The 112057-nt window shown below is 58.9% G+C and carries 113 protein-coding genes (1 of these 113 cut by a window edge); 50 read left to right on the top strand and 63 right to left on the bottom strand.

Annotation, left to right across the window (positions count from 1 at the left end):
• Positions 1-94, top strand: partial view of a hypothetical protein gene (locus tag BK658_RS07985; protein ID WP_123581849.1) — the final stretch only. 1631 nt of this gene lie to the left of the window's left edge; only the last 94 of its 1725 coding nucleotides appear in the window; its start codon lies off the left edge, out of view; the stop codon is at positions 92-94.
• Positions 95-779: 685 nt separating this feature from the next.
• On the opposite strand, the gene BK658_RS07980 is transcribed toward BK658_RS07985, so the two are convergent.
• Positions 780-1157: a hypothetical protein gene (locus BK658_RS07980; RefSeq protein ID WP_123581848.1), complete on the bottom strand. Its 378-nt coding sequence runs from the start codon at positions 1155-1157 to the stop codon at positions 780-782.
• A gap of 304 nt (positions 1158-1461) precedes the next feature.
• Here BK658_RS07980 and BK658_RS30675 point away from each other — a divergent pair, with 304 nt between their 5' ends.
• Positions 1462-1716 (top strand): abortive infection family protein, encoded by a 255-nt coding sequence (locus BK658_RS30675; RefSeq protein WP_404943169.1) that lies wholly within the window; start codon positions 1462-1464, stop codon positions 1714-1716.
• A 157-nt stretch (positions 1717-1873) separates the two neighbouring features.
• Here the strand turns inward: BK658_RS30675 and BK658_RS07970 are convergent, their stop codons facing one another.
• Both BK658_RS07970 and BK658_RS07965 read right to left on the bottom strand, forming a co-directional pair.
• Positions 1874-3235: a hypothetical protein gene (locus BK658_RS07970; protein WP_123581846.1), complete on the bottom strand. Its 1362-nt coding sequence runs from the start codon at positions 3233-3235 to the stop codon at positions 1874-1876.
• 407 nt (positions 3236-3642) lie between these two features.
• Positions 3643-3990 carry a hypothetical protein gene (locus tag BK658_RS07965; protein ID WP_123581845.1) on the bottom strand — a complete coding sequence of 116 codons (348 nt, stop codon included), beginning with the start codon at positions 3988-3990 and terminating at the stop codon, positions 3643-3645.
• Between the two features lie 677 nt (positions 3991-4667).
• Between BK658_RS07965 and BK658_RS07960 the strand changes: the two genes are divergently transcribed.
• A complete protein-coding gene (locus tag BK658_RS07960; RefSeq protein WP_123581844.1) occupies positions 4668-4997 on the top strand; it encodes a hypothetical protein in 330 nt (109 codons plus the stop codon).
• A gap of 201 nt (positions 4998-5198) precedes the next feature.
• Here BK658_RS07960 and BK658_RS07955 read toward each other — a convergent pair whose 3' ends face one another.
• Complete coding sequence (locus tag BK658_RS07955) at positions 5199-5921, bottom strand: response regulator transcription factor (protein ID WP_123581843.1); 723 nt, start codon at positions 5919-5921, stop codon at positions 5199-5201.
• A gap of 898 nt (positions 5922-6819) precedes the next feature.
• Here BK658_RS07955 and BK658_RS07950 point away from each other — a divergent pair.
• Both BK658_RS07950 and BK658_RS07945 read left to right on the top strand, forming a co-directional pair.
• Positions 6820-7821, top strand: a complete 1002-nt coding sequence (locus tag BK658_RS07950; RefSeq protein WP_404943168.1) for a FecR family protein — start codon at positions 6820-6822, stop codon at positions 7819-7821.
• A gap of 18 nt (positions 7822-7839) precedes the next feature.
• Positions 7840-10146 (top strand): CHASE2 domain-containing protein, encoded by a 2307-nt coding sequence (locus BK658_RS07945; protein WP_123581841.1) that lies wholly within the window; start codon positions 7840-7842, stop codon positions 10144-10146.
• Between the two features lie 177 nt (positions 10147-10323).
• On the opposite strand, the gene BK658_RS07940 is transcribed toward BK658_RS07945, so the two are convergent.
• From BK658_RS07940 to glyQ, 4 genes are all read right to left on the bottom strand, one after another.
• Complete coding sequence (locus tag BK658_RS07940; protein WP_123581840.1) at positions 10324-11094, bottom strand: lysophospholipid acyltransferase family protein; 771 nt, start codon at positions 11092-11094, stop codon at positions 10324-10326.
• An 81-nt stretch (positions 11095-11175) separates the two neighbouring features.
• Entirely contained in the window at positions 11176-11715 is a 540-nt protein-coding gene (gene gmhB / locus BK658_RS07935) for a D-glycero-beta-D-manno-heptose 1,7-bisphosphate 7-phosphatase (protein WP_185019802.1), read from the bottom strand.
• 4 nt (positions 11716-11719) lie between these two features.
• Positions 11720-13774: a glycine--tRNA ligase subunit beta gene (gene glyS / locus BK658_RS07930; protein ID WP_123581838.1), complete on the bottom strand. Its 2055-nt coding sequence runs from the start codon at positions 13772-13774 to the stop codon at positions 11720-11722.
• Entirely contained in the window at positions 13771-14724 is a 954-nt protein-coding gene (gene glyQ, locus BK658_RS07925; RefSeq protein WP_031319418.1) for a glycine--tRNA ligase subunit alpha, read from the bottom strand. Before glyQ ends, glyS begins: the two co-directional genes overlap by 4 nt.
• Before the next feature lie 81 nt (positions 14725-14805).
• Here glyQ and tag point away from each other — a divergent pair, with 81 nt between their 5' ends.
• The 3 genes from tag (at position 14806) to BK658_RS07910 (ending at position 16619) form a co-directional block, all read left to right on the top strand.
• Positions 14806-15369, top strand: a complete 564-nt coding sequence (gene tag / locus BK658_RS07920; RefSeq protein WP_123581837.1) for a DNA-3-methyladenine glycosylase I — start codon at positions 14806-14808, stop codon at positions 15367-15369.
• Between the two features lie 51 nt (positions 15370-15420).
• On the top strand, positions 15421-16308 hold the full coding sequence (locus BK658_RS07915; protein ID WP_123581836.1) for a lysophospholipid acyltransferase: 888 nt from the start codon (positions 15421-15423) through the stop codon (positions 16306-16308).
• Between the two features lie 71 nt (positions 16309-16379).
• Positions 16380-16619 carry a PilZ domain-containing protein gene (locus BK658_RS07910; protein WP_054594888.1) on the top strand — a complete coding sequence of 80 codons (240 nt, stop codon included), beginning with the start codon at positions 16380-16382 and terminating at the stop codon, positions 16617-16619.
• 16 nt (positions 16620-16635) lie between these two features.
• Here the strand turns inward: BK658_RS07910 and BK658_RS07905 are convergent, their stop codons facing one another.
• From BK658_RS07905 to def, 5 genes are all read right to left on the bottom strand, one after another.
• Positions 16636-16950: a tetratricopeptide repeat protein gene (locus tag BK658_RS07905; protein ID WP_123581835.1), complete on the bottom strand. Its 315-nt coding sequence runs from the start codon at positions 16948-16950 to the stop codon at positions 16636-16638.
• A 178-nt stretch (positions 16951-17128) separates the two neighbouring features.
• Entirely contained in the window at positions 17129-18502 is a 1374-nt protein-coding gene (trkA, locus tag BK658_RS07900) for a Trk system potassium transporter TrkA (RefSeq protein WP_054594890.1), read from the bottom strand.
• 23 nt (positions 18503-18525) lie between these two features.
• Entirely contained in the window at positions 18526-19836 is a 1311-nt protein-coding gene (rsmB, locus tag BK658_RS07895) for a 16S rRNA (cytosine(967)-C(5))-methyltransferase RsmB (RefSeq protein ID WP_123581834.1), read from the bottom strand.
• A complete protein-coding gene (gene fmt / locus BK658_RS07890) occupies positions 19833-20792 on the bottom strand; it encodes a methionyl-tRNA formyltransferase (protein ID WP_123581833.1) in 960 nt (319 codons plus the stop codon). The genes rsmB and fmt overlap by 4 nt, the downstream gene beginning before the upstream one ends.
• Before the next feature lie 66 nt (positions 20793-20858).
• On the bottom strand, positions 20859-21365 hold the full coding sequence (gene def, locus BK658_RS07885) for a peptide deformylase (RefSeq protein ID WP_123581832.1): 507 nt from the start codon (positions 21363-21365) through the stop codon (positions 20859-20861).
• Positions 21366-21535: 170 nt separating this feature from the next.
• Here def and BK658_RS07880 point away from each other — a divergent pair, with 170 nt between their 5' ends.
• The 3 genes from BK658_RS07880 to tsaC all read left to right on the top strand — a co-directional run bounded on the left by BK658_RS07880 (position 21536) and on the right by tsaC (position 24354).
• A complete protein-coding gene (locus BK658_RS07880) occupies positions 21536-22561 on the top strand; it encodes a LysM peptidoglycan-binding domain-containing protein (RefSeq protein ID WP_123581831.1) in 1026 nt (341 codons plus the stop codon).
• Positions 22562-22641: 80 nt separating this feature from the next.
• Entirely contained in the window at positions 22642-23745 is a 1104-nt protein-coding gene (dprA, locus tag BK658_RS07875) for a DNA-processing protein DprA (protein ID WP_123581830.1), read from the top strand.
• A 51-nt stretch (positions 23746-23796) separates the two neighbouring features.
• Complete coding sequence (gene tsaC, locus BK658_RS07870) at positions 23797-24354, top strand: L-threonylcarbamoyladenylate synthase type 1 TsaC (RefSeq protein ID WP_054594896.1); 558 nt, start codon at positions 23797-23799, stop codon at positions 24352-24354.
• Between the two features lie 133 nt (positions 24355-24487).
• On the opposite strand, the gene BK658_RS07865 is transcribed toward tsaC, so the two are convergent.
• On the bottom strand, positions 24488-25465 hold the full coding sequence (locus BK658_RS07865) for an NADPH:quinone reductase (RefSeq protein WP_123581829.1): 978 nt from the start codon (positions 25463-25465) through the stop codon (positions 24488-24490).
• A gap of 179 nt (positions 25466-25644) precedes the next feature.
• Here BK658_RS07865 and hemF point away from each other — a divergent pair, with 179 nt between their 5' ends.
• Together hemF and aroE are read left to right on the top strand one after the other, a co-directional pair.
• Positions 25645-26559 (top strand): oxygen-dependent coproporphyrinogen oxidase, encoded by a 915-nt coding sequence (gene hemF, locus BK658_RS07860; RefSeq protein ID WP_123581828.1) that lies wholly within the window; start codon positions 25645-25647, stop codon positions 26557-26559.
• A gap of 13 nt (positions 26560-26572) precedes the next feature.
• Positions 26573-27394, top strand: a complete 822-nt coding sequence (gene aroE / locus BK658_RS07855; protein WP_123581827.1) for a shikimate dehydrogenase — start codon at positions 26573-26575, stop codon at positions 27392-27394.
• A gap of 165 nt (positions 27395-27559) precedes the next feature.
• Here the strand turns inward: aroE and BK658_RS07850 are convergent, their stop codons facing one another.
• From BK658_RS07850 to betC, 3 genes are all read right to left on the bottom strand, one after another.
• Positions 27560-29128 carry a SulP family inorganic anion transporter gene (locus tag BK658_RS07850; protein ID WP_123581826.1) on the bottom strand — a complete coding sequence of 523 codons (1569 nt, stop codon included), beginning with the start codon at positions 29126-29128 and terminating at the stop codon, positions 27560-27562.
• Positions 29129-29283: 155 nt separating this feature from the next.
• Positions 29284-30204, bottom strand: coding sequence for a choline ABC transporter substrate-binding protein (choX, locus tag BK658_RS07840; protein WP_123581825.1), 921 nt, complete (start codon positions 30202-30204; stop codon positions 29284-29286).
• Positions 30205-30219: 15 nt separating this feature from the next.
• Positions 30220-31734, bottom strand: a complete 1515-nt coding sequence (gene betC, locus BK658_RS07835; RefSeq protein WP_123581824.1) for a choline-sulfatase — start codon at positions 31732-31734, stop codon at positions 30220-30222.
• 114 nt (positions 31735-31848) lie between these two features.
• Between betC and BK658_RS07830 the strand changes: the two genes are divergently transcribed.
• Positions 31849-32799 (top strand): choline sulfate utilization transcriptional regulator, encoded by a 951-nt coding sequence (locus BK658_RS07830; protein WP_123581823.1) that lies wholly within the window; start codon positions 31849-31851, stop codon positions 32797-32799.
• 38 nt (positions 32800-32837) lie between these two features.
• Entirely contained in the window at positions 32838-33164 is a 327-nt protein-coding gene (locus BK658_RS07825) for a DOPA 4,5-dioxygenase family protein (RefSeq protein WP_123581822.1), read from the top strand.
• A 148-nt stretch (positions 33165-33312) separates the two neighbouring features.
• On the opposite strand, the gene BK658_RS07820 is transcribed toward BK658_RS07825, so the two are convergent.
• The 3 genes from BK658_RS07820 to trpB all read right to left on the bottom strand — a co-directional run bounded on the left by BK658_RS07820 (position 33313) and on the right by trpB (position 35915).
• Positions 33313-33744: an anti-virulence regulator CigR family protein gene (locus BK658_RS07820; protein WP_123581821.1), complete on the bottom strand. Its 432-nt coding sequence runs from the start codon at positions 33742-33744 to the stop codon at positions 33313-33315.
• A gap of 123 nt (positions 33745-33867) precedes the next feature.
• The gene (gene trpA / locus BK658_RS07815) at positions 33868-34680 is read right to left on the bottom strand and encodes a tryptophan synthase subunit alpha (RefSeq protein ID WP_123581820.1); all 813 of its coding nucleotides are present in this window, start codon (positions 34678-34680) and stop codon (positions 33868-33870) included.
• Complete coding sequence (gene trpB / locus BK658_RS07810; RefSeq protein WP_123581819.1) at positions 34680-35915, bottom strand: tryptophan synthase subunit beta; 1236 nt, start codon at positions 35913-35915, stop codon at positions 34680-34682. The genes trpA and trpB overlap by 1 nt, the downstream gene beginning before the upstream one ends.
• Positions 35916-36041: 126 nt before the next feature.
• On the opposite strand from trpB, the gene BK658_RS07805 reads away from it, so the two are divergent.
• Positions 36042-36932, top strand: coding sequence for a LysR family transcriptional regulator (locus BK658_RS07805; RefSeq protein ID WP_123581818.1), 891 nt, complete (start codon positions 36042-36044; stop codon positions 36930-36932).
• On the opposite strand, the gene BK658_RS07800 is transcribed toward BK658_RS07805, so the two are convergent.
• Positions 36929-37255, bottom strand: a complete 327-nt coding sequence (locus tag BK658_RS07800; protein ID WP_123581817.1) for an ElaB/YgaM/YqjD family protein — start codon at positions 37253-37255, stop codon at positions 36929-36931. The two genes, BK658_RS07805 and BK658_RS07800, sit on opposite strands and share 4 nt — an antisense overlap.
• A gap of 154 nt (positions 37256-37409) precedes the next feature.
• On the opposite strand from BK658_RS07800, the gene BK658_RS07795 reads away from it, so the two are divergent.
• Together BK658_RS07795 and BK658_RS07790 are read left to right on the top strand one after the other, a co-directional pair.
• A complete protein-coding gene (locus BK658_RS07795) occupies positions 37410-37625 on the top strand; it encodes a dodecin (RefSeq protein WP_123427033.1) in 216 nt (71 codons plus the stop codon).
• A gap of 132 nt (positions 37626-37757) precedes the next feature.
• On the top strand, positions 37758-37979 hold the full coding sequence (locus BK658_RS07790) for a DUF1161 domain-containing protein (RefSeq protein ID WP_054594911.1): 222 nt from the start codon (positions 37758-37760) through the stop codon (positions 37977-37979).
• A gap of 70 nt (positions 37980-38049) precedes the next feature.
• On the opposite strand, the gene BK658_RS07785 is transcribed toward BK658_RS07790, so the two are convergent.
• Complete coding sequence (locus BK658_RS07785; protein WP_123581816.1) at positions 38050-39051, bottom strand: LLM class flavin-dependent oxidoreductase; 1002 nt, start codon at positions 39049-39051, stop codon at positions 38050-38052.
• Between the two features lie 241 nt (positions 39052-39292).
• Between BK658_RS07785 and BK658_RS07780 the strand changes: the two genes are divergently transcribed.
• Entirely contained in the window at positions 39293-39724 is a 432-nt protein-coding gene (locus BK658_RS07780) for an OsmC family protein (RefSeq protein WP_123581815.1), read from the top strand.
• A gap of 182 nt (positions 39725-39906) precedes the next feature.
• A complete protein-coding gene (locus tag BK658_RS07775; protein ID WP_123581814.1) occupies positions 39907-40140 on the top strand; it encodes a DUF1161 domain-containing protein in 234 nt (77 codons plus the stop codon).
• A gap of 6 nt (positions 40141-40146) precedes the next feature.
• Here BK658_RS07775 and BK658_RS07770 read toward each other — a convergent pair whose 3' ends face one another.
• Both BK658_RS07770 and BK658_RS07765 read right to left on the bottom strand, forming a co-directional pair.
• The gene (locus BK658_RS07770; RefSeq protein ID WP_123581813.1) at positions 40147-40566 is read right to left on the bottom strand and encodes a PA0061/PA0062 family lipoprotein; all 420 of its coding nucleotides are present in this window, start codon (positions 40564-40566) and stop codon (positions 40147-40149) included.
• A gap of 40 nt (positions 40567-40606) precedes the next feature.
• Positions 40607-41023 carry a PA0061/PA0062 family lipoprotein gene (locus BK658_RS07765; RefSeq protein WP_123581812.1) on the bottom strand — a complete coding sequence of 139 codons (417 nt, stop codon included), beginning with the start codon at positions 41021-41023 and terminating at the stop codon, positions 40607-40609.
• A gap of 59 nt (positions 41024-41082) precedes the next feature.
• Between BK658_RS07765 and BK658_RS07760 the strand changes: the two genes are divergently transcribed.
• Complete coding sequence (locus BK658_RS07760; protein WP_123581811.1) at positions 41083-42159, top strand: aminopeptidase; 1077 nt, start codon at positions 41083-41085, stop codon at positions 42157-42159.
• 117 nt (positions 42160-42276) lie between these two features.
• Here the strand turns inward: BK658_RS07760 and BK658_RS07755 are convergent, their stop codons facing one another.
• Complete coding sequence (locus BK658_RS07755; RefSeq protein WP_123581810.1) at positions 42277-42927, bottom strand: HAD family hydrolase; 651 nt, start codon at positions 42925-42927, stop codon at positions 42277-42279.
• Between the two features lie 27 nt (positions 42928-42954).
• Positions 42955-43500 carry a gamma carbonic anhydrase family protein gene (locus BK658_RS07750; protein ID WP_123581809.1) on the bottom strand — a complete coding sequence of 182 codons (546 nt, stop codon included), beginning with the start codon at positions 43498-43500 and terminating at the stop codon, positions 42955-42957.
• Positions 43501-43562: 62 nt separating this feature from the next.
• On the opposite strand from BK658_RS07750, the gene prlC reads away from it, so the two are divergent.
• Both prlC and BK658_RS07740 read left to right on the top strand, forming a co-directional pair.
• The gene (gene prlC / locus BK658_RS07745) at positions 43563-45641 is read left to right on the top strand and encodes an oligopeptidase A (RefSeq protein WP_185019800.1); all 2079 of its coding nucleotides are present in this window, start codon (positions 43563-43565) and stop codon (positions 45639-45641) included.
• A complete protein-coding gene (locus tag BK658_RS07740) occupies positions 45638-45928 on the top strand; it encodes a YheV family putative zinc ribbon protein (protein ID WP_019694456.1) in 291 nt (96 codons plus the stop codon). The genes prlC and BK658_RS07740 overlap by 4 nt, the downstream gene beginning before the upstream one ends.
• A gap of 136 nt (positions 45929-46064) precedes the next feature.
• On the opposite strand, the gene BK658_RS07735 is transcribed toward BK658_RS07740, so the two are convergent.
• On the bottom strand, positions 46065-46721 hold the full coding sequence (locus BK658_RS07735; RefSeq protein WP_123581808.1) for a phosphatase domain-containing protein: 657 nt from the start codon (positions 46719-46721) through the stop codon (positions 46065-46067).
• Positions 46722-47051: 330 nt separating this feature from the next.
• Complete coding sequence (locus BK658_RS07730) at positions 47052-47354, bottom strand: hypothetical protein (RefSeq protein ID WP_123581807.1); 303 nt, start codon at positions 47352-47354, stop codon at positions 47052-47054.
• 244 nt (positions 47355-47598) lie between these two features.
• On the opposite strand from BK658_RS07730, the gene BK658_RS07725 reads away from it, so the two are divergent.
• The 3 genes from BK658_RS07725 to BK658_RS07715 all read left to right on the top strand — a co-directional run bounded on the left by BK658_RS07725 (position 47599) and on the right by BK658_RS07715 (position 51261).
• Positions 47599-48657: a PA0069 family radical SAM protein gene (locus BK658_RS07725; protein ID WP_123581806.1), complete on the top strand. Its 1059-nt coding sequence runs from the start codon at positions 47599-47601 to the stop codon at positions 48655-48657.
• Between the two features lie 244 nt (positions 48658-48901).
• Positions 48902-49633 (top strand): carbonic anhydrase, encoded by a 732-nt coding sequence (locus BK658_RS07720; protein WP_123581805.1) that lies wholly within the window; start codon positions 48902-48904, stop codon positions 49631-49633.
• An 89-nt stretch (positions 49634-49722) separates the two neighbouring features.
• Complete coding sequence (locus tag BK658_RS07715) at positions 49723-51261, top strand: SulP family inorganic anion transporter (RefSeq protein ID WP_123581804.1); 1539 nt, start codon at positions 49723-49725, stop codon at positions 51259-51261.
• Between the two features lie 58 nt (positions 51262-51319).
• Here the strand turns inward: BK658_RS07715 and BK658_RS07710 are convergent, their stop codons facing one another.
• Positions 51320-51970 carry a hypothetical protein gene (locus BK658_RS07710; RefSeq protein WP_123581803.1) on the bottom strand — a complete coding sequence of 217 codons (651 nt, stop codon included), beginning with the start codon at positions 51968-51970 and terminating at the stop codon, positions 51320-51322.
• A 373-nt stretch (positions 51971-52343) separates the two neighbouring features.
• Here BK658_RS07710 and coxB point away from each other — a divergent pair, with 373 nt between their 5' ends.
• The 4 genes from coxB to BK658_RS07690 all read left to right on the top strand — a co-directional run bounded on the left by coxB (position 52344) and on the right by BK658_RS07690 (position 56761).
• Complete coding sequence (gene coxB, locus BK658_RS07705; protein WP_123581802.1) at positions 52344-53471, top strand: cytochrome c oxidase subunit II; 1128 nt, start codon at positions 52344-52346, stop codon at positions 53469-53471.
• Between the two features lie 82 nt (positions 53472-53553).
• Entirely contained in the window at positions 53554-55149 is a 1596-nt protein-coding gene (ctaD, locus tag BK658_RS07700) for a cytochrome c oxidase subunit I (RefSeq protein ID WP_123581801.1), read from the top strand.
• Between the two features lie 132 nt (positions 55150-55281).
• The gene (locus tag BK658_RS07695) at positions 55282-55839 is read left to right on the top strand and encodes a cytochrome c oxidase assembly protein (RefSeq protein ID WP_123581800.1); all 558 of its coding nucleotides are present in this window, start codon (positions 55282-55284) and stop codon (positions 55837-55839) included.
• 34 nt (positions 55840-55873) lie between these two features.
• Positions 55874-56761, top strand: a complete 888-nt coding sequence (locus BK658_RS07690; RefSeq protein WP_123581799.1) for a cytochrome c oxidase subunit 3 — start codon at positions 55874-55876, stop codon at positions 56759-56761.
• A gap of 8 nt (positions 56762-56769) precedes the next feature.
• On the opposite strand, the gene BK658_RS07685 is transcribed toward BK658_RS07690, so the two are convergent.
• The gene (locus tag BK658_RS07685) at positions 56770-56973 is read right to left on the bottom strand and encodes a twin transmembrane helix small protein (protein WP_019694466.1); all 204 of its coding nucleotides are present in this window, start codon (positions 56971-56973) and stop codon (positions 56770-56772) included.
• A 69-nt stretch (positions 56974-57042) separates the two neighbouring features.
• Between BK658_RS07685 and BK658_RS07680 the strand changes: the two genes are divergently transcribed.
• From BK658_RS07680 to BK658_RS07660, 5 genes are read left to right on the top strand one after another with little or no spacing between them, the layout of a single operon-like run.
• Complete coding sequence (locus BK658_RS07680; protein WP_123581798.1) at positions 57043-57783, top strand: SURF1 family protein; 741 nt, start codon at positions 57043-57045, stop codon at positions 57781-57783.
• Positions 57749-58339, top strand: a complete 591-nt coding sequence (locus tag BK658_RS07675; RefSeq protein ID WP_123581797.1) for a hypothetical protein — start codon at positions 57749-57751, stop codon at positions 58337-58339. Before BK658_RS07680 ends, BK658_RS07675 begins: the two co-directional genes overlap by 35 nt.
• A 10-nt stretch (positions 58340-58349) precedes the next feature.
• A complete protein-coding gene (locus BK658_RS07670; RefSeq protein ID WP_123581796.1) occupies positions 58350-59429 on the top strand; it encodes a COX15/CtaA family protein in 1080 nt (359 codons plus the stop codon).
• Positions 59417-60316, top strand: a complete 900-nt coding sequence (gene cyoE, locus BK658_RS07665; RefSeq protein WP_123581795.1) for a heme o synthase — start codon at positions 59417-59419, stop codon at positions 60314-60316. Before BK658_RS07670 ends, cyoE begins: the two co-directional genes overlap by 13 nt.
• Positions 60313-60948, top strand: a complete 636-nt coding sequence (locus BK658_RS07660) for an SCO family protein (RefSeq protein ID WP_123427008.1) — start codon at positions 60313-60315, stop codon at positions 60946-60948. Before cyoE ends, BK658_RS07660 begins: the two co-directional genes overlap by 4 nt.
• Positions 60949-61205: 257 nt before the next feature.
• On the opposite strand, the gene BK658_RS07650 is transcribed toward BK658_RS07660, so the two are convergent.
• From BK658_RS07650 to BK658_RS07620, 7 genes are all read right to left on the bottom strand, one after another.
• Positions 61206-61979, bottom strand: a complete 774-nt coding sequence (locus BK658_RS07650) for a MetQ/NlpA family ABC transporter substrate-binding protein (protein ID WP_123581794.1) — start codon at positions 61977-61979, stop codon at positions 61206-61208.
• 61 nt (positions 61980-62040) lie between these two features.
• The gene (locus BK658_RS07645; protein WP_123581793.1) at positions 62041-62715 is read right to left on the bottom strand and encodes a methionine ABC transporter permease; all 675 of its coding nucleotides are present in this window, start codon (positions 62713-62715) and stop codon (positions 62041-62043) included.
• The gene (locus BK658_RS07640) at positions 62715-63722 is read right to left on the bottom strand and encodes a methionine ABC transporter ATP-binding protein (RefSeq protein WP_019694473.1); all 1008 of its coding nucleotides are present in this window, start codon (positions 63720-63722) and stop codon (positions 62715-62717) included. The genes BK658_RS07645 and BK658_RS07640 overlap by 1 nt, the downstream gene beginning before the upstream one ends.
• A 226-nt stretch (positions 63723-63948) precedes the next feature.
• A complete protein-coding gene (locus BK658_RS07635; RefSeq protein ID WP_123581792.1) occupies positions 63949-64662 on the bottom strand; it encodes a PA5502 family lipoprotein in 714 nt (237 codons plus the stop codon).
• A 37-nt stretch (positions 64663-64699) separates the two neighbouring features.
• Complete coding sequence (gene znuB, locus BK658_RS07630) at positions 64700-65488, bottom strand: zinc ABC transporter permease subunit ZnuB (protein WP_123581791.1); 789 nt, start codon at positions 65486-65488, stop codon at positions 64700-64702.
• A complete protein-coding gene (gene znuC, locus BK658_RS07625; protein ID WP_123581790.1) occupies positions 65481-66266 on the bottom strand; it encodes a zinc ABC transporter ATP-binding protein ZnuC in 786 nt (261 codons plus the stop codon). Before znuC ends, znuB begins: the two co-directional genes overlap by 8 nt.
• Entirely contained in the window at positions 66266-66748 is a 483-nt protein-coding gene (locus tag BK658_RS07620) for a Fur family transcriptional regulator (RefSeq protein WP_054594943.1), read from the bottom strand. Before BK658_RS07620 ends, znuC begins: the two co-directional genes overlap by 1 nt.
• A 57-nt stretch (positions 66749-66805) precedes the next feature.
• Here BK658_RS07620 and BK658_RS07615 point away from each other — a divergent pair, with 57 nt between their 5' ends.
• Positions 66806-67735, top strand: coding sequence for a zinc ABC transporter substrate-binding protein (locus BK658_RS07615; RefSeq protein WP_123581789.1), 930 nt, complete (start codon positions 66806-66808; stop codon positions 67733-67735).
• A 131-nt stretch (positions 67736-67866) separates the two neighbouring features.
• On the opposite strand, the gene BK658_RS07610 is transcribed toward BK658_RS07615, so the two are convergent.
• The gene (locus tag BK658_RS07610) at positions 67867-68817 is read right to left on the bottom strand and encodes a homoserine kinase (RefSeq protein WP_123581788.1); all 951 of its coding nucleotides are present in this window, start codon (positions 68815-68817) and stop codon (positions 67867-67869) included.
• A gap of 60 nt (positions 68818-68877) precedes the next feature.
• Positions 68878-69168, bottom strand: coding sequence for a DUF2782 domain-containing protein (locus BK658_RS07605; protein ID WP_123581787.1), 291 nt, complete (start codon positions 69166-69168; stop codon positions 68878-68880).
• Positions 69169-69242: 74 nt separating this feature from the next.
• Between BK658_RS07605 and polA the strand changes: the two genes are divergently transcribed.
• Entirely contained in the window at positions 69243-72014 is a 2772-nt protein-coding gene (polA, locus tag BK658_RS07600; protein WP_123581786.1) for a DNA polymerase I, read from the top strand.
• 431 nt (positions 72015-72445) lie between these two features.
• On the opposite strand, the gene yihA is transcribed toward polA, so the two are convergent.
• On the bottom strand, positions 72446-73090 hold the full coding sequence (yihA, locus tag BK658_RS07595) for a ribosome biogenesis GTP-binding protein YihA/YsxC (protein WP_123581785.1): 645 nt from the start codon (positions 73088-73090) through the stop codon (positions 72446-72448).
• 191 nt (positions 73091-73281) lie between these two features.
• On the opposite strand from yihA, the gene BK658_RS07590 reads away from it, so the two are divergent.
• The 7 genes from BK658_RS07590 to BK658_RS07560 all read left to right on the top strand — a co-directional run bounded on the left by BK658_RS07590 (position 73282) and on the right by BK658_RS07560 (position 80664).
• A complete protein-coding gene (locus tag BK658_RS07590; protein ID WP_123581784.1) occupies positions 73282-73572 on the top strand; it encodes a c-type cytochrome in 291 nt (96 codons plus the stop codon).
• Positions 73573-73618: 46 nt separating this feature from the next.
• Positions 73619-74224, top strand: coding sequence for a c-type cytochrome (locus BK658_RS07585; protein WP_019694484.1), 606 nt, complete (start codon positions 73619-73621; stop codon positions 74222-74224).
• Between the two features lie 200 nt (positions 74225-74424).
• Entirely contained in the window at positions 74425-75054 is a 630-nt protein-coding gene (locus BK658_RS07580) for a thiol:disulfide interchange protein DsbA/DsbL (RefSeq protein ID WP_123581783.1), read from the top strand.
• Between the two features lie 12 nt (positions 75055-75066).
• Positions 75067-75945 carry an endonuclease/exonuclease/phosphatase family protein gene (locus BK658_RS07575; protein WP_123581782.1) on the top strand — a complete coding sequence of 293 codons (879 nt, stop codon included), beginning with the start codon at positions 75067-75069 and terminating at the stop codon, positions 75943-75945.
• A complete protein-coding gene (locus BK658_RS07570) occupies positions 75942-78095 on the top strand; it encodes a GGDEF domain-containing protein (protein WP_123581781.1) in 2154 nt (717 codons plus the stop codon). The genes BK658_RS07575 and BK658_RS07570 overlap by 4 nt, the downstream gene beginning before the upstream one ends.
• Before the next feature lie 99 nt (positions 78096-78194).
• Positions 78195-78974: an N-acetylmuramoyl-L-alanine amidase gene (locus BK658_RS07565; protein WP_123581780.1), complete on the top strand. Its 780-nt coding sequence runs from the start codon at positions 78195-78197 to the stop codon at positions 78972-78974.
• Between the two features lie 76 nt (positions 78975-79050).
• A complete protein-coding gene (locus BK658_RS07560) occupies positions 79051-80664 on the top strand; it encodes an EAL domain-containing protein (protein WP_123581863.1) in 1614 nt (537 codons plus the stop codon).
• A 7-nt stretch (positions 80665-80671) separates the two neighbouring features.
• Here BK658_RS07560 and BK658_RS07555 read toward each other — a convergent pair whose 3' ends face one another.
• On the bottom strand, positions 80672-82462 hold the full coding sequence (locus BK658_RS07555) for an ATP-binding protein (RefSeq protein WP_123581779.1): 1791 nt from the start codon (positions 82460-82462) through the stop codon (positions 80672-80674).
• Between the two features lie 10 nt (positions 82463-82472).
• Positions 82473-83819, bottom strand: a complete 1347-nt coding sequence (gene algB, locus BK658_RS07550; RefSeq protein WP_123581778.1) for a sigma-54-dependent response regulator transcription factor AlgB — start codon at positions 83817-83819, stop codon at positions 82473-82475.
• 442 nt (positions 83820-84261) lie between these two features.
• On the opposite strand from algB, the gene BK658_RS07545 reads away from it, so the two are divergent.
• From BK658_RS07545 to BK658_RS07530, 4 genes are all read left to right on the top strand, one after another.
• The gene (locus BK658_RS07545; protein WP_123581777.1) at positions 84262-84549 is read left to right on the top strand and encodes a hypothetical protein; all 288 of its coding nucleotides are present in this window, start codon (positions 84262-84264) and stop codon (positions 84547-84549) included.
• A gap of 73 nt (positions 84550-84622) precedes the next feature.
• A complete protein-coding gene (locus BK658_RS07540; RefSeq protein ID WP_007989444.1) occupies positions 84623-84787 on the top strand; it encodes a DUF1328 domain-containing protein in 165 nt (54 codons plus the stop codon).
• A gap of 762 nt (positions 84788-85549) precedes the next feature.
• Complete coding sequence (gene gltP, locus BK658_RS07535; RefSeq protein ID WP_123581776.1) at positions 85550-86881, top strand: glutamate/aspartate:proton symporter GltP; 1332 nt, start codon at positions 85550-85552, stop codon at positions 86879-86881.
• Between the two features lie 219 nt (positions 86882-87100).
• Positions 87101-88330 (top strand): nucleoside recognition domain-containing protein, encoded by a 1230-nt coding sequence (locus BK658_RS07530; protein WP_123581775.1) that lies wholly within the window; start codon positions 87101-87103, stop codon positions 88328-88330.
• A gap of 162 nt (positions 88331-88492) precedes the next feature.
• Here BK658_RS07530 and BK658_RS07525 read toward each other — a convergent pair whose 3' ends face one another.
• The 20 genes from BK658_RS07525 to BK658_RS07430 form a co-directional block, all read right to left on the bottom strand.
• Positions 88493-89131, bottom strand: coding sequence for an ABC-type transport auxiliary lipoprotein family protein (locus BK658_RS07525; protein ID WP_123581774.1), 639 nt, complete (start codon positions 89129-89131; stop codon positions 88493-88495).
• A complete protein-coding gene (locus BK658_RS07520; protein WP_123581773.1) occupies positions 89128-90066 on the bottom strand; it encodes an MlaD family protein in 939 nt (312 codons plus the stop codon). The genes BK658_RS07525 and BK658_RS07520 overlap by 4 nt, the downstream gene beginning before the upstream one ends.
• 1 nt (position 90067) lies before the next feature.
• Positions 90068-90871 (bottom strand): ABC transporter ATP-binding protein, encoded by an 804-nt coding sequence (locus BK658_RS07515; protein WP_123581772.1) that lies wholly within the window; start codon positions 90869-90871, stop codon positions 90068-90070.
• Entirely contained in the window at positions 90868-92013 is a 1146-nt protein-coding gene (locus tag BK658_RS07510) for an ABC transporter permease (protein ID WP_123581771.1), read from the bottom strand. The genes BK658_RS07515 and BK658_RS07510 overlap by 4 nt, the downstream gene beginning before the upstream one ends.
• A 54-nt stretch (positions 92014-92067) precedes the next feature.
• Entirely contained in the window at positions 92068-93111 is a 1044-nt protein-coding gene (locus BK658_RS07505; RefSeq protein ID WP_123581770.1) for a DUF5924 family protein, read from the bottom strand.
• Between the two features lie 121 nt (positions 93112-93232).
• Positions 93233-94606: a M16 family metallopeptidase gene (locus BK658_RS07500; RefSeq protein ID WP_123581769.1), complete on the bottom strand. Its 1374-nt coding sequence runs from the start codon at positions 94604-94606 to the stop codon at positions 93233-93235.
• A gap of 79 nt (positions 94607-94685) precedes the next feature.
• Positions 94686-96344 carry a Na/Pi cotransporter family protein gene (locus BK658_RS07495; protein ID WP_123581768.1) on the bottom strand — a complete coding sequence of 553 codons (1659 nt, stop codon included), beginning with the start codon at positions 96342-96344 and terminating at the stop codon, positions 94686-94688.
• Between the two features lie 212 nt (positions 96345-96556).
• Positions 96557-97324 (bottom strand): TerC family protein, encoded by a 768-nt coding sequence (locus BK658_RS07490; RefSeq protein ID WP_123581767.1) that lies wholly within the window; start codon positions 97322-97324, stop codon positions 96557-96559.
• 70 nt (positions 97325-97394) lie between these two features.
• A complete protein-coding gene (locus BK658_RS07485) occupies positions 97395-98702 on the bottom strand; it encodes a CitMHS family transporter (protein WP_123581766.1) in 1308 nt (435 codons plus the stop codon).
• Between the two features lie 359 nt (positions 98703-99061).
• On the bottom strand, positions 99062-101023 hold the full coding sequence (locus BK658_RS07480) for a DUF7844 domain-containing protein (protein WP_123581765.1): 1962 nt from the start codon (positions 101021-101023) through the stop codon (positions 99062-99064).
• Positions 101020-101340 carry a DUF2388 domain-containing protein gene (locus tag BK658_RS07475; RefSeq protein WP_054594970.1) on the bottom strand — a complete coding sequence of 107 codons (321 nt, stop codon included), beginning with the start codon at positions 101338-101340 and terminating at the stop codon, positions 101020-101022. Before BK658_RS07475 ends, BK658_RS07480 begins: the two co-directional genes overlap by 4 nt.
• A gap of 26 nt (positions 101341-101366) precedes the next feature.
• On the bottom strand, positions 101367-101675 hold the full coding sequence (locus BK658_RS07470) for a DUF2388 domain-containing protein (RefSeq protein WP_123581764.1): 309 nt from the start codon (positions 101673-101675) through the stop codon (positions 101367-101369).
• A 106-nt stretch (positions 101676-101781) separates the two neighbouring features.
• A complete protein-coding gene (locus tag BK658_RS07465) occupies positions 101782-102099 on the bottom strand; it encodes a DUF2388 domain-containing protein (RefSeq protein ID WP_123427845.1) in 318 nt (105 codons plus the stop codon).
• Between the two features lie 180 nt (positions 102100-102279).
• A complete protein-coding gene (locus tag BK658_RS07460) occupies positions 102280-102483 on the bottom strand; it encodes a DUF1127 domain-containing protein (protein ID WP_185019798.1) in 204 nt (67 codons plus the stop codon).
• A gap of 270 nt (positions 102484-102753) precedes the next feature.
• Positions 102754-102969 (bottom strand): DUF1127 domain-containing protein, encoded by a 216-nt coding sequence (locus BK658_RS07455; protein WP_054594973.1) that lies wholly within the window; start codon positions 102967-102969, stop codon positions 102754-102756.
• 319 nt (positions 102970-103288) lie between these two features.
• Complete coding sequence (locus BK658_RS07450) at positions 103289-104782, bottom strand: acetyl-CoA hydrolase/transferase family protein (RefSeq protein WP_123581763.1); 1494 nt, start codon at positions 104780-104782, stop codon at positions 103289-103291.
• 192 nt (positions 104783-104974) lie between these two features.
• A complete protein-coding gene (locus tag BK658_RS07445; RefSeq protein ID WP_123581762.1) occupies positions 104975-106411 on the bottom strand; it encodes an NAD(P)(+) transhydrogenase (Re/Si-specific) subunit beta in 1437 nt (478 codons plus the stop codon).
• Positions 106411-106734, bottom strand: coding sequence for an NAD(P) transhydrogenase subunit alpha part 2 (locus tag BK658_RS07440; RefSeq protein WP_003187010.1), 324 nt, complete (start codon positions 106732-106734; stop codon positions 106411-106413). Before BK658_RS07440 ends, BK658_RS07445 begins: the two co-directional genes overlap by 1 nt.
• Positions 106735-106749: 15 nt before the next feature.
• A complete protein-coding gene (locus BK658_RS07435) occupies positions 106750-107871 on the bottom strand; it encodes a Re/Si-specific NAD(P)(+) transhydrogenase subunit alpha (RefSeq protein ID WP_123581761.1) in 1122 nt (373 codons plus the stop codon).
• Positions 107872-108301: 430 nt separating this feature from the next.
• Positions 108302-109222 carry a LysR family transcriptional regulator gene (locus BK658_RS07430; RefSeq protein ID WP_123581760.1) on the bottom strand — a complete coding sequence of 307 codons (921 nt, stop codon included), beginning with the start codon at positions 109220-109222 and terminating at the stop codon, positions 108302-108304.
• 157 nt (positions 109223-109379) lie between these two features.
• Between BK658_RS07430 and BK658_RS07425 the strand changes: the two genes are divergently transcribed.
• Positions 109380-110561 (top strand): acyl-CoA dehydrogenase, encoded by a 1182-nt coding sequence (locus tag BK658_RS07425; RefSeq protein ID WP_054594978.1) that lies wholly within the window; start codon positions 109380-109382, stop codon positions 110559-110561.
• 13 nt (positions 110562-110574) lie between these two features.
• Positions 110575-111795, top strand: a complete 1221-nt coding sequence (locus tag BK658_RS07420) for a CaiB/BaiF CoA transferase family protein (protein WP_123581759.1) — start codon at positions 110575-110577, stop codon at positions 111793-111795.
• Positions 111796-111804: 9 nt separating this feature from the next.
• On the opposite strand, the gene BK658_RS30120 is transcribed toward BK658_RS07420, so the two are convergent.
• Positions 111805-112057: hypothetical protein (locus BK658_RS30120; RefSeq protein WP_221178599.1), on the bottom strand; the 253-nt coding region annotated here is incomplete at its 5' end.

Below are 112057 nucleotides of genomic sequence, written 5' to 3'. Positions count from 1 at the left end.
CTGTACACCCTATGAGTACCGTCAATTCTTGGCTGACACGTTGAAGCGTTTTTCGCCACAGCCGGAGCAACTGGAACAATCCATTCCAGCTTGATGGATATCTGCCCGTCATCGTTATCTTCACCGGTGGCGGGTAGTTTTTGACTGGCAGCCTTCCAAGAGCGAAATTACAACGCCTGTTAGGTGGTCAACGCAGAGTGAACTGGCCTGACTCTCGCGCAACGTACATGGCATTAATAGCTTCAGATGCTGCCACGTAGGGTGATATGAGTGACTTGAAGGACAGCTGCGCGAGTGTTTGGGCCGAGTTGTCTAGCCGAGTTCGCAGCTTGTGGCACGAGGGAGTTCGTGGATGCACCGATGTAAATTCCCATTCTGGGGCGCGACGAAATTTTCCACATGTGGTGGTGACACGTCTTCTGTGAGCATTAAATAGAGGTCCACTTCGAAAAATGGACCTCTTTAAAATGCGAAACGCTATTGTCGTAATTTCAGTGAATGCCATCGCAAGCATTTTGGCTGGACTCGTGCTTCATTGGATCACCCTCCCTCCTTTAGACGAATCTATGCGACCTGTGACTGCTGTGCTTGTGCCAGTCGCTAGCCCTTTCACTAGGTGATGCCCTCCATTGCAAAGGGGTCGTCGGGCGTGGTGACGAACTCAAGCATGGTAGTACGGGTATTTACTACAAGTGAAAGGGCTTCACGGGACGTAAACCGTCCAAGTCAAGACTTAGCCATTGATGCGCAGGCGCTCAGGGCAGTGCCGCGGGCGCCTGTCATCTTTCCTGCTGGTAGCTGCTTGCGGTCGCCGCAAGCCACTTGGCTTTCCGGTGCAATAGCTCAAGCAGGTCAGGGGGCACATTACCTTTAGCCTCCTCATACTGACGAAAAGCCGCTAAAGCCTCCTCCCAGAGGGCTATCTGCTTGTCGATTAATTCATAGTCCTTCTGCGCCTTATCATATGCCCCTGAAGGATTGTACGAATGGTAAACAACCACTCCATGGCTCGGTGCTGTTTTGCGAGCTTGGTTTTGCGGCAGCATGTCTGACTCATGAGACCCGAGAATTACCAAGACGAGAATGACCCAAGGGTTTTTAAGTGGGACGCGGATGGTGATGTTTAGCTTGTTGGAATTCAAAGCCTTCTTGTTCATTCAAACCCTACCTTAAGCCAAGCAGAGCACGTTGTGACGTGCTCTGGCGCAGCGTGGATTCGCCTTGCTTAGGGGATTTACAGTTTTGAATTTAAGCGGCGCTCCATCGCATTTTTGCGTGAGCAAGTCGAGCCAAATGACACTGCGAATGCAGGTCAACCCGAATACCGTCCCCCTGCGCACTAGGTCGGTGGCGTAGTGGAAATGATCTGGTCTACCTGTATTTGATCGACTTCGAAGGGGCGTGATACCGTGAATTTCGAGAGTAACCCCCCATTTCTCGGAAATGGTTTAAAGGCCTGCACTGCGTAATAGGGGGTTAGTTTTTTCTGAGCCCGAGGGAATAGACGACGCCACCCGGCAAATGCTGGGCGGAGCATCGAGTATCTGCCATGGTATCGCGACGACCCGAAACAGAAAGAGCGTTGCGCATGGCAAAAGCGAAGATTATGTCCGGCCGACCTCAGACCTGGCGCAGACTCTGAATCACCTTGCGGGTGTGGTGTGTGTGTTCGTCATTAAACACACCGCCGCTGCTTCGGCGAATAGGATCGGGTGACCTGCCCGAACTTTCAGGTATTGGTGGCCAAGTAGCCACTGAAAACACCCACTAGGGCCGGTTTCCGGCCATAGCCATACGAGTTCCGTCGGTACCGGTATCAGATAGGGATAATAGCGAAGGCCGTTTCATGGTTTGTGCTGGCACCTGGCGTGGATCAGTCGCGCTGATGTAGGAGGTCGAGCAGGAAGTCCATGAGCAGGTATGGTTTATCGAAGCAGGCATCAATGAGCGTGTGGACGAAGAGTGTGCCGTCGTCCAGCATGAAGGGAATGGTCGAATGATCGATCTTGAAGGTCTTCAGGCGCTTACGTGCGTTACCTTTCTGGTAGGGGTCCTTGGCGCGCAGGTCGAACTCATCCAAGGTGTAAAAAATGAATTCGTGGTCGATGTGAGAAACAAAATAACGGCCGTCTTCGACGAAATATTCCAAATGGATCATTCGGGTCACTGCGCAGTCCGCAAGCAATTCTGGGATGTGGGCGATTTCCTCAAAGGTCATGCTGTTGTGAGTGATAGAACACCAAGCTTTGTCATCACTTCCTGACTTGTAAAAGGTCGAAACCGAGGGGAGGACTGCTCTGCTATCTGCCGTCGCACCTCTCGTGCGGAGTACTGCACTTACCACTTCCCCGGCAGGTTGTCGTCGCAGGTTTTCCACCGTCAACGGTAGCGGAGTGACCTGGAAGCCTAGTTCGATGAATATATGTTGGTTCGTTTCAATTAATACATCGTCGCAGGTCAGCAGGGCTAGGTCTTTTATTAGACCCTCACTGCGCAGGCGTTCGAACAGCGTGAGCACATAACTCGGAGTGTGTTCAATGAGTAGCTGCACCGGATGTTGCGAGTCTAGGATCCTGTTGGGGATTCCTATAAGCAGTTCGGTATCTTCGGTGACAGAGCGCAAATTGTATTTGCTGTATTGCGCGTCGGTCTCAAATAGGTCTACCTCTGCGGCCTTGTAGTACTGGTAAAGCCTAGTGGTTTTCTGCGGTGCACGCATGTACCTGCGTTGCTCGCTATTATCCGAACGGTATATTTCATACACAATGCGCAGCAATCTGGTGAGAGCGAAGTTTTCCTTACATTGACGAGCATTGAAGTCTTTTGCGGCAACCAAGGTGGAGCTGTAATCGTCGAAGATGTGCAGGGCCTGCTTGTGCAGTGTTTCAGCGCACAGATCATCTAGCTCCCGCTTCTTACTCTCGATTGCTCGAGGGGCGTGGATCGGATCACTGAGTAGTTGCTCCAATTCGATTTCGAGCCTGTTGCGTTCGAAGCGCAGAATGCTCCGCATGAAAGTGACTTCTTGTAGTGCTTCCAGCAACCAGGGTATTGCGTGCTCGAATAGCGTTGGATCGTCGTCTAGGAAACAATCTGTCATTAGATGGAATGTACCACCATCGCTACCGAATTTATCGCCTGTGAAGCTGAAGTCAGCTTCCAACCGGCGCAGGCTTACCCGGAGGCGCTCCTCGTGGAGTTTGTCGAAGTAGCTTGCAAGTTCAGTGGGCAGCATGAAGTGGAGTTCCTGACTGATGTGGGCGGATACGAGGCAGTAGTGGCATTCTGCTGAACTCGAAGCTGGGTTTTGGCATCTGCTACCTGGAGGTCGACGCGCTTCGTACGTTGCTCGCTGGACATGAAGAGCCATACCCACGACTCGATATCTCCGAACGCCACCGGCCCCATGAGCGCATACTTCACGATCGGATTCTGCGATCCCTTCTTTATGTATGCACGATCTTCGTTGCTGAGCGTTAGGGGGTGGAGTGGATTATCACTCTGCCGACCCTGCCTCTACTCTCCCGCCCTCGGCTCCGCTCAGTAGTGCACCTTAAATGCTCTGGACTGGCATGGCATCTACCTCTCGGGAAACAATGACCAGTTTGCCCTGGGAGGCAGCGCTGGTCATTTCGTCATTACTCAGTTCAGGGGTAGCTTCTCGCGATCGAGGCCGCCTGCCTTCTTCCACGCTTCAAAGCGATGGGTTGCCGCGCCGAAGCTGATCTCCATTTCCGCACCAACGGCATACCGGCTTTTTCCGGCATCAAAAAGTCGGTAGCACACCTCAATGCCACGATCGGTCAGCTTGCCGCTCTCGAACTTATTGGCAGGATTGCGAGGATCGAGCTCAGGGATATCGGAAGCATCGGGTACAGGGGCCAAGAGCGTTTTCAGGTTGGAAAATCCGGTCATCACACGCTCTAAACCTGCGGTGATGTTATCGATGGCATCGCCAACTGCTTTTGGATCGTAATGGGTGGTGTTCATCGCGCCGCACTCTCTGTATGTAGGTTGGTTACCTAAGGAGATGCATTTATAGCCGGCCTCTGCACGAACTGCAAGAACTTTCTGTAGGTTGCCTACAGAAGGAAAAAGAGGAAGATGGGGGCTAGTGTAACTACGAGTATCTGGAGGCTGACCCAGTCAGAGCGCATTCCTCCGGCTTGACAGAACCAGCCTAGCAGGCACAACGCGCTTCTCGCAGCATCATTGCCGCGCCCTGTTCCACGTGGAACCAATTATTGTGTGAAAAATGTAGGCTTTTCTCATTTATTCAGTGAATGCCGGCTAGTGGACTCACCAAATAAATGATTCTCTACCAGTGTTTGCTGGAGCTCCTGAAGCAATTAATTTGTGACCCTACATCCGTTGTTGGTTCACACAGTAGTTGTTCATTTTCACCTATAAATGAGTCCGGCTCCCTCTGAGAGGAGAGCCAGAAAAAGGCCAGCGCACCGCGCTGGCCTTTTTTTTGGGGAACGGATTTTTTCGGACAAACTTCCTTAAAGAACCTGTGCTGCAGAGCTTCTTTCAGGCTTCAGGGAGAGTGAACTGTCGGGGCTGAATCGTGTCTATGAAACCAGGGACGACTCAGTAACTACATGGCCGGCGGTGCCGATCAAATCAACCGGGCCAACCTTTCAAGCATTCAGTAGGAATCAAACATGGCTAAGAAGTTTGCTGCTATTTTGTTGTCCGCCGTTGTGGGTATGGTTGCCGGTAATGCAATGGCAGCTGATGGCCAGTGGAAAAAAGATCATCCACGTCGAGCCGAGGTAAATAGTCGTCTGGTGAACCAGAACAAGCGAATCCATAACGAAGTCAAAGAAGGTGAAATGACCAAGGCACAGGCGGCCAATCTGCATAAGGAAGACCGCCAGATTCGTCAGGAAGAACGGGGCATGGCCCGCCAGAATGACGGGCACATCACCAAGCAGGAGCAAAAGAACCTTAACCGGCAAGAGAATGCGGTAAGCCACCAGATTGGTAGCTAGGTTCAATTTGCTTCTACTGAATAGGGATCTGGTTTGCGACCCTACCCCGGTACAACCTACACCAATAAAAAAGGCCAACGCTCAGCGTTGGCCTTTTTTATGGTTCACAAGAAAGCGTTTAGAGATCGCAGCCTGCGGCAGCTCCTACGCGGCTAATCACGTTTTTTGTAGGAGTTGCCGCAGGCTGCGATCTTTTGATCTTTACTCGCTCGTGCCGCTTACGACGCTTTCCAGTCGATACCCATACCCGTAGATCGTCAGCAACTGCCAACCGCGATCTGCCGTCAGCCCCAGCTTGTTGCGCAAGCGGTAGATGTGAGTATCCAGTGGTCTGGAAGACACCATTTCTTCATGGGTCCAGAAACGCTCGTAGAGATATTCCCGTGATAGCGGCCGGCCCAGGTTGGCAAACAGGCAGCGGGCCAGACGGTATTCCCGTTCGGTCAGGCTGATGGGTTTTCCTGCGCGGGTCACCGTCAGTTCGGCGTCATCGAAGTTCAGATCGTTGAAACTCAGCACTTCGCTGGCAGCATTGCGTTGCAAGCCGTGTCGGCGCAGTACGGCGCTGACACGGGCCTGGAGTTCGTTGGGGCGAAAGGGCTTGCTGACGTAATCATCGGCGCCGGCGTTCAAGGCCTGGACGATGTCACTCTCGGCATCGCGGCTGGTGAGCATGATGGCGGCGGGAGGTGCTTCCATATGTTCACGGGTCCAGCGCAAGAGCGATAAACCACTGAGATCAGGCAACTGCCAGTCGAGTATCAACAGGTCGAAAGTCTCGCGTCGAAGCTGGCGTAGCAGATCTTCGCCGCGCTCGAAGCTGTGCAAGGTCCACGCTTGCTCTCCGGCTCCGGGAATCTGTCGCAGTGTCTGTTCCACCCGGCGTAGCTCGGCGGGTTCGTCATCCAGTATTGCGACACGCATGCGGGGCGTTCCTTCATCTCGTAGAGTGCGATGGGTAAAAAATCCTATGTGCGGAGTTTAGGCTGATTGTCTGAATCTGAACAATTGTGGTGAATTGCTCCAGGTTCCTTGCGTCTGGGTAGGCTGATATCAATTGGCCGGTAATCGGTAGATATCAGCTCGAATACTCGAGGACGCAACGATGAGGAACAGTCGGGATGTTCGTGCACTGCTCGTGAAGGTGACCAGGGACAAGGCGCTGACATACTGCCTGTCGTTGGCATTTTTGGCTTATGTAGGAGTTGCTTCGCAGACTGTGAGTTCAAGCAGCGAAGCACCGCATGAACACACACCGCGCTATTTCAGCCCAGCAGTGGTGAATGTGGCGTTCAGTGACTCACGGGGCTTCGCTCCGGCGAGCACTCCTGCAGACGGCGAGCAACCGGCGCCACTTCGGCTTCCTGCAGAGCAGCAGCGCTGGGTGTTCTAACGCGGACTCGGGCAATTCTGAACAAATGTGGAGAATTGCCTCATCGAACGTCAGGATCGGTAAATTCTCAAGCGTTGAGTGGCACAGGAGCATTCGGAAGTGCTCCGACACAGGGAGTGTCATCGCCAACCTGGCGGGACCGCCGATCGCCGGTTCGCTTGCGGTCTGCAGTTCAGGGGAAAAAAAGGAGTGCCGTCTCACATTGTAAAACCGGATCGATTCTGACTCGGTTCCGACACACGGATGTGTCACCTCCTCCCCTCTTCGATTTGTTTGCCTTTATGGATATCCGCGACTGCTTTTGTAATGGATGTGGGCGTTATGCATAGATGTGGGCTATCTGCCGCAGAGACCTGTCGGGTAAGGTGCATAAGGCTGATGAATCAGATGATCGGCCAGATTCTAATAAAAGCCTGAAAAGCGAATCCAATGAGCCAAATGACTTCTTTGCATTGTCGCCACCTGGGCACCTGCCTGTTTCTGGTCATTGGCCTTGTAAGTCCGTTGACCCAGAGCGCCTCCGCAGCGTTCTTCAGCTCAAAGCGCTTGCCGTATATCGATGACAACCAGCAATGTCGTGGACAACCCCTGCCCGCCACTGTCGAACACCTGACGGGCGAAGCCTGGAAGCTCGACCGCAAGGGCAATCAGGTGGCGCTCGAAGAAGGGATGACGGTTGACGAGCAGGAAGGCGTGAAGACCTCCCCTTCGGCGTTTGTCAGCCTGTCGCTGGGCGATGGATCACGCATCGTTCTGCCGTCCAGTTCGCAGGTCACGTTGCGTTTGAACGAAGAACTCGTTGTCCCTCAGGTGATTCTTGAGCAAGGTCAGGTCGAGTCGTATGTGATCAAGCGCGCCAGCGACTATGATCGTTTTCAGATCGTGACGCCGGTCGGCGTGCTTGGAGTCCGAGGCACACACTTTCGGGTACGAAACAACGACAATGGGCAATCGCTGATTGAAGTGCTAAATGGCCAGGTGGCTGTTGATCGTGGTGAAAACGTTGATGTGCCAGCGAAAAAACGCACAGGCAAACCACTCGCGAAAAAAGCCGAAAAACCGGCGGATGAAGTGCAGGTCATGGCTCGCCAGGGGTTACGCATTCAGAAGGAAGGCAAGCTGACGCCGAGCGAGCTGTTGCCGGCACCGCAGTTGTTGGGGCAGACCGGTCAAACCGGCCCCGCACCGGTCTGGCAGTTGATCATGAAACCCCTGCACGGGGCCACGCGCTACCGGGCGCAAGTAGCGACCGACACGGACTTCCTGAACATCAAGCAGGAACAGTTTTCCAGCACGCCAGAGATCAACTTCAGTGGGTTGAAGGCGTTTTTCTACCATGTTCGACTCTCTGCGTATGACGAGCAGGGACTTGAGGGAGAGACCGGGGTGTATGACATCTTCTATTACCCCGGGACTACGCGTGTCCAATAACGACTCGGCTCATTGCCGATGAAACACTGGCCAAGGAAGGAAGGCCGCGAGCCAACCCAGGCCCAGCGGCTGTTTCGTCGGATGGTCCGTGAATGGCTGTGGGTCAGCCTGATCCTGCTGCCACTGACGGCGCTTCTGTCCTTGAATCAAGGGCTGACGCTGAGCAATCTGCTGTATGACAATCTGCGTCGGCTAAGTCCGCTACCGGTCGACCCGCGAATCCTCATCGTCACCATCGACGATTACAGTTTGCAGCAACTCGGTCAGTGGCCCTGGTCGCGAACCTTGCACGCCGACCTGCTGGATCGGCTCAGCGCAGCAAAGGTCAAGGGTGTGCTGTTTGACGTCATCTTTAGCGAGCCAGACAAACTTCCCGACAACGACCTGCGCCTGGCACACGCTGCATGCCGCGCCGGCAACGTATTCGTGCCTTTGCTGCGCGAAGGGGTTGCCCGTTATGGGCAGCCACTGGGTGAAATCGAACCCGTGGCACTGTTGAGGCTCTGTGCCAAAGGTATCGGGCATATCAACGCCGAGGCGGATGCTGATGGCATCGTACGCAGCGTGTACCTGCGCGAAGGCCCTGAGCGCAACCCAAGGGCGCAACTGGCCTGGCTGCTTTATGAGATGACCACAGACGGCCTGGATACCCTGCCCGGCTCGCCATTCTCATTGACGGTTCAAGGCTGGCGACGAACCAACGGCATTCGAATTCCCTTTATCAGCGCGAATGCGGGTTTCCCCAGCGTTCCTTACGTCAGTGTGCTGCGAGGTGAAGTGCCGCCCGAACTGCTGCGTGATCGCCTGATCCTGATTGGCTCTACGGCGCCGGGGTTGGGCGACCGCTATGTGACACCGCAGTCGGCGAGCATCGGCACCACACCGGGCATCGAGATTCAAGCCAACATCCTCAATGGTCTGCTGCAACACCGCAGCATCGTGGTACTTGCCGATGGTTGGGCGGTCGGGTTGTCGACGGCCATCGTCGCGTTGCTGCTGGCCTTGCTGCTGTTCCGTCCACGGCGTGCCTTGTGGTTGGCCCTGGGCTGCATGGTGATGGCATTAGTCGCCTCGGCGCTGTTACTCCGCGCCGGTTGGTGGTGGTCGCCTACCGCCAGTTTGCTGGGGATGCTGCTGGGGTATTTGATTTGGAACTGGCGACGCCTGAGCGTGGTGCTCGCTTACTTTGGCTGGGAACTGGCGCGGCTTGATAGTGAACCGAAAGTATTTCCAGAGCGCCGCCGCACACCGTCACCGGCCGGCGATGTATTGCAGGGGCAGATCGTTGCGCTGGAACAGGCGATGAGCCGGACGCGCGATACCCGACGGTTCATCGCCGACGGTCTGGAATACTTGCCGGTGGCGACACTGATCAGCGATCCCAACGGACGGATCCTGCTGGCCAACCGCAATGCGCGGGGGGTGTTTGCCAGTGATCTGGTCGGCGAAGACCTGCTGCAACGGCTCTCGGAAATTGGTTATCCGGGGCTGCTTGAGCAGGGAAGTCCTGCGTTGTCGATGCTTGAGACCAGCGAGTTTCGCGACACCCAAGGGCGAAGTTTGCGTCTGGACCTGGCGCCATTGCTGCCGGCTGAAGGCGGAACAGCGATTGGTTGGTTGCTCAGCCTGACGGATTTGAGCCTCGAGCGCGATGCCGAGGAACAGCGCGCGGTGCTGCTGCGGTTTCTTTCCCATGACCTGCGTGCGCCCCATTCAGTGATTCTGGCCTTGCTCGACGTCCAGTATCACCAAGGCGCGGGGGACACGCAGTTGTTCAGCCAGATCGAGTTGCAGGTACGCAAGGCCTTGAGCCTGACCGAGGCCTTTGTGCAGTTGGCCAAAGCCGAATCCGAGGCGTACCAGTTCGAACCGAGCATGTTCGCGATGCTGGTGCTTGACGCGTTTGATCAGGCGATGAGCATCGCGCAACTCAAGCAGATCGAGCTGTTGCATGATCTGGATGAAGAGGCTGAAGGCATGATCCTGGCCGATCAGTCGTTGCTGACCCGGGCGCTGTTCAACCTGCTGGAAAACGCCATCAAATACAGCCCGGCAGGTTCGCAAGTCAGCGTGCGGGTCAGTTGTGCACAGGGTTGGCTGACCTGCGAGATCGCCGACCATGGCAAAGGTATTGCAGCCGAAGAACTACCGGAACTGTTCAGCCAGTACCGGCGCTTTGCTTCATCTCAAGGCAGTGAGGGATTGGGCCTGGGGTTGTCGATGGTCAAAGCCGTGGTGGATCGCCACAACGGACGGATTTTCTGTGAAAGCCGGATTGGGCAAGGTACGACGTTCAGCGTTCAACTGCCGTTGCTGGAAGAATGAAAGACCTTTAAATAGGCATAAAAAAACCGGCGCAAATAGCCGGTTTTTTTGCGTCGCGAAAACTTATGCACGTTTTTCCGCGTTTTATGAGCTTAAGAAATATTTATATAAATCATAAATTTAGCTAACAAATAAGACGCTTTTCAACAAAACGGTACACAGGTTATCCACAGAACGTCAGACAGTCTCTTTATCCGCCGCAGCAGGCAGTGGCGGTAGCGAACCCATGTCCCGCTGGGTCTGCTCGTTCCAGGCCGCAGCGCGGTCGTTGAGCTCGGCAATCGCCCGTGGGCCGGAGCCTTCGGCGTACATCGGTGCACCGATAACGACGGTGATGGTGCCAGGTGTTTTCAGCCAACCGGTTTTCGGCCAGAACTTGCCGGCGTTATGCGCGATTGGCAGCACAGGCAACTGCGCATTGACCGCCAACGCCGTGCCACCCCGAGAGAACTTGCCGACCGTGCCGAACGGAACGCGGGTGCCTTCCGGGAAGATCAGTACCCAGACATTGTCCTTGAGCAGCTCATCACCCTTCTTCGCCACATGCTTGAGCGCGGCTTTCGGGTTGTCGCGGTCGATGGCAATCGGTCGCAGCATGGCCATCGCCCAACCAAAGAACGGCACATACAGCAGTTCGCGCTTGAGCACCTGGCTCAATGGCTCGAAGTAGGCCGACAGAAAGAACGTTTCCCAGGTGCTCTGGTGGTTCGACAGAATTACGCACGGCTGGTCGGGAATGTTCTCGGCACCTTTGACTTCATAGCGAATGTCCAGGAACACTTTGCTCAGCCACAGCGCGCAGCGGCACCAGTAGACGTTGATGAAACGGTAGCGCGCCTTGAACGGTAAAAAAGGCGCGATAAAAAAGCTCAGGCTGCACCAGAGCAACGAGCTGGTGCCCAGCAGCAGGTAAAAAAGAAAGGTTCTGATTGCCTGCAAGATCGACATGGCCGCGTTTACCGTTGCGGGACTGTGCCCGCCTGTTAAAAGTGCTTCCCGAACAGTCCTTGATCAGGATGTCAGAAGAGCCTAGTTGTGGATAAGTTCTGCGGCAATCGCCGCCAGATCGTCAAAAATCAAGGTGCCTACCGGAAGGGTCTTGCTCTGCGTCTTTTCGCCTTTCCCGGTTTTTACCAAAACTGGCTGACAGTCGACGGCTTTTGCCGCCTCCAGGTCACCGAGACTGTCGCCGACGAACCATAGGTCAGTCAGCGCCACGTCGTAATGTGCGGCAATGGTTTTAAGCATGCCGGGTTTTGGCTTACGACAGTCGCAGCCTTCGTCCGGCCCGTGCGGGCAATAGACGATGAGGCCGAGCTCGCCGCCCTGCTCTTCCACCAACGTACGCAAGCGCTCGTGCATGGCGTCGAGGGTGGCGACATCGTAGTAGCCGCGAGCAATGCCGGACTGGTTGGTAGCCACAGCTACCGTCCAGCCGGCCTTGCTCAACTGCGCGATGGCTTCGATCGAGCCCGGGAGCGGAATCCACTCTTCCACCGACTTGATGTAAGCGTCGGAGTCGTAATTGATCACTCCGTCCCGATCGAGAATCAGCAGTTTCAACAGCAGCTCCTCAGCCCAGCAACGAGATGTCGGCAACGCCGAGGAACAAACCGCGCAAACGTGCCAGCAACGCATAACGGTTGGCACGGACCTTGGCGTCTTCCGCGTTGACCATCACCGCTTCGAAGAACGCATCGACCGGCTCGCGCAACGCGGCCAGACGCGCCAGCGATTCGCTGTACTGACGGGCTGCAGCCATTGGCTGCACTGCTTGATCCGCCTGCTGGATCGCCGAGTACAGGGAGAATTCGGCGGCGTTGTCGAAGTACTTGGCTTCAACGGTGCTCGGCACGCTGCCTTCGATTTTGCTCAGCAGGTTCGACACACGCTTGTTCACCGCGGCCAGTGCAGCGGCTTCCGGCAATTTGCGGAACGCTTCCACCGCTTGTACGCGTTGATCGAAGTCCAGGGCCGAGCCCGGTTTCAGGGCGCGAACCGACAGGTAAGTGGCCACATCCACGCCTTCGTCTTCGTAACGGGCACGCAGACGGTCGAAGACGAACTCCAGCACCGAATCAGCCAGGCCAGCAGCCTTGACCTTGCTGCCGAATGCATTGACGGCGAACGCCACGGCGTCGGTCAGGTCGAGGTCGAGCTTCTTGTCGATCAGGATCCGCAACACGCCCAGCGCAGCACGGCGCAGGGCATACGGGTCTTTGCTACCGGTTGGCAGCATGCCGACACCGAAGATCCCGACCAGGGTGTCGAGCTTGTCGGCGATGGCCACGGCTGCACCGGTCAGGGTGGTCGGCAGTTCAGCGCCGGCACCACGCGGCATGTACTGCTCGTTCAGCGCCAGTGCAACATCTTCCGGCTCGCCATCGTTGAGGGCGTAGTAGTAACCGGCGACACCTTGCATCTCCGGGAACTCGCCGACCATCTCGGTTGCCAGGTCGCACTTCGACAGCAGGCCTGCACGCGCCGCCCACGATGCGTTGCCGCCAATGCGTTGAGCGATGAATGCGGCCAGTTTGGACACGCGCTCGGCCTTGTCGTAGACGCTGCCGAGTTTTTCCTGGAAGACCACGTTTTGCAGGCGCAGGTTGAAGTCTTCGAGCTTCTGCTTCTTGTCTTGCTTGAAGAAGAATTCGGCGTCGGTCAGACGTGGGCGAACCACTTTCTCGTTACCGTCGATGATCTGCTGCGGGTCTTTGCTCTCGATGTTGGCCACGGTAATGAAACGTGGCAGCAACTTGCCGTCGGCATCCAGCAGGCAGAAGTACTTCTGGTTGTCCTGCATGGTGGTGATCAGGGCTTCCTGCGGCACATCGAGGAAGCGCTCCTCGAACGAGCACACCAGCGGCACTGGCCATTCCACCAGCGCGGTCACTTCGTCGAGCAGGTCTGGCGGAACGATCGCGGTCCCTTCCTGACGAGTGGCCAGTTCGGCGGTACGCGTGCTGATCAGCTCGCGGCGCTCATTGGCATCCGCCAGCACGTAGGCTGCGCGCAGGTCATTCAGGTAGTTGGCTGGCGAGGTGATGCGCACGCTTTCCGGGTGATGGAAGCGGTGGCCACGGGAGTCGCGACCGGCCTTCTGGGCGAGGATGGTGCAGTCGATAACCTGGTCACCGAGCAGCATCACCAACCATTGGGTTGGGCGAACGAATTCTTCCTTGCGAGCACCCCAACGCATGCGCTTCGGGATAGGCAGGTCGTTCAGCGAGTCTTCGACGATGGTCGGCAACAGGCTGACGGTCGGCTTGCCGGCGATGCTTTGGCTGTAACGCAGCTTCGGTCCGCTTTGATCGATTTCGCTCAGCTCTACGCCGCACTTCTTGGCGAAGCCCAGGGCGGCCTGGGTCGGATTGCCTTCGGCATCGAACGCGGCCTGACGTGGCGGGCCGTCGAGGTTGATGCTGCGATCCGGCTGTTGAATAGCCAGTTTGGTGATCAGCACGGCCAGACGACGCGGTGCGGCGTAGACCTGTTTGGCTTCAAAGCCCAGGCCAGCGGCCAGCAGGCCCTTCTCGATACCGGCGAGGAACGCATCGGCCAGGGTGTTCAGGGCCTTGGGTGGCAGCTCTTCGGTGCCCAGTTCAACCAGGAAATCTTGAGCACTCATTGTGCTGCCTCCAGCTTAGCCAACACTTCATCACGCAAATCCGGGGTCGCCATCGGGAAGCCCAGCTTGGCGCGAGCCAGCAGGTAGGCTTGCGCAACGGAACGCGCCAGGGTGCGGACACGCAGAATGTATTGCTGACGCGCAGTCACCGAGATCGCCCGGCGTGCATCCAGCAGGTTGAAGGTGTGCGAGGCCTTCAGGACCATTTCGTAGCTTGGCAGCGGCAGCGGTTGATCGAGTTCGATCAGGCGCTTGGCTTCGCTTTCGTAGAAATCGAACAGTTCGAACAGTTTCTCGACGTTGGCGTGTTCGAAGTTGTAGGTCGACTGCTCCACTTCGTTCTGGTGGAACACGTCGCCGTAGGTCACTTTGCCGAACGGACCGTCAGCCCAGACCAGGTCGTAGACCGAGTCCACGCCTTGCAGGTACATGGCCAGACGTTCGAGGCCGTAGGTGATCTCGCCGGTCACCGGGTAGCACTCGATGCCGCCCGCCGCCTGGAAGTAGGTGAATTGCGTCACTTCCATGCCGTTGAGCCAGACTTCCCAGCCCAGACCCCAGGCACCGAGGGTCGGCGATTCCCAGTTGTCTTCGACGAAACGGATGTCGTGCACCAATGGGTCCAGACCCACGTGCTTGAGGGAGCCCAGGTACAGTTCCTGGAAGTTGTCCGGGTTCGGCTTCAGGACTACCTGGAACTGGTAGTAGTGCTGCAGACGGTTCGGGTTTTCGCCGTAGCGGCCGTCAGTCGGGCGACGACTGGGCTGCACATAAGCGGCGTTCCAGGTTTCCGGGCCGATGGCGCGCAGGAACGTGGCAGTATGGAAAGTGCCGGCGCCTACTTCCATATCGTAGGGCTGAAGTACCACACAACCTTGCTCGGCCCAGTATTGCTGGAGGGCGAGGATCAAGTCTTGGAAGGTACGCACGGCTGGCGTAGGCTGGCTCACGAAATTCACCTGTTTCTTGGGCTGCGATTTAAAGAGCGGGAGTATACCCGATTCATTCGTCCGCACGCCCCCTGGAGCCTTATGCCACGCTGCTTTTGGTGTTCCGAAGATCCGTTGTACATGGCTTATCACGATCAGGAGTGGGGCGTACCGCTACGCGATGCGCAGCGCTTGTTCGAGTTGCTTTTGCTCGAAGGGTTCCAGGCCGGCCTGTCATGGATCACTGTGCTGAGGAAACGCGAGCACTACCGTGAGGTATTGTTCGGCTTCGATGTGCAGCGGGTGGCGCAGATGAGCGACGCCGAAATCGACGATTTGATGCTCGATCCGGGGATCATCCGCAACCGCCTGAAACTCAATGCCGCACGGCGCAATGCCCAGGCCTGGATGGCGCTGGAGGACCCGGTGGAGTTGCTCTGGTCGTTTGTCGGCGGCGTCCCGAAGATCAATCATTTCAAGGATCGCAGTGAAGTGCCGGCCGTGACGCCGGCCGCCGTGGAGATGAGCAAAGGTCTGAAAAAAGCCGGCTTCACGTTTGTCGGCCCGACCATCTGCTATGCCTTGATGCAGGCCTCGGGCATGGTCATGGATCACACCACCGATTGTGATCGTTACGCCATCTTGCGCAGCGGGCGGTTAGAATAGCCGGCTCGCGACAAGGTTCATGACGTCGGTTCAGAAGATCAGGAGTGACCTGTGGATAAGTTTAAAGGCGCCTTGCTGGTAGGCGCTCTGCGGTTGTTTGCCTTGCTCCCGTGGCGGGCGGTGCAAGCGGTAGGCGCGGCGATTGGCTGGGTCATGTGGAAAACCCCCAACCGTTCCCGCGACGTGGTGCGCATCAACCTCGCCAAGTGTTTCCCGGACATGGACGCCGCCGAGCGCGAGCGTTTAGTGGGACAGAGCCTGATGGACATCGGCAAATCATTGACCGAAAGCGCCTGCGCCTGGATCTGGCCGGCCCAGCGCTCCATCGATCTGGTGCGTGAAGTCGAAGGCCTTGATGTACTCAAGGACGCGCTGGCTTCGGGCAAAGGCGTGGTCGGCATCACCAGCCACCTGGGCAACTGGGAAGTGTTGAACCACTTCTATTGCAGCCAGTGCAAACCGATCATTTTCTACCGTCCGCCCAAGCTCAAGGCGGTGGATGAATTGCTGCGCAAGCAACGGGTGCAATTAGGCAACCGCGTGGCAGCTTCTACCAAGGAAGGCATTCTCAGCGTCATCAAGGAAGTGCGCAAAGGTGGTGCAGTGGGGATTCCGGCTGACCCGGAACCGGCCGAATCCGCCGGGATCTTCGTGCCCTTCTTCGCCACCAAGGCCCTGACCAGCAAGTTCGTGCCGAACATGCTCGCGGGCGGCAAAGCGGTCGGCGTCTTCCTGCACGCCCTGCGCCTGCCGGATGGTTCAGGCTACAAAGTGATCCTGGAAGCTGCGCCCGAGGCTATGTACAGCACCGATACCGAGACGTCTTGCGCGGCCATGAGCCAGATCGTCGAGAAATATGTGCGGGCTTACCCGAGCCAATACATGTGGAGCATGAAGCGCTTCAAGAAACGCCCGCCGGGCGAGGCACGCTGGTATTGATCCAGCTGGCATGATCTGTGGATAACCTTGGGCTGGGGTTATCCACAACCGTTCAATCAAGGGCGCAGAAGATGTCCGAACACCGTAAGTCATTTCGAATCAAGATCCAGCACGAGAGCTTCGGCGAGTGCCTGGGCCAGACTCGCAACCTTTCCGCCAGCGGCGTCTACGTGAAGCATCCAACGCTCGCGGCGTTGGCCAAGGGCGCCGTGGTCTATGGTCAGGTGCAGGGGTTGCCGTGCGGTGCGCCGCGAGTGCGCATGGAAGTGGTGCAGGTCGACGCGGAAGGCATCGGCCTGCGTTACCTTTGAGTTGAGCGTTTTTTGATCAGTTACTTGACCGGTCAAGCTTCTTCAGAAACACGATCATTTCCTTTTCCGCCTGCTTGTCGCCATGCGCGCGGGCAGCTTCCAGGCCCTGTTCCCAGGCCTGACGGGCGGCTGCAGGGTTTGCCTGTGCCAAATAAGCCTTGCCCAGCAACTTCCAGGCTGCCGAGTACTTCGGATCGAACTCCACGCAGCGGGTGAAATGCTCGGCGGCCTTGGCATTTTCGCCCAGATCCAGATAACCCTTGCCCAGACCGAAGCGCAGCAGCGAGTTATCCACACCCTTGGCGAGCATTTTTTCGAGGGATTCGATCATCGGGTGGATTCCTTGTTGAGGAGTGTCAGGGATTGATCTGTTTTAGTGGGGCCGCTATCGCGAGCAGGCTCGCTCCCACATGTGATCTTCAGTGCACACCGATTTTGTGTACAACCGGATCTACTGTGGGAGCGAGCCTGCTCGCGATTGGGTCAGCCCGGCCAATGCAGATTCGGGATCAGAAGAAACTCAATCCCACGTGGAACAGCTTCTCCACATCGCGAATATGCTTTTTATCCACAAGGAACAGAATCACATGGTCGCCGGCTTCGATCACGGTGTCGTCGTGGGCGATCAACACTTCTTCGTCGCGAATGATCGCACCAATAGTAGTCCCTGGCGGCAGGACGATGTTTTCGATGGCCTTGCCGATGACCTTGCTCGACTTCGCGTCACCATGGGCAATCGCCTCGATGGCTTCTGCCGCACCGCGACGCAGTGAGTGCACGCTGACGATATCGCCCCGGCGTACGTGGGCCAGCAAAGTACCGATGGTCGCCAGTTGCGGGCTGATGGCGATATCGATATCACCGCCCTGAATCAGGTCGACATAGGCCGGGTTGTTGATGATGGTCATCACCTTTTTGGCGCCCAGGCGTTTGGCCAACAGCGACGACATGATGTTGGCTTCGTCGTCGTTGGTCAGCGCCAGGAACAGATCGGCGTCGGCGATGTTCTCTTCCAGCAGCAAATCGCGGTCCGAGGCACTGCCCTGCAACACCACGGTGCTGTCGAGGGTGTCCGAGAGGTAGCGGCAGCGCGCCGGGTTCATCTCGATGATCTTCACCTGATAACGGCTTTCTATGGCTTCGGCCAAGCGTTCGCCGATCTGCCCGCCACCGGCGATGACGATGCGTTTGTAGCTCTCGTCCAGCCGGCGCATTTCGCTCATCACGGCGCGAATGTTCGCCTTGGCCGCGATAAAAAACACTTCGTCGTCGGCTTCGATCACCGTATCGCCTTGCGGCAGGATCGGTCGATCACGACGGAAAATCGCCGCCACGCGGGTATCGACGTTCGGCATGTGTTCGCGCAACTGGCGCAGTTGCTGCCCCACCAACGGCCCGCCGTAGTAAGCCTTGACTGCCACCAGCTGGGCCTTGCCCTCGGCGAAGTCGATCACCTGCAAGGCACCGGGGTGCTCGATCAGGCGCTTGATGTAATGGGTCACCACTTGTTCTGGGCTGATCAGCACGTCGACCGGAATCGCGTCGTTGTCGAACAGGCCGGCGCGGGTCAGGTACGCGGCTTCGCGCACCCGGGCGATCTTGGTCGGCGTGTGAAACAGGGTGTGCGCGACCTGGCAGGCGACCATATTGGTCTCGTCGCTGTTGGTCACCGCCACCAGCATGTCGGCGTCATCGGCACCGGCCTGGCGCAGCACCGTCGGGAACGAGCCGCGACCTTGCACGGTGCGGATATCGAGACGGTCACCGAGGTCACGCAGGCGTTCGCCGTCGGTGTCGACCACGGTGATGTCGTTCGCTTCGCTGGCCAAGTGTTCCGCCAGCGTACCGCCGACCTGCCCGGCGCCGAGGATGATGATCTTCATCCGGTCACTCCCTTGAAATCCGCTTAACCGCGCGCGGCGGCAATCTTGATCAGCTTGGCGTAGTAGAACCCGTCGTGACCGCCCTCTTGCGCCAGCAACTGGCGGCCATGCGGTTGTTTGATACCGGCCTGGCTGGCGATATCCAGCTCGCGCGCACCCGGAGTTCGGGCGAGGAAGGCTTCGATGACTTCGGTGTTTTCGGTCGGCAAGGTCGAGCAGGTGGCGTAGAGCAGGATGCCGCCGACGTCGAGGGTCGGCCACATCGCGTCGAGCAGTTCGCCCTGAAGCACCGCGAGCGCAGCGATGTCATCCGGCTGGCGGGTCAGTTTGATGTCCGGGTGCCGGCGAATCACGCCGGTCGCCGAGCAGGGCGCGTCGAGCAGGATGCGCTGGAACGGCTTGCCGTCCCACCAGGCTTGAGTGTCGCGACCGTCGGCGGCGATCAATTCGGCGCTGAGGCCCAGGCGCTCAAGGTTTTCCCGCACGCGCACCAGACGCTTGGCTTCCAGGTCCACCGCTACCACGCCGGCCAGTTTCGGCTCGACTTCGAGGATGTGGCAGGTCTTGCCGCCTGGTGCACAGCAGGCGTCGAGCACCCGTTGACCGGGCGCCAGGTCCAGCAGGTCCGCCGCCAGTTGCGCGGCTTCGTCCTGCACGCTGATCCAGCCTTCGGCGAAACCTGGCAACTGGCGCACATCGCCCGGCGTGTCGAGCACGATGCCGTCCCGACTGAACACACACGGTTTCGCCGCGATACCGGCATCGCTCAGCAAGGCGAGGTAGGCATCGCGGGTGTGATGACGACGGTTGACCCGCAGGATCATCGGCGGGTGCGCGTTGTTTGCGGCGCAAATGGCTTCCCATTGCTCAGGCCAGAAAGCCTTGAGGGATTTTTGCAGCCAGCGCGGGTGCGCGGTGCGCACCACCGGATCGTGCTCAAGCTCGGCCAGCAGTGCTTCGCTTTCACGTTGGGCACGGCGCAGTACGGCGTTGAGCAGGGCTTTGGCCCACGGTTTTTTCAGCTTGTCGGCGCAGCCCACGGTTTCACCAATGGCGGCGTGGGCCGGGACACGGGTGTATAGCAACTGGTAGAGACCGACCAACAACAGCGCTTCAACGTCAGCATCAGCGGCTTTGAAAGGCTTTTGCAGCAGCTTGGCAGCCAGTGCCGACAAGCGCGGCTGCCAGCGCGCGGTGCCGAAGGCCAGGTCCTGGGTGAAACCGCGATCGCGGTCTTCGACCTTGTCCAGCTGCGTCGGCAATGAACTGTTCAGCGAAGCCTTGCCGTTAAGGACGGCGGCCAGGGCCTTGGCGGCGGCCAGACGCGGGTTCATTGGGCGTCCACCGCTTGGCCCAGGACAGTGCCAACGGCAAATTTCTCACGACGGCTGTTGAACAAGTCGCTGAAGTTCAGCGCCTTGCCACCGGGCAATTGCAGACGCGTCAGGCACAGCGCCTGTTCACCACAGGCGACAATCAAGCCGTCCTTGCTGGCGCCGAGGATTTCTCCCGGTGCGCTCTTGCCTTCGGCGAGGCTGGCAGCGAGCACTTTCAAGGCTTCGCCATTGAGCGTGCTGTGGCAGATCGGCCACGGATTGAACGCACGAACCAGACGTTCCAGCTCAACCGCAGGGCGGTTCCAGTCGATGCGTGCTTCGTCTTTGTTCAGTTTGTGAGCATAAGTAGCGAGGCGGTCGTCCTGCACTTCGCCTTCCAGCGTGCCGGCGGCCAGCCCGGCGATCGCCTGAACCACTGCTGGCGGGCCCATCTCGGCGAGACGGTCATGCAGGCTGCCGCCCGTGTCATCAGCGCTGATTGGCGTGGTGACCTTGAGCAGCATCGGCCCGGTGTCGAGGCCGGCTTCCATGCGCATCACGGTCACGCCGCTTTCAGCGTCGCCCGCTTCGACAGCGCGCTGGATCGGCGCCGCACCGCGCCAGCGTGGCAGCAACGAGGCATGACTGTTGATGCAGCCCAGGCGCGGAATATCCAGCACCACTTGCGGCAGGATCAGACCGTAGGCCACGACGACCATCAGGTCTGGCTTGAGTGCGGCTAAATCGGCCTGGGCGTCGGCGTTGCGCAGGGTCGGCGGTTGCAGCACCTGGATGTTGTGTTCCAGAGCCAACTGCTTGACCGGGCTCGGCATCAGCTTTTGCCCACGACCCGCCGGGCGATCCGGTTGGGTGTAGACCGCAACGATCTCATAAGGGCTGTCGAGCAGGGCCTTGAGGTGTTCGGCGGCAAATTCGGGGGTGCCGGCAAAGACGATGCGCAGTGGCTCAGTCATGGGGATTCTCGGTTGAAAACACGCGGAAAAGAAAAAGGCTTGCCGCAGCAAGCCTTTGGAAGGGCATCAAGCGTTCTGGCGATGGAGCTTTTCCAGCTTCTTCTTGATCCGGTCGCGTTTGAGCGTGGACAGGTAATCGACGAACAATTTGCCGTTGAGGTGGTCGCATTCGTGCTGAATGCACACCGCCAGCAGTTCTTCGGCGATCAGTTCAAAAGGCTTGCCGTCACGGTCCAGGGCGTTGATCTTCACGCGTTGCGGTCGGTCGACGTTTTCGTAGAAGCCCGGAACCGAAAGGCAGCCTTCCTGATACTGGCCCATCTCGTCGGTCAGGGTTTCGAATTCAGGGTTGATGAACACCCGAGGTTCGCTGCGGTCTTCGGAAAGGTCCATGACCACGATGCGTTTGTGCACGTTGACCTGGGTCGCCGCAAGGCCGATGCCGGGTGCTTCATACATTGTTTCAAACATGTCATCGACCAACTGCCGCACTTCGTCGTCCACTACGGCCACCGGTTTGGCGATAGTACGCAGGCGCGGGTCGGGAAATTCGAGGATGTTCAAAATAGCCATAAGCGTAATTGCTGCACGTGTGAAGTAAAGTCTGGGCCGATGGCCTGGCGGGTCCGAAGATGCAGGCTACCGTTGTAAAACGTAGCTCCCTTCTTTTCGAGAAGAGTCAGGAGCGAGCCACGGGGGCTCTGGCGTTCTACGTGAATGCACATAATAAAGGGATTCACCGCATGAGGAAATCACTACTCGCCTTGCTGCTTCTGGCCTCGGCCGGTTTCGCACACGGACAAGTGCAACTCAAGGAAGGTTTTCCACAGCATTACACAGTGGTGGCGGGCGACACACTGTGGGACATCTCCGGGAAATACCTCCGTGAACCCTGGAAATGGCCCGAACTCTGGCAGGCCAACCCGCAAATCGAAAACCCCAACCTGATCTATCCCGGTGACTCGCTGTCACTGGTCTATATCAACGGGCAGCCGCGCCTGACCCTCAATCGAGGGGCTTCACGCGGCACTATCAAGCTTTCGCCACAAGTACGCAGCACGCCGATGGCCGACGCCATTCCGAGTATTCCGCTGCGATCGATCAACAGCTTCCTGCTGAGCAACCGCATCATCGACAACGTCGAAGACTTCAACAAGGCGCCGTACATCGTTGCCGGCGACGCCGAACGGGTGCTCAGCGGCATGGGTGATCGCATCTACGCACGCGGCAAGTTCGACCCGGAGCATTCGGTTTACGGCATTTTCCGTCAGGGCAAGGTCTACAGCGACCCGCAAAGCAAAGAGTTCCTGGGGATCAACGCCGACGACATCGGCGGCGGCGAGATCATCGCCACTGAAGGCGATGTCGCCACTCTCGCCTTGCAACGCACCACTCAAGAGGTTCGTCTTGGCGACCGCTTGTTCAGCGGCGAAGAACGGGCGATCAACTCGACCTTCATGCCCAGCGCGCCAAAAACTGATATTCACGGCTTGATCATCGACGTGCCACGGGGCGTTACGCAGATCGGTGTGCTCGATGTGGTGACCCTGAACAAAGGCCAGCGCGACGGCTTGGCCGAGGGCAACGTGTTGGTAGTGATGAAAACCGGTGAAACCGTGCGTGATCGGGTCACCGGCGAACAGGTGAAAGTCCCGGATGAACGCGCCGGTTTGCTGATGATCTTCCGCACCTATGAAAAGCTCAGTTATGGCTTGGTACTCAACGCCTCGCGCTCCTTGGCGGTGATGGATAAGGTACGTAATCCGTAAAAGACTCAACAAGTTACCAACAGACTTATCCACAGCTTGTTCCTGATCCAACACGACCAATAACGATCAAGGATGATCTTATGCCGCTGTTCACATCTACGCAGGTTTCACCCGCGGAACTGGAAGCGCGTTTGCGTTTGCATCGTCTTCCAGAGCTTGGCCCTCGACGTTTTCAAAAGCTGCTCGAAGCCTTTGGCTCGGCCTCAAAAGCTATCAGCGCACCGGCCACTGCCTGGCGCGCCTTGGGGTTGCCGGCGGTGTGCGCCGAGGCCCGGCGTAGCCCGCTTATTCGTGATGGCGCCTACCACGCATTAGCCTGGCTAGAGCGCGAAGGCCAGTATTTACTGATGGTTGACCAGCCGGGCTACCCGGCACTGCTGGCAGAAATCAGTGATCCACCACCGTTGCTGTTTGTCGCGGGTGATCCGGGCATTCTGGAAAAACCGCAGTTGGCGATGGTCGGCAGCCGACGCGCATCGAGGCCGGGAATGGACACCGCGGCGGCGTTTTCCCGCAGCCTGGCGGGTGCTGGATTTGTCATCACCAGCGGTCTGGCATTGGGGATCGATGCGGCGGCGCATCAAGCCGCATTGGACGTCGGTGGGCAGACCGTCGGGGTGCTCGGCACCGGTCTGGAAAATTTTTATCCACAGCGCAATCGACGCATCGCCGACGCGATGATTGCGCAAGGCAGTGCGGTGGTTTCCGAGTTCCCGCTGGACGCCGGACCGCAGGCCAGCAACTTCCCGCGGCGCAATCGGATCATCAGCGGTTTATCCCTCGGCGTGCTGGTGGTCGAGGCCAGTGTCGCCAGCGGCTCGCTGATTACCGCACGGCTGGCGGCGGAACAGGGTCGCGAGGTGTATGCCATTCCAGGATCGATCCATCATCCCGGGGTCCGTGGTTGCCACCAACTGATACGTGACGGCGCGGTATTGGTGGAGACCATCGAACATATCCTCGAAGGCCTGCGCGGTTGGCAGAATCTACCGTTATCCACAGAAACTGCGGCGCCCATCGATCATCCGTTGCTGTGCCTGCTGTTCGCCGCCCCGCATACCAGCGAGGCCCTGGCCGACGCGGCGGGATGGGCGTTGCCGAAGGTATTGGCGGCGCTGACGGAGCTTGAAATGGATGGTCGGGCGGTGAGCGAAGGCGGACGCTGGTTTGCGCGCGTAAGCTAGCGTCATGAAAGATCGGTAAACTGCGCACAGCCTTATTTTGGAGAGTCGGTAATGGTCAACAGTTGGCGTGTGCAGCAAGCCGCACAAGCGATTCGCGCAGGGGCGGTGATTGCCTATCCAACCGAAGCGGTCTGGGGCCTGGGTTGCGACCCGTGGGATGAAGAGGCGGTGTATCGCTTGCTGGCGATCAAGGGCCGTTCGGTGGAAAAAGGCCTGATCCTGGTTGCCGACAATATTCGCCAGTTCGACTTCCTGTTCGAAGACTTCCCGGAGCTGTGGATGGATCGCATGGCCAGCACCTGGCCGGGGCCGAACACCTGGTTGGTGCCCCATCAAAACATGCTGCCGCAATGGATCACCGGGGTCCACGAGACCGTGGCATTGCGGGTTAGCGATCACCCGCAGGTGCGGGATTTGTGCGCGTTGGTCGGGCCATTGGTGTCGACTTCAGCCAACCCGCAAGGCCGCCCGGCAGCGCGTTCGCGAATTCGCGTCGAGCAGTATTTCCGTGGGCAGATCGACCTGGTACTGGGCGGTAATCTGGGCGGACGGAAAAACCCGAGCCTGATTCGCGATCTGGCGACCGGCAACGTGGTGCGCCCGGCCTGAGACCGAGGTGAGCCCATCGCGAGCAGGCTCGCTCCCACACTGGACCTATGTCGTACACAAATTCTGTGTTCACTAAAGATCTACTGTGGGAGCGAGCCTGCTCGCGATGAGGCCCGATCAAACACCCTGTTACTTAAGGCAAAAGCACCGTCGACCCGGTAGTACGTCGCGCCGACAGCTCAATCTGCGCTTTCGCCGCTTCAGCCAGTGGGTAACGCTGGTTGATGTCCACTTTCAACTTGCCGCTGATGATCATTGCGAACAGCTCATCGGCCATGGCTTGCAGGTTTTCAGCGTTATTGGCGTAAGTCCCCAGGGTTGGCCGGGTCACGTACAGAGAGCCTTTTGCCGCGAGAATCCCCAGGTTGACGCCGTCCACCGCACCCGATGCGTTGCCGAAACTCACCACCAGCCCGCGTGGCGCCACGCTGTCGAGCGAGGTCAGCCAGGTGTCCTTGCCAACGCCGTCGTAGACCACTGGCACCTTTTTGCCGTCAGTCAGTTCCAGCACGCGCTGTGCGACGTTTTCCTTGCTGTAGTCGATGGTTGCCCAGGCGCCGAGGGATTTTGCCAGTGCGGCTTTTTCCGGCGAACTGACGGTACCGATCAACTTCACGCCCAAGGCCTTGGCCCATTGGCAGGCCAGCGAACCGACACCACCGGCAGCGGCGTGGAACAGGATGGTCTCGCCACCCTTGAGTTCATAGGTCTGACGCAACAGGTACTGTACGGTCAGGCCCTTGAGCATGACGCCCGCGGCCTGTTCGAAACTGATAGCGTCTGGCAGATGCACCAGATTGTCTTGCGGTAACACATGCAACTCGCTGTAAGCACCCAGCGGGCCACTGCCGTAGGCCACGCGGTCACCGACCTTGAAGCGAGTGACGCCGCTGCCCACCGCGTCGACCACGCCCGCGCCTTCCGCGCCAAGGCCCGATGGCAGGGCGGGCGGTGCGTAGAGGCCGCTGCGGTAATAGGTGTCGATGAAATTCAGGCCGATGGCCTTGTTGCTCACACGCACCTGCTGCGGACCCGGCTCGGCAGGCTGATAATCCACATACTCAAGCACTTCGGGGCCGCCATGGGCACGGAACTGGATACGTTTGGCCATCTGCACTCTCCTTGGGTGTGTTTGCCGTCGGTCTTTCGGCGAAGGACCCTATCGGACTCCTAAGCTTGATCTTCGTCAACTGCGACGGTCACGAGTGCAGTGTTATGCTACGCGCCCATTTGCGCCGGCCGCCGTTCTGATCGAGCGCCGCGTAGCTTTGCCCGATTCAAGGTGATGCCATGACTACCCGCACCGAGGCCGTAAAAGCCTACCTGCTCGACCTGCAAGACCGCATTTGTGCTGCGCTGGAAGCCGAAGATGGTGGCACTCGTTTCGTCGAAGACGCCTGGACCCGGCCAGCCGGTGGTGGCGGTCGCACGCGGGTGATCGAAAACGGCGCGGTCATCGAGAAGGGCGGCGTCAACTTTTCCCACGTCTTTGGTAGCGGTCTTCCGCCGTCCGCCAGCGCTCATCGACCGGAACTGGCCGGGCGCGGTTTCGAAGCCCTCGGGGTATCGCTGGTCATTCACCCGCATAACCCGCATGTGCCAACGTCCCACGCCAACGTGCGCTTCTTCATCGCCGAGAAAGAAGGTGAAGAGCCGGTCTGGTGGTTCGGCGGCGGCTTCGACCTGACCCCTTACTACGGCAATGAAGAAGACTGCGTGCATTGGCACCGTGTGGCCGCGAAGGCCTGCGAGCCCTTTGGACCGGACGTCTACAGCCGTTACAAGGCGTGGTGCGACAGCTACTTCCACATCAAGCATCGCAACGAACCCCGGGGTATCGGCGGTCTGTTCTTCGATGACCTGAACGAGTGGGACTTCGACACCTGTTTCGCCTTCATGCGCGCTATCGGCGATGCTTACATCGACGCGTACTTGCCGATCGTCCAGCGTCGCAAGGCACAAGCCTTCACCGAAAAACAGCGCGAGTTCCAGGAATTCCGCCGTGGGCGCTACGTCGAGTTCAACCTGGTGTACGACCGCGGCACGCTGTTCGGCCTGCAATCGGGCGGGCGTACCGAGTCGATTCTCATGTCGCTGCCGCCGCAAGTGCGCTGGAGTTACGACTGGAAGGCCGAGCCTGGCAGTGAAGAAGCGCGCCTGACCGAGTATTTCCTGCAAGATCGCGATTGGTTGGCAAACGTCTGAACGAGGAATCCTGATGGACCGTTACGTCGTATTCGGTAACCCGATTGGCCACAGCAAATCGCCGTTGATCCATCGCCTGTTTGCCGAGCAGACCGCTCAGCAACTGGACTACAGCACCTTGCTGGCGCCGCTGGATGACTTTTCCGGTTGTGCCAAGGAGTTTTTCCGCGAAGGCCGTGGCGCCAACGTCACGGTGCCGTTCAAGGAGGAAGCCTATCGTCTGGCCAACAGCCTGACGGAACGGGCTCAGCGAGCAGGTGCGGTCAACACCTTGAGCAAACTGGCGGATGGCAGCCTGTTGGGCGACAACACTGATGGCGCCGGGCTGGTGCGGGATTTGACGGTCAACGCCGGGTTCAGCCTGCGCGGTAAACGCATTCTGCTGCTGGGTGCCGGCGGTGCGGTGCGTGGCGCGCTGGAGCCTTTGCTGGCCGAGCAGCCAGCGTCGGTGATCATCGCCAATCGCACGCTGGAAAAAGCCGAGTTGCTGGCCGAACTGTTCGCCGATCTCGGCCCGGTGTCCGCCAGCGGTTTCGACTGGTTGCGTGAGCCGGTGGACCTGATTATCAACGCCACGTCGGCCAGCCTGTCAGGTGATGTACCGCCGATTGCCAGCAGCTTGATCGAACCGGGCAAGACTGTTTGCTACGACATGATGTACGGCAAGGAACCGACCTCGTTCTGCCGCTGGGCCAGCGAACACGGCGCCGCGGTGTCGATGGATGGTTTGGGGATGCTCGCCGAACAGGCGGCCGAAGCGTTCTTCCTGTGGCGCGGCGTACGCCCTGACACCGCACCGGTGCTGGCCGAGCTCCGTCGCCAGTTGGCGTTGTAACTGGCGACGCTGGCCTTTGTGGCGAGGGGGCTTGCCCCCGTTGGGCTGCGCAGCGGCCCTGAAATCTGCTAACGCGATGTATCAGTAAGAGCGCGGTCGCTTCGCACCCGAACGGGGGCAAGCCCCCTCGCCACAGGGTTGAGCCCGACGCGGTATTTGCGTTGGTCAATCCTCAAACCGGATTGGGCATTTCTCCGGCCCTTCGAGCTTTATCAACTCTTCGACCACATGCCCCCGCGCCCGGCGCAGGATCAGGCTGCGGCCTTGTCTGAGCAGTCGTCGCGCTTCCTGGTGCAGCATCTCTACGCCGGAATAGTCGATGAAGTTGATGTACTGCCCTTCGATCACCACCTTCAATCCTTGAGTGCGTTGCAGACGGACTTGCAGGTAGTGGCTGGCGCCGAAGAAGATCGAGCCACCAACCCGCAGAATCTCTTCATCGCCTTCGCTCCATTGCTGCACGCGGGGTTGCGAGGTGCGTTTGAGGTAGAAAAACAGCGAGACCAACACCCCGGCGTAGATCGCCGTTTGTAGCTCCAGCAGTAATGTGGCGACGCACGTCAGCGCCATCACCGCGAATTCGGCATGGCTGACCCGGAACAACGCGCGAATGCCGCGATGGTCTACCAATCCCCAGCAAATCAGCAGAATACTGCCGGCCATGGCTGGAATCGGGATATGCGCTATCAGCGTCGCCCCGGTCAGCGCAAACACCGCTACCCACAGCGCCGAGAACACCCCGGCCAGTGGCGAGCAGGCACCCGCCTCATAACTCAATCCCGAACGGGTAAAGGATCCGGCCGACAGCGAGCCTGCGAAAAAGCTGCCGACGATGTTCGAAAGTCCCTGCGCACGGACCTCCTGATTCGCATCGAGTAATTGCTGCGAACGCGCCGACAAGGAGCGGGCAATCGACAGGCTGGTCACCAGCCCGAGCATGCCGACCGCCACCGCACTGGGCAGCAGGCGCAGCATCAGGTCCAGATCCAGCGGCAACAGACTGAACGGCGGCAGCCGGCCGACGAATGAGCTGACCAGCTTCACATGGCCAAACATCGATGGCCATAGCCACACCAACAGGCCGCTGAAAATCAGGCTGATCAACAGGCTCGGCCAGCGTGGCAATAGCAGTTTCAGCGTAATGCCCGCTGCCAGCGTGCCAAGACCCAGCACCAGCGACGGTTTATCCAGTGCGCCAATGTCACCGATCAATGACAGCAGACTGTTCAGCGCCGTGGCCTGATTCGGCAGATCCAGCCCCAACAGGTTCGGCAACTGCCCGAGGGCGATCACCACCGCCGCACCGAGGGTGAAACCCAGCACCACCGAGTGCGAGACAAAGTTCACCAACGCGCCAAAGCGCAGCATGCCCAGCAGCCACTGGAAAATACCGGCGAGGAAGGTCAGCAGCAGGATCAGCGTGATGTAGTCCTGGGAGCCAGGCACGGCCAAGGGACTGACGCTGGCGTAAAGAACAATAGAGATCGCCGCCGTCGGGCCACAGATCAAATGCCAGGAGGACCCCCAGAGGCAGGCAATCAACACCGGGATAATGGCGGCGTACAAGCCGTATTCGGCGGGTAACCCGGCGATCAGGGCGTAGGCAATGGATTGCGGTAACGCAAGAATCGCCCCGCTGAGGCCAACGACAAGATCGCGACCGACGCTGGCGCGGGTTTGCCGGGGCAGCCAACTGAGAAAGGGGAAGAGTTTATGGCGTCTGGAGATTGCCATGGGGCCTCTTGATTGGGGTTTTGGCGAAAGAGTATCAGGCCCGGACACTGATCGTGCCCTTGTGGGAGCGAGCCTGCTCGCGATGACGGCAGTACATTCAGCATCATTGTTTACTGATCCACCGCCATCGCGAGCAGGCTCGCTCCCACACGGAGTTAAAGTTTTGCTTTGACTGCCAGCAACGCGTCCTTCCCATCCACGGTCTTCACGCCATCAAGCCACTTGTCCAGCACCGCCGGATTGGCCTTGATCCACGCCTTTGCCGCGTCGGCGTTACTGACCTTCTTGTTGACCACTTCGGCCATGATGCTGTTCTCCATCTCCTGAGTGAAGCTCAGGTTGGTCAGCAATTTTCCAACGTTCGGGCAAACCTGTGCATAACCTTTGCGGGTCAGGGTATGGACACTGCCGGTGTCGCCGAAGTATTTCTCGCCGCCCTTCAGGTAATGCATTTTCAACTGCACGTTCATCGGGTGCGGGGTCCAGCCGAGGAAGGTCACGAACTTCTGTTTTTTAACCGCGCGAGACACTTCGGCGAGCATTGCCTGTTCGCTGGACTCGATCAGCTTCCACTGGCCGAGGTCGAAATCGTTCTTCTTGATGATTTCCTGCAAGGAAATGTTTGCAGGGGCGCCGGAGCCAATGCCGTAGATCTTCTTGTCGAACTTGTCGGCGTATTTATTCAGGTCGGCAAAGTTATGCACACCGGCGTCCCACACGTAGTCCGGGACGGCCAGGGTGAACTCGGTGCCATCAAGGTTCTTCGACAATTGGGTGACATCGCCATTGGCCACGAATTTGTCGTAGAAGCCCTGCTGCGCCGGCATCCAGTTACCCAGGAACACATCGACTTGGCCGTCCTTGAGCCCACCAAAGGTGATCGGCACGGCCAAGGTGTCGACCTTGGCCTTGTAGCCCATGCCATCCAGCAGGAAACCGGTGATAGCGTTGGTCGCGGCAATGTCGCTCCAGCCTGGGTCCGCCATTTTCACCGTGTCGCAACTTTGCTCGGCGTAGGCCGAAACGCTACTCAAGGCCAGCAGCCCCGCCGTCAGTACTGTGGATAACCTTTGCATGTTCTTCCCCTTACGTTATTGGTTTTGGCAGGGTTGTGGATAACGTGCTTTGCGCTCCAGGTCATCGAGGTCGATGTGGTTGCGCATGTACTGCTGACTGGCGTCGACCAGTGGCTGGTGGTCCCAGCTCTTCAGCTTGCCGAGGGTCAGCGCCTGGGCGACGAAACGTCGTCGGCGCTGGCTGGCGAGCACCTGTTGGTGAATCGCCGGGATGTTCCATTTGGCCCGAGACTCGGCAAGAAAGTCGTTGAACAACTGGCGATGTTGCACGGATTGGCTGAGTTCCTCCTGTTCATGCGGGTCGTTATGCACGTCGAAGAGCAGGCACGGGTCGTCTTCGCTGTAGATGAATTTGTACGCGCCACGGCGGATCATCATCAGCGGACTGATAGTGCCTTCGGCCATGTATTCACCAAACACTTCGTCATGTCCGCCCTGCCCTTGCAGGTGCGGCACCAGCGAACGGCCGTCTAGCGGCAAGCCGGGTTCCAATGTACCGCCAGCCAGTTCCACCAGGGTCGGCAGCAGGTCGGCGGTGGACACCGCAGCACCGACTCGCCCAGCGGCGAACTGCCCCGGTGCGCTGACCAGCAGCGGCACGCGGGCGGCCATTTCGAACCAGTGCATTTTGTACCAGAGCCCCCGCTCACCGAGCATGTCGCCGTGGTCACCGGAGAAGACAATGATGGTGTCGTCGATCAGCCCCGTATCCTCGAGGGTTCGCAGAAGTTTGCCGACGTTGCTGTCGATATAGCTGCACGCACCGAAATAGGCGCGCCGCGCATCGCGAATCTTATCCACAGGCAGCGGCTTGTCCCACAGGTCGTAAACCTTGAGCAGACGCTGGGAATGCGGATCGAGATCGGTTTGCGCCGGCGTTTCCGGCAATGGGATGTCTTGGTCGTCGTACAGGTCCCAAAAGGTCTTGGGAATGGTGTACGGATCGTGTGGGTGAGTCATCGATACGGTCAGGCAGAACGGCTGATCGCCCTCTTCGCGGATGTGATCGAACAGGTACTGCTGGGCCTTGAACACCACCTCTTCGTCGAAATCCAGCTGATTGGTGCGCACGCAGGGCCCGGCCTGCAGCACTGAGGACATGTTGTGATACCAGCTCGGGCGCACATCCGGTTCATCCCAGTTCACTGCCCAACCGTAATCGGCCGGGTAGATATCGCTGGTCAGGCGTTCTTCGTAGCCATGCAGTTGATCCGGGCCGCAGAAGTGCATCTTGCCGGACAGCGCGGTGCGGTAGCCCAGGCGTCGCAGGTAGTGGGCATAGGTCGGCACGTCTGCCGGAAAATCCGCCGCGTTGTCGTAGGCGCCGATCTTGCTCGGCAATTGGCCGCTAACCAGGGTGAAACGCGAAGGAGCGCATAACGGGCTGTTGCAATACGCGGCGTCGAACACCACGCCTTGCGCGGCGAGGCGGCTCAGGTTGGGCAGCTTGATCGGCGATGAACCGTAGAACGGCAACAAGGGCGCGGCCATTTGATCGGCCATGATGAAAAGAATGTTCTTGCGCTTCATGAGATCGCGGCATTCCATAGTGAGCAGTTATGCGAAAGTGCTGTGATCGAGGATGTAGCCCATGCACTTAGCGGTAAAGCCCACGCCCGGCAATGACTAGGATAAGCACAGCTTATGTATGATGCCCTTGGTGATTTGTCCCTGGACCTGTTCCGCGCCTTTGAGGCCGCGGCACGTCATCGCAGCTTTACCGCTGCGGCGGTGGAACTCGGCACCACGCAGCCCGCCGTCAGCCAGCAGCTCAAACGGCTGGAGGAGCAACTCGGCACGCGGCTGTTCGACCGAATCTACCGAGGCATCGAGCTGACCGAGGCCGGGGCGATTCTGTTCGAACAGGTGCAGGCCGGTTTGCAGAGCATCGACGCCGGGCTGAATGCGATCAGCGCCCAGCATCAGCACGAGGTGTTGCAGGTGGCCACCGACTTCGCCTTCGCCGCCTATTGGCTGATGCCGCGCCTGCACCGTTTTCATGAGGCCAATCCACAGGTGGACGTCAGCCTGGTTACCAGCGAGCGCAGCCACAACATGCTGCGCACGGATATCGACGTGGCCGTGCTGTTTGGTGATGGGCGTTTCAAGCAGGGCGAAAGCCATTGGCTGTTCAGTGAAGAAGTGTTCCCGGTGTGCAGCCCGCTGCTGCTCAAAGACCGCACGGTGCCCCTGCCCGCCCACGCTTTGCAGGAATTACCGTTGCTGCATTTACGCGGCGAGAACAGCAGCCACTGGTTCGACTGGAGCGGCGTGTTCCGCACCTTGGGCATCGCCACCCCACCGGCACCGGGACAATTGCGCTTCGACAACTACACGCTATTGATTCAAGCGGCGATTGGCGGCCAGGGCGTGGCCATCGGTTGGCGGCACCTTGTGGATAACTTGCTGGCGCAAGGCTTGTTGTGCCAACCGATTGCCGAGACGGCGATATCGAGCTTCGGCTATTACGTGGTCCTGCCCCAACGCAAACGCCGCAGCGCGCTGATTCAACAGTTCGTCGACTGGCTGATGACCGAACAGGCCAGCAGCGCGGAGTCGCTGACAGGTTTGGCGCTGCCGTCTATTGCGGTGTAGCGTTGCGGCTGGAATGAATCCCGAGACGCGAGAACGCTATGCAACCGATCAAGGGCTATCACGCCCATGTTTATTTCGACGCGAACACCATCGATCTGGCGCGAGCCCTGTGTGAACAGGCTGCGCAGCTGTTCCCGCTGAAGATGGGCCGGGTGCACGAACGGCTGGTCGGCCCACACCCGGACTGGAGCTGCCAACTGGCCTTCGCACCGGAGCAGCTCGGCGAAGTGCTGCCGTGGCTGGCGCTTAATCGCAAAGGTTTGGTGGTATTTGTGCACCCGGATACCGGCGACGATCTGGCGGACCACACCGACCATGCGATCTGGATGGGTGCGATCCGTCCATTGGATTTGTCGATTTTTTGAGCATGTTCGATCGCAGACAATGATCGTTCCCACGCTCCTGCGTGGGAATGCATCCCGTGACGCTCCGCGTCACCATCAAGAGCGGACGCGGAGCGTCCATTGAGGCATTCCCACGCGGAGCGTGGGAACGATCAATCAATGCTTTCAGTTAGTACAAAACCCCTTCCAGCACTTCATAAACCACCCCGGTGCCTATGGCGATCAGCACGATGTCACCGCCCATGCGTCGCCATTCGTAACCTGGGTAGTACGGCAAGTGTTCGAGGGCTCGGCTGTCCAGGCGTTCACCGTAGTAGCCGCGCGGCAAAGGTTGGCCTCTGACCCAGCGAACACCCGGCGGTGGTGGCGCACCGCGGACGAAATACCCGTGATTGACGCGGATCACTTCGCGCACCGGACCGAAGTCCTGAGGTGGCCGTCTGTATTCAGGGCGGTGATCGCGGTGATCATCGCCGCGATGCTCATACCGCGGGCCACCGCGATCATGATCGTCGCGCTCATCGGCGCTTACGTGGAGCAAGGGCGTGGCACCGAGCATCAATACACCCAGGCTGGCGATCAAGCGTTTGGGCATTTTCATTTAGGTCTTCCTCACAGCATCCACAGCAAAAAAAGGGGTTCAGAACTCGGTTCCAAACCCCTGGGTCTTGCTATTTAGTCTGCGGCGCCAGGCACTAATTCCTCTGTATCAGGAACTTTACTCTTAGCTGACGCGGGCTTTACGCACACCTTCGGACAACGCCGAGCACAGGCCTAGTACGCCGTCGATGGCCTGCTCAGGTGTGGTCGCGTTGGCGATGTGGTCGATCAGCGCCGAACCCACCACCACGCCGTCTGCCAGACGGGCGATGGACGCCGCTTGCTCCGGTGTGCGGATGCCGAACCCGATGCTGATCGGCAGGTCGGTGTGGCGACGCAAACGGGCCACGGCTTCTTCGACGTGTTCCAGCGTCGCTGCGCCAGCGCCCGTCACACCGGCCACCGATACGTAGTACACAAAACCGGAACTGCCATTGAGCACAGTCGGCAGACGCACGTCGTCGGTGGTCGGAGTGGTCAGGCGGATGAAGTCGATGCCTGCCGCTTGCGCCGGGTCGCACAGCTCGGCGTTATGTTCAGGCGGCATGTCGACCACGATCAGGCCATCGACACCGGCTTCTTTGGCATCGTTGATGAAACGCGGTACGCCGTAGTAATGAATCGGGTTGAAGTAACCCATCAGCACCAGTGGCGTGTCGCTGTTGTCTTTGCGGAACTCGCGAACCATTTGCAGGGTTTTCGCCAGGTTCTGCTTAGCGCCCAAGGCGCGGATGTTGGCGAGCTGGATCGCCGGGCCGTCGGCCATCGGATCGGTGAAGGGCATGCCCAGTTCGATCACGTCGGCACCCGCCGCTGGCAAACCTTTGAGGATCGCCAACGAGGTGTCATAGCTCGGGTCGCCGGCAGTGACAAAGGTCACCAGGGCGGCGCGGTTCTGTTCTTTGAGTTCGGCGAAGCGCGTTTGCAGGCGGCTCATCAGTGTTTCTCCTGCTGGGAGTGCTCTTGTAGAGAGTGTTCCATGTGATGCATGACGGTCTGCATGTCTTTGTCGCCACGGCCGGACAGGTTGACCACCATCAGGTGATCTTTCGGCAGGGTCGGTGCGCGTTTGAACACTTCGGCCAGGGCGTGGGCGCTTTCCAGTGCAGGAATAATCCCTTCCAGGCGGCAGCATTTATGGAAGGCGTCGAGGGCTTCGTGGTCGGTCACCGAGGTGTACTGAACGCGGCCGATGTCATGCAACCAGGCGTGTTCCGGGCCGATACCCGGATAGTCGAGGCCGGCGGAGATCGAGTGAGCGTCGATGATCTGGCCATCGTCGTCCTGCAGCAGGAAGGTCCGGTTGCCGTGCAGCACGCCCGGTACGCCGCCGTTCAGGCTGGCCGCATGTTTGCCGGTTTCGATGCCATGGCCCGCTGCTTCAACGCCGATGATTTCGACGCTTTTGTCATCGAGGAACGGGTGGAACAGGCCCATGGCGTTGGAACCACCGCCGATGCACGCCACCAGGCTGTCCGGCAGGCGACCTTCCTTGGCTTGCAGTTGTTCGCGGGTTTCCTTGCCGATCACCGCCTGGAAGTCGCGGACCATTGCCGGATAAGGGTGCGGGCCGGCCACGGTGCCGATCAGGTAGAAGGTGCTGTCGACGTTGGTCACCCAGTCACGCAGGGCTTCGTTCATCGCGTCTTTCAGAGTGCCGGTGCCAGCAACCACGGGGATCACTTCGGCGCCCAGCAGTTTCATGCGGAACACGTTGGCCTGTTGGCGCTCGATGTCGGTGGTGCCCATGTAGATCACGCAATCGAGGCCAAAGCGCGCAGCCACGGTGGCGGTCGCTACGCCGTGCATGCCGGCGCCAGTCTCGGCGATGATGCGTTTTTTGCCCATGCGCCGCGCCAGCAGGATCTGGCCGATGCAGTTGTTGATCTTGTGCGCGCCGGTGTGGTTCAGCTCTTCGCGCTTGAGGTAGATCTTCGCGCCGCCGCAGAACTCGGTCAGACGCTCGGCGAAGTACAGCGGGCTTGGACGGCCGACGTAGTCGCGTTGGAAGTAGGCCAATTCTTCCTTGAACGCCGGATCTTCCTTGGCCGCTTCGTATTCACGGGCCAGGTCGAGGATCAACGGCATCAGGGTTTCGGCAACGTAGCGGCCGCCGAACGCGCCAAACAGGCCGTTGGCATCAGGGCCGTTGCGCAGATTAGTCTGGGTCATGGGGCGCTCCAGTTGAATTTGAAAAAGTTAATTCGTAGCAGGGCAATGGCGTTCACTCTACCCCTGACGTCTGGAGCTGAAAACCGATAAGATCGCCGTAACCTGTCAGGAAAACTCACAGATCCCATGAGCCACGATCTTCCCCCGCTAAACGCCCTGCGTGCCTTCGAGGCCACTGCCCGCCTGAACAGCGTCAGTCAGGCTGCGGAGCAACTGCACGTGACTCACGGTGCCGTCAGCCGACAGTTGAAAGTGCTGGAGGAGCATCTGGGGGTGAGCCTGTTCGTCAAGGATGGGCGCGGCCTGAAACTCACAGATGCCGGCGTGCGCTTACGCGATGCCAGCAGCGAGGCCTTCGAGCGTTTACGCACCGTTTGCGGTGAACTGACGCAAGGTCACGCCGACGCGCCGTTCGTGCTTGGCTGCTCTGGCAGCTTGCTGGCGCGCTGGTTCATTCCACGTCTGGGCCGGTTGAATGCCGACCTGCCGGACTTGCGTTTGCACCTGTCGGCGGGTGAAGGCGATCTTGACCCTCGGCGGCCGGGGCTCGATGCCTTGCTGGTGTTTGCCGAGCCGCCGTGGCCTGCGGACATGCAGGTTTATGAATTGGCCAGCGAGCGCATAGGTCCAGTGTTGAGCCCTCGCTTTGCCGGTTACGACAAACTGCGCCAGGCGCCGGCCGCTGCGCTGCTCAACGAAGCCTTGTTGCACACCACTTCACGCCCGCAAGCCTGGCCCAGTTGGGCGCAGCGCAACGACCTCGACGCCAAAGCGCTGAAGTACGGGCAGGGTTTCGAGCATTTGTATTATTTGCTGGAGGCGGCGGTGGCCGGGCTGGGCGTAGCGATTGCCCCTGAGCCGCTGGTGGCCGAGGACTTGAAGGCCGGTCGCCTGGTCGCCCCGTGGGGTTTTAGTGAAACCCCGGCGCAACTGGCGTTGTGGCTACCCAAGCGCGCCGCAGACGGGCGCGCTCGGCAGTTGGCGCAGTGGTTGAAAAACGAACTGTGCCAGCCTTAATGGCCGCGTTTGTATAGCAGATACGCGGCCAGCAAACCCAAGGCACCGACCGCGACGCTGGTCGTGGTCCATGGGTGTTCCTGGGCGTAATCGCGGGTGGCGATCCCGGTTTCGCGGGTTTTGACTTTGACTTCTTCGTACGCATCGCTGAGCAGGTGGCGCGAGTGTTTCAGCGCGTTCTCGGCGTTGTTTTTGAGGACCTTGAGGGTTTTCAGCGACTCGTCCGAGGCATCACTCTTCAGGTTTTCCAACGACTTGAGCAGACTCTCGATCTCGGCTTCCATGCTTTGCAATGAGGCTTTACGCAACGAGGTGTTGGCCATGGTGATTCTCCTGCATTGATTGAGTGGAGTGTGTTGGTTGGGACTCCAGCAGTTCGGGAAAGTGCAGTAAATCTGAGCCCTCACTTGAGATTAGCCGACAGAAGAAATACCAAAAATCGCTGCTAGGCTCTAATGACTATTCAAGGAGAGTGCCATGACTGACCACCATACTTACAAGAAAGTCGAACTGGTTGGCTCGTCCCCCACCAGCATTGAAGAAGCCATCAACAACGCTCTGGCCGAGGCCAGCAAAAGCATCAAGCACATGGAATGGTTTGAGGTCACCGAAACCCGCGGGCACATCAAGGATGGCCAGGCGGCGCACTTTCAGGTCACGCTCAAAGTCGGGTTCCGGATTGCCAATAGCTGAGGTTGAGCTAGGCTTCTGAACTTGTGCGCTGGCCGATTGCCACAGGGAATGGCAAAGCGCTACTTCGTCTTGGGCGCCAGGCGCCCGAGTGTTAACGCTTACCCCTTTTGATCCGACCAGGGAATGTGACCGATGAAGAAATTTATATTGGCGGTGGGTTTGTTGAGCATTGCGGGAACAACCTTTGCGGCGGGCAAACCGTGCGAAGAGCTGAAAAGCGAAATAGCGGCAAAAATCGACGCCAAGGGCTCCAAAAACTATTCGCTGGAAATCGTCGATAAGGGCGCGGCCGCAGGTGGCAAGGTGGTCGGCAAGTGCGAGGCGGGCAAGAAAGTCATCGTCTACAAGAAGTAAGCTGAGTCAGCTGTTTTTGTAATAAAGCCGACGCCATGGCGTCGGCTTTTTTGTAGGCATTGTCTGAGACTTAGCCCTTCATCACTTGCGCCAGCAGTTCGTAGGAATGCAGGCGATCGGCGTGTTCGTACAGGTCACAGGTGAAGATCAACTCGTCGGCTTGTGTCTGCTCGATCAGCACTTCAAGTTTGCCGCGAATTTTCGCCGGGCTGCCGACCATGGCCAGGCCCAGGAAATCACCGACGGCTTCTCTCTCATGGGGCAACCACAGGCCGTCCATGGTTTTTACCGGTGGCCGCTGAACCAGGCTTTGGCCGCGCATCAGCGCCAGAATCCGTTGGTAGACCGAGGTTGCCAGATAATCGGCGCGTTCGTCGGTGTCAGCGGCTACCAGCGGCACGCCCAGCATCACGTAGGGTTTATCCAGTACGGCTGAAGGCTTGAAGTGATTGCGGTAAACCCGAATCGCTTCATGCATATAACGCGGTGCGAAATGCGAAGCGAAGGCGTAAGGCAAACCGCGCTCGCCGGCCAGTTGCGCGCTGAACAGGCTGGAGCCCAGCAGCCAGACCGGCACGTTGGTGCCGGTGCCGGGCATCGCGATAATTCGCTGGTCTGGAGTGCGTGGGCCCAGGTAACGCACCAGTTCGGCGACGTCTTCGGGGAAATCGTCGGCGCTGCCGGAGCGTTCACGGCGCAAGGCGCGGGCAGTCATCTGATCGGAGCCCGGTGCGCGACCCAGGCCGAGGTCGATTCGCCCCGGATAGAGGCTTTCGAGAGTGCCGAATTGTTCGGCGATTACCAGCGGCGCATGGTTGGGCAGCATAACGCCACCGGAGCCGACACGAATGCTCGACGTCCCGCCGGCCAGATAGCCAAGCAGTACGGAAGTCGCGGAACTGGCGATGCCATCCATGTTGTGGTGTTCGGCGACCCAGAAGCGGTTATAGCCCCACTTCTCCACGTGTTGCGCCAGGTCCAGCGAGTTGCGCAGCGATTGCGCGGGGCTGCCGTTCTCGCGAACGGGCACCAGGTCCAGCGTCGAGAACTTGATATCGGACAGTTGTTTCATAAGCCGGCTTCTCCAATGGGGGGACGCAGGCTTTTCTCACCAACGAAAACCTGCCGAATGCATGAGCGTGTTCTATGCAATGTGGGCATATACCCGAGTTTCAATAGCAGACATGAATTTGCCTACCAGATAAGCGGTTCGATCCGACAAGGTGAACTTTGCCCAGCCTTCTATCCTCAGAACCCAGGCAACCGAAAACCATGAAGGCGCGACCCTCGCGCCGGATTTTGAGGAGGCAGAGATGAGTATCAAAAAGAAAGCATCGGCGCATTGGGTCGGTGATCTGAAGACCGGCCTTGGGACTATCTCGACCGAAACCGGGGTCCTGAAAAATGCACCTTATGGCTTCAAGGCACGCTTCGAAGGCGGCCCGGGTACCAACCCGGAAGAGCTGATCGGCGCCGCTCACGCGGGTTGTTTCTCCATGGCATTTTCGATGATTCTCGGTGAGGCTGGCCTCAAGGCCGACACGATCGACACCCATGCCGAGGTGACGCTGGATCAGGTCGACGGTGGTTTTGCGATCACCGCCGTGCACCTGACGCTCAAAGCGAAAATTCCTGGTGCGAGCCAGCAGCAATTTGAAGAGTTGAGCAAAAAGGCCAAGGAAGGCTGCCCGGTTTCCAAGGTGTTGAACGCCAAAATCAGTCTGGATGCAACGCTGGTGAATTGAGTTCTGTGCAGTAAAAATCGCAGCCTTCGGCAGCTCCTACGATGATCGATGAACCCGTAGAAGCTGCCGGAGGCTGCGATCTTTTTTGTTCCGAATCAAACTCGCGGAGTGAAACTGTGGTCGAATAACTGACAGCAGCTTCAGCGCATGACTGTGCGCGCTGCCTCAAGGGAGCTTCAACCATGAAACGTTTTGCCTTGGCGGTTATCTGCAGTGTGCTGGCCACATCAGCCCTGGCGGCAACCAAATCCTGCGAAGAACTCAAGGCCGAGATCGAATCCAAGATTCAGGCCAATAACGTGTCGTCCTACACCCTGGAGATCATCACCAATGATGAAGTGCACGACCAGAACATGGTGGTCGGCACGTGTGAAGGCGGAACGAAGAAAATCATCTATCAGAAGAACGACAGATAATCCGTCTTACTGGATGCAAAAAGTCTGGCTCTCTTCGGCGAGGAGCTCGCGCTTGGCGTTATACAGCCGGGCGCTGGGTGTGGAGGTCAGCGAGCGAGCTTCGAGCAGGTAATGTTGGCCGGCTTCGAAATGATCGTAGCGCACGGTCAAATAGCACAGTCGGTTTGGCGAGTCGAAGTCCATGCCAAAACCTCCGTAAAACTGCTCGAAGTCGAAGCGAACCTTCAATTCATGGCTGCCGGGTGTGACCTGGAAGAATCGCCCGTCTTTCAGTCGCTTATTGTCCAGGCTCTCGGCCATGAGGACTTTGCCCCCCGGCGTCGGCATGGCGAAGTCGACCCAGGCCATGTTCGGGTTCGCGGCGGGTAGCGGGGTCATACAGCCGGCCAGCGAGCTGATGGCGAGAAAAAGCAGAATTCTGCGCATGATCAATTTCCGGGCGGTCAGGTATTAATCATAGCGCCGATCAGGTGCGTTGGCAGCCTGCCAGATGCGCTTGGCCAACGACTTTGCGCTGCTGATCGTAGAGCTTGGCCCACGGCCGGAAGCCGATATTCCCTGCTTGCAGTTGATATCGCTGGCCGGCGGTAAAGTCGTTGAACTTCACACTTAACCGGCAATCGCGCCACAGCGGTTCGGCATCGGGGCCGATATTCGTCGGTGCTACCGCGAACTGATAACGCACCTTCAACTCATGGCTGCCCGGTGGAACCTGAAAGTAGCGTTTATCGGCGGAGGTCTTGGCATCCACTTCCAGCGCTTGCAGCACGGTGTCATGTTGATGGGGACTGAGGTCGATCCAGGCTTGCGTGGGGTCGGGTCGGGGCAGTCCAACACAGCCAGCCAGCATCAGCAGGTTTGCAGTCAGCATTAACACGCGCATAGCGAAGCTCCAGTCAGGCGAGATAGTCTTGCAGGCAGACTCCCCAAGGATGATTTGATGTGATCAGGCCGCTTTCAAGCCATCGGTTACTTGATCGCGTTTTGCGCGTTTTGTTTCCGGCCGCGTTGCTTTTACTGCTCAACGGTTGCACGAGCGTCAGTTACTACGGCCAGTTGGCCAGTGGTCAATGGCAATTGCTGCGCGCGCGCGAGCCGGTGAGCGAGGTGGTTGCCGACCCTGCACGTGATGCGAAACTGCGCGCGCGCCTGGCTCAGTCGCAAAAGGCCCGAGAGTTCGCCAGCCAGCGGTTGCACTTGCCAGACAACAAAAGTTATCGCCTCTACGCCGACATCGGCCGACCGTATGTGGTGTGGAATGTGTTCGGCACGCCGGAGTTTTCCCTCAAGCCGCAGAATCATTGCTTTCCGATTGCCGGGTGCGTGGCCTATCGCGGGTACTACAGCCAGAGCGCCGCGCGAGGCAACTCTGCGCTGCTGCGTCTGCAGGGCATGGACGTGTCGATCAGTGGCGTTGAAGCCTATTCGACCCTGGGCTGGTTCAATGACCCGATCATCAGTTCAATGATGAGCTGGGGTGATGAGCGCCTGGCGACACTGATTTTTCACGAGTTGGCGCATCAGCGGTTTTATGTGAAGGACGACACTGAGTTCAACGAATCTTTCGCCACCTTCGTCGAACAGGAAGGCACCCGCCAATGGCGCGCGGCGCGCGGTTTGCAGCCGGCCAGCAAAGCTCAAGAGCAGCAACGCGATCAATTTACCCGGCTGATTCTGGACACCCGTACGCGGCTCGAAAAGCTCTATGCATTGCCCCTGTCGACCGAGCAGATGCGTCAGCGTAAAACCGCCGAATTCGAACGTTTGCGCAGCGATTATCGAGCCATGCGCGACAGCCAATGGGCCGGCGACAAGCGTTTTGATGCCTGGATCAATGCCCCGATGAACAACGCCCGGCTGCTGCCATTCGGACTCTATGACCAATGGGTGCCGGCGTTTTCCGAAGTGTTCAAACAGTCGGGTGGGGATTGGCTGAAGTTTTATGCAGCGGTGGAGAAATTGGGGGCGCTGCCGGTTGAGCAACGCAAGGCGGCGCTGAAAGCGTTGGCAGCCCTTTGAGATTTGCGTTGGATGAACTGACGCCATCGCGAGCAAGCTCGCTCCCACATTAGACCGAGGCGTTGGGCAAGTACGCGATCCCCTGTGGGAGCGAGCCTGCTCTCGATGGCGATTCCACTAGCGCTGCAAAAACGCCTGATGCAACTCGGCCAATGTCTCGAAGTGATACGCCGGCTGTTCGGCGCTCAATTCTTCGTGGCTGCCGAATCCATAGCCCACCGCCGCTGCGTCCAGACCGTTGCGTTTGGCGCCGATCAGGTCGTGTTTGCGGTCGCCGATCATCAGTGTGCTGGCCGGGTCCAGGCCTTCTTCGGCCATCAAATGGGCAATCAGCTCGACCTTGTCGGTGCGGGTGCCATCCAGTTCGCTGCCGTAGATCACTTTGAAGTGCCGGTCGAAACCGAAGTGCCGGGCGATTTCCCGGGCGAAAACCCACGGCTTCGACGTCGCGATATACAGCTGCCGCCCTTGCCCATCAAGGGTTTCCAACAATGGCATGACACCGTCGAACACGCGGTTTTCGTACAGGCCGGTAACCTTGAAGCGCTCGCGGTAGAAATTCACCGCCTCCCAGGCCTTCGGCTCATCAAAGTCGTAGAACTGCATGAAGGCTTGCAGCAACGGCGGGCCGATGAAGTGTTCGAGCTTGGTCAGGTCTGGCTCGTCGATCCCCAGTTTGCTCAAGGCGAACTGGATCGAGCGAGTGATGCCCTCTCGCGGGTCGGTCAGGGTGCCATCGAGGTCGAATAAAACGGTTTGGTAATGCATGAATATTCCTGAGTGAGTCTGCCGGGATCAGAGCTGGTCGTAGCCTTCGGCCAGATGCAGGTCTTTGAGCTTCACGTAATTCGCCGCGCTGTAGGTGAAAAACGCCCGTTCCTTGTCAGTTAGTGGACGAATCTGTTTCACCGGGCTGCCGACATAGAGGAAACCGCTTTCCAGGCGTTTGCCCGGCGGCACCAGGCTGCCAGCGCCGATGATCACCTCGTCTTCGACTACTGCGCCGTCCATGACGATGCTGCCCATGCCGATCAGGATCCGGTTGCCGACGGAGCAGCCGTGCAGCATGACTTTGTGGGCGATGGTCACGTCGTCGCCGATCAACAGCGGGAAACCGTCAGGGTTGAAGGGCCCGGCGTGGGTGATGTGCAGCACGCAGCCATCCTGCACGCTGGTGCGCTGACCAATGCGGATGCGGTGCATGTCGCCGCGGAGCACGGTCAGCGGCCAGACCGAGCTGTCTTCGCCTATTTCGACGTCGCCGATCACCACCGCCGAGCTGTCGACAAAGGCGCCTTTGCCGAGCATGGGGGTGTGGTTCTGGTACTTGCGAAGGGACACGATAGGCTCTCTCTCTGTTGTTGATAGCTGCGGTTGGCGTCGATTGTAATTAAGATGGCCGCATGTTTCTTCCAGCCAAGGTGCCAACCGTGAGCGTGAACAATCCTCTTTTGCAGCCCTACGACCTGCCGCCGTTCTCGGCGATCCGCGCCGAGCACGTACAACCGGCCATCGAACAGATCCTCGCGGACAACCGCGCCGCCATCGCCGAGATCCTCAAAAGCCAGGGCAAACAGCCTACCTGGGCGGGGCTGGTGCTGGCGATGGACGAACTGAACGATCGTCTGGGCGCAGCCTGGAGCCCGGTCAGTCACCTGAATGCGGTGTGCAACAGTGCCGAACTGCGTGAGGCCTACGAGTCCTGCCTGCCGGCGCTGAGTGCCTACGCCACCGAAATGGGCCAGAACCGCGAGCTGTTCCAGGCCTATGAAGCGCTGGTCAATAGCCCGGAAGCGGCCGGTTTCGATGTCGCGCAAAAAACCATTCTTGAACACGCGCTGCGTGACTTCCGTCTGTCGGGTATCGATTTGCCTGCGCCTGAGCAAAAGCGTTACGCCGAGGTGCAGAGCAAACTGTCCGAGCTGGGCAGCCATTTCTCCAACCAATTGCTCGATGCCACCCAGGCCTGGACCAAACACATCACCGATGAGGCCGCCCTCGCCGGCCTGACCGATTCGGCCAAGGCGCAAATGGCCGCCGCGGCCCAAGCCAAAGATCTGCAAGGCTGGCTGATCAACCTGGAATTCCCGAGCTACTACGCGGTGATGACCTACGCCCATGACCGTGCGCTGCGCGAAGAAGTCTACGCCGCTTACTGCACCCGTGCGTCGGACCAAGGCCCGAACGCCGGTCAGAACGATAACGGCCCGGTGATGGAAGAAATCCTCGGCCTGCGTCAGGAGTTGGCCAAGCTGCTGGGTTTTGCCAGTTTTTCGGAGCTGAGCCTGGCGACCAAGATGGCCGAGTCCAGCGATCAGGTGCTGAGCTTCCTGCGTGATCTGGCCAAGCGCAGCAAACCGTTCGCCGCGCAGGATCTGGAACAACTCAAAGCCTACGCTGCCGAACAGGGCTGCCCCGATCTGCAAAGCTGGGACAGCGGTTTCTACGGCGAAAAACTCCGTGAGCAACGTTACAGCGTTGCCCAGGAAGCCCTGCGTGCGTATTTCCCGATCGATAAAGTCCTGAGCGGTCTGTTCGCCATCGTCCAGCGTCTGTATGGCATCGAAATCGCCGAGCTGAAGGGTTTCGACAGCTGGCACCCGGACGTTCGCCTGTTCGAAATCAAGGAGAATGGCGAGCACGTCGGGCGCTTTTTCTTTGACCTGTATGCCCGCGCCAACAAGCGCGGCGGTGCCTGGATGGACGGCGCCCGCGACCGTCGCCGCACCGCAGCAGGCGTACTGCAAAGCCCGGTAGCCAACCTGGTGTGCAACTTCACCCCGGCCGACAGTGGCAAACCTGCCCTGTTGACCCATGATGAGGTCACCACGCTGTTCCACGAATTCGGTCACGGCCTGCATCACCTGCTGACCCGCGTTGAATATTCCGGCGTGTCCGGGATCAATGGTGTGGCGTGGGACGCGGTCGAGCTGCCAAGTCAGTTCATGGAAAACTGGTGCTGGGAGCCCGAAGGCCTGGCGTTGATCTCCGGTCATTACGAAACCGACGAGCCACTGCCACAGGATCTGCTGCAAAAAATGCTCGCTGCGAAGAACTTCCAGTCCGGGCTGATGATGGTTCGCCAGCTGGAATTCTCGCTGTTCGACTTCGAACTGCACGCCACCCATGGCGACGGTCGCAGCGTACTGCAAGTGCTTGAAGGCGTGCGCGACGAGGTTTCGGTAATGCGTCCACCGGCCTACAACCGTTTCCCAAACAGCTTCGCGCATATCTTCGCTGGCGGTTACGCGGCGGGTTACTACAGCTATAAATGGGCTGAAGTGCTGTCGGCCGATGCCTTCTCGAAATTCGAGGAAGACGGCGTGCTCAATGCGGCCACCGGTCGTGCGTTCCGCGAGGCGATCCTGGCGCGTGGCGGTTCTCAGGAGCCGATGGTGCTGTTCGTCGATTTCCGCGGACGTGCGCCGTCGATTGACGCACTCTTGCGCCATAGCGGCCTCGACGAGGACGCGGCAGCATGAGTGACGCGCCAGTGAGCAAAACCAAGAAACGCTTCATCGCCGGGGCAGTCTGCCCGGCGTGCAGCGAGCCGGACAAGTTGATGATGTGGAGCGAAGACGAGGTGCCGCACCGCGAATGCGTGGCCTGCGGTTATTCCGACACGCTGAACGAGCAAGGTCTGTCAGTGCCCAAGGAACTGGGTACGCGGGTCAATACCACCGCATTGAAAGTCCCGGACGCGAAGGTTCAGGCGGTGCAGTTCTTTCCGAATCCGAAGCTGAAGAAAAAGCCCGACGATCACTCCTGATCTCCCGGCGCTTTGTAATCCGCCTTTGAGCCTGAGCGCTCAAGGGCGGTATTTATCGACTGACGCCACAATCCTCGATTGCAGGTTCATGACCCCGCCTTGCCTGTTTGGGTCAGGGCCGGTTGTGGAGGGTCCCTCAGATCTTCGGTTTTTCGCTATTGACCGTTTTCAACCAGCTTTTCATCGAGCAGGTAGCAAACACACTGGTACTGCAATCGCCGTTGGCCAGTGCGGTACGTAGTTTGTCGATATCTGCCTTCATCATGTAGCGAATACTGTTCTTGAAGTGGGTATTGTCGTCGAATCCGCCCTGGGTCATTTCGCTCAGGGCATCTTCCTTGCTCCAGCCCTGCACCACCACGCGGTACATCGCAGCCATCAGGCCAGTGCGATCCGATCCGCGTTTGCAATGGATCAACACCGGGCCTTTGCTTTGACCGGTTTGAATGGCCCGCAGCGCGCTCAGTACCTCACTGTCATCGACATGACTGGTCTTGTACGGCAATTGCACCAGGTTGATACCGGGTGTCGATAGCCAGCTTGCGTCGGACTCGGGTAGAAAACTGATCACCGTCGCGACCTGGAGTTTTTCCAGCAGCGGCAGTGCTCCATGATCGAGAAGTGCACTGCGATAGAGGGTCGGTGACATCTGGTAAAGGCCGTACTGCACTTCGACAGGCTGGGCCCATTCGCCGGGACGGATGGATTGGGTTTGCTCGGCCTGAACCTGATCGAACGCAAATAACGCCATGAGCGACAGGCACAGTGCGAGCAAGAGGTGGTTTTTCGACATGAGTCAGGGAGCCGTGGATGAAGGAATGGGCGACTAAATCCCAGCCTGAACCCTGAGCAGTCAAAGCTCTGTGAGGGGCTTGTCAAAGAATCGTTAAGCCTGACGGTACCTTCGGCTTTTATGAGGACGGCATTTGCCGCGTGTTTGTCGGATCAGAAGGGGTGGATGGGGTGAGTTTTAAGGGTGAAAGATATTATTAAGCAATGTTGGGTAATTAATAAGATATTATGAGTGGTTTTAAATTGAAACAACTAACGCCTGCGAAACTGTTTTCGCCGGCGTTAGTTTCCGAGTTTTAGCCCGTATTACCAAATACCGAGCCAGGTCCCGTCAGGGATTTACAATATTGGCATAGGCTTTGGCCAGCGCCAGCAGCTTGGCCTTGTCCTCGGCATCAATATCGCCATCACCATCCACATCCTTGCGCACAGTCCCGAGGGTGAAGGAGTGCCCGCCGTCGCTGGAAACAGCCGTCATGAAAATCGATTTCACCAGCGTCTCGGTTTGCATTTCATTTTCCGTATCCCAACCAAGTTCTTTACGGGCAAGTTGCAGTGAAACCAGGGTGTTGGGTTCAGAAGGGCTCGGCTGCATTAGTTGAAGAAAGATACCGCGTTGATTAAAGAAAGACATTGTTAAATCCTTTTAATGGTTATTCAGTATGGTGGTGCGTGTGCCAAGGATAGTACGGGTTATCTTTATCGGATGACCAATACTTATATGTTTCTCATTCTTGCGTATATAGCGTGGTTAGCAAGTAGTTATATAGAGTGGGTAGGCGGCTAGCCTGATCTTTTCGCTGAAGGTGCCGAACGGCACTGGCCTGACATTGGATCTTCAGATACTGTATATGCATACAGCAATGAGGGTTTTCCCAATGTTCACGCCCTTGCCACCTCGTGGACGTGGCACCGCCAGCAACCCGCACAATCGCTTTGCACCGAACCGTTCGGTGGTCGAAGACGATGGCTGGTACCAGGAAGCACCGCTGACCCAGGGCACCGAGGTGCGCATCGAGACGGCGAAAACCATCATCACCCGCAACAACTCGCCCGACCTGCCCTTCGATCGCTCGATCAACCCCTATCGAGGTTGCGAGCACGGCTGCATCTACTGCTATGCACGACCCAGTCATGCCTATTGGGACCTGTCGCCCGGGCTGGATTTCGAGACGAAGCTGATCGCCAAAAGCAACGCTGCCGACGTGTTGGAGCAGCAGCTTTCCAAGCGTGGTTATCAGTGTGCGCCGATCAACCTGGGCTCAAATACCGATCCCTATCAGCCGATTGAGCGCGAACACAAAATCACCCGGCGGATTCTTCAGGTGCTGCTGCGTTACCGGCATCCGGTGACGATCATCACCAAGGGCTCGTTGATTCTTCGTGATCTGGATCTGCTCGGTGAGCTTGCCGAACAGCGGCTGGTGGCGGTGATGATCAGCCTGACCAGCCTCGACGACGAGCTCAAGCGCATCCTTGAGCCGCGAACGGCCGCCCCGAAGGCGCGGTTACGGGCGATTCGGGTCATGCGTGAAGCCGGGATTCCAGTGGGCGTTTTGTGTTCGCCGATGATCCCGATGATCAACGACAGTGAACTGGAAAGCCTGTTGACCGAAGCTCACGCGGCCGGTGCGCAGAGTGCGGCTTACATGATGTTGCGCCTGCCGCTGGAAGTGGCACCGTTGTTCGAGGAGTGGCTGGCGGCCCACTATCCGCAGCGTGCAACCCATGTATTGAGCTTGATCCGCCAAAGCCGCGGCGGAGAACTGTATGACAGTCGCTTTGGCGCTCGCATGCGTGGCGAAGGACCGTTCGCTGATCTGTTGGCGCAACGCTTCGCTAAAACAATAAAACGTCTTGGGCTCAATCAACGTGAAGGCTTTAATCTGGACTGCACAGCCTTTTGTCCGCCCGGTGCTCAAATGTCGTTGCTTTAGCAACAATTGGCCTATGGTTGAGTAGTGGAAAACGCTGGGTGTTGGTACGCTGGTCACGTTTTTTGTGACCTGCAACACAGGTTCTAGAGCGGTTTATTCAGTTTGAGTTAAGTTTCGGTGGTTACCTTGTTCATCGAGTGACTGGATGGTCACTGATCGGCGGTCTGGACGTTTTCTAACCAGTCGCTGGCTTTATCCCAGGTAAATCGGGAAAATTTCCCTACTCCGTCAAAGAGGATGAATCATGAGTGACAAGGATAAACAGCCGTTGGCTGCGTCGGCTTCTGCCCTGCCTGTGGCCGAAAGCGCCGATGCAGCGCTGCAGCACATCGTTGACGGTTTTTTACACTTCCACCACGAGGTCTTCCCGCAACAGGAAGAACTCTTCAAGAAACTCGCCACGGCTCAGCGGCCCAGAGCGATGTTCATCGCATGCGCGGACTCTCGCATCGTTCCCGAATTGATTACCCAAAGCGCTCCTGGCGATCTGTTTGTCACCCGCAACGTTGGCAACGTTGTGCCGCCCTATGGCCAGATGAACGGCGGGGTTTCCACGGCCATCGAATATGCAGTGCTGGCTCTTGGCGTGCAGCACATCATCATTTGTGGGCATTCCGATTGCGGTGCCATGCGTGCTGTACTCAATCCGCAAAGCCTGGAAAAAATGCCCACGGTCAAAGCCTGGCTACGTCATGCCGAAGTTGCAAAAACCATGGTCCAGGAAAACTGCCATTGCGCTGACGAAAACGAAAGCATGCAGGTGCTTACCGAAGAAAACGTCATCGCCCAGTTGCAGCATTTGCGCACTCACCCTTCAGTGGCCTCGCGCATGGCCAACGGTCAGCTGTTTATCCATGGCTGGGTCTACAGCATCGAAACCAGCGAAATCAAAGCCTACGACGCGGATAAGGGCTGCTTCCTGCCTCTGGATGGCAGTCATCCGATTCCGATGGCGACGCCTAAAGCGCGCTTCTAAATCCTCCTAAACACCTTGTCTGGTCTGGCCAAGACTGCTGAAAAAGTGGTCGGGCTTCGCCATGCCTGAAGAATCTCAGGAGAAAGCTAATGCGTGCTACGCAATTGAAAGCTGTTTTGCCACGGGAGCTGTTGGCTTCGGTGGTGGTGTTTCTGGTCGCCCTGCCCTTGTGCATGGGGATTGCAATCGCTTCCGGTATGCCGCCGGCCAAGGGCCTGATCACCGGGATTATCGGTGGCCTGGTGGTCGGCTGGCTGGCCGGTTCGCCGCTGCAAGTCAGCGGTCCGGCTGCGGGCCTGGCGGTATTGGTCTTTGAACTGGTGCGCCAGCATGGTGTGGCGATGCTCGGGCCAATTCTGCTATTGGCCGGGTTTCTGCAGCTGGTGGCCGGGCGTTTGCGGCTGGGCTGCTGGTTCCGCGTGACGGCGCCGGCGGTGGTTTACGGCATGCTGGCGGGCATCGGTGTGCTGATCGTGCTGTCGCAGATGCATGTGATGCTCGACGGTGTTCCCAAGCCCTCAGGCCTGGATAACCTCAGCGGATTTCCGGCAGCCGTTGCCCAAGCCTTGCCGACCCTGGGTGGTGGGTTGGGCTGGCAGGCCGGGCTGCTCGGGCTGTCGACCATTCTGGTGATGGGGGTGTGGGAGAAATTTCGCCCGCAAGCGCTGCGCTTTATTCCCGGCGCCTTGCTCGGCGTTGGTTTGGCGACCCTTGCCAGTCTGGCGCTGGCATTGAACGTCAAACGGGTCGAAGTCCCGGCTAACCTGGCCGAGGCGATTGACTGGCTGAAACCGGCCGACCTGTTGAATCTGGCCGACCCCAACCTGCTGATCGCCGCGTTCGCCGTGGCTTTTATTGCCAGCGCCGAAACCCTGCTCTCGGCCGCTGCGGTAGATCGCATGCACAGCGGCGAGCGTTCGGATTTCGACCGCGAACTGTCCGCCCAAGGCATCGGCAACATGCTCTGCGGTCTGGTCGGCGCTCTGCCAATGACGGGCGTGATCGTGCGCAGCTCAGCCAACGTACAGGCCGGCGCCAAAACGCGGTTGTCGGCGATTTTTCACGGTGTCTGGCTGCTGGCATTTGTGTTGCTGCTGTCCAGCGTGCTGCAAAGCATACCGGTTGCCAGTCTGGCAGGCGTGCTGGTGTACACCGGGGTGAAACTGGTGGATTTGAAGGCGTTTCGCGGACTGGGACGGTATGGCCGGATGCCGATGATTACCTATGCGGTGACCGCACTGGCGATTATCTTCAGCGACTTGCTGACGGGGGTGCTGGTCGGTTTTGGCTTGACCCTGGCGAAGCTGGCCTGGAAGGCTTCGCGACTGAAAATCAGCCTGATCGATCTTCCGGCAGAGGGCGAAATGGAGTTGCGACTGATGGGGGCTGCGACCTTTCTCAAGGTGCCGGCGTTGACCCGGGTGCTGGGGGCTATTCCGGCCGGCGCGACGGTGCATGTGCCGCTGAATAACCTGAGTTATATCGACCACTCATGCCTGGAACTGCTTGAGGAATGGGGGCGGGCCAATGCCAGCAAAGGCTCGAAACTGCTGATCGAGGCGCGCGGATTGAAGCGAAGGTTGGAGGGGCGATTGCGGACGACCGTAGGAGTGGGTTCCGCCGGATAGATAACAGTGTGGGAGCGGGCTTGCTCGCTCCCACAGGTGTTCGGTTTTTACAGTTGGATCAAGCCGCAGGCTGATCCAGTTCCAGGCCTACGCCCAACTGACGCGACAGGCATGGCCAGCGCTTCCAGGCGGCGCCGGTGTCCGGGCTGTTGAGTTTTTCCCGGTAGGCTTCGACAGACTCCAGCGCGAAGCTTTCTTCGTTCAGCATCTCATCAACGGCGTGATGAACAGCCTCATCCAGTTGATTGGCGAAGTCCTCGCCGATCAGTTGGTGGGCAATCAGGTTGGCTACAGTCATGTCCAATGGGATCAGTGGCTGGCCGAAATGTTTGATGTAGAGGTCGTTAACCTCTTCTACCAGGCGATGTGCCAGGTAGGCTTCGTCCAGCAGGCCGTCCAGGCCTTCGTGACCGGCCATGATCGCCGGTGGCTGGAGGAAGAACTGCTCGGCGATTGTCAGCACCGGTTTGATCTGCGACTCGATACCCGCTTCGCGTGCTACCTCATTGGCGGCGTCGAGCAAGTCCGGCACTTGTTCTATATAAGCGGTGACAAAACGGGTCATCACGCCCTTGGCGTCGATGTCCGGCAATTGAATGGATGAATGCAGGTGCGGCAATTGAACTTCCAGCTGACGGGTCAGCTGACCGGTTTCGGCTTCATGTTGTTGTGCACGTTGAATCTGCTCGCGCAATGCGGCGGTGTTCATGAAAACTCCAGGAAACGAAGGCAAGGAAATAGGGGAAGACATAAGTTAGCCTGCTTATAAAAGGGGCTAAGACGGATTTGTCATAATTATTTCACCTTTGATGCCACTGCGTTATATCGATTTGCCATCACCGATCCCACATCCTTCTCCATCCGTGGCCTGTGGCGCAAGTGTCAGGTGTTTCAGCTCATTTACGCCATCGCGTTGCGAGGTCGCACTCGCTGTCTATACTCGGATCTGAATGGAGTTAGCTGATGACGCCCGACTGCGTAGGCAGCAAGGCTCGGCGATTCAAGTTCGTAGTCTGAAAAAGCCGCTCCCTTGCCGTCGGTGTTAGCCGGCGGGATAACAAGAACGATAAGGGGAACCCGCAATGATGCGACATCCACATGTCTGGATGGGCCTCCTGTTGTGGTCGATTTTCAGTCAGGCGCAAGCCGCCTGGACTGTGAATATGGCGCCTGGAGCGACTGAAATCAGTCACGCAGTATTCGACCTGCACATGACCATCTTCTGGATTTGTGTGGTGATCGGCATCATCGTTTTCGGCGCGATGTTCTGGTCGATGATGTTGCATCGACGCTCCACCGGGCAGGTGGCCGCCAAGTTCCATGAAAGTACGACGGTCGAGATCCTCTGGACCGTGGTGCCTTTCATCATTCTGGTCGCCATGGCCGTTCCGGCGACCGCGACCCTGATCAAGATGTATGACACCAGTGAGCCGGATATCGATATCCAGATCACCGGTTATCAGTGGAAGTGGCACTACAAATATTTGGGTCAGGACGTCGAGTTCTTCAGCAACCTGGCTACATCGCAAGAGCAAATCCACAACAAAACTGCCAAAGGCGAAAATTACCTGTTGGAAGTCGATCAGCCGCTGGTGCTGCCGATCGGTGCCAAGGTGCGCTTTCTGGTGACCTCTGCCGATGTCATCCACTCGTGGTGGGTGCCGGCGTTTGCGGTCAAGCGCGATGCGATTCCAGGGTTCGTCAACGAAGCCTGGACCCGCGTCGACAAGCCCGGCATCTACCGTGGCCAGTGTGCCGAACTGTGCGGCAAGGACCATGGCTTCATGCCGATAGTGGTCGACGTCAAAACCAAGGCCGATTACGACACCTGGCTGACCGAGCGCAAAGCCGATGCCGCCAAGCTCAAGGAGCTGACCAGCAAAGAGTGGACCCTCGACGAGCTGAAGGAACGCGGCGACAAGATTTATCACACCACCTGCGCTGCCTGTCACCAGCCTGAAGGCCAGGGTATGCCACCGCTGTTCCCGGCACTTAAAGGTTCGCCAATCGCCACCGGGCCAATAGAAGACCACCTGCACCGTGTGTTCTTCGGCAAACCCGGCACCGCCATGGCGGCGTTCGGCAAGCAGCTGTCGGAAGTCGATATCGCTGCCGTCGTGACCTACGAACGAAATGCCTGGGGCAACAACAAAGGCGACATGGTCACCCCTAAAGACGTACTGGCCCTCAAACAGGCGGCAAGCAAATGACCCGGTCTATTGCGTGTTCCCTTGAACGCTTGGGGCTAATCACCCCGAGCCGCCCAGCCCACCCGTTTGCAGGAGACAGGCCATGAATGCTGTGAACGATGACCACGGTCATGCAATCGTCGACAACCACGTCCATGGTCCGGCCAAGGGCCTGATGCGCTGGGTGCTGACCACCAACCACAAAGACATTGGCACGCTTTACCTGTGGTTCAGCTTCATGATGTTCCTGCTCGGCGGTTCGTTCGCCATGGTGATTCGCGCCGAGTTGTTCCAGCCCGGCCTGCAGATCGTCGAACCGGCATTCTTCAATCAGATGACCACCATGCACGGTCTGGTGATGGTCTTCGGTGCGGTGATGCCGGCGTTTGTCGGCCTCGCCAACTGGATGATCCCGCTGATGATCGGCGCGCCGGACATGGCCCTGCCGCGGATGAACAACTTCAGCTTCTGGCTGTTGCCGGCAGCGTTCCTGCTGCTGGTGTCGACGCTGTTCATGCCGGGCGGCGGACCGAACTTCGGCTGGACTTTCTACGCCCCGCTATCGACGACCTACGCGCCGGAAAGCGTGACCTTCTTCATCTTTGCCATCCACTTGATGGGCATCAGCTCGATCATGGGCGCGATCAACGTGATCGCCACCATCCTCAACCTGCGTGCCCCGGGCATGACCCTGATGAAAATGCCGCTGTTCGTCTGGACCTGGCTGATCACCGCGTTCCTGTTGATCGCGGTGATGCCGGTGTTGGCGGGTTGCGTGACCATGATGCTGATGGACATCCACTTCGGCACCAGCTTCTTCAGCGCTGCCGGTGGCGGTGATCCGGTGCTGTTCCAGCACGTGTTCTGGTTCTTCGGCCACCCCGAGGTGTACATCATGATCCTGCCGGCGTTCGGCGCCGTCAGCTCGATCATTCCGACTTTCGCCCGCAAACCGCTGTTTGGCTACACCTCGATGGTCTACGCCACGGCGAGTATTGCCTTCCTGTCGTTCATCGTCTGGGCGCACCACATGTTCGTGGTCGGCATTCCGCTGGTGGGCGAGCTGTTCTTCATGTACGCGACGCTGCTGATCGCGGTGCCGACCGGGGTCAAGGTGTTCAACTGGGTCAGCACCATGTGGCAGGGCTCGCTGACCTTCGAGACACCGATGCTGTTTGCCGTGGCATTCGTGATCCTGTTCTCCATTGGCGGGTTTTCCGGGTTGATGCTGGCCATCGCCCCGGCGGACTTCCAGTACCAGGACACCTACTTCGTGGTCGCGCACTTCCACTATGTGCTGGTACCGGGGGCGATCTTCGGGATCTTCGCTTCGGCCTACTACTGGATGCCGAAATGGACTGGCCACATGTACGACGAGACCCTCGGCAAGCTGCACTTCTGGCTGTCGTTCATCGGCATGAACATGGCCTTCTTCCCGATGCACTTCGTGGGCCTGGCGGGTATGCCGCGGCGGATTCCAGACTACAACCTGCAATTCGCCGACTTCAACATGGTGTCGTCGATTGGCGCATTCACCTTCGGGGCAACGCAGCTCTTCTTCCTGTTCATCGTGATCAAGACCATTCGCGGCGGCCCGGCAGCCCCGGCGAAACCATGGGAAGGGGCAGAAGGCCTGGAGTGGAGCGTACCGTCGCCGGCGCCGTATCACACCTTTGTCACGCCACCGGAAGTGAAATGAACGCCATGACCTTTGTGGGCGCAACGGTGCGGCGATCCGACCTGCTCGCGATAGCGGTATATCAGACACACCGCGTCGCCGCCTTCGCGAGCAGGCTCGCTCCCACAGGGTTTTGTGTGGAGGGCTTGCACCGTGGCTGACTCTATTTCCATGAAAAAGCTGGTCACCCGGCTGCTGATAGTGGTGGCCAGTATGTTTGTCTTCGGGTTTGCCCTGGTGCCGATTTACGACGTGATGTGCAAGGCATTCGGCATCAACGGCAAAACCGCCGGGCAGTACGAAGGCGAGCAAGTGGTCGACACGTCGCGGCAAATTCGCGTGCAGTTCCTGTCGACCAACGCCGTGGATATGGTCTGGGAGTTTTATCCCAAGGCCGACGACATGGTGATCAATCCGGGAGCGGTGAACGAGATGATCTTCGTCGCCCGCAACCCGACCGATCACCCGATGAGCGCGCAGGCGATACCGAGCATTTCTCCGGGCGACTCAGCGGTGTATTTCCACAAGACCGAGTGCTTCTGCTTCACCCAGCAGGTGCTGCAACCCGGCGAACGAATCGAAATGCCCGTACGCTTCATCGTTGACCGTGAGATTTCCAAGGATGTGAAGCACCTGACGCTGGCTTACACGCTGTTCGATATCACCGCACGTCATCCACCGGTCGTGGCAAACACCAATGCCGGTCCTTGAGGCGTTCAAGCGTGCCCGATAAGGAGAACAATAAATGGCAAGTCATGAGCATTATTACGTTCCCGCCCAGAGCAAATGGCCGATCATTGCCACGATCGGCATGTTCGTCACTGTGTTTGGCCTGGCGACCTGGTTCAACGACCTCAAGGCAGCGCGCCCGGAATCCCACGGCCCGCTGATCTTTTTCGTTGGTGGTCTGTTGCTGGCCTACATGCTGTTCGGCTGGTTCGGCACGGTGATCAAGGAAAGCCGCGCAGGGTTGTACAGCTCGCAGCTCGATCGCTCGTTTCGTTGGGGTATGAGCTGGTTCATTTTCTCCGAGGTAATGTTCTTCATCGCCTTCTTCGGTGCGCTGTTCTACGTGCGTAACCTGTCCGGGCCGTGGCTCGGTGGTGAGGGCGGCAAGGGCATTGCGCACATGCTCTGGCCGAACTTCCAGTTCGCCTGGCCGCTGCTGCACACCCCTGACCCGACACTCTTCCCGCCGCCCAAGGAAGTCATTAGTCCATGGGGCTTGCCGCTGCTGAACACGGTGTTGCTGGTGAGCTCCAGCGTCACGGTGACCATCGCGCACCATGCCTTGAAAAAGGGCCATCGCGGTGCACTGAAGCTTTGGCTGGCGCTGACGGTACTGCTGGGCTGTGCGTTCCTCAGCTTCCAGGTCAAGGAATACATCCACGCCTATCACGAGCTGGGGCTGACCCTGGGCTCAGGCGTGTATGGCGCGACCTTCTTCATGCTGACCGGTTTCCACGGCGCTCACGTGACCATCGGCACGATCATCCTGTTTGTGATGCTGATGCGGATCATGCGTGGGCATTTCGATGGCGATCACCAGTTCGGCTTCGAGGCGGCGAGTTGGTATTGGCACTTCGTCGATGTGGTGTGGATCGGCCTGTTTGTCTTCGTTTACGTGCTTTGAGGCTGCGCTTACCAGGGCGCGCTGGACACTAGCTGGCCGCTGAAGAATCCCCAGGCAATCAAACCGACGGTGATGGCAGCCAGGCCGACACGAACACTCAGGGCAGTGACCAGGCGTTTTGAGCTGCTGTCGTCCTTGACCAGAAAAAACAAGCCGCTGAACAGGCTGACAACCGTGGCAATCAGCATCAGGACGATGGCTGCTTTGAGCATGGCGAGACTCCGGGGGAATGCGATGTACTTGAGTATAGCTACCCTGCTTATCTACTTTTCGGCGGCGCCATGAAGCGCTTTGCGCCGGGTGTCGCGCCGACCCTGGTGGTCCTCGTGCTGCTGCCGTTGCTGGTCTTTCTGGGGTTTTGGCAATTAAGCCGGGGCGAGCAGAAACGTGTGTTGCTGGAGAGCTACGCCGAACGCCGTGTCGCGGAGCCAATGGCCAGCGAACAACTGTCGAGCACCCAAGACCCGGCCTTCCGACGCGTTCGCCTGCATGGCCAGTTCGATGCGGCCCACAGTTACCTGCTGGACAACCGCACCCGCAATGGCCGGCCGGGGGTTGAGCTGCTGCAACCCTTTCACGACCAGACGAGCGGTCTCTGGTTACTGCTCAATCGCGGCTGGCTGCCGTGGCCGAACCGACGCACACCGCCCGTGTTCACCACCCCCGAACAATCGTTGAGTCTCGACGCCTGGGTGTATGTCCCCCCGGGCGCGACCTTTCAACTGCACGCCGATCCGGCGAACGCCAACTGGCCACGGCTGGTGACGGCGATCGATCCGGCCAAACTCTGGAGTGAGTTGGGCCGAACCGGGTTTGCTTATGAATTACGTGAAGAAGCCGGGCCGGCGTCCTATGAGGTTGATTGGCCGGTCGTGGCCATGGGGCCGGAAAAACACCTCGGTTATGCCGTGCAGTGGTTCGCCATGGCGCTCGCGCTGTTCGGTCTTTATCTCTACTTCGGATGGCACAACGCAAAGGAGAAACAGCATGGGAGCGGCCATGAGTCCACCCAACATGTCTGAAGCGCAGGCGCCACAGCGTCGTCGTGGGCGCTGGCAGCTGGTGCTGATCCTGCTGATGGTGATCGGCCCGATGATCCTCGCTACCGGCATGTACAAGTTGCAGTTCTGGGTGCCGGAAGGTCGCAGCTATCACGGTGAACTGATCGGCAACGGTCAGAGTCGCGCTGAACTGGGGGTGCAGGCGGACGAAGACCGCTGGCAGATGCTGGTGACCGCACCGCAGGACTGTTCGGTGGATTGTCAGCAGTTGGTGTACCTGGCCCGGCAGATTCAGGTCGGTCTGGGGCGGGATGCTTCGCGTGCCAGTCATGCATTGGCTGCCGGCCAACCCTCGAGTGCGGACTATGAGGCTAAGCTTAAACGTGAGTACCCGCAGTTGCAGCGTTACCCACTGGACCTTTCGACCTACAACAAAAACGTTCAGGGCAAAGGCACGGCGCAGCTGTGGATCATCGATCCGCACGGCAACCTGGTGCTGCGCTACGACCCCACCGTCAAAGGCAAGGATCTGCTCAACGACCTGCGCCACCTGCTGAAACTGTCGAACATCGGATAAGGGCATCGTCATGGCCAAACCTGGATTTCGCCTCGCGCTGTTTGCCACTTTGCTGGCACTGATTGTCGTCTTGCTGGGCGCCTATACCCGGCTGACCCATGCAGGCCTTGGTTGCCCGGACTGGCCGGGTTGCTACGGGTTTATCAGCGTGCCGAAGAGTGAAGCCCAACTGGCCCATGCCGAGTTGCATTTTCCGGACACGCCGGTGGTTGCCCACAAGGGCTGGAACGAGATGATTCACCGCTATTTCGCCGGCACGCTTGGTTTGTTGATTGTGTTGCTGGCGGCGCGTGCCTGGACCCATCGTCATCATCTGGACCAACCCCTGAAGCTGCCGTTGTTCTTGCTGGCGGTGGTGTTTGCCCAAGCGGCCTTCGGCATGTGGACGGTCACACTCAAGCTCTGGCCGCAGGTGGTGACGGGGCATTTGCTCGGTGGCTTTGCGACCTTGAGCCTGCTGTTTCTGCTGACGTTGCGCTTGTCCGGCGTACTGCCGGCGTTGATCGTGCCCCGACGTCTGCAGTACTGGGCAACGGCCGGGTTGCTGCTGGTGATCGCGCAAATCTCCCTTGGTGGCTGGGTCAGTGCCAACTACGCGGCGGTGGCCTGTATCGACTTCCCCACTTGTCACGGCCAATGGTTGCCACCGGCTGATTTCGCCAACGGCTTTCACCTGACCCAACACATCGGCCCCAATTATCTCGGCGGGCAGCTCGACAGCGATGCGCGCACGGCGATTCACCTCACTCACCGCATTGGCGCTTTGCTGGTCACGCTGGTGCTGCTGGGGCTGGCCTGGCAGCTCAAGGTCGTCGGCATGACCCGACTCGCCGGCCTGGTGCTGGGGGCGTTGGCGGTGCAGATCACCCTGGGCATCAGCAATGTGCTGTTTCACCTGCCGTTGCCGGTGGCCGTTGCCCATAACGCGGGCGGCGCGGCGCTGTTGCTGACGATGGTGCTGGTCAACTATCACGCACGAACCAGCCTGGTTCGAGTCAGGCAGCAGGCACCCGGACGCTGGCGCTTCAGCCCGCGTAAACACACGGCCGGGCCGATAACAATAAAAGGAGAAATGCCATGGCGACTCTGATCGGCGAACGTCACCACCAAGCGATCTGGCGTGACTATCTGGAGCTGACCAAGCCGAAGGTCGTGGTGTTGATGCTGATCACTTCGCTGGTCGGTATGTTCCTCGCCACGCGTGCCGGGGTGCCGTGGACGGTGCTGGTGTTTGGCAACCTGGGGATCGGCCTGTGCGCGGGCGGCGCGGCGGCAGTCAACCATGTGGTGGACCGGCGCATTGACGCGGTGATGGCGCGCACGCACAAGCGGCCGCTGGCTGAAGGCCGGGTTTCACCGACCGCCGCACTGACCTTCGCGCTGCTGCTGGCGGTGGCCGGGCAAGCCTTGTTACTGGCCTTTACCAACCCGCTGACGGCGTGGCTGACCCTCGCCTCGCTGCTGGGCTATGCGGTGGTCTACACCGGTTTTCTCAAGCGGGCGACGCCGCAGAACATCGTGATCGGCGGGCTGGCCGGCGCGGCGCCACCGCTGTTGGGTTGGGTCGCCGCCACCGGGCATGTCAGTGCCGAACCGCTGTTGCTGGTGCTGATCATCTTTGCCTGGACCCCGCCGCACTTCTGGGCGCTGGCGATTCACCGCCAGGAGGAGTACGCCAAGGCCGACATTCCCATGCTGCCGGTGACCCACGGCGAGCATTACACCAAGATCCACATCCTGCTTTACACCTTCGCCCTGCTGGCCGTGAGCTTGATGCCCTACGTCATTCACATGAGCGGGTTGCTGTACCTGGTTTGCGCCCTGGGACTGGGTGCGAGGTTTCTGCAATGGGCCGTGGTGCTGTACCGTGGCACTCAGCCGCACGCGGCGATCAACACCTTCAAGTACTCTATTTACTACTTGTTCCTGCTGTTTATCGCCCTGCTCGTAGACCACTACTTAATGTTGAACCTATGACCCGAACCCAGAAAACCGTCTTCATTCTTGTTGCCCTGATCGCGCTGGTCCTGGGGCTTACCGTCAACAAAGTACTGTCTGGCAAAGGCCAGGGCGATCCGACTGCGCTGATCGACGCCGGGATCATCCTGTTGCCGCAAAGCCGTAACCTGCCGGACGTGCAGATGACCAATCAGGACGGCCAACCGGTCACGGTCAACGCCTTGAAAGGCAAATGGAGCCTGCTGTTCTTTGGTTACACCTTCTGCCCGGACATCTGCCCGACCACCCTGGCACAGCTACGGCAGATCAAGAGCGAGCTGCCAGCGGACGCGGTCGACAAGTTGCAGATCATTCTGGTCAGCGTCGACCCGAACCGCGACACCCCCAAGCAGCTCAAGCAGTACCTGGGCTACTTCGATCCGCAGTTTGTCGGCCTGACGCCGGCTTCGGTCGAAGACCTGCAGAAAGTCGCCAATGCGGTGAGCATTCCGTTCATTCCGGCGGACACCAGCAAACCCAACTACACCGTCGACCACAGCGGCAACCTGGCGGTAATCGGGCCGGACGGCACCCAGCGCGGGTTCATTCGCGCACCGTTGAACAACACGAAACTGGTGGCCCAGTTGCCGGTGATGCTCAAGCGTCAGTAGGGTCTTGAGGGCGAGCGAAAATCCTGAGGCGAGCGGTGCTTTTTGTGGCGAGGGGGCTTGCCCCCGTTGGGGCGCGAAGCGACCCCAAAACCTGTGATTGCATTCTCTCGGACTCACCGCGCTCGCCGCAATTACGGCTGCTTCGCAACCGAACGGGGGCAAGCCCCCTCGCCACAAAGAGCTCCAGTGCTGTAAATGTCACACAAAAAAAACGGGGACGCAGTGATTGCGTCCCCGTTTTGTTTTACATCAGCAGATCAGAACGCCGGCAATACCGCGCCTTTGTACTTCTCCAGAATGAAGGCCTTCACTTCCGGGCTGTGCAGCGCAGCAACCAGTTTTTTCATCGCGTCGCTGTCCTTGTCGTCTTCGCGGGCGACCAGGATGTTCACGTAAGGCGAGTCCTTGCCTTCGATCACCAGCGCGTCCTTGGACGGATCGAGCTTGGCTTCCAGCGCGTAGTTGGTGTTGATCAGCGCCAGGTCGACTTGGGTCAGCACGCGCGGGATGGTCGCGGCTTCCAGTTCACGGAATTTCAGGTCTTTGGTGTTCTCGGTGATGTCCTTGACGGTCGACAGGATGTTTTTCGAATCCTTCAACTTGATCAGGCCAGCCTTCTCCAGCAGCAACAGCGCACGGCCGCCGTTGGTGGCGTCGTTCGGGATCACCACGTTGGCGCCGCCTGGCAGTTCGGCGAGGGTCTTGTACTTGCTGGAGTACGCGCCCAGCGGCTCCAGATGCACACCGGCAACGCTCACCAGGTGTGTGCCCTTGGCCTTGTTGAACTCATCGAGGTACGGCTGGTGCTGGAAGAAGTTGGCGTCCAGGCGTTTTTCGGCAACCTGTACGTTTGGCTGCACGTAGTCGGTGAACACCTTGACCTTGAGGTCGACACCTTCTTTGGCCAGTGCCGGCTTCACGAACTCGAGAATTTCCGCGTGCGGAACCGGAGTAGCAGCGACGGTCAGGGTGTCAGCGGCCTGAGCGGAGAACGCTGCAACGGCAGCGAACGCGACGAGTAGTTTTTTCATCCAGCAAACTCCTTGTGAGGCGCTCTTTAGAGCGCCTGCCAGCCGTGGCCGGCGATTGCATTTATTTTCGGGAAAAGTGCACCACCAGCTTATCGCCGACGGTTTGCAGAACCTGGACCAACACCAGCAGCAACACCACGGTCACCACCATCACGTCAGTCTGGAAGCGTTGGTAACCGAAGCGAATCGCCAGGTCACCCAAACCACCAGCGCCGACCACACCGGCCATCGCCGTGTAGGACACCAGCGTAATCGCGGTCACCGTGATCGCTGCGAAAATGCCCGGACGGGCTTCCGGCAGCAGCGCGTTGATGATGATCTGGCGGGTCGTCGCGCCCATGGCCTGGGTCGCTTCTATGATGCCGCGATCGACTTCACGCAGGGCAGTTTCGACCAGACGGGCGAAGAACGGCGTAGCGCCGACTACCAGTGGCGGAATCGCACCGCCGACGCCCAGCGAGGTGCCGGTGATCAGTACGGTGAACGGGATCATCACGATTAGCAGAATGATGAACGGCAGCGAGCGCAGGATATTCACGATCAGCGACAGCAGCGCGTAAACGCCTTTGGCTTCGAGCAACTGGCGCGGGCTGCACAGAAACAGCAACACGCCCAGCGGCAGGCCGAGCAGTACGGTGAACAACAGCGAACCACCGAGCATCAGCAAGGTGTCGCCGGTAGCCTGCCAGATTTCGAACCAGTCGATATTGGCGAAGAAACTCATCAGGGCTTCCATTAACGCAGCACCTCCATGTGGACATCAGCCGCGGTGAAGCGGGCAAACGCCGCGTCCATGTCGCCGCCGGTGACCGCCAGGGTCAATTGCCCGTAGGGGACGTCTTTGATGCGGTCGATACGACCGGCGAGGATGCTGTAGTCCACACCCGTTTCGCGGGCGACGGTGCCCAGCAACGGCGCGTAGGTCGCGTCGCCCTGGAAGGTCAGGCGCACGATTCGGCCCGGCACGTGAGCGAAGTCGTCGCGCTGTTCGCTTTCGTCGATTTGCTCGTCTTCCTGCACGAAACGCTTGGTGGTCGGGTGCTTCGGGTGCAGGAACACGTCGGCCACCGGACCTTGCTCGACAATCACGCCAGCGTCCATCACGGCGACCTGGTCGCAGACCCGGCGAATCACGTCCATTTCATGGGTGATCAGCACGATGGTCAGGTTCAGCTCACGATTGATCTCGGCCAACAGTTGCAGGACCGACGCAGTAGTTTGCGGGTCGAGGGCGCTGGTGGCTTCGTCACAGAGCAGGATTTTTGGTTTGGTCGCCAGGGCGCGGGCGATGCCGACGCGCTGCTTCTGGCCACCGGATAACTGCGCCGGGTACTTCTTTGCGTGGTCGGCCAGGCCGACACGTGCCAGCAACTCGGCCACTCGCAGGTCGATCTCGCTGCGCGACAATTCACCAGCCAGGGTCAACGGCAGCGCGACGTTGTCGGCAACCGTCTTGGAGGCCAGCAGGTTGAAGTGCTGGAAGATCATCCCGACTTGCTGGCGGAAGCGGCGCAGCGCATTGGCGTCCAGCGCGGTGACTTCTTCGCCATCGACGATGATCTTGCCGCCGCTGGAGTTCTCCAGGCGGTTGATCAAACGCAACAGGGTACTTTTTCCCGCACCGGAGTGACCGATCAGGCCGAACACCTGACCGTTCTCAATCGACAGATTGGTGGGGTGCAGCGCGGGTATATCCTTACCGGCAACGCGGTAAGTTTTATGGACGTTTTGAAACTCGATCACGTAGCGAACCTTGTGGGGCGCGTTAGAAAAGGATCAGCGGTTAGCCGGGCGGGCATTTTAGCGTGTCCGTATAGAGGTTCTTAGCATTTATTTCGCATTCATCCAGTCATTTGGAAATAACGCGATCAAAGGTCATAAGCGAGAAAAAGATCGCAGCCTGCGGCAGCTCCTACGAACCGGTGTAGGGGCTGCCGCGGTTCGGGCCGCGTTCGGACGATCTTTTCTGTTAAGGCTTGCGCGGCGTCAGAACCATCTGTGCCGGGACATTGCGCAGAATCTGCCGTTCGATCTTCAGGTCGAAGTCGGCATCCAGCTTCTTCACCCGTTTGGTCAGCAGGGTAGCCAGCCACGGGTAATCTTCGGTGCGCGGCGCCTGGAGGCTGACGTCGCACTGGTAATTCACCACATCGCTGGCGATCGCATCGAGTTGCCGACGCAGTTGTTTGCTATCGGTGATGTTCAACGCAACGGTGGTGCTTTCAGCGCTAGGGTCGATCACCTTGGCGACCGGCTTGGCTTCAGCGGCTTTGAGGGCGGCCTCGGCCCGGTCCAGTTCGGCTTTGCGTGCATGGCTGATGGCGTTGTTGACACCACCGGTCAACGCCGGGGCTTTGGGCATCAACACACGAGCCCGGCTCAGGGCCGTGGCGGCGGCATTCACGTCGCCTTTTTGCAGAACGATCTGGCTGCGTTGCAAATAGGCTTCGGCGAGTTGCCGTTGATATTGCTCCAGCGACTGATCGTTGGGGGACTCGGCCTGCAAGGCGGCCAATTGATCCTCGGCGGTGGCCAGTTCACTGCTGGCCAGGCTTTGCTCCAGCTGCGCGATAGCCGTAGCCCGTGCGTCCGGGACCTCGGGGGCCGGCGGCGTGCTTTGGCAGGCGCCAAGTAGCAGCGAAAATGCAACAAGGAGCAGATAACGGGAGGCGAACGGCTTCATTCCTGCGACTCTCTGATTGCGCAAAAAACGAGCAAGTCTACACCCCTCGACGGGGCAGGACAAAACTCAGCAGAAACAGCGCGGCGGCAGCCACCACAATCGATGGGCCGGCCGGCGTGTCCTTGAACCACGACAGCGCCAGGCCACCGCAGACCGCGAGTATACCGAGCAAACTCGCGCCCAAGGCCATCTGCTCTGGAGAACGTGCGTGTCGTTGTGCCGCAGCCGCCGGGATGATCAACAACGAGGTAATCAGCAGCACGCCGACGATTTTCATCGCCACCGCGATCACCACCGCAATCAACAGCATCAAGATCAGGCGCAACGCCGCCACGGGCAGGCCTTCGACGGTGGCCAGTTCTTCGTGCACGGTAATCGCCAGCAATGGCCGCCATAGCGCCACCAACAGCAGCATCACCGCAGCGCTGCCGCCGAGGATCCACGCCAGATCGGTCGGGCTGATCGCCAACAAGTCGCCGAACAGATAGGCCATCAGGTCGATCCGCACTTCATGCATGAAGCTTAGTACCACCAGGCCCAGAGAGAGCGTGCTCGGCGCAAGAATCCCCAACAAGGTGTCGGAGGCCAGCGGCTGGCGCTGTTGCAAGGTCACCAGCAGCACGGCCAGCAACAGGCAGCCGACGGTCACTGCGATGGTCGGACTGACATCCAGCAGAAAACCCAACGCCACGCCGAGCAACGCCGCGTGGGACAGGGTGTCGCCGAAATAGGCCATGCGCCGCCAGACCACGAACGATCCCAGCGGACCTGCGACGGCGGCCAGGGCCAGGCCTGCGAGCAGGGCGTACAACAGAAAATCAGCCATGCTTGCAGCCATCTCCATGAACGTGGGTGTGAACGGCCGGTGCCGCGCTGACGACCGAGCCATGCAAGTCGTGGGCGTGGTCGTGATGGTGGTGATAGACCGCCAGGCTCTGCGCGTTCTTGCCGAACAGCTCGACGAACGCCGGGTCGCCGCTGACCTGCTCGGGATGCCCGGAGCAGCAGACGTGGCGATTGAGGCAGACCACCTGGTCGGTGGTGCTCATCACCAGGTGCAGATCATGGGAAACCATTAACACCCCGCAACCGTGGCGGTCGCGCAGGCGGGTGATCAAGCTGTAAAGCTCGGCTTGTCCGGCCACATCGACGCCTTGCACCGGCTCGTCGAGCACCAGCAGTTCGGGCTCGCGCAATAGGGCGCGGGCCAGTAATACGCGCTGCATTTCACCGCCGGAAACGCTCTGCACCGGGCTGTCGATCACCTGTTCGGCGCCGACTTCCTTGAGCGCTGCCAAGGCTCTCGCACGATCCACGCCCGGCACCAGGCGCAAGAAGCGCAGCACCGAGAGCGGCAAGGTCGGGTCAACGTGCAGTTTCTGCGGCATATAGCCGACCCGCAGTTTCGGCTTGCGCCAGACGCTGCCACTGTCGGGCTTGAGCAGGCCAAGTACGGCGCGGACCAGTGTGGTCTTGCCGGCGCCGTTGGGGCCGATCAGGGTGACGATCTGCTTCGGCTCGACGCTCAGTTCGATGTTGTCCAGCACGCTTTGCCCGGCAAAGGTGACCGTAACCTGATTGAGGCGGATTAACGCAGTGCTCATCAAGCCCCCTGGCAGCCCGAGCAGAGGCCGACTACTTCGACAGTCTGGCCTTCGACCACAAACCCGACTTCGCCGGCGCTGTGGATGATTGTGTCGCTGATGGATTTTTGCTCAAGCTCGATGGCCGCATGGCATTCGCGGCAAATCAGGAACTGGCCCTGGTGGGCGTGCCCCGGATGATTGCAGCCAACGAAGGCGTTGAGCGAAGAGATGCGGTGGACCAAGCCATTATCCAGCAGGAAATCCAGCGCGCGATACACCGTCGGCGGCGCGGCGCGGCGGCCATCCTGCTCGCTGAGTACCGCCAGAATGTCGTAGGCGCCCAGCGGCTTGTGGCTTTGCCAGACCAATTCCAGCACCCGCCGACGCAGCGCGGTCAGGCGCAAGCCCTGACGTGCGCAAATGACATCGGCCTCGGACAATGCGCTGTGCACGCAGTGAGAGTGGTCGTGGGGACGGCTGGCTAGCGGTGTTTTAGGCATGAGCGGCGACGAGTTTTGTGAGAGACGTTATTATGTTACCCGTTCTCGCCTCTTCGAGTGGTCATCGTGCCCAGACTTTTTGCCATTTTTGTCACATTTACTGCCAGTTTATTCGCGATCAACGCCGCTCATGCCGAAGTGAGCGTGCTGACCAGCATCAAGCCCCTACAGCTGATTGCTGCCGCGGTGCAGGATGGCGTCGGGGTTCCCGAGGTCTTGCTACCGCCGGGTGCATCGCCGCATAACTACGCCTTGCGTCCTTCCGACGTACGGAAGGTGCAGTCGGTGGAGCTGCTCTACTGGATCGGTCCGGACATGGAAGGTTTCCTTCCGCGCGTGCTCAAAGGTCGTAGCCTGCCATCGGTTGCGGTGCAGGAGCTGCCAGGTTTGAAACTGCGGCGCTTCGCAGAAGACAGCCACTCTCACGCAGAAGACGCCGATGAGCACGATCACGACCACCGCCCTGGCAGTCTCGATGCTCACCTCTGGCTGTCGCCGGTCAATGCGCGAGTGATCGCGGCAAAAATCGCCACCGACCTCAGTGCTGCGGACCCTGCCAATGCGCCGCGCTATCAGAGCAACCTCAAGGCGTTCGATGAGCGCCTGGATGCGCTGGATCTGCGCTTGAAAGCGCGCCTGGCCGGAATCGCGGGCAAGCCTTACTTCGTGTTCCATGAAGCGTTCGATTACTTCGAAGACGCTTACGGCCTCAAGCACACCGGCGTGTTCAGTGTGGCCGCAGAAGTGCAGCCGGGCGCCCAACACGTTGCGGCGATGCGCTCGCGCTTGCAGGAAGTCGGCAAGACCTGCGTGTTCAGTGAACCACCGTTGCGCCCACGCCTGGCCGAGACGCTGGTGGCCGGTTTGCCGGTGAAACTGGCGGAGCTGGATGCGTTGGGCGGTTACACGCCAGCGACGGCTCGGGGCTATGAGCAGGTGTTGGAGAAGTTGGGGAATGATCTCGCGGGTTGCCTGGAGTCGCTTTAACTCCCGAGCGCAGATCCTGTGGCGAGGGGCTTGCCCCCGTTGGGTTGCGAAGCAGCCCTAAATGGGGCTGCTCGGTTTGATTGCATGGGAACGCTTCGCGCTCCAGCGGGGGCAAGCCCCCTCGCCACGGTTTAGAGGGCGAACGGCAACGGTGTGCTGACGTGCTGACGCTGGGCCAGGCGCTGCTGGAACTCCATCGGGTCGTGAATCAGCACGTCCTGCCCGGCAAAGGATTCGGCGGCGATCAAGCGCGACAGCCAGAACCGCACGCAGGCCACCCGCAACATGGTCGGCCACAATTCGGCCTCGGCGGCGGTGAACGGGCGCAACGCGGCATAAGCCCCGAGCAATGCCCTCGCCCGCGGGCCATCAATCAAGCCGTCTTCGTCCGAGCACCAGTCATTCAGGGCAATCGCCACGTCGTAGAGCATCGGGCCTGAGCAGGCGTTGTAGAAGTCGATCAGCCCGGTCAGGTGCGTGCCTTCGAACATCGCATTGTCGCGGAACAGGTCGGCGTGGATGTTGGCCCGGGGTAGCGCCAGAATTTTGGTCTTCTGCTCTGTGATTTCGTTCAGGGCGCGTTGCAGCAGATTGCTTTGCGCGGCATTCAGGTGCGACAGCAGCTGTGTGCCTTCTTCGAGCATCCAGTCGAGGCCGCGATCGGTCTTGCGCTTGATCATGTTGTCTTTGGTCGCGAGGTGCAGATGCCCCAGCAACTCACCGACCTGCGCGCAATGCTGTGCGTTGGCTTCCTTGATGTGCTTGCCAGCCAGCCGTGGCTGCAGCAGTGCAGGTTTGCCGGCCAGTTCGCGCAGGGCGATGCCGTCGGTGGTACGCAGCGCATAGGGCACCGGCAGGTCGGCGTCGTGCAGCACGTCGAGCAGCTCGATGAAGAACGGCATCTCCTGCACAGGGCCGCGCTCAACCAGGGTCAGGACAAACTCCCCCTGCTCCAGGCTGATGAAGAAATTGGTGTTTTCGCTACCCGCGGCAATCCCCTGGAAATCAAGCAGGCGGCCGAGCCCATAAGGGGCGAGAAAGGTTTCCAGCTCGGGCCGAGCCAGGGGGGTGAACACAGACATGGTTAAAAACTGCTCAGTTCGGGCGCCGCGGTCGAGCCAGCGCCGATTAAAGTTAAGAAACTACTTCCACGTAAAAATTTCCCACGACGGAATCAGCATATCCGGCTGATCCGAGCGGATATAGTTTGCATCCGTTCCGTCCGCACGTATCAGAAAGTACGGTTTTCCGCCCTTCGGTATGACCTTGATCGCGTACACGAAGCCGTTCTGGCGGTACTCCTGAATGACTTTGTCGCCTTCGGTGTGGATGGTGACTTCCGGTTCCGGCGTCGGTGCATCATTGGCTGCCATAACGGCCAGGGGAGTGATTGCAAAGAAGCCAGCCAGTAACAAGCGATTGAGTGAGCGCATGATAACCTTGTCCCTTTGTCGTCAACGGTCCCGCTATTCTAGCGCCGGACCCGCCGAAAAGGTTGATCCTGCTCATGAGCCAAGCCCCCCTCGTCCTGGTGGACGGTTCTTCTTACCTATACCGCGCCTTTCACGCGCTGCCACCGTTGACCACGTCCAAAGGCCTGCCGACCGGCGCGGTCAAGGGCGTGCTGAACATGCTCAAGAGTCTGCGCAAGCAGTACCCGGACAGCCCGTTTGCCGTCGTATTCGATGCCAAGGGTGGGACGTTTCGCGATGACCTGTACGCCGAGTACAAAGCCAATCGTCCAAGCATGCCCGACGACATGCGCGTGCAGATCGAGCCATTGCACGCGAGCGTGATTGCCCTGGGCTTTCCGCTGTTGTGCGTCGACGGCGTTGAGGCCGATGACGTTATCGGTACGCTGGCCCGCAGCAGCGCGGCCGCTGACCGTCCGGTGGTGATCTCTACCGGCGACAAGGACATGGCGCAGTTGGTCGACGGGCACATTACCTTGGTCAATACCATGACCGGTAGCGCGATGGATGTGGCTGGCGTGAAGGAGAAATTCGGCGTCGCTCCCGAGCAGATCATCGATTACCTGGCACTGATGGGCGACTCCTCCGACAACATTCCAGGCGTGCCGGGCATTGGCCCGAAGACGGCGTCCGGCCTGCTGGTGGGTGTGAACGGTGGCCTGACCGAGCTCTATGCGCAGCTTGATATTGTCCCGACGTTGCCGATTCGTGGTGCTAAAACGCTGCCGGCCAAGCTTGAAGAGCACAAGGAGATGGCGTTCCTCTCCTATCAACTGGCGACCATCAAGGTCGACGTGCCGCTGGACATTGGTCTCGACGACTTGCACCTGCGTGAGCCTGACCGTGAAAAGCTCGCCGAGCTCTATACGCTGCTCGAGTTCAAGAGCTGGTTCGAGGAAGTTCAGCGTGATGCCAAGCGAGCGGGCCAGGAAGTGGTCGCGGCGGTTGAAGAAGCTGTGGCCGACAACGATGGACCCCACTACACCACGGTCCTCACCCAGGCAGATTTCGACGTCTGGCTGAAGAAGCTGCAAAACGCCACGCTGTTTGCCTTCGACACCGAAACCACGGGCGTCGATGCGCAGCAAGCGCAACTTGTCGGGCTGTCGTTCGCTGTGCAGGCCAACGAAGCGGCCTACATTCCACTGACCCATTCCTACATGGGCGTGCCGGATCAACTGGATCGCGATACGGTGTTGCGCGCGCTGAAACCGATTCTGGAAGACCCGAGCAAACTCAAGGTCGGCCAGCACGCCAAGTTCGACATGAACATCCTGGCCAACTGCGCCATCGGTGGCGATCAGAGCTGCGGCATCATGGTGCAAGGCATCGCCTTCGACACCATGCTTGAGTCCTACGTGCTGGATTCGACCGCGACCCGTCACGACATGGACAGTCTGGCGCTCAAGTATTTGGGCTACACCACCACCAGCTTCCAGGACATCGCGGGCAAGGGTGTCAAGCAACTGACCTTCGACCAGATCTCGCTGGAACTGGCCGGGCCATACGCCGCCGAAGATGCCGACGTGACGCTACGTCTGCATCAGACATTGCAGGAAAAACTCAATGCCATTCCGAGCCTGAGCAAAGTCCTCAGCGAGATCGAGATGCCGCTGGTGCCGGTGTTGGCGCGTATCGAGCGCCAAGGCGCGTTGGTCGACGCCAACCTGCTGGGCATCCAGAGCGTTGAACTGGGCGACAAGCTGGTCGCGCTGGAGCGTGAGGCATTCGCCATTGCCGGTGAGGAGTTCAACCTCGGTTCGCCGAAGCAATTGGGCGTGATCCTCTACGAAAAACTCGGGCTGCCGATTCTCAGCAAAACTGCCAAGGGCCAGGCTTCGACCGCCGAAGCGGTACTGGCGGAACTGGCCGAGCAGGATTTCCCGCTGCCCAAGGTACTGATGCAGTACCGCTCCTTGAGCAAGCTGAAAAGCACCTACACCGACCGTCTGCCAGAGCAGATCAACCCGCGCACCGGGCGGATTCATACGTCCTACCATCAAGCGGTGGCAGCGACCGGTCGCTTGTCTTCCAGCGATCCAAACCTGCAGAACATTCCGATTCGTACCGCCGAAGGTCGACGGATTCGTCAGGCGTTCGTTGCGCCAAAAGGCTACAAGCTGCTGGCGGCGGACTATTCGCAGATCGAGCTGCGGATCATGGCCCATCTGGCCAAGGACGAAGGGCTGTTGCACGCGTTCCGCAATGATCTGGACGTGCACAAAGCCACCGCCGCCGAGGTGTTCGGGGTTGAGCTGGCGGACGTCACCACCGATCAGCGGCGCAGCGCCAAGGCGATCAACTTCGGCCTGATCTATGGCATGAGCGCGTTTGGCCTGGCCAAGCAGATCGGCGTCGACCGTAAACAGTCCCAAGCCTATATCGACCGTTATTTCGCCCGCTATCCAGGCGTGCTCGAGTACATGGAGCGCACCCGCGCCCAGGCGGCCGAGCAGGGTTTCGTCGAAACCATATTCGGTCGTCGCCTGTACCTGCCGGACATCAACGCGAAAAACCCGGCCCTGCGCAAAGGCGCCGAGCGCACGGCAATCAACGCGCCGATGCAAGGTACTGCGGCGGATATCATCAAGAAGGCCATGGTGGCGGTGGATAACTGGCTGATGACGTCAGGCCTGGATGCCAAAGTGATTCTGCAGGTGCACGATGAATTGGTACTTGAGGTTCGCGAAGACCTGGTCGACCGGGTTCGTGAGGAAATTCGCGTTCACATGAGCGGCGCAGCGACCCTGGATGTACCGCTTTTGGTGGAAGTCGGCGTTGGAAATAACTGGGATGAAGCGCACTAAGCCGGTGTGAGGCGCTTTTTCGAGGGTAGCGCCGCGACGTAGTGTCGCGGCAAGTCGCTGGCGAAGGGCGATTAGTTCGGAAAGTTCTTGGGGTTATTCCCAATAGGTTTTGAAATTAATCGGAACTAAATCTGTGAACCGCCACTCAGAGTTACTGAATGGGTGGTGAAGCCCTTCGATGCTCCTATGTTGTGTTAAGTGTTGGCAGATATCTGGACCCCGCCCTAGCGGTCCGGAACTTAGACCCCGAATTTCTCTCTCCCCATACGAAATTCGGGGTTTTTTTTGCTCAAAAACTGCCTGTGGAACGGTCATGCTGCGTTAAAAGTGTGGCTCGAAATGCTCATTTAGGCCCCTAAACTCCGCTTTCAAGCCACACTTTTGCCTTGCCTGACCGTCCCACAGACAGTTTTCCGTATATCCCCAAAAGCTTATTGAGCTTCTGTCTCGGCGCCCTTGTCGGCCAGTTCCATCCAGTTCGCCAATACAGTGTAGGCATCTTCGAGGCCCAGGCGTTTTGGCGCCGAGAACAGCTGGATCGTCACGGTCTCGCCCCAGCCTTTACGGATTTCTGCCTGAACTTTGAGCAAGGTGTTCTTCGCCGCGCCATAGGTCAGTTTGTCGGCCTTGGTCAGCAGAATGTGCATCGGCATGCCGCTGGCCATGGCCCAGTCGAGCATCAGCAGGTCGAAGTCGGTCATTGGATGACGGATGTCCATCATCAGAATCAACCCCTTCAGGCTCTCGCGGCTGCCCAGGTACGCTTCCAGGTGGCGCTGCCAGTGTTGCTTCAGCGGGATGGGTACTTTCGCGTAACCGTAACCCGGAAGGTCGACCAGACGGCGTTCATCGTCTAGCTTGAAGAAGTTCAAGAGTTGCGTGCGACCTGGTGTTTTCGAGGTGCGGGCCAGGCTGGCGTGAGTCAGGGTGTTCAGGGCGCTGGATTTGCCAGCGTTGGAACGCCCGGCGAAGGCCACTTCAAAGCCTTCGTCATCAGGGCATTGGTCGACCTTGGCGGCACTGAGCATGAAGGTGGACTGTTGGCACAGGCCGAGGATGGGGTTCTTGAGTTGCATGGGATTTCCGATGTGGGCGGTGCCGAGATTGGTCGCAAAGAGCAGCGTCGTTTCCGTTTCAGTGACGCCAGTATATAATGCCGCAGATTTTGTGTGCGCTTTGTCCCGGCGTAGGATGAAGTTCACGAGAGCGATTAACCTTGATTGCGCATTAGAACGCAGCACGCTCTCAACCCTGAAAAGGTCGTTTTATGACGAAATGGCTGCTAGCTGCCGGTGTCTTGATGCCGCTTTACAGCGCTCAGGCTACACAGGATCCGGAAGCTGTGTACAACCGTGTTTGTGGAGCCTGTCATTCCGGCCAACTCCCAACGGCGCCTCAAAAGGGCGAAAAGGAAGCTTGGGCGCCGAGACTGGCGCAAGGTATGGAGACGCTGGTGCAACACGTGACCCAGGGTTTCAAGGCGATGCCGCCGCGTGGTTTGTGCATGGACTGCAGTGCCGAGGATTACCAGGCAATCATCCAGTGGATGAGCGAGTGATCCCGGTCCATAACTCTTTAACCCTTAGCCGTAGTTGGATTAGCTGATGAACAAATTGATCGTGAGTCTGCTGTTGACCCTGGGGATCTCCGGCATAGCCCATGCTGCAGGCGATGCGACTGCTGGTCAGGCGAAAGCCGCAGTATGTGGCGCCTGTCATGGCCCGGATGGCAATAGCATGGCGCCAAACTTTCCAAAACTGGCGGGTCAGGGTGAGCGTTACCTGAACAAGCAACTGCACGATATCAAGTCGGGTAAGCGCACCGTTTTGGAGATGACCGGTCTGCTGACCAACCTGAGCGATCAGGACCTGGCTGATCTCGCTGCCTATTTCGCCAGCCAGAAAGGCAGTGTCGGCGCAGCAGATCCTAAAGTCGTGGCTCACGGTGAAGAGTTGTTCCGTGGCGGCAAACTGGACCAGGGCATGCCGTCTTGCACCGGCTGCCACTCGCCTAATGGTGCGGGTAACGCCGCTGCTGCCTTCCCGCATCTGGGCGGCCAGCACGCTCAATACATCGCCAAGCAGCTGACTGATTTCCGTGAAGGTAACCGTACCAACGACGGCGACACGAAAATCATGCAGAGCATTGCTGCAAAATTGAGCAACAAGGACATCGAAGCGGTGTCCAGCTACATTCAGGGCCTGCACTAAGGCCGGTTGAGCGGGCGTTGCGCAAGGTGTTGATCTCGCGCAATGTTAACGCTCGATTAATCCTTCGATGCAAACATAAAAAGGGTGGCTTAGGCCGCCCTTTTTTGTGGCCGCTGCCGTTACACTAGAGCACTAATGCCCGCCATGATCTGCCAGAAAGCAGGTCGCGCGAGGCGACCCAATTTGTTCAGGAGTAAAGCATGCGTAATCTGATTCTCAGCGCCGCACTCGTCACTGCCAGCCTGTTTGGTATGACCGCCCAAGCTGCCGAACCGCTTGAAGCCGGTAAACAATATGTCGAATTGGGCAGCGCCGTTCCGGTGGCTGTGCCTGGCAAGATCGAAGTCGTGGAACTGTTCTGGTATGGCTGCCCGCACTGCTATGCATTCGAGCCGACCATCAATCCCTGGGTTGAAAAGCTGCCTGCCGATGTGAACTTCGTGCGAATTCCGGCCATGTTCGGTGGAATCTGGAACGTTCACGGCCAGCTGTACATCACCCTGGAAGCGATGGGCGTGGAACACAAGGTTCACAAAGCCGTCTTCGAAGCGATCCACGGTGGCAAGAAGCTCGCTACCCCGGAAGAAATGGCTGAGTTCCTGGCTGGCGAGGGCGTCGACAAGGACAAGTTCCTGAGCACCTACAACTCGTTCGCCGTCAAAGGCAAAGTTGAAGATGCCAAGAAAAAGGCTCAGGCCTATCAGATCTCTGGCGTACCAACCATGGTCGTGAACGGCAAATATCGCTTCGATCTGGGCACTGCCGGTGGTCCTGAAGGCACCTTGAGCGTGGCCGATCAACTGATCGCCAAGGAGCGCGCCGCTAAGTAAGCGGCGCCCACCATGCGCCGCTGGGGTACTGAACGTCTCGTTGGCCTGCATGATCCGCAGGTCAACGAGCATCATCTGGAGTCCTCGGGCTTGCCTTCAGACAGCCGTCTGCGTTTGCTCAGTTTCAACATCCAGGTCGGCATCAGTACCGAGCGTTATCGGCATTACCTGACCCGTAGCTGGCAGCATTTGCTACCGCACACCGGGCGAGCGGATAACCTGCAGAAAATCGGCAATCTGCTGGGCGACTACGATCTGGTTGCTTTGCAGGAGGCCGATGGCGGCAGCCTGCGGTCAGGCTACGTCAATCAAGTCGAACACCTGGCCCAGCTCGGTGCCTTCCCCTACTGGTATCAACAACTCAATCGCAACCTGGGCCGCCTCGCCCAGCACAGCAATGGCGTGCTCAGTCGATTGCGCCCATGGGCGATTGAAGATCATCCGCTGCCGGGGCCCAAGGGTCGTGGTGCGATTCTTGTGCGATTTGGCGAAGGACCGGATGCGCTGGTGGTCGTGATGATGCACCTCGCGCTGGGGGCGCGCGTGCGGACGATGCAGTTGGCCTACATTCGCGAGTTGATCGGCGACTACAAGCATCAGGTGCTGATGGGCGACATGAACACCCATGCCAGTGATCTGCTGCAAACCTCTCCTCTGCGAGACCTGGGCCTGCTCGCGCCGCAAGTCGAAGCGACCTTCCCCAGCTGGCGCCCGCAACGCTGTCTTGACCATATTCTGCTCAGCCCTACGCTGACCCTTGAGCGGGTCGAAGTGCTGGCGCAACCGATTTCTGATCACCTGCCGGTCGCGGTAGAGATTCGTCTGCCGAGTTCGCTCACGGTCGATGCATTGCCCGCGTTGAGTCCTGCCCTTCGCGGAACCCCTGAATGAGCGACGAAGCACAGCGCTGGAAAGAGAAATACCTCAAAAGTATCGAACAACAGGAAAAGCTCGAGCGTCGCTGGGATGCCCGTCTCGACTTGCTGCGTCGCGGTTTGGTGCGCAGTACGCTGGCAGCTGAGGGCACCGACCGTGCGGTTGACCAGTGCATGAAGGAAATGCGCGAAGTCATCCGCACCAACGATATGGATGCAGGATTGGCGGCATTGCTGCCACGCCTGGAGAAAGCCGTGCTCGACTCCGAGCAGCGGCGCGAGACCCGGGTCAATCAAGTCAGCGCTGCGTTGACCGCCCTGGTCAGTCAGCTCCAGGCTTTGCCGTTGCCGCGCGAGATCAGCCGTCCGCTCAAGACCTTTGCCAAGCAACTCGACGGCCGGGTCAGCCAGGCACGTGAAATTCCCCTGTTGCTGGGTGAACTCAGTGGTCTGCAAGGTCAGGCGCTGAGCCTGCTGGAAAGCCCTGCCGAGCCAAGCCGCCCAGGTTTACTGCAGCGTTTGTTTGGCGGTAGAGACGCGGATGCTCAGGTTTCAGAATCCGGTGCGCTACAACATGAAGCGCCTGCTCCGGGTCCTGTTGAGCAAGTGTCGGCACCTGCCGCAGAGGCGACACCTGAGCCGGTGCATGAGTCATCGGCGCCGGTGCCAATCCAGGTTATTACACCAACGGTGCAGGAAGTCCCGGCACCCCCCGTGCACGCGTCGCACGCTGTGATCGCAGAGCCGGAGTCGGAGCCGGTGGCACCTCAGTCGCTGGAAGAAGCAAAGCCATCACCTGAGGTGGTGGCTTTTGTTCCTCCAGTGCTGGCCGTCGAAGCTGTGCGTGGCAAAGCGTTGGTAGCGGAACAGGATCTACCGGATGTGGATACGCCGCAAGAGCCGCAGATATCCCTGGCACCCGACCCGGTGACGGCTGCTGAATCAATGGCGATTAATCCCGACGAGCTGACGTCTACCGTCCCTCAAGCAGTGGATGAAACTTCGCCGTTAATCGACAGCGTTCCTCCCCCGCCGACGATGGTAGAAGCCTTGGTCGTTCTCGACCCGGAGCAACCTGAGCAGGATGTTCTTTACGCACTGCCCGACTCGCCGGAACCGTCCTACAGCTCGGTGGCCAAACACATCGAGAGCACGCTGCTGGGGCTGCTGGACGATTTGTCGCTGCCCGAGCGTCACCGTCCGCAAGCCGAGGCGATGCGCGATCGGCTGCAAAATGGATTGAATTGGTACGAACTGCTGCCGATCCTCGATGATCTGGCGGTTTTGATGTTGGCGATTACTGACAGCGGTCAGCATGAGTTCGAGGTTTACCTCAAGCAACTCAATGAGCGATTGGAGTCCTTCCAAAGCAACCTGCAAGCCGCCAGTGAGGGTCATGCCGACAACCGCTCTGCTGCGCGGGAGATGGACACGCAGATCCGTGAGCAGGTCGATGGCTTGCAGAGCAGCATGCAGGACGCCGCCGATCTGGAGGGCCTCAAGCATGTGCTGGAGAACCATCTGGAAGGGTTGCTCGGCACCATGGATCAGCACCAGAAACAGCGCGACGAGCGTGAGCAGGAAGTTGCGGCACGCCTGCAAGGCCTGGCCGAGCGAGTCGCGAGCATGGAGCAGGAGGCTCAGGGTTACCGCGAGCACCTGGAAGAGCAACGTCAGAAAGCCCTGGTCGATCCGCTTACCGGTTTACCGAACCGGGCGGCCTGGAGCGAGCGTCTGGAGCATGAGATTGCCCAGTGGCAGCAACACGGAAACTCGCTGTTGCTGGCGATGCTCGATCTCGACCACTTCAAGCGCATCAACGATAACTACGGTCACCTGGCCGGCGACAAAGTGCTGAAGATCATTGCCAGCGTGCTGCGCAAGCGCCTGCGCGGTACGGACTTCATTGCCCGTTTCGGTGGTGAGGAGTTTGTCTTGCTGGTGCCCAATACCCCTTTGGCAGTCGGCGCCAAGTTGGCAGAAACCCTGCGCGCGGCTATCGAAGCCTGCCCGTTTCATTTCAAAGGTGAGCGCGTGACGATCACGGTTTCCATGGGAATGACGGCGTTCAAAGCGGGAGAACACAGCGATCTTGTGTTGAAAAGAGCCGATCAGGCGCTTTACCGGGCAAAAAATGCCGGCCGAAACCGAGTGGAGCTAGGCTGACGATAAGTGTTCCATCGGGTTAAATGCCAGGCTTTGCCGGCCCAGAAGAAGGCAGTACGTTACACTGTTGCATTACTATCTCAGCGTATTGCCCAGATCATGAAATCGATTCCTCTGCTTTTGGTACTTCTGGTCCTGGCGGGTTGCGCTAGCGGTCCTCGAATCGACACCCGCCATCCTTCGGTGAATTTCGACAATCGCGTGCAGTTTGTCGTGGTGCATTACACCACCGCCTCGCAGGAGCGTTCGTTGGCACTGTTGACCCATGGACAGGTCAGCAGCCATTACCTGGTTGGCGATGACAAGAACGCCACTATTTTCAAGCTGGTGGATGAAAGCCGTCGGGCCTGGCATGCAGGGGAAAGCGAGTGGCAAGGCCGGACCTGGCTGAACTCAAGCTCGATCGGCATCGAAATCGTCAATCCGGGTTTTCGCGATACGCCTGCCGGGCGCGTCTGGTATCCCTACAGCGAGGCGCAGGTCCAGTCTTTGATCTTCCTGATCAAGGACATCAGCAAGCGCAACAACATCAGCCCGCGAAACATCATTGGTCACAGCGACATCGCACCGCTACGCAAGCTTGACCCGGGGCCGTTGTTCCCATGGAAGCGCCTGGCCGACGAAGGGCTGGTGGTCTGGCCCGATTCCCAGGCAGTAGCGCGTCAGCAAGCGTTATTCGAAGCACAACTTCCGAGCATCACCTGGTTTCAGGAAGAACTCGCGCGTCTGGGCTATACAACGCCGCAGACCGGTGAGCTGGATGTGGCCACCCGGCATGTGCTGGCAGCTTTCCAGATGCACTATCGACCTTCACGATTTGACGGTACGCCAGACGCGCAAAGCGCCGCGATTCTGCAAGTGCTCAACCAGACAAAATAATGACGCCCGCCCGACGGTCAGGGCTATTTTCTAATCAGTAGCTATAACTCATTGGTAATCCTTCGGATATTCAATGATGACAGCCGCTGGCGAGACCCTGCGCAGTTGGTTCTATCGCCCTTGGTCTTTGGCGATGCTAGCGGCTGTGCTGAGTGCAGCTTTGCTCTTGGCCGGCAGCCTGGGCGTGGCGCTGCGGCAGGTCCAGCAACGCGAAAGCGAACAGATGAACGCTCAGGGCGAACGCTTTCTGGAGCGCCTGGAGCAACTGTTCGGTCAACTGCGCGAAGGCCTGGATGACCTGGAAGCGCAGCCGTTGCGTAGCTGCGACACGGACATGATCGCGACCTTGCAGCAGGTCAGTTTCAATTACCGATTCGTGTATGAGGCGGCCTATATCGACGCCACGCAATTCTGCTCGAATCGGCCGCGGCAGGATGGGTTTTCGGCAATCCGACCACCGGACATCAAAGGGCCGACCTACAGTTATTGGCTCAACACCTCGACCGAGCCCGATGAAGACCGTGCAGCACTGATGTTGGGACGCGGCAATTTTCGGGTAGCGACTTCACGCGGTCATTTGACCGACATGGTCGATCTGGCACCCGGCAGCAGCCTGTTGGTAGTGGTCGATCATGGCGTTCGGGCGATCCCGGTACTCGGCACACCACAAGCCTGGCCACTCAGCGACCCTTGGTTGCCCTTCAGCAGTGAACCGTTGCAGGTCACGAAAACCCAGCTGATCTATCGCATGCCGACCAATAATCCCGAGTACCAGTTGGTGTTGATCAGTCCACGAACCGCATCGCACCTGCCCACGCTGTGGTGGTGGCTGGTACCGGCAAGCCTGCTACTGGGCTTGAGCATTGGCGGTTTGGTGTTTCTGCTGGCCCGCCAACGGCAATCGTTGGGCGGTGAGTTGCAGGGAGCCCTCAAGCGTGGCGAGTTACAGGTCCTGTATCAGCCGATCTTCGATCTCAAGAGCCGTAACTGTGTCGGTGCCGAAGCCTTATTGCGCTGGCGCCGGCCGGACGGCACGCTCACCAGCCCGGACTTGTTTATTCCCATGGCGGAAGACTCCGGGCAGATCCGTCAGATCACTGACTTCGTGTTGCAGCGATTGCTTGAACAGCTCGGTAAGTTACTTCGCGCCAACCCGCAGTTGTATATTTCGGTCAACCTGGCGGCCTGCGATGTCATGGTGCCGCGGGTTGGCCAGGTCATGGCAGGCTTGCTGGCCACGCACCGGGTCGCTGCGCGGCAGATCGCGTTTGAGGTGACTGAGCGGGGGTTGATCGATGTGGTGGTCGCACGGGAGAACCTGCAAGCGTTGCGCGATGCCGGGCATCAAGTGTTGATCGACGACTTTGGCACCGGTTATTGCAGCCTGGCTTACCTGCAAACCCTGCCAGTGGACTACCTGAAAATCGACAAGGCTTTCATTGATGCGCTGGGCCACGACGCCGCCAGCAGCGGCGTGGCGCCGCACATCATTCGCATGGCGCATGCCTTGCAGCTCAAGGTGATTGCCGAAGGTATCGAACATGAAGCCCAGGCCACGTTGTTGAGCAGTGAGGGAGTGAATTACGGCCAAGGCTGGTTGTTCGCCCATGCCTTGACTGCGGCGCAGTTCATTGAACTGATCACCCGAGGCCGTCGGTTGGCGTCACGGCGGCTGGATGACGAGGCGTGATCGCCCGTTAGAGGGGCAGTGCCATATAAAACTGAGTGCCCTGCCCCGGCCGGGAATACACGCCCATGCGACCGCCGTGCAGTTGCACGATCTCCTTGCACAGTGCCAGACCGAGCCCGGCGCCGCCCTTCTTGCGCCCGACCTGAACGAAGGGTTCGAAAATCCGCCCCTGCTGGCCGTAGGCGATGCCTTCGCCATTGTCCTCGACGCTGACAATCACCCGTTCGCCGTGCCGGCGAGCCTGCAGGCGTATCTGCCCATGGTGGCTGGTATGGCGCAGCGCGTTGTCGATCAGGTTGTCCAGCACCCGGTCGAGTTGCGCCTGATCGGCCTGCAGTCGCGGGAGTGGTGTGTGCACTTCCACCAGCAACTCGATGCTTTGCTCATTGGCCCGCTCGGCGAAACGCCCTTGTGCCTGTTCCAGCAGGTCATCGATGTTGCATGGCGTCAGGGTGAGTTTTTGTAGACCATTCTGATAGCGCGAGAAGTTCAGCAGGTCGTTGATCAACTGCATCAAACGCTGCATTTCCTCATTCACCGTGTTCAACAGGTCGGCTTCGCGAGAGTCCTCGGCAAAGTGCGCGCGCTCGCGGAACAGGCCGAAGGCCATGTGCATGCCGGTGACCGGTGTACGCAGCTCATGGGAGGCGCGCAGTACGAACTCACTGCGTACCCGCTCAAAGGCCCGTTGCTCGGTGACATCGTGCAGCACCATGACCGCGCCGAGGATATGCCCCTGGGGATGAATGACCGGCGTCAGGCTGTAGGTCAACAGCCGCGACTCGCCATCGACGTCGATGCTCAGGTCTTCAGGCGCACGCTCCAGTGTTCCGCCGCGCAGTACCGTTTGCAGTTGTTCATCGAGCTCCGGCCGTTGGAGCGCGGTGCCCAGGCCTTGGCCGAGGCGGCCTTCGTCCCAGCCCAACTGACGCTGTGCGACCGGATTAAGGTGCTCCAGATGGCCCTGACGATCAATCATCAGCAAACCGTCATCGATGCTGTCGAGCACGGCTTGCAAGCGTTGCTGACCCGCGAGCAGTTCATCGACATTGGTTGCCTGATGCTCACGCAAGGCTTCGGCCATGATCCCGAAGCGCCGGGTGAGTTGGGTCAGCTCCACCGCCGGGGAAATCGGCAGGGTGACATCGAAGTTACCCTGGCCGATGTTATCCGCGGCCTTGGCCAGTGCCTCGATCGGCTCACCGAAGCGCCGGGCGATGCCGTGAGCGGTGATGAAGCCGATGAACAGCACGGCCAACCCGACCAATCCGAGCAAGCCGGCAATCAGCAGCGCATGTTCGCGGGCATTGCGCTGGGTATCGTTGATGTTGTCCAGCGCCTGTTTGTGTTCGGCAATCAGGCCATTGCGCAGCACGTTGAACTTTTCGGTGAGGCTCCGATTGCCGGCGAGCTTGCCGGACGGTTCCTGCATGAGGCTGAAGGCTTTGAGAAAGGACAGGTAGTCCGTGCGGGCCTGCTCGAAGCCGTGATGCTCGCTATTGAAACCGTTTTCGTGCTCGATGCCTTGATCCAGCAGCTCGAAATAGCGCCGCTCAGAGGTTTCCAGTGCCTCAAGGTCGGGCTTTATGCTGAGCATGTTGATCAACTGATCGTCCAGTGTCTGGCGCAGTTTGAGTTCCAGGTCCAGGGTGATGAAGTTGTCGCGGATCAGCGCTTCCTGGTTACTGGCTATCTGCATCACGCTGACCAGCCCGAGTACCAGGCCGAGCAACGCCACGGTGATCAGTGCCGAGATACTCAGAAACAGCCGTGTGCGCAACTTCATCGCCAGCTTCATAAGGTGCTGCTCACAGGTTGTACTGTTTGCGTTTGCGGTACAGCGTCGAGGCGTCGATACCCAAGGTCTTGGCCGCTTGATCGAGGGTGCCGGCGCTGGCCAGTACCGCGCCGATGTGGGCTTTCTCCAATTCATCCAGACTTAGCGCCGCACCGATTCTGGGAGCGTTGCTGGTGGTTTGTTCAGTCATGCCCAAATGGCTGATCTCGACTCGCTCCTGTGGGCAAATGATGCTTGCTCGTTCGACCACGTTACGCAGTTCGCGGATGTTGCCTGGCCAGCGATAGCCGAGCAGCGCCTCGCGTGCTTCGTCGCTGAAGACACGAGCCGGCCGCGCGTATTCCTTGACGAAACGTGCCAGGAAGCGGTCGGCCAGGGCCAGGATGTCCTCGGCGCGTTCGCGTAGTGGCGGCAGGTGCAAGGTGATGACGTTCAGTCGGTAGAGCAGGTCTTCGCGGAAACGGCCGTCGCGGACCATGTCTTCGAGATTGAGATTGGTGGCGGCGAGGATTCGCACATCGGCGTGACGGGTCACCGGGTCGCCGACCCTTTCGTATTCCTTGTCCTGAATGAAGCGCAGCAGTTTGGGCTGCAAGGTCAGCGGGAAATCGCCGATCTCATCAAGAAACAATGTACCTCCGTCGGCCTGATTGACTCGGCCGAGGGTACTTTCGCTGGCACCGGTAAACGCCCCGCGACTGTGGCCAAAGAGTTCGCTTTCCATCAGCTCGGTTGTCAATGAGGGGCAGTTGATGGTGACGAAGGATTTCTTCGCGCGCTTGCTCCAGCCGTGAATGGCCCGGGCCAGTTCGCCTTTACCGGTACCGGATTCGCCGAGTATCAGAATGTTGGCATCGGTGCTGGCGACCTGGCGGGCGGTTTCCAGTACGACTTTCATCGCCGGGCTGTGGGAATCCAGGCCATCGTTGGGTTTGCGGACTTCACCTTCGAGGGCTTCAAGGCGTGCCGAGAGCTGGCGTACTTCCAGTTGTTTGGCGGTGGCCAGGCGCAATTGGTCGGGGCTGCAAGGTTTGACCAGATAGTCGGCGGCGCCGGCCTGGATCGCATCGACGGCGGTGTCCACGGCCGAGTGTGCGGTGATGATCACTACGCGCATCCAGGGTGCCTGCACACGCATTTGCGCCAGGACGTCGAGACCGTTGTCTTCGCCCAGACGCAGGTCAAGGAAGCACAGGTCGAAGACCTGTCGTTGCAACAAAGCGTCGGCCTGGGCCGCGCTGTTGGCGGTGGCGACGGTATAGCCTTCGTCTTCCAGGCAGTAGCGAAAGGTGCGCAGGATGGCGGATTCATCATCTACCAGCAGAATGCGGCCTTGATGCTCTTTGGCTGATTCCATTTTTCCTACGCTCCTTAAATGAATGCTCTTAATTTAGTCTCGGAAAAATCGGGCAAGTTGCATGGTTGATTCTGGGCGCTTCTCGTAAGAATGGGGTAGTTGTCTGTTCAAGCTTCTATTAACTATATGATTTTAATCTCTTTTATTTTTACAGCGACGGCCTTGGCGTTTTCCCGCCTCTTTTTCTGACATCCGTATCCCTTCATACATTCCAAAAATTTTCGATTTCGTGCAAATCGATCGTGCATTACGCACGATCTTCTGCGGACCATCGTGCAGGATGCGTCCGAATGCATTTTGTTAATCAAAATATCTATTTGATTTTATTTAACTTATTTCGGTGTGGGAGCTGGCATGCAGGCTGCAACGGTCTGGTTAAGCCGGGGCACTCAAGAAAGAGCGCCCCCTGACCAATAACCACCAGTGTGGGAGGAGTTTCAGGATGAATCGCCAACGTGCCGCCCAATTGCGGATCTCGCCACTGACTATCCAGCAAGGGATGTTTGCCGTGTTTGCCTTGTTGATCACCTTGATCGGCGGCCAGCAGTTCTTGCGCTGGGAACAAAGCCAGCAGTCAGAGGCCGCGATTGCGCCGGCTCATCACTTGACCCAAACCCATTTCAGCGCGGTCGGCAGTCGGCCTGCTGATGCAGCCTCAATGAGAATGATGAGTGTGGACCCGGCCGAACCTGGTGCCGTGACGCTGCGTCAGGATCGTTGGGTGTTCTAGGTAACAGACTTGGTGCGATGTTCATGTGCCGTGAATAGCTGCACCTCCAAATAGAAGCGTAAGGAGAATCACCATGTTGAGCTGGGCAATCACATTCTTGATTATTGCCATTGTCGCTGCAGTACTGGGCTTCGGTGGTATCGCGGGCACCGCCACGGGTATCGCCAAGATTCTCTTTGTCGTGTTCCTGGTGATGTTTGTTGCTTCATTTTTCTTTGGCCGTCGCGGTCGAGGCTGATCGTGGACGTTTGCTTGAAGACAGATCCGATCAGGTACCGGGTTTGAAAAACAAAGGAGGTCAGCAATGCCTCTTTCCTCTGCGCCCACCCGAGGACGGTGTGCGCATGACCAAGGGGCCGGGATGTTCTGATTGCTTCAGGATCGGAGTGACCTACGGGTACAGGGAGTGCCTGCGCAAGGGCCGGGTTAGGACAAGCAGCGCCGCGTATTTGACCGTCATTCATGACGTGACAAATCTGCGGCGCGCTTATATGTGCAAAGCGTTGACCTAGAGCTGCCAAACCATTCTTATCGCTACCCCTGCCGGCAAAAAAACAATCGGTGTTCTTCACAAAACATTTCGCAGTGTTTCCGGGTGACCGTATATCGAGAAATTTGGCGCTGATTTCTGCTCACTATTCACTACGGCTCGTAGGATTTTTCCCTGGTTTTTGTCCATATTCCGCTGCTCAAAAAACGATCAATCTCCTCTGCGATGGCCGGTTCACGGCACTTATGCCTGCCGAAATGTCGTATTCGAACCGGTTGGGACGGCGGTTTGCTTTGAAAAAACTCATGCCGATTCGGCATAGGGTAGGCGTTTACGGCATTAGACGTCGCTCCCGTGCATCGGAATAGTTGCGCCTTTTTTATCTGCCAGAGAGCCGTATTTACGCGCTCCGGGCGACCTTATCCGGGGGCAGATGCACAGACTTTTCCGCCATTGGGCGTTCCAGTTTGTGCATCTTCTCGAGTCCATTTATAAGAAAAGGGTAATGATATGAAGAAGGCAAAGCTGAGCCTCGCCTGGCAGATCCTCATCGGTCTGGTACTGGGCATTGCAATTGGTGCGTTGCTCAACCACTTCAGTGCGGAAAAAGCCTGGTGGATCAGTAACGTCCTGCAACCGGCGGGCGATATCTTTATCCGTCTGATCAAGATGATCGTGATCCCGATCGTGATCTCCTCGCTGGTCGTCGGCATTGCCGGTGTGGGCGATGCGAAGAAGCTCGGGCGCATTGGTCTCAAGACCATCATTTACTTCGAAATCGTCACCACCATCGCCATTCTGGTCGGCCTGGTGCTGGCCAACGTGTTCCACCCGGGTTCCGGCATCGACATGAGCACCCTGGGCACTGTGGATATTTCCAAGTACCAGGCGACCGCGGCCGAGGTTCAGCATGAGCACGCGTTCATCGAAACCATCCTCAACCTGATTCCGTCGAACATCTTTGCCGCCATGGCGCGTGGCGAGATGCTGCCGATCATCTTTTTCTCGGTGTTGTTCGGTCTTGGTCTGTCGAGCCTGCAATCGGACCTGCGCGAGCCGCTGGTGAAGATGTTCCAGGGCGTCTCGGAAAGCATGTTCAAGGTCACTCACATGATCATGAATTACGCCCCGATCGGCGTGTTCGCACTGATCGCAGTGACCGTTGCCAACTTCGGTTTCGCTTCCCTGCTGCCGCTGGCCAAACTGGTGATCCTGGTTTACGTCGCCATCCTGTTCTTCGCCTTCGTGGTGCTGGGCCTGATTGCTCGCCTGTTCGGTTTCTCGGTCATCAAGCTGATGCGCATCTTCAAGGATGAGCTGGTGCTGGCCTACTCCACCGCGAGTTCCGAAACCGTGCTGCCGCGCGTGATCGAGAAGATGGAAGCCTACGGTGCACCGAAAGCCATTTGCAGCTTCGTGGTGCCAACCGGTTACTCGTTCAACCTCGACGGTTCGACCCTGTACCAGAGCATCGCGGCGATCTTCATTGCCCAGCTGTACGGTATCGACCTGTCGATCAGCCAGCAGTTGCTGCTGGTACTGACGCTGATGGTCACCTCCAAAGGTATCGCCGGCGTGCCGGGCGTGTCGTTCGTGGTCCTGCTGGCAACGCTGGGCAGCGTCGGTATTCCATTGGAAGGCCTGGCGTTCATCGCCGGTGTCGACCGCATCATGGACATGGCCCGTACCGCACTGAACGTGATCGGCAACGCCTTGGCCGTACTGGTCGTCTCCCGTTGGGAAGGCATGTACGACGACGCCAAGGGCCAGCGCTACTGGAACTCCCTGCCGCACTGGCGCAGCAAAGAGAAGCTGCCGGCTGGCGAGACTTCCAGCAACTGATGCATAACCCTGTGGGAGCGAGCTTTTGTGGGAGCGAGCTTGCTCGCGATGACGGAGTAACAGCCAACATTGATGTCGACTGATACACCGCTATCGCGAGCAAGCTCGCTCCCACAATGGTCCCCCGCCAGCAATGCCAACAAACCCCGGAGAAATCCGGGGTTTGTCGTTTCTGCCCACCCCGCTATCATTCGCGGCATCTTCTGGGGGATTTGACTGATGCTCAATGGCCTGTGGCTTGGCTTTTTCATCGTGGCGGCCGTTTCGGCACTCGCGCAGTGGCTGATCGGCGGTAATGCCGGGATCTTCGCGACGATGGTGGAAAGCATCTTCGCCATGGCCAAGCTGTCGGTCGACGTGATGGTGTTGCTGTTCGGCACCCTGACCCTCTGGCTGGGCTTTCTGCGGATCGCTGAAAAAGCCGGGATCGTCGACTGGCTGGCCAAGGCGCTCGGACCGCTGTTCCTGCGCCTGATGCCCGAAGTGCCGGCGGGGCATCCGGCCATCGGCCTGATCACCCTCAACTTTGCTGCCAACACCCTGGGGCTCGACAATGCCGCTACGCCGATTGGTCTCAAGGCGATGCGTGCGTTGCAAGAGCTCAACCCCAGCACCACGGTCGCGAGCAATGCCCAAATCCTGTTCCTGGTGCTTAACGCCTCGTCCCTGACCCTGCTGCCCGTGACTATCTTCATGTACCGCGCCCAGCAAGGTGCGGCCGATCCGACGCTGGTGTTCCTGCCGATTTTGCTGGCGACCAGTTGTTCAACCATCGTCGGTCTGCTGTCGGTGGCATTCATGCAGCGTCTTCGGCTGTGGGACCCGGTGGTGCTGGCTTACCTGATTCCGGGTGCGCTGCTACTGGGTGGGTTCATGGCGCTGTTGACGGCGCTCTCAGCCACTGCTCTGGCGAGCCTGTCGTCGATCCTCGGTAACCTGACAATGTTCGGGTTGATCATGCTGTTTCTGGTGATTGGCGCGCTGCGCAAGGTCAAGGTCTACGAAGCATTCGTCGAAGGTGCCAAAGAAGGCTTTGATGTCGCCAAGAACCTGCTGCCGTATCTGGTCGCGATGCTCTGTGCGGTGGGCGTATTGCGAGCGTCCGGGGCGCTGGACTTCGGTCTGGACGGGATTCGCCATCTGGTGCAATGGGCTGGATGGGACACGCGTTTCGTCGATGCCCTGCCGACCGCGATGGTCAAACCGTTCTCCGGCAGCGCTGCGCGGGCGATGCTGATCGAAACCATGAAGACTCAAGGCGTCGACAGCTTCCCGGCGCTGGTGGCAGCGACTATTCAAGGCAGTACCGAACCCACGTTCTATGTGCTGGCGGTGTATTTCGGGGCGGTGGGTATTCAGCGTGCGCGGCATGCCGTGGGTTGCGCACTGCTGGCGGAGCTCGCGGGGGTGCTGGGGGCGATCGGGGTTTGCTACTGGTTCTTTGGCTGAGCCTGAACACGCGACCCTGTGGTGAGGGGGCTTGCCCCCGTTCGGGTGCGCAGCAGCCCTAAACCATTGATGTGGTGTGTCTGACGGAGTGCGATGACAGGTTTTGGGGCCGCTACGCGTCCCAACGGGGGCAAGCCCCCTCGCCACAGAGGCGGTGCTGGCTCAGGGCTTCATGGTCGCGGTCTTCTGCCCCTGCTCTACCGTCCATGCAATCACCTGCGCCGTGAGCGTATCGCTGGCCTGACCAAACCCGGTCACCACTGCAGGCACCTTCACATCGCTCAATGGCTGGCGCACTTCGAAGCGGCGACTGGCGAGGATCCGTTGGTCATTGCCACGCACCAACAGCGCATCCAGGCTAATGACCACTTGCGCGGTGTTGCCTTGATATTCCGTCTGGAACGCTTGCAGGTTCCCGCCCAATTCCAGATCCGTCTGCAAGTTGCTGTCGTCGGTGCTGAGCCGCTGTACGCGGCCGTCCTGTGCAAACCCGGCGAGCAGCCGATTGCGCAGCAGGATCGGCGTAGGATCGCTCCAGCGCGAAGCCTTGTAGCTGCTGATCAGATCGCCTTGAGGGATCACGGCGATTTTTGCACTGTTGAGTACATCGCTTGCCTGGGGTTTAGACAGGCGTAGTGACCAAGGCACCGAGTTGGCGTGCGTCGACGACGCGGCACTCGGCGCGGCAGGCAGGCGGTAGACATCCAGGGGGTCAGACTTGGGTAAAATCGAGCAGGCACTGGTCAGCGCGAAACTCGCCAACAGCGTGCAGTGAGCAAAGCTGCGGTAGACAGGTTTCATGGCGTGAACTCCTTATCCTTGTCGCCGCCCAGCAAGTAACCGCTGGGATTGGAATCCAGGCGACGCGAAATAGCGCGTAACGAGCTCAGGGTGTCACGCAACTCACGTATGGCCGGGGCCAGACTGTTGAGTCCCTGCATGCCGTTATTCAGCGCGTCCTGGTTGTCTGTCAGCAAGTTGTTGACGCTTGCTGTGGTCTGCTCCAGTGACTTCATAGCCTGCTCGGCACTGCCGAACATCTGTTTGCCCTGATCGTTGAGCAGGCCGTTGGCGTTGCGCATCAGTGCGGAAGTTTGTTCCAGGGTGCTGCTGGCCTGCTTGCCTACCGACGCCAGTTGCTGCATGGCCTGGCTAAGATCACCGCGCTGTTCGGCAATGCTTCCGGTGGTTTGCTCCAGATTCTCAAGGGTTTTGCTCAGGCGATCGACGTTTTCCGACGACATCATCTGGTTGGCGCTATGCAGTAACAGATTGACGCTGCTGATCAGGTCATCACTGTTGTTCAGCAACCGTGAGATGGGCGAAGGCGAAGCAACAATCTCCGGCAAATTACCGTCCTTGCCGCGCAGCTCGGGGCTTTGTGGCGTACCCCCGCTGAGCTGGATGATCGAGGTGCCGGTAATCCCGGTCAGCGCCAGTTTCGCCTGGGTGTCTTCCTTGATCGGGGTTTCGCCGCCCAGACGAATCCGTGCCAGTACCCGGCGCGGGTCTTTGGGGTCGAGGCGCAGACTCACTACATCGCCGACCTTGATCCCGCTGTACTGCACTGCACTGCCTTTGGACAGACCGCTGACCGCCTCGTTGAAGACGACTTCATAATCCTTGAACTCGCTGTCGACGCTGGACTTGGCCAGCCACAGGCCGAACAGTAACGCACCGGCCACTACCAATACGGTGAACAGGCCGATCAATACATGGTGGGCTCGGGTTTCCATGTCATACCTCGTTGAGCTGTGAAGCGGCCGAAAGCGCCGCGCGGCCGCGTGGGCCGTGGAAGTATTCGTGAATCCACGCGTCGTTGGTTTCCGACACTGTGTCGATGGCGTCGGCCACCAGTACTTTTTTCTGCGCCAGCACCGCGACCCGGTCGGTGATGGTGTACAGCGTATCGAGGTCGTGGGTGACCAGGAAAACACTCAGCCCCAACGCATCACGCAACGTCAGGATCAACTGATCGAACGCCGCGGCGCCGATCGGATCGAGGCCGGCGGTCGGCTCATCGAGGAACAGGATGTCCGGGTCCAGTGCCAAGGCGCGGGCCAGCGCCGCGCGTTTGATCATGCCGCCGGACAGCGAGGCCGGGTACTTGTCGGCAGCCGACAGCGGCAGACCGGCCAAGGCCAGCTTAACCGCTGCCAGATGCTCGGCGTCGTCGCGACTCAGACCAGCGTGCTCGATCAATGGCAAGGCGACGTTTTCGGTCACGGTCAACGAAGAGAACAACGCGCCCTTCTGAAACAACACGCCGAAGCGTCGCTCGACCATTGAGCGTTCATGCTCCGTCAGGCTCGGCAGGTTCTTGCCAAACACCTTCACCATGCCCTCGCTGGGCTGGCGCAGGCCAACGATGCTGCGCAGCAACACCGATTTGCCGCTGCCGGAACCGCCGACCACAGCGAGAATCTCGCCCTTGTACAAATCCAGGTCGAGGTTTTCGTGCACGCTCTGGCGGCCGAAGCGATTGCACAGCCCACGGACTTCGATCACCGCCTCAGAGGGCGCACGGGGTAAACGACTCACCAGCCCATCTCCATAAAGAACAACGCGGCCACCGCATCAAGCACGATCACCACGAAAATTGACTGCACCACGCTGGACGTGGTGTGGGCGCCAACGGATTCAGCGCTGCCACTGACCTTGAAGCCCTCCAGACAACCGATGGAGGCGATCAGAAAGGCGAAGATTGGTGCTTTGACCATGCCGACCAGAAAATGTTGAACGCCGATGTCCGATTGCAGCAAAGAGAGGAACATTGCTGGCGAGATGCCCAGCGATATCGCACAGACCACCCCGCCACCGACAATCCCCGAGAGCATCGCCAGAAAGGTCAGCATCGGCAGCGCTACCAGCAACGCCAGCACCCGCGGCACCACCAGCAGTTCCATCGGATCGAGGCCCAAGGTGCGGATTGCGTCGATTTCTTCGTTGGCTTTCATCGAGCCGATTTGCGCGGTAAAGGCACTGGCAGTACGCCCAGCCATCAGGATGGCGGTTAGCAACACACCAAATTCACGCAGGAACGAGAACGCCACCAGGTCCACGGTAAAAATGCTCGCACCAAAACTGGAGAGCACCGTGGCACCGAGGAAGGCCACCACTGCACCCACCATGAAGGTCAGCAAGGCGACGATGGGCGCGGCGTCGAGGCCGGTTTGTTCGATGTGCGCGACCATCGGCGTGATCCGCCAGCGCTTGGGGCGAAACAGACTGCGAGCGATGGTTTCCAGGATCAGTCCGACAAAACCCAACAGTTGCAGCGTGTCCTGCCAGATTGCATCCACAGCGCACCCGATGCGGGTCAGCAGTTGAATGCCGACACTGATTTCGGGCTCTTTGACGGGGACACAGAAGTCGGTCAGCGAGCAATAGACCGTTTGCAGCAGCGCACGGTCGGCTGCGGACAGGCTGCAGTCGGGGTGTTCGGCGGACTTGCCGAGGCGCTCGGCACCGAGCAGCTCGACCAGCAGCGATGCGCCGGCGGTGTCGAGTGCGCCGAGGCCGTTGAGGTCGATAGGGGTTCGGTCGTCGTACTGACCTTTGAGGGTGTTGCTCAGGCGTTTGAGGTCGGCGTAATGGACAAGCGTCCAGTCACCCGTGACCCGCAACCGCGCAGGGGTGTTCGAAGTATCGAGTTGGGCACTGCCGGCAATCGTGCTGCTCATAATCTCCGTGCTTGTTCGACTGATACGCAGTGCTACGTAATAGCACGATCCCGGTTACTTTGCCTCGCTCGGCGTCGTGCCGTTTTGACCTGTGTCGGTCACATCGAAGCGCAGTACGCCGATCACCTGACCGTCTTCGGTCAGTACCCGAACTTGCCAGTCGCCCACCGGGTTGCCGGGGAAGTTCTGTTTATGGGTCCAGGCCCGGTAGCCTTCCTTGCGCCCGCCGTGGATATCCAGTGCGATGCGGTCGACCTCTTGGCCGTTGAACTGCCAGACGTGATAAATCCGCTCGTCGAGCCCGCGCGGTGCATTGATCGCGGTGTAGGCGTACAGGCCATCGGAGCGCAGCTGGGCGACGCTGACTTCATTGTGGCTGTCGCCGGGTGTACGGTCTTGTAGTTGTGTGCTGATTGCCACTTGCGTCATCCACAAAGTGGCCGGCGGCACCCAGGAGCGCAGCAACCAGCCGGCGCAGCCGATGGCCAGGGTGATGCTGAGCACGCTCAGGGCGCCGCGGATCGTGCGAATCGGAAAGATCGACGCCAGGCTTGGAAAAGACAGCAGCATCGCGGTGCCAAGAGCCAGTTTGAAACTCTGAGCGGTGGTCAGGTTCAGGATGATCGGCAATGCGGTCAGCAGCGCGGCAAACAGCGTCAGCGTATGCATCGCCAGGAACAGCCAGCGGCGCGGCGCCAGCCATTTGTAATACAGCGGGTCGGTGATCGAAACCAGCGCCGCCGCTCCGAGCAATCCGGTGAACACCAGTTGCCCACTGTTCCAGGTGGTGGTGATGAAAAAGAACGGCAAGACGAAGAACAGACTCTCCTGATGAATCATCTGTGTCGCATAGCGCAACAACGGCTGCGGGATCTCACGCTTGAAGACCTTGGCGAACAGCTCCGTCAGGCTGTTTTCCAGCATCAGCCAGAGCCAGCTGATCAGCATGATGGCCGCAATCCAGGTCGCCAGGCTTTGCTGGCGGTCGACCAGAATGAAACTGCAGACCCCCGAGATGAAGCCACCGAGCGCAATGACCCCGGGGTAGCGCTTCATCAGTTCGAGGATGCGCAGTACGTAACGGGTCAGGATAGGCATTCGGTAGTTCGCAATGGTCGTGGGAAAAAACCCCGACAGGATAACGCTGGCACTCTGATGTTGCGAGAAAGCTTGGTGTGCGAAAAAGATCGCAGCCTGCGGCAGCTCCTACGTCGACCTCTTATCGACGACGCAAACGCCAGCCCATCAGTCCCAGCGCCATCAACCCCAACACCCCGCCCAGCAACCACAGCACCTCGTCATAACTGAACAGCGGTTTCTCGATGCGTATGTAAACCTGTCGTTCGAGCAGTTTGTGCAGGGTCTGGTTGGCCTGGTCCAGAGTGACTGTTTGCAGGCGTATGGCCGGGTCGTCGAAATGTCCGTCCTCATAGTCACCAATGGCACTCCAGTAGTAGTCGGCCAGCCCGCTGTTGCCTTGCACGGCCCAGGCCTGTCGAGCGATGGCGACCTGTTTCAGGCGTTCAAAGCCTGCGGGGTCGAGGCCATTCTTGAGCAGATCGGTTTTCAGATCATCGAGTACCTGCTGCGCTTGTGGCAGATCATCGCGCTCCAGATCGGCGTTCAGGCTGAGGAAACCGACACCGCCGAACACTTCACGTTCGGCCCAGGGGCCGTAGGACAATCCATGTGCCAGGCGCAACTGACGATAAAGCGCCCAGTCGAGGTAGTCCTTGAGCAGGTCGTACGTTTCATCGTACTGATCATCCATAGCCGGTTCCGGGAACAGCCAGTGCAGTTTGGCGCCACCCCCCACCCAGCCCTGGATCAGATTGCGCTCGGCTAGCGCCGGGTGCTGGATGTCCGGCAGTGGTAAATGCTCGGTGGGATCAATGGCTTCGAGCTGGCCATAGGTACGCTCCAGGTAGGCCGGCAGCAGGCGATCAAGCTCACCGACAATAATCAGCGTCATGTTGTTCGGTGCGTACCACTCCTTGCGGACCTTCTCCAATTGTTCTCGGGTCAGGTGCTCTACCTGGGCACGCTCCGAGCACTTCAGGCCCAGCTCCACGGCCAGCTGATTGCTCGCCGTGTGGCCCAGGTCCTGGCGGTCGAGCCAGCGCTGCAAGTGAGAGTAATGGCCGCCATCTTCGCGTTCGACCACCTGTTTGGCCGCGCTGATTGCGTTGTCGTCGAGTCGGGTCTGGGTCAGTAGGGCCAGCAACAGGTCGAGGACTTTGCGTTGATTCTTTGCCGGAGCTTCGATGACGAACGTGGTGTCGGCGTTACTGGTGTAGGCGTTCCATTCACCACCCAGTGCCTGCATGCGCTCCTCGAGCCCGCCTTCGCCGCTCGCGTCGACGCCGCTGAACAGCAAATGCTCAAGTAGGTGTGGCAGCTCTTTGTCGGCGCAGGCAAAGTCGTCGAGGCCAACGCCCACCACTAGACGAATCGCCACATGCCCGCGTTCGCTGCCGGGCTTGAGCAGTAATTGCAAGCCGTTGGGTAGCGTATAACCCTCGACCTGAAAGCGATCCAGCGCAAATGAGCAGGTGGAACTCAATAGCAGGCACGCGAACAACAGACAACGCATAACAACCTTCCTGGCGGGTCAATGCGGGCAAAAGGATTTGCCTTCAACCTTCTAAGTGACTTCTTTCAACGCTGGACGTTCAGGGTGAATGGGTGATGTCAGCCGTATCGTCGGCAGCCAATGTACCGGTTTCGGTGGTTTCGAGGACCACATAGGCGCTGCCACAGAACAGCGAGTTCAAGCGTCTCATGTCGGCGATCAGCTCCAGGTGCAGCGAGCTGGTTTCGAGGCTTTGCACGACCTTACGGTGCAAGCGGCTGACATGGGCATGAGCCAAGCGTCTCTCCTGCGCGCGGAAGCGACGTTTCTCGCGCAGCAGTTGCCGGGCGCTTTCCTTGTCGGCACTCAGAAACACCGACAGCCCCAGACGCAGGTTGGCGATCAACTGATGGTGCAATCCCGCCAGCTCTTCCAGGCCGACGTCGGAAAAGGAGCGGCGTTGCGAGGTCTTCTGCTGCTGGACCTTGCGCAGCATGCGTTCGATCAGGTCAGAGGCGAGTTTCAGATTGATCGCCAGTTCGATGATCTCTGCCCAGCGCCGACTGTCCTGGTCGCTGAGGTCTTCGCGGGGCATCTGCGCCAGATAGAGTTTGATCGCGCTGCAGAGTACTTCGACGTCATCGCTCAGTCGGCGCATTTCCTGAGTGACGGCGGTTTGCTTGCCACGCAGTACATCGAGCATGGCTTCGAGCATGTTGTCGATCAGGTCGCCGATGCGCAGGGTTTCCCGGGCGGCGTTGGCCAAGGCCAGGCTCGGTGTGACGAGGGCTGTCGGGTCCAGATGGCGCGGCTTGGCCAGACCGTTGATTTCCGGGCGTTCCGGCAGCAGCCAGGCACAAATTCTGGCCATCGGGCCGACGCTGGGCAACAGCATCAGGCAACGCACCGTGTTGTAGAGCAGATGAAAGCCGATCACCAGGCCTTGCGGGCGGTAATCGAGGCTGTCCATCCAGTGCACCAGCGGGCCGAGCACCGGAATGATCAGCAGCAGGCCGATTATCTTGTAGAGCAGGCTGCCCAGCGCCACCTGACGTCCGGCCGCGTTCTGCATGCTGGTGCTGAGAAATGCCAGGACACCGCTGCCGATGTTGGCGCCGATCACCAGGCCGATGGCCACCGGCAGGCTGATCACTCCGGCACCGGCAAGGGTTGCAGTGAGCAGGACAGCGGCCAGACTGGAGTAGGAAATCATCGCGAACAGCGCACCGACAAGGGCGTCGAGCAGGATGTCGCCCGTCAGTGAGGCAAACAGCACTTTGACGCCGTGAGCGTGGGTTATCGGATTGGCCGCTTCGACGATCAGTTGCAGTGCGAGAATAATCAGCCCCAGACCGATGCCGACCCGGCCAAGCTGGCCTGCCCTCGTCTGCTTGCGTGAGAGAAAGAAAATCACCCCGAGGAAAATCAGCAGCGGCGACAGCCACGACAAATCCAGCGTCAGGACCCGCGCCATCAGTGCGGTCCCGACGTCGGCACCGAGCATGGTTGCCAGTGCGGGCGTCAGTGCCATCAAACCCTGGCCGACAAATGAGGTCACCAGCATCGCCGTGGCGTTGCTGCTCTGGACCATCGCGGTGACGAGAATCCCGGCGATAAAGGCCAGCCAGCGTTTGGACATGTTCTGGCCAATGACATGGCGCAGGTTTGAGCCGTAGACCCGCAGGATGCCGGTTCGGACGATGTGCGTGCCCCAAATAAGCAAGGCGACGGCGGACAGTAGATTGAGCAGGGTCAGCATACTGGGCCCCCTGAATGGACAGCGCCCCAGTGGGGCAAGTTGACGATGCCGCGCGACGTTCTACGTTCTGTATTTAAGCTGTAGTTGGCTAACGGTCCGGGCGCCAGCATCGCATAGCTAAAGAGTCGATTGAAACAAAACTGTCATGAAAACAGTTTCAAGCGGGCGTGAAAAAGGGGCTCGAAAGCCCCTTCTTCTTCAGTGCATTTGAGTTATTGACCCGGGATATCCTTGCGCAGTTTCACCGGCTCCTGCTGTTTCTTCTTTTTCGCGATCACGGTGCGCATCTTGATGTTGATCGCTTCCACGGCCAGCGAGAACGCCATGGCGAAGTAGACATAGCCTTTGGGTACATGCACGCCGAAGGCTTCGGCGATCAGCACGGTACCCACCACCAGCAGGAACGACAGCGCGAGCATTTTCAGCGACGGATGCTTGTCGATGAACGCGCTGATCATGCCCGAGGCCATCATCATCACCAGTACTGCAACGATGATCGCGGCAACCATGACCGGAACATGGGACACCATGCCGACCGCGGTGATCACCGAGTCCAGAGAGAACACGATGTCGATGATCGCGATCTGGATGATGGTGTAGAGGAAATTACCGCCCTTGCCGCCTGGCTCGTCGGAAGTTTCGTCTTCACCTTCCAGTGCGTGAAACATCTCCTGGGAGCTTTTCCACAGCAGGAACAGGCCACCGAAGAACAGGATCAGGTCTCGCCCGGAAATACCCTGACCGAAGACCACGAACAAGTCGGCGGTCAGACGCATGACCCAGGTGATCGATAGCAGCAGCAGGATCCGCGTGATCATGGCCAGCGCCAGACCGAAGATCCGGGTGCGCGCCTGCATGTGCTTGGGCATGCGGCTGACGAGGATCGAGATCATGATGATGTTATCGATGCCCAGAACGATTTCCAGGGCGGTCAGCGTGAAGAAGGCAACCCAGATTTCAGGGTTGGTCAGCCATTCCATGTGTATTCCTTTGAGCGAGTGTTAAACCACGACGCCAGCACTTGGCTGGCGGCACGGTGAGTTGATGCCGTTACAAGGTGCTGAACAGCGGGAAAATCCCCATCAGCAATGCAGCGACGAGTATGCACATGCAAACCAGTACTGCCCACTTCAGGGTAAAGCGTTGATGATCACCGAACTCGATCCCGGCCAGGGCTACCAGCAAGTAGGTGGAGGGTACCAGCGGGCTCAGCAAGTGGACGGGTTGACCGACGATCGAGGCACGAGCCATTTCCACCGCGGTGATGCCGTAGTGACTGGCGGCTTCGGCCAGAACCGGCAACACGCCGTAATAAAATGCGTCGTTGGACATGAAGAAGGTGAACGGCATGCTCGCCAGTGCAGTGATCACAGCCAGGTAAGGACCGAGGAAATCCGGGATCACGGCCAGCAGGCTTTTCGACATGGCATCGACCATGCCGGTGCCGGACAGGATGCCGGTGAAGATACCGGCGGCGAAAATCAGCCCGACCACCGACAACACGCTACCGGCGTGGGCCGCAACGCGATCTTTCTGCTGTTGCAGGCAGGGGTAGTTGACGATCATCGCGATACTGAACGCGACCATGAACAACACCGGCAGTGGCAGCAAGCCGGCGATCAAGGCACACATCAGGGCCAGGGTCAGGGCACCGTTGAACCAGATCAGCTTCGGACGACGAGCATCCGGGAACTGCGAAACGCTGATTTCACTGTGGTCGATTTCGTCGCCGATCAGGTGCAATTCACCCAGGCGCGCACGTTCACGTTTACCGTACAGGTAGGCAATCGCCAGGATTGCCACCACGCCAGCGAGCATGGCGGGGATCATCGGCACGAAGATGTCCGACGGGTCGACATGCAGCGCACTGGCGGCACGCGCAGTCGGGCCGCCCCACGGGGTCATGTTCATTACGCCACCGGCGAGGATGATCAGGCCGGCCATGATCCGCGGGCTCATGCCGATGCGGCTGTACAGCGGCAGCATGGCGGCCACGCAGATCATGTAAGTCGTGGCGCCGTCACCGTCCATGGACACCACCAGGGCCAGCACAGCGGTGCCGATGGAAACCTTCAACGGGTCGCCCTTGACCAGTTTGAGGATCTTGCGCACGGCCGGATCAAACAGGCCGGAGTCGATCATCAGGGCGAAATAGAGGATGGCGAACATCAGCATCACCCCGGTCGGGGCCAGCTTGGTGATGCCTTCGAGCATCATCGGGCCGATCTTCGGGGCAAAACCACCGAACAGGGCGAACAGGATCGGAACGATGATCAGGGCGATCAGCGCCGACAGGCGCTTGGTCATGATCAGGTACATGAACGTGATGACCATGGCGAAGCCAAGGAAAGTCAGCATGGGAATACTCCAGACGTAGCGCGGCTAGGGAATGGCAAACCGGATGGGGTCAGCGCAGAACGGGAAGCACGAGGCATACGGGGGGAGTCGGGGCAAACAGGCGGGTACGAGCGGACATCAGAATCACCATTGTTGTTGTTAATTGGGCCAGGCGAACGTTGCGATATTCGTTTGGCCAACCGGTCTGTTGCCGGCAGTGCGGGCGATCCTAATGGGCAAACCTTTCAGCCAGCTTTCGCTGGGCAAACACCGGACGAGATGTTCGAGGTGGTGTGACGCGGCCTGAAGTAGTGGCCAGTACCGCGGTTTGACGGCCTTAAATATGAGGAAGGGAAAATCGGAATGAGCGATCTTTTGACTTAAGGCAACTCCAACCCGCCGGCCGCCTTATGCAACGCTCGCAAATGCTCACCCAATTGCTTGATGTTGGCCTCATTCGCGGCGATCTCGGCGGCTCGGGCTGGCTCAAGCAGCGCCCTGACCTCTTTGTCCAGATCACCGGTCAACACCTGTAATTTCTTCTGTCGCGTACTGCTTTCCGACTCCAGGCGTTTCCATTCATTGGGTTGTGGAAGGCCGTAGCCACCTCTGTCGAGTAGTTCAGCCGGACGGCTGAGGAAACCACTGTTGACGAGAATCTGTTTCAAGGTCTGATTGGCCTGGTCCATGCCGCCGTTTTTCAATTCGCGGGCATCCAGGTAGCGTTGTTTCACCTCATTCTGGGCAAGCAACAATTGCTGGCGGAAACTCGCCTGCTCCAGCAACAACAATGCAGCGCTGGTGCGCAGGTCAGCCTGCTGAAACCACGGACGACGTTCTGCAGCAGTCAGCGTCATCCAGTCTTCAACTTTGTCCTGTTTGATCGGCAGGTGCTTTTTCAGCACCTCGAACATCGCTTGATAGCGATCGCGGAACGAGTCGAATCGATAACCCAGGCGCAAAGCCTCGCGCGGATTGTCGAGCACGCTGGTATCCGCCAGTCCGCGGGACTTAAGCATTTCCAGCAAGCCGTTGGGCATGATGCTGTCCATGCCGACCAGCTGTGGATTGTTACTGCCACTGCGCAACAGCTTCAGGCTCTCGACCGCGCAGTTGTTGGACAGGAAGTAATAGTTGCCGTCGTAGCTCCAATGCATCTCGGCGGCGTGTTCGACCAGTTCTCCAATTTCACTGCGCGACAGATTGAGTGGCACCGAGGCCAGGCTGCGCAGTTCGGTCTTGGTGTATTCGTCGATGACTTGCGACAGCGGCAACACGAAGAGTCGCGATGGATACTTACCGACCAGACCATCCCAGCTCGACAGTTGTACGTCGCCAACAAAGGCGCGGTAGGACAGCACCAGGGAATATTCCAGGTCCAGTCGGCAGTCCGGTCCGCGTGGGCGACCGGGCGCGCAGATTACCAGCCGCAACATGCTGTGACCCCAGCGGCTGACCAGATTCTGATTGGCTTCGGCCAGCAGATAGTCGACGGAGTAGACCCTTTCCGGATCGACCTGGCCCAGCGGTTGTTTGGCGAAGTCGTTGCCCGCGTTCAGGAAGGCGAAGGATTGGGCGCAGTTGTTCTTGGCCGGTGGAGCCCAGCCGAAGTGTTCCTGGTAATAACGGTACAGCGCCGGGCGTCGGCAGGCGTAGCTCGGGTCGAGGAGGAAGTACTCCATGTTGACCGCGACAAATTCCTTGGGGCTGCTCGTCTCGTAGAGGTCCGGGCTGCGGACAATTTGCCGGTTGTGCTGTTCGCGTTCACCGCGTCGGCCGACGTATTGCGGCCAGCCGGCAAGGTCCAGCAGGCGCGGATCGTCACTCAAGGTGAAACGACGGTCAGTCTGGCCACGGCATTGATCGGGAAGGCCGACCAGGCCTGAACTGTTGCTCTGTCGCGTACAGCGTTGGATCTGCAAACGCTCGGCACTTGTCCATAAGCGCGCACGGTCATAAATGTGCGTGAGTTCATGCAGCACCGTGGCGAGCATTTCGCGGCGAACGGTGCCGTGGGGGCGATTGGTTTTTTTCGTCGCGGCGCTGCCGTCGGTGAGGCTGGCCAGCAGGTTGCGATTGAGGTCCACCTCTGACACCAGGGACGCCTCTCCGTAGGCGTTACCGGGCATTGCGTCGGTCCAGCCAACATCAATCCGGCGGTCCAGTTGCTCGATGAAACGCGGCGGCAATGCCTGCATCGCTTCATCCAGCAGTGCCTGGCTGGCCTGCTGTTCTGCCGGGCTCAGACCGTCGGTCTTGAGGCGTAGTTGCAGGCTGGCCTGAGCCGTGCTGCAAAGCAGCAATACGGCCCCGGCCATCAGCCAGGCGGCTAGTGTCTTCACAGTGCGAGTATGGCTTCGGCGAGGACTTGATCGCTGGCGTCGCGGGCTTCCGGCACGCGGGTGCGCAAGGTGTCGAAGGCAGCTTCCAGGTGTGCACCACGGATATCGCCATTGCTGGCGACGAAACTGGCCGCGTCATCATGGGCTTCGCGCACGACTTTCAGGTCACGAATCGAGGTGGTGGTGTCGGAGGTGAAATCGAGGGTGCGCTGAGAGGCGCGGATAATCATGTTACTGGTGGCTTCCAGGGTATGTGCCTGGGCCACATCGGCCAATAACAGCAGGCCAAGGGTGGCAGCAATCAGCGGGCTACGCATGGAACGACTCCGGAAAAACAGGGTAACTATTGGACGAGAATTGCCTGTGCCAGTTCAAGGTCGCTGGCATGAAGTTTTGGCTGGGTCTGGCGCAGGTAAACCAGGGCGGACTCCAGTTGCGCTCCTCGCAGTTGACCGTCACTGGCAATGAACGCCGCCGCATCATCGTGGGCTGCGAGTAGCAGTTTATGGTCGAAGGGCGCGGAGGTCACCTTGCTTGTCACATAAGTGGTGACGACGAGGTTCTGCGTGGACAGGTCCAGGGCGTGGGCCGGGTTGGTCCAGCAGGCGGTGATAAACAGGGATGTGATAAATGGTTTTGAAAGAAAATGCATGAGGCTCGACGGTTGGAAACGAGTCCCAAGGCTAGCGCAATGCCCGGACCAGAGCCAGCGCTGAGGAAACGGGGCCCAATGTGAGAGCCCCGTTTTCTGACGTTGATCAGATCGCCAGAATGGCTTGAGCCAGCTGTGCGTCAGTGGCTTTCAGCTGTGGCGCCTGTGTGTGGATGTAGTCGAGAGCACTTTCCAGGCGTACGCCACGGATGGCGCCTTCGCTGGCCACGAAGCTGGCAGCGTCGTCACGGGCGGCGCGAACGATCTTCTTGTCCCGCAGCGAAGAGGAGAGATTGGTTGTGGCGTCGGAGCTGTCCTTGAGTGCACCGACGACAGTGTCAGTGGTGATAATGAAGCTGGAGGCATGCGAATTGGCAGCCACGGCCAGCAGTGCTGCAGCGCTGAGCAGGCGAAGACGGGACATGGGGTAACTCCTGTGAATAAACCATAAATAGTGACGCCAAGGATAACGTCGGGCAGCCACTGCGTGATGCGTAACATCTGAGGGACCAGATGTACCCTGCGCAGGGCTCGCCACGTTGTCTTCGGATATTAGGCCGTTGTTCAACCGTTCGAATAGCCCTGTCATCCCATCTAGACACGGTTAGCGCCAAAAAGGTTTGTCCAGTTCGACCAGTCGATCTGAATGGCTGATACCTATGTCAGACAGCTGCTGTTCATTAAGTTGCGCGAGCAGGCGGCGGGTGCGTGCTTTTTCCATGCTTTGTCCCGTAGCGGCGATCAGCCGGGCCATAAGCTTGAGTAAAGAAGGCTTGCGAGTAGGCGGAACATCAAGCAACCGATTCATGGTGTATTCCTCGCGAACAGGCTGATAGAGCAGCCTTGGGACACCATGTTGGGCGTTTCACCGTCGCTGGGACAGCTACACCAGTATTAAATTGTACTGGTTCAGTTATGTATTTATTGAAACTGTACCTGTTATGCGACTGCCCTTCTGTACCCGCCGTTTTTCAGCCCTGAAACAACAAAACCCGTCGTGGTTTCCCACGACGGGTTTTGTGTGTGCAATTCGGGGTGCTGGCGGTGGACCCGGTGGGTCAGGGCCAGCGACGCTAACTTAGCGCCAGAACGGCTTGCTCAGCTCTTCGTAGCGTTGTGCTTCGCTAATCCCTGCGTCAGCCAGCAGACGCGAATCCAGGCGAGCCAGTTGATGGCGGCTGGAGATGCGGCGCTGCCACAGCATCAGGTTGGCGATAACGCGAAGAGGCATGGAAGCCTGGGTTTTTACAGCGTTGTCTTCGAAGAACATTTCGGAACTGAGTGTACGTTCCATGGTTGACATCCTTCCGCTTATGGCGGGATTAGGTAGTGGTTTAACTGATGCCAATGATCCTCTCGTTTGGCCAGTCTCTCTAGATACAGTTCACCTGTATTGTGAGGGACCAGTTAACTGTTAATAGGTGCTGTACTGCTCGAAAACGAGGCAACTGTACCTGTCTGCACTTTAGTGGTGCATTTATAAGTGTTTGGCTCGGAAGTGTGGGCAATTACGGTAGGAAATGACCGGTACAGCAGTACAGTTTTTGAAGAATGTTGGATTGGCGATGGCAAACTGACGAAATTGTGTTTGCGTCAGCTGCCATCTGTACCAATCACACGGCGAGCATTCTGCCGGTTTCTTCCAGGTTGATGTGCCAGCTGAGGGCATCGCGCAGGATGTGCGGGGTGTGTCCGCCGATGGTGCAGGCCGCCTCGAAGTAAGCATTCAGCGCTTCGCGGTAGTCCGGGTGCACGCAGTTGTCGATAACCACCCGCGCCCGCTCCCGTGGCGCCAGGCCCCGTAAATCGGCAAGGCCGATCTCGGTCACGAGGATGTCGACGTCATGCTCGGTGTGGTCAACGTGACTGACCATCGGCACCACACTGGAAATCGCCCTACCCTTGGCAATCGACTTGGTGACAAAGATCGCCAGGTGCGCGTTACGGGCAAAGTCGCCGGAACCACCAATGCCGTTCATCATCCGTGTGCCGCAGACGTGGGTGGAGTTGACGTTGCCGTACAGATCAAACTCCAGCGCGGTATTGATGCCGATGATGCCCAGGCGACGAACCACTTCAGGGTGGTTGGAGATCTCCTGCGGGCGCAGCACCAGCTTGTCCTTATAACGCGCAAGATCGCCAAACACATCCGCATTGCGCCGGCTCGACAGGGTGATCGAGCTGCCCGAGGCGAAGCTTAGTTTTCCGGCGTCGATCAGGTCGAAGGTCGAGTCCTGCAGGACTTCGGAGTACATGGTCAGGTCTTCGAACGGTGAGTCGATCAGGCCGCACATCACCGAGTTGGCGATGCTGCCGATACCGGCCTGCAGCGGGCCGAGCTTGTTGGTCATGCGCCCGGCAGCCACTTCCTGCTTGAAGAAGTCGATCAGGTGGTCGGCAATGGCCTGGGTGTCGTTGTCCGGCGGCAGCACCGTGGACGGCGAGTCGGACTGGTTGGTGATGACGATGGCGACGATCTTTTCCGGCGGTATCGGGATCGCGGTGCTGCCGATGCGGTCGTCGACCTTGACCAGCGGAATAGGCGTGCGGGTCGGGCGGTAGGTCGGGATATAGATGTCGTGCAGACCTTCCAGATTCGGGTTGTGCGCCAGATTGATCTCGACGATCACGTGCTTGGCGAAGATCGCGAAGCTGGCCGAGTTACCGACCGAGGTGGTTGGCACGATGTGCCCCTGTTCAGTGATCGCCACGGCTTCAATCACCGCGATGTCCGGCAGCTTGAGTTGCTGGTTGCGCAGTTGTTCCACGGTTTCCGACAGGTGCTGGTCGATGAACATCACCTCGCCGGCGTTGATCGCCTTGCGCAGGGTGCTGTCGACCTGAAACGGCATACGGCGGGCCAGCACACCGGCTTCGGTCAGCTGTTTGTCGAGGTCGTTGCCCAGGCTGGCGCCGGTCATCAGGCTGATTTTCAGCGGTGTGACCTTGGCGCGTTCGGCCAGTGCGTGGGGCACGGCTTTGGCTTCGCCGGCGCGGGTGAACCCGCTCATGCCGACGGTCATGCCGTCCTGAATCAGAGCGGCAGCGTCAGCGGCGCTCATTACCTTATCCAACAACGAAGGCAAGCGGATACGATCACGGTACATGGATTGTTATCTCGGGCAACGGAAGCAAGATACGCAGTCTAGTGATTTCAAAAAAAATCGCCCCGCGACCATGGTCGAATGCTGGCCACTGATTTAGAGCCTTTGGTCGGTTTTCCGCAGTTAATCTTGTGTGCAATAAAAAACCCCAGCCTACAAAGGCCGGGGTTTTCGGTATTGCGGTTTGAGCAGTCTTTACTCGACGGCTTTAACCATGTCTTCGATGACTTTCTTAGCATCGCCGAAGACCATCATGGTTTTGTCCAGATAGAACAGTTCGTTGTCCAGACCGGCATAACCGCTGGCCATCGAGCGCTTGTTGACGATGATGGTCTTGGCCTTGAAGGCTTCGAGAATCGGCATGCCGGCGATTGGCGATTTAGGGTCGTTCTTCGCTGCCGGGTTGACCACGTCGTTGGCGCCGAGCACCAGTACCACGTCGGCCTGGCCGAACTCGGAGTTGATGTCTTCCATCTCGAACACCTGATCGTAAGGCACCTCAGCCTCGGCCAGCAGCACGTTCATGTGGCCGGGCATCCGACCGGCTACCGGGTGGATCGCATACTTCACAGTCACGCCACGGTGGGTCAGCTTCTCGGTCAGCTCTTTAAGCGCGTGCTGTGCTCGTGCTACCGCCAGGCCGTAGCCTGGAACGATGATCACGGTGTCGGCGTTGGTCAGCAGGAACGTGGCGTCGTCCGCCGAACCGGATTTCACCGGACGGGCTTCTTTCGAACCGGCTGGGCCGGCCGCGTCTGCAGTGTTGCCAAAACCACCGAGCAGTACGTTGAAGAACGAACGGTTCATCGCCTTGCACATGATGTACGAAAGAATCGCACCGGACGAACCGACCAGGGAACCGGCAATGATCAGCATCGAGTTGTTCAATGAGAAACCAATACCCGCCGCTGCCCAGCCGGAGTAGCTGTTGAGCATCGACACCACCACCGGCATGTCTGCGCCGCCGATCGGGATAATGATCAGTACGCCGAGCACGAAGGCCAGGGCCAGCATCAAGGCGAAGGCGCCGAGGTTGCCGGTCATCATGAAGGTGATACCCAGGCCCAGTGTTGCCAGACCCAGCAGCAGGTTGATTTTATGTTGCCCGCCAAACTGTACTGGTGCGCCCTGGAACAGGCGGAACTTGTACTTGCCCGACAGCTTGCCGAACGCGATGACCGAACCGGAGAAGGTAATTGCACCGATCGCGGCGCCCAGGAACAACTCCAGACGGTTGCCGGCGGGAATCGAATCGCCCAGCTGTTTGACGATGCCCAGCGACTGCGGCTCGACCACGGCGGCGATGGCGATGAACACCGCTGCCATACCGATCATGCTGTGCATGAACGCGACCAGCTCTGGCATCTTGGTCATTTCAACGCGTTTGGCCATGATCGAACCGGCAGTACCGCCGATCAGCAGGCCGACGATCACATAACCGATACCGGCGGTGGCCAGCTCAGAGCCCAGTTTGAACACCAGCCCGACAGTGGTGACGATGGCCAGCGCCATGCCGAGCATCCCGTACACATTGCCGCGTCGCGACGAGGTCGGGTGCGACAAGCCCTTCAGGGCCTGGATGAAGCAGATCGACGCGATCAAGTAGAGCGTCGTTACAAGGTTCATGCTCATTACTTGGGCGCCTCTTCTTTTACGGCTTTCGGGGCTTTTTTCTTAAACATCTCAAGCATTCTGCGGGTCACCAGGAAGCCACCGAACACGTTGACCGCAGCCAGCGCCACAGCGAGGGTGCCCATGGTTTTGCCCAGCGGCGTCACGGTCAGCGCCGCCGCCAGCATGGCGCCGACGATCACGATCGCCGAAATGGCGTTGGTCACTGCCATCAACGGCGTGTGCAGTGCGGGTGTAACGTTCCAGACCACGTGATAACCGACATAAATCGCCAGCACGAAGATGATCAGGTTGTAGATACCGGGGGAGATAAGCTCTTCCATCGTCTGAATCCCTGCTTAGGCGTTTTTGCGGATGACTTGGCCGTCGCGGCACATCAGGCACGCGGCGACGATGTCGTCTTCTAGGTTGATCTGGAATTGGCCTTCGGGTGTGAAGACCAGCTTCAGGAAGTCCAGCAGATTGCGGGCATACAGCGCCGAGGCATCTGCACCGACCTGGGCGGCCAGGTTGGTCGGGCCGGCAATGGTCACGCCGTGTGCGACCACCACTTGGTCGGCCACGGTCAGCGGGCAGTTACCGCCCTGCGCGGCAGCCAGGTCGATGACCACTGAACCGGGTTTCATCTGCGCCACGGTTTCAGCGCTGAGCAGCACTGGCGCCTTGCGGCCGGGAATCAGTGCGGTGGTGATGACGATGTCGGCTTGTTTGGCGCGCTCGTGCACGGCCAGGGCCTGACGTTGCATCCAGCTGGCCGGCATGGGGCGTGCGTAACCGCCGACACCAACGGCACATTCGCGCTCTTCATCGGTCTCGTACGGGACGTCGACAAACTTGGCGCCGAGAGATTCGATCTGTTCCTTCACGGCCGGACGCACGTCGGATGCTTCAATCACTGCGCCCAGACGCTTGGCGGTGGCGATCGCCTGCAAGCCTGCCACGCCGGCGCCAAGGATCAGCACGCGAGCGGCCTTCACGGTGCCCGCTGCCGTCATCAACATCGGCATGAAGCGCGGATAGTAATGGGCGGCCAACAACACGGCCTTATAGCCGGCAATGTTGGCTTGCGAGGACAGCACATCAAGACTTTGCGCGCGGGAAGTGCGCGGAGCGGCTTCCAGGGAGAACGCGGTAATGCCGCACTCGGCCAGCTTGGCAATGGTTTCATTGCTGAACGGGTTGAGCATGCCAACCAGCACGGTGCCGCGTTTGATCAGGGCCAGTTCGCTGTCGCTGGGTGCGACGACCTTGAGAATCAGCTCTGCGCCAAAAGCATCGTTGGCACTGCCAATCATTGCGCCTGCCGCTTCATAAGCACTGTCGACAACGCTGGCATTAATGCCGGCACCGCTTTGCACAGTGACTTTATGACCCTGGCCGATCAGCTTCTTGATGGTTTCCGGGGTTGCAGCAACCCGCGTTTCACCGGTCTGGGTTTCGAGAGGAACACCAATGTGCACGTCAAATCTCCTGCTTGATCTAATTGCTTTCGATCATTCTTGGAAGGCCAGCGCACTGCGGAGGGTGCGGCTGGGGCGGCCGATCAGCACGCCCCCGCCGTATTTCGGGCGGGGCGCGGCATTTTGCAGGCGAACTTTGTGCCCTTCAAGGGATTATGACGGGTGACGGAAAATTAACTACAAGTCACCCTGTGACCGAATGTCGCAAGTGTCCGCCTAAATCCCTTGTAGGCCGTGCCTTGTAAGGATTTCTGTCGAAATCCAAGAAATTACACATCGGCGCTGTGAATGACGCGGCATTGCGTTGAATCAGGGCTGCAAAGCCACGCCGTTAGGCGCTTGTGGGACGATTGTGCCTCCTGAAGGTACAGTCTGTTGAAATGCGACAAATACTTATATCTGTAGTGCTTTAATTTTGCTGACTACGGGGTCAGCTTGTTGTGGGCAAGCCCTGCCCTTCTAGGTTGTAGCTGTGTGCCTGGTTAACCAGCCAATCGCGAAATGCGCGTAAAGAGGCGGATTCGACCTTTCGATCAGGAATCATCAGGTAATAGGCCTTGATACTCGACAGGGCCTGCGGGTTGGCAATCACCAGTCGTTTCTCCGCCAGCTCACGCTGAATCAGGAACGGTGGGATCAGTGCGATGCCCATGTCATGCATCGCCGCCTGAGCCAGCATGGAGAATAGCTCGTAACGCGGACCTGTCATGTCGCGGGGGACATTCAGATGCTGTGAGTCGAACCATTGGCGCCAGGCGTAAGGGCGCGTGGTCTGCTGAAGTAGTGGCAGGTCGGCAATCATTTCGGCGCTCAGGTGTGTGTGATCACCAAGTAATCTCGGGCTGCACACCGGCATCGGATTCTCGCCCATCAGCCTGTGGGATTCGGTACCGGACCAATCGGCGTCACCAAAGTAGATCGCGGCGTCAAAATCGGTGTCGGCGAACAGGAAGGGTCGTGTGCGGTTGGTCAGATTGACCGTGACTTCCGGATGTTGCTGTTGAAAGTCCTTGAGTCGCGGCAGCAGCCATTGAGTACCAAAGGTCGGCACGACCGCCAGTTCGATGACGTTGGCGCCCTGCTGGCCCATCACTGACAGCGTGTCCCGTTCAACGGCATCCAGTTGGGTTGCTACGCGCCGGCTGTAGGAAAGCCCTGCTTCGGTCAGCTTCACACCGCGTCGTGAGCGTCGGAACAGTTCAACGCTGAGGAACTCCTCCAGACTGGCGATCTGTCGGCATATCGCTCCTTGAGTCAGCGATAGCTCTTGAGCGGCCTTGGTAAAGCTCTCATGGCGGGCTGCCGCTTCGAAGCTGATCAGTGCGGCAGTGCTGGGTATCTTCCTGCGCATGTACTGCAACCTCACTAATAGTTGGAATAACTGGCGTCTAACGCCATCACGGAGTGAGAAATTAGCACAACAGTATGCAAAATCCTCGTTTGCCCAATACGCAAGCGGCGCCTAGGATCAGTCCACGATATTTGACCTATTTCGCGAGGACTCTCTCATGGCCGGTAAAGCTAGCTTCAACTGGATCGATCCCCTGCTGCTGGATCAACAGCTCACTGAAGAAGAGCGCATGGTACGCGACAGCGCTGCCCAGTTTGCTCAGGACAAACTGGCGCCACGTATTCTTGAAGCGTTCCGTCATGAGAAAACCGACCCGGCGATCTTCCGCGAAATGGGCGAGATCGGCCTGCTGGGCGCGACCATTCCTGAACAGTACGGCGGCAGCGGCCTGAACTACGTCAGCTATGGACTGATTGCTCGTGAGGTCGAGCGCATCGACTCCGGCTATCGCTCGATGATGAGCGTGCAATCTTCGCTGGTCATGGTGCCGATCAACGAGTTTGGTACCGAGGCGCAGAAGCAGAAATACCTGCCGAAACTGGCTACCGGTGAGTGGATTGGTTGCTTTGGCCTGACCGAGCCGAACCATGGTTCCGATCCGGGTTCGATGATCACTCGTGCACGCAAAGTGGAAGGCGGCTACAGCCTGACCGGTAGCAAGATGTGGATCACCAACAGCCCGATCGCTGATGTATTTGTGGTGTGGGGCAAGGATGACGCCGGCGATATCCGTGGCTTCGTTCTGGAAAAAGGCTGGAAAGGCCTGAGTGCGCCGGCGATCCATGGCAAGGTCGGTCTGCGAGCCTCCATCACTGGCGAGATCGTGATGGACAACGTGTTCGTTCCTGAAGAGAACATCTTCCCGGATGTCCGCGGTTTGAAAGGCCCTTTTACCTGCCTGAACTCTGCCCGTTATGGCATCGCCTGGGGCGCTCTGGGTGCAGCCGAATTCTGCTGGCACACCGCTCGCCAGTACACCCTGGATCGTCAGCAGTTTGGCCGGCCTTTGGCTGCCACCCAGTTGATCCAAAAGAAACTGGCTGACATGCAGACTGAAATTACCATGGCCCTGCAAGGTTGCCTGCGTCTGGGGCGTATGAAGGATGAAGGCACGGCTGCCGTCGAAATCACCTCGATGATGAAGCGAAACTCTTGCGGCAAGTCGTTGGACATCGCCCGCATGGCTCGCGATATGTTGGGCGGTAATGGTATCTCCGACGAATTCGGTGTTGCGCGTCACTTGGTCAACCTTGAGGTGGTCAACACCTATGAAGGGACTCATGACGTTCATGCGCTGATCCTGGGTCGTGCGCAGACTGGTCTCCAGGCGTTCTATTAATAGGAGAGCGGCCATGGGGGCGTTATCGCATTTGCGGGTACTGGATTTATCACGAGTACTGGCCGGACCTTGGGCCGGCCAGATCCTCGCGGATCTCGGCGCCGAGGTTATAAAGGTCGAGCGTCCGGGCAATGGCGATGACACTCGCGCCTGGGGGCCGCCCTTCCTTAAGGATGCATACGGCGAGAACACCAGCGAGGCCGCTTATTACTTGTCGGCCAATCGCAACAAGCAGTCAGTGACTATCGACTTTACTCAGGCCGAAGGTCAGCGTCTGGTTCGTGAGCTGGCAGCGAAGTCCGATATCCTGATCGAGAATTTCAAGGTCGGTGGTCTGGCCGCTTATGGGCTGGACTACGAAACCCTCAAGGCGATCAATCCTGATCTGATCTATTGCTCGATCACCGGCTTCGGCCAGACCGGACCTTATGCCAAGCGTGCGGGATACGACTTCATGATCCAGGGGCTCGGTGGCTTGATGAGCCTGACTGGCCGCCCTGAAGGTGATGACGGTGCCGGGCCGGTGAAAGTCGGTGTAGCGCTGACAGACATTTTGACAGGGCTCTACTCGACGGTAGCGATCCTGGCGGCGTTGGCGCATCGGGAGCATGAAGGTGGTGGCCAACACATCGACATGGCGTTGTTGGACGTTCAGGTGGCGTGCCTTGCTAACCAGGCGATGAATTACCTGACTACCGGCATTGCTCCCAAGCGCTTGGGTAATGCTCACCCGAACATTGTTCCCTATCAGGACTTCCCGACCGCGGATGGTGATTTCATCCTGACGGTGGGGAATGACGGGCAGTTCCGCAAGTTCTCCGAAGTGGCTGGTCAGCCGCAGTGGGCGGATGATCCACGGTTCGCGACGAACAAGCTTCGTGTTGCGAATCGTGCAGTGCTGATTCCGCTGATACGTCAGGCTACGGTCTTCAAGACCACTGCCGAGTGGGTGGCGCAGTTGGAGCAGGCGGGTGTGCCGTGCGGGCCGATCAACGATCTGTCGCAGGTATTTGCCGATCCGCAGGTTAAGGCGCGCGGTTTGGCGATCGAGCTTCCTCATGCGCTGGCTGGGTTGGTGCCGCAGGTTGCCAGTCCCATTCGCTTGTCCGAGACGCCGGTGGAGTACCGTAGCGCCCCTCCTCTATTGGGTGAGCACACACTTGAGGTTTTGCAGCGAGTGCTGGGTCTTGAGGCTGCCACCGTTGCTGCTTTTAAAGAAGCGGGAGTGCTCTGAGGGTTCCTTCTATATAGACGCGGTGTTTTCCCTCTCTATATAGAGAGGGAAACACGGTTTTTTCGGCTTTCTGCAACTCATTGATAGAAAAGCAAAATTAAGTGTTGACGGCAGATTCTGGAAGTCTATAATTCGCCCCACTTCCGGCGCAGTCGAAACGGAAAACTCCTTGGTAAGCAAAGAGTTACGCAGTTTTCGACAGCGGTTAAGCTTCAGTTCATCGAAGCCCGAAGGAGTTGAAAGAGCGGTGTTGTTTGGCTCT

This window comes from Pseudomonas brassicacearum, assembly GCF_003732175.1.
Lineage (GTDB): Bacteria > Pseudomonadota > Gammaproteobacteria > Pseudomonadales > Pseudomonadaceae > Aquipseudomonas > Aquipseudomonas brassicacearum_G.
The sequence above is the reverse complement of the archived record's forward strand: the minus strand, read 5'-3'. Positions and strand labels throughout refer to the sequence as shown.

What these genes read in the sequence shown, in the direction of transcription:
- BK658_RS07490 (WP_123581767.1), bottom strand. Translation starts at nt 97,324, where the DNA reads ATGGAATGGCTGACCAACCCTGAAATCTGGGTTGCCTTCTTCACGCTG.
- BK658_RS07620 (WP_054594943.1), bottom strand. Translation starts at nt 66,748, where the DNA reads ATGCCTAAAACACCGCTAGCCAGCCGTCCCCACGACCACTCTCACTGC.
- BK658_RS07735 (WP_123581808.1), bottom strand. Translation starts at nt 46,721, where the DNA reads ATGTCGAAAAACCACCTCTTGCTCGCACTGTGCCTGTCGCTCATGGCG.
- BK658_RS07645 (WP_123581793.1), bottom strand. Translation starts at nt 62,715, where the DNA reads ATGGAAGCCCTGATGAGTTTCTTCGCCAATATCGACTGGTTCGAAATC.
- BK658_RS07545 (WP_123581777.1), top strand. Translation starts at nt 84,262, where the DNA reads ATGAATCGCCAACGTGCCGCCCAATTGCGGATCTCGCCACTGACTATC.
- BK658_RS07610 (WP_123581788.1), bottom strand. Translation starts at nt 68,817, where the DNA reads ATGTCTGTGTTCACCCCCCTGGCTCGGCCCGAGCTGGAAACCTTTCTC.
- BK658_RS07500 (WP_123581769.1), bottom strand. Translation starts at nt 94,606, where the DNA reads ATGCGTTGTCTGTTGTTCGCGTGCCTGCTATTGAGTTCCACCTGCTCA.
- dprA (WP_123581830.1), top strand. Translation starts at nt 22,642, where the DNA reads ATGCCGCTGTTCACATCTACGCAGGTTTCACCCGCGGAACTGGAAGCG.
- hemF (WP_123581828.1), top strand. Translation starts at nt 25,645, where the DNA reads ATGACTACCCGCACCGAGGCCGTAAAAGCCTACCTGCTCGACCTGCAA.
- glyS (WP_123581838.1), bottom strand. Translation starts at nt 13,774, where the DNA reads ATGAGTGCTCAAGATTTCCTGGTTGAACTGGGCACCGAAGAGCTGCCA.
- BK658_RS07770 (WP_123581813.1), bottom strand. Translation starts at nt 40,566, where the DNA reads ATGCGCAGAATTCTGCTTTTTCTCGCCATCAGCTCGCTGGCCGGCTGT.
- BK658_RS07590 (WP_123581784.1), top strand. Translation starts at nt 73,282, where the DNA reads ATGACGAAATGGCTGCTAGCTGCCGGTGTCTTGATGCCGCTTTACAGC.
- BK658_RS07850 (WP_123581826.1), bottom strand. Translation starts at nt 29,128, where the DNA reads ATGGCAATCTCCAGACGCCATAAACTCTTCCCCTTTCTCAGTTGGCTG.
- BK658_RS07780 (WP_123581815.1), top strand. Translation starts at nt 39,293, where the DNA reads ATGAGTATCAAAAAGAAAGCATCGGCGCATTGGGTCGGTGATCTGAAG.
- BK658_RS07670 (WP_123581796.1), top strand. Translation starts at nt 58,350, where the DNA reads ATGGCCAAACCTGGATTTCGCCTCGCGCTGTTTGCCACTTTGCTGGCA.
- BK658_RS07730 (WP_123581807.1), bottom strand. Translation starts at nt 47,354, where the DNA reads ATGTCTTTCTTTAATCAACGCGGTATCTTTCTTCAACTAATGCAGCCG.
- trkA (WP_054594890.1), bottom strand. Translation starts at nt 18,502, where the DNA reads ATGAAGATCATCATCCTCGGCGCCGGGCAGGTCGGCGGTACGCTGGCG.
- BK658_RS07520 (WP_123581773.1), bottom strand. Translation starts at nt 90,066, where the DNA reads ATGGAAACCCGAGCCCACCATGTATTGATCGGCCTGTTCACCGTATTG.
- trpB (WP_123581819.1), bottom strand. Translation starts at nt 35,915, where the DNA reads ATGACCCAGACTAATCTGCGCAACGGCCCTGATGCCAACGGCCTGTTT.
- BK658_RS07790 (WP_054594911.1), top strand. Translation starts at nt 37,758, where the DNA reads ATGAAGAAATTTATATTGGCGGTGGGTTTGTTGAGCATTGCGGGAACA.
- BK658_RS07575 (WP_123581782.1), top strand. Translation starts at nt 75,067, where the DNA reads ATGCGCCGCTGGGGTACTGAACGTCTCGTTGGCCTGCATGATCCGCAG.
- BK658_RS07940 (WP_123581840.1), bottom strand. Translation starts at nt 11,094, where the DNA reads ATGTCGATCTTGCAGGCAATCAGAACCTTTCTTTTTTACCTGCTGCTG.
- BK658_RS07965 (WP_123581845.1), bottom strand. Translation starts at nt 3,990, where the DNA reads ATGAACACCACCCATTACGATCCAAAAGCAGTTGGCGATGCCATCGAT.
- BK658_RS07680 (WP_123581798.1), top strand. Translation starts at nt 57,043, where the DNA reads ATGAAGCGCTTTGCGCCGGGTGTCGCGCCGACCCTGGTGGTCCTCGTG.
- prlC (WP_185019800.1), top strand. Translation starts at nt 43,563, where the DNA reads ATGTTTCTTCCAGCCAAGGTGCCAACCGTGAGCGTGAACAATCCTCTT.
- BK658_RS07540 (WP_007989444.1), top strand. Translation starts at nt 84,623, where the DNA reads ATGTTGAGCTGGGCAATCACATTCTTGATTATTGCCATTGTCGCTGCA.
- BK658_RS07905 (WP_123581835.1), bottom strand. Translation starts at nt 16,950, where the DNA reads ATGATCGAATCCCTCGAAAAAATGCTCGCCAAGGGTGTGGATAACTCG.
- BK658_RS07495 (WP_123581768.1), bottom strand. Translation starts at nt 96,344, where the DNA reads ATGCTGACCCTGCTCAATCTACTGTCCGCCGTCGCCTTGCTTATTTGG.
- def (WP_123581832.1), bottom strand. Translation starts at nt 21,365, where the DNA reads ATGGCTATTTTGAACATCCTCGAATTTCCCGACCCGCGCCTGCGTACT.
- BK658_RS07635 (WP_123581792.1), bottom strand. Translation starts at nt 64,662, where the DNA reads ATGAAGCCGTTCGCCTCCCGTTATCTGCTCCTTGTTGCATTTTCGCTG.
- BK658_RS07690 (WP_123581799.1), top strand. Translation starts at nt 55,874, where the DNA reads ATGGCAAGTCATGAGCATTATTACGTTCCCGCCCAGAGCAAATGGCCG.
- BK658_RS07795 (WP_123427033.1), top strand. Translation starts at nt 37,410, where the DNA reads ATGACTGACCACCATACTTACAAGAAAGTCGAACTGGTTGGCTCGTCC.
- BK658_RS07465 (WP_123427845.1), bottom strand. Translation starts at nt 102,099, where the DNA reads ATGTCCCGTCTTCGCCTGCTCAGCGCTGCAGCACTGCTGGCCGTGGCT.
- BK658_RS07715 (WP_123581804.1), top strand. Translation starts at nt 49,723, where the DNA reads ATGCGTGCTACGCAATTGAAAGCTGTTTTGCCACGGGAGCTGTTGGCT.
- BK658_RS07440 (WP_003187010.1), bottom strand. Translation starts at nt 106,734, where the DNA reads ATGGAAGAGCTTATCTCCCCCGGTATCTACAACCTGATCATCTTCGTG.
- BK658_RS07555 (WP_123581779.1), bottom strand. Translation starts at nt 82,462, where the DNA reads ATGAAGCTGGCGATGAAGTTGCGCACACGGCTGTTTCTGAGTATCTCG.
- znuC (WP_123581790.1), bottom strand. Translation starts at nt 66,266, where the DNA reads ATGAGCACTGCGTTAATCCGCCTCAATCAGGTTACGGTCACCTTTGCC.
- BK658_RS07950 (WP_404943168.1), top strand. Translation starts at nt 6,820, where the DNA reads ATGAGCCAAATGACTTCTTTGCATTGTCGCCACCTGGGCACCTGCCTG.
- betC (WP_123581824.1), bottom strand. Translation starts at nt 31,734, where the DNA reads ATGAAGCGCAAGAACATTCTTTTCATCATGGCCGATCAAATGGCCGCG.
- BK658_RS07755 (WP_123581810.1), bottom strand. Translation starts at nt 42,927, where the DNA reads ATGCATTACCAAACCGTTTTATTCGACCTCGATGGCACCCTGACCGAC.
- BK658_RS07530 (WP_123581775.1), top strand. Translation starts at nt 87,101, where the DNA reads ATGCTCAATGGCCTGTGGCTTGGCTTTTTCATCGTGGCGGCCGTTTCG.
- BK658_RS07660 (WP_123427008.1), top strand. Translation starts at nt 60,313, where the DNA reads ATGACCCGAACCCAGAAAACCGTCTTCATTCTTGTTGCCCTGATCGCG.
- BK658_RS07970 (WP_123581846.1), bottom strand. Translation starts at nt 3,235, where the DNA reads ATGCTGCCCACTGAACTTGCAAGCTACTTCGACAAACTCCACGAGGAG.
- BK658_RS07565 (WP_123581780.1), top strand. Translation starts at nt 78,195, where the DNA reads ATGAAATCGATTCCTCTGCTTTTGGTACTTCTGGTCCTGGCGGGTTGC.
- BK658_RS07820 (WP_123581821.1), bottom strand. Translation starts at nt 33,744, where the DNA reads ATGAAAATGCCCAAACGCTTGATCGCCAGCCTGGGTGTATTGATGCTC.
- BK658_RS07485 (WP_123581766.1), bottom strand. Translation starts at nt 98,702, where the DNA reads ATGCTGACTTTCCTTGGCTTCGCCATGGTCATCACGTTCATGTACCTG.
- BK658_RS07605 (WP_123581787.1), bottom strand. Translation starts at nt 69,168, where the DNA reads ATGCGCTCACTCAATCGCTTGTTACTGGCTGGCTTCTTTGCAATCACT.
- BK658_RS07980 (WP_123581848.1), bottom strand. Translation starts at nt 1,157, where the DNA reads ATGAACAAGAAGGCTTTGAATTCCAACAAGCTAAACATCACCATCCGC.
- BK658_RS07710 (WP_123581803.1), bottom strand. Translation starts at nt 51,970, where the DNA reads ATGAACACCGCCGCATTGCGCGAGCAGATTCAACGTGCACAACAACAT.
- BK658_RS07560 (WP_123581863.1), top strand. Translation starts at nt 79,051, where the DNA reads ATGACAGCCGCTGGCGAGACCCTGCGCAGTTGGTTCTATCGCCCTTGG.
- BK658_RS07475 (WP_054594970.1), bottom strand. Translation starts at nt 101,340, where the DNA reads ATGCGTAGCCCGCTGATTGCTGCCACCCTTGGCCTGCTGTTATTGGCC.
- BK658_RS07510 (WP_123581771.1), bottom strand. Translation starts at nt 92,013, where the DNA reads ATGAGCAGCACGATTGCCGGCAGTGCCCAACTCGATACTTCGAACACC.
- BK658_RS07720 (WP_123581805.1), top strand. Translation starts at nt 48,902, where the DNA reads ATGAGTGACAAGGATAAACAGCCGTTGGCTGCGTCGGCTTCTGCCCTG.
- BK658_RS07960 (WP_123581844.1), top strand. Translation starts at nt 4,668, where the DNA reads ATGGCTAAGAAGTTTGCTGCTATTTTGTTGTCCGCCGTTGTGGGTATG.
- BK658_RS07725 (WP_123581806.1), top strand. Translation starts at nt 47,599, where the DNA reads ATGTTCACGCCCTTGCCACCTCGTGGACGTGGCACCGCCAGCAACCCG.
- BK658_RS07675 (WP_123581797.1), top strand. Translation starts at nt 57,749, where the DNA reads ATGGGAGCGGCCATGAGTCCACCCAACATGTCTGAAGCGCAGGCGCCA.
- BK658_RS07470 (WP_123581764.1), bottom strand. Translation starts at nt 101,675, where the DNA reads ATGCATTTTCTTTCAAAACCATTTATCACATCCCTGTTTATCACCGCC.
- BK658_RS07650 (WP_123581794.1), bottom strand. Translation starts at nt 61,979, where the DNA reads ATGAAAAAACTACTCGTCGCGTTCGCTGCCGTTGCAGCGTTCTCCGCT.
- choX (WP_123581825.1), bottom strand. Translation starts at nt 30,204, where the DNA reads ATGCAAAGGTTATCCACAGTACTGACGGCGGGGCTGCTGGCCTTGAGT.
- rsmB (WP_123581834.1), bottom strand. Translation starts at nt 19,836, where the DNA reads ATGAACCCGCGTCTGGCCGCCGCCAAGGCCCTGGCCGCCGTCCTTAAC.
- cyoE (WP_123581795.1), top strand. Translation starts at nt 59,417, where the DNA reads ATGGCGACTCTGATCGGCGAACGTCACCACCAAGCGATCTGGCGTGAC.
- algB (WP_123581778.1), bottom strand. Translation starts at nt 83,819, where the DNA reads ATGGAATCAGCCAAAGAGCATCAAGGCCGCATTCTGCTGGTAGATGAT.
- BK658_RS07955 (WP_123581843.1), bottom strand. Translation starts at nt 5,921, where the DNA reads ATGCGTGTCGCAATACTGGATGACGAACCCGCCGAGCTACGCCGGGTG.
- ctaD (WP_123581801.1), top strand. Translation starts at nt 53,554, where the DNA reads ATGAATGCTGTGAACGATGACCACGGTCATGCAATCGTCGACAACCAC.
- BK658_RS07525 (WP_123581774.1), bottom strand. Translation starts at nt 89,131, where the DNA reads ATGAAACCTGTCTACCGCAGCTTTGCTCACTGCACGCTGTTGGCGAGT.
- polA (WP_123581786.1), top strand. Translation starts at nt 69,243, where the DNA reads ATGAGCCAAGCCCCCCTCGTCCTGGTGGACGGTTCTTCTTACCTATAC.
- BK658_RS07945 (WP_123581841.1), top strand. Translation starts at nt 7,840, where the DNA reads ATGAAACACTGGCCAAGGAAGGAAGGCCGCGAGCCAACCCAGGCCCAG.
- BK658_RS07740 (WP_019694456.1), top strand. Translation starts at nt 45,638, where the DNA reads ATGAGTGACGCGCCAGTGAGCAAAACCAAGAAACGCTTCATCGCCGGG.
- BK658_RS07880 (WP_123581831.1), top strand. Translation starts at nt 21,536, where the DNA reads ATGAGGAAATCACTACTCGCCTTGCTGCTTCTGGCCTCGGCCGGTTTC.
- BK658_RS07825 (WP_123581822.1), top strand. Translation starts at nt 32,838, where the DNA reads ATGCAACCGATCAAGGGCTATCACGCCCATGTTTATTTCGACGCGAAC.
- BK658_RS07450 (WP_123581763.1), bottom strand. Translation starts at nt 104,782, where the DNA reads ATGTACCGTGATCGTATCCGCTTGCCTTCGTTGTTGGATAAGGTAATG.
- BK658_RS07585 (WP_019694484.1), top strand. Translation starts at nt 73,619, where the DNA reads ATGAACAAATTGATCGTGAGTCTGCTGTTGACCCTGGGGATCTCCGGC.
- BK658_RS07865 (WP_123581829.1), bottom strand. Translation starts at nt 25,465, where the DNA reads ATGGCCAAACGTATCCAGTTCCGTGCCCATGGCGGCCCCGAAGTGCTT.
- BK658_RS07420 (WP_123581759.1), top strand. Translation starts at nt 110,575, where the DNA reads ATGGGGGCGTTATCGCATTTGCGGGTACTGGATTTATCACGAGTACTG.
- BK658_RS07460 (WP_185019798.1), bottom strand. Translation starts at nt 102,483, where the DNA reads ATGAATCGGTTGCTTGATGTTCCGCCTACTCGCAAGCCTTCTTTACTC.
- znuB (WP_123581791.1), bottom strand. Translation starts at nt 65,488, where the DNA reads ATGGCTGATTTTCTGTTGTACGCCCTGCTCGCAGGCCTGGCCCTGGCC.
- BK658_RS07430 (WP_123581760.1), bottom strand. Translation starts at nt 109,222, where the DNA reads ATGCGCAGGAAGATACCCAGCACTGCCGCACTGATCAGCTTCGAAGCG.
- BK658_RS07830 (WP_123581823.1), top strand. Translation starts at nt 31,849, where the DNA reads ATGTATGATGCCCTTGGTGATTTGTCCCTGGACCTGTTCCGCGCCTTT.
- BK658_RS07765 (WP_123581812.1), bottom strand. Translation starts at nt 41,023, where the DNA reads ATGCGCGTGTTAATGCTGACTGCAAACCTGCTGATGCTGGCTGGCTGT.
- aroE (WP_123581827.1), top strand. Translation starts at nt 26,573, where the DNA reads ATGGACCGTTACGTCGTATTCGGTAACCCGATTGGCCACAGCAAATCG.
- tag (WP_123581837.1), top strand. Translation starts at nt 14,806, where the DNA reads ATGCCACGCTGCTTTTGGTGTTCCGAAGATCCGTTGTACATGGCTTAT.
- tsaC (WP_054594896.1), top strand. Translation starts at nt 23,797, where the DNA reads ATGGTCAACAGTTGGCGTGTGCAGCAAGCCGCACAAGCGATTCGCGCA.
- yihA (WP_123581785.1), bottom strand. Translation starts at nt 73,090, where the DNA reads ATGCAACTCAAGAACCCCATCCTCGGCCTGTGCCAACAGTCCACCTTC.
- fmt (WP_123581833.1), bottom strand. Translation starts at nt 20,792, where the DNA reads ATGACTGAGCCACTGCGCATCGTCTTTGCCGGCACCCCCGAATTTGCC.
- BK658_RS07580 (WP_123581783.1), top strand. Translation starts at nt 74,425, where the DNA reads ATGCGTAATCTGATTCTCAGCGCCGCACTCGTCACTGCCAGCCTGTTT.
- BK658_RS07800 (WP_123581817.1), bottom strand. Translation starts at nt 37,255, where the DNA reads ATGGCCAACACCTCGTTGCGTAAAGCCTCATTGCAAAGCATGGAAGCC.
- BK658_RS07455 (WP_054594973.1), bottom strand. Translation starts at nt 102,969, where the DNA reads ATGGAACGTACACTCAGTTCCGAAATGTTCTTCGAAGACAACGCTGTA.
- BK658_RS07425 (WP_054594978.1), top strand. Translation starts at nt 109,380, where the DNA reads ATGGCCGGTAAAGCTAGCTTCAACTGGATCGATCCCCTGCTGCTGGAT.
- BK658_RS07910 (WP_054594888.1), top strand. Translation starts at nt 16,380, where the DNA reads ATGTCCGAACACCGTAAGTCATTTCGAATCAAGATCCAGCACGAGAGC.
- BK658_RS07570 (WP_123581781.1), top strand. Translation starts at nt 75,942, where the DNA reads ATGAGCGACGAAGCACAGCGCTGGAAAGAGAAATACCTCAAAAGTATC.
- gltP (WP_123581776.1), top strand. Translation starts at nt 85,550, where the DNA reads ATGAAGAAGGCAAAGCTGAGCCTCGCCTGGCAGATCCTCATCGGTCTG.
- coxB (WP_123581802.1), top strand. Translation starts at nt 52,344, where the DNA reads ATGATGCGACATCCACATGTCTGGATGGGCCTCCTGTTGTGGTCGATT.
- BK658_RS07685 (WP_019694466.1), bottom strand. Translation starts at nt 56,973, where the DNA reads ATGCTCAAAGCAGCCATCGTCCTGATGCTGATTGCCACGGTTGTCAGC.
- BK658_RS07775 (WP_123581814.1), top strand. Translation starts at nt 39,907, where the DNA reads ATGAAACGTTTTGCCTTGGCGGTTATCTGCAGTGTGCTGGCCACATCA.
- BK658_RS07445 (WP_123581762.1), bottom strand. Translation starts at nt 106,411, where the DNA reads ATGAGCATGAACCTTGTAACGACGCTCTACTTGATCGCGTCGATCTGC.
- trpA (WP_123581820.1), bottom strand. Translation starts at nt 34,680, where the DNA reads ATGAGCCGCCTGCAAACGCGCTTCGCCGAACTCAAAGAACAGAACCGC.
- BK658_RS07505 (WP_123581770.1), bottom strand. Translation starts at nt 93,111, where the DNA reads ATGCCTATCCTGACCCGTTACGTACTGCGCATCCTCGAACTGATGAAG.
- BK658_RS07805 (WP_123581818.1), top strand. Translation starts at nt 36,042, where the DNA reads ATGAGCCACGATCTTCCCCCGCTAAACGCCCTGCGTGCCTTCGAGGCC.
- BK658_RS07785 (WP_123581816.1), bottom strand. Translation starts at nt 39,051, where the DNA reads ATGAAACAACTGTCCGATATCAAGTTCTCGACGCTGGACCTGGTGCCC.